The following is a 115,343-nucleotide window of genomic DNA, read 5'->3' as shown; positions in this document are numbered from 1 at the left end:
GTCACGTCACCGAACGTGTCAAGGCCGAGCGTGATGTCTCTGGCCATGTCGTACTCCTCGGATCTTCACCGGGTGGATCAGGTCGCGATACGCCGCAGTGCGTGGGTGAGTCGGGCCAGGTCGGTGCCTTCGAGGTGGTCGAAGACGTGGCGGCGGGCGCTGGCGAGGTGGGCGGGCCACGCCTGTTCCAGCCGCGCGAGGCCCGCATCGGTGAGGACGGCGTTCCACCCGCGGGCGTCCTCGTCGCACTTGGCTCGTTCGATCAGTCCGTGCTTCTCCAGGCGGGTGACGATGCGGGTCATCCCGCTCAGCGAGAGGTTGCAGACGGCGGCGAGCTCGCTCATGCGCATCAGCCGGTTCGGGGCCTCGGACAAATGCATCAGTGTCGTGTACTCGGAGAGCGGCAGATGCTGCTCGCGCATCATGTCGGCGTCGATCACTCGGGGCATGACGATCATCACCCGGCCGAGCTCGCGCAACAGCGCTTCCTCGTCCGTGGTCAGGGGCTGCAGCGGCTGCTCGGCGGTGGGCATGCCTCCATCTTAGTTGCTTGACGAAGCAAACACCAAGCCGCCGCGGCCGTGGAGATCTACCATCACGTGTACGCACTATGCGCGCCCTGCGGTCGTAGGGAGGCCGGTATGGCGAACGCCGGATTCGGACAAGCGGGCCTCTCGCCCTATCTGCCGATCGCGGAACACGGCCTCATCGGCGATCTTCACAGTGCGGCGCTCGTGGGCACCAACGGCACGATCGATTGGTACTGTTGCCCGCGCTTCGACTCGCCGAGCGTGTTCGCCTCCATTCTGGACGCGAACCGGGGCGGATCGTTCGAACTGGCCGCCGACGTGCCGACGCGAACCCGGCAGTTCTACTTTCCCGACACCAACGTTCTCATCACGCGGTTCTTCGCCTCCGACGGGGTGGCCGAGATCCAGGACTTCATGCCGATCACCGACGACTCGGGCGCGGCCCCGCACCGGCTGATCCGGCGGGTGATCTGCGTCCGGGGATCGCTGCCGTTCACAGCGCGGGTGGCCCCCCGCTTCGAGTACGGGGCCGAGCCGCATTCCGCGCAGCTGCAGGGGAACACCGTACTGTTCCGGTCCGAGAGCCTGTCGTTGGCGCTGACCGCCACCGCGCCGCTGGAGTGCGACGGCCTGGACGCGCGGTCTCGCTTCAAGCTCCTCGAAGGCGAGTCCGCCGTGTTCGCCCTCGACCCGATCAGTGATGACGTCATCCCGCGAGCCTGCCCCCAGGCCGAGGCGGAGGACCAGTTCGAGACCACCGTCAAGTTCTGGCGCGACTGGCTGGCCGGCTCGCGCTACCACGGCCGGTGGCGGGAGATGGTGCACCGCTCCGCGCTCGTACTGAAGCTGCTCACCTACGCGCCGACCGGCGCGATCGTGGCCGCCCCGACGACCAGCCTGCCCGAGCAGATCGGCGGCGAGCGCAACTGGGACTACCGGTTCGTATGGGTCCGTGACGCCGCCTTCTGTGTCTACGCCATGCTCAGGCTGGGCTTCACCGGAGAGGCCGAGGCATTCATGCGCTTCCTGTCCGAGCGCGGCATCATGCGCGGCAGCGGTTCCGGGGGTCCGCTGCAGATCATGTACGGAATCGACGGGCGCAACGAGCTGCCCGAGCGTGCACTGCCCCATCTCGAGGGCTATCTGGGATCCGCCCCGGTGCGGGTGGGAAATGCCGCCACCGGCCAGCTCCAGCTGGACATCTACGGAGCGCTCATCGACTCCGTGTATCTGTACGACAAGTGGGGACAACCCATCAGCAGCGATCGGTGGGACGAGCTCGGTGTCCTGGTGGACTGGCTCTGCGAACACTGGGACCAACCCGACGACGGCGTGTGGGAAACGCGCGGTGGACGCAAGAACTTTGTCTATTCGCGGCTGATGTGCTGGGTGGCGATAGAACGAGCCATCCGGATGGCGAACCGGCGCGGCCTGCCCGCGGACCTCCCCCGGTGGCGGCAGAGCCGTGATGCGATCTACCGGCAGATCATGCAACGCGGCTGGTGCCCCGAGCGAGGGGCGTTCGTCCAGAACCTCGACGACCGCGTACTCGACGCCTCCGTGCTGATGATGCCGATGGCCAAATTCATCTCACCCACCGACCCCAAGTGGCTCGCCACCCTGGACGCGCTCACCTCGGACCTGGTGTCCGACTCGTTGGTCTACCGCTACGACCCCGAAGCCAGCCCGGACGGCCTCAGGGGCGTCGAGGGCACGTTCTCGATCTGCTCCTTCTGGTACGTCGAGGCGCTCGCCCGCGCCGGACGGCTGGAGGAGGCCCGGCTGGCCTTCGAGAAGATGCTCACCTACGCCAACCATGTCGGCCTGTACGCCGAGGAAATCGGGCTGACCGGCGAACAACTCGGCAACTTCCCGCAGGCGTTCACCCATCTCTCACTGATCAGCGCCGCATTCAACCTTGACCGCGCCCTTGGCTGACGGGCGTCACACAGCTGAGGCCGTCGGGGCGGGCCCCCTCTCCTGGGGAGGCGGACCGGCGGTTCCGCTGTGAGCGGCAAGCGCTTTCTCCAGTCGCTTGATGTGGTAGTACTGCACCCGCGTGGTGCGCTGCAGGGCCATGACTGCCGTGAGGAACTGATCCATCTCGGTGGCCCGGGTGAGGATGTCGTCGGGCACTTGCTCGTCGCGCAGACCGGCTTCCGCGTCCTGGCTGAGCACGGCCTGCGCCCAGCCACGGGTGATCGGCTTGAACAGGCTCGGGTGGTTGGCCACGATCCGCGCCCGGATGGCCAGGTCGTTCTCTGCGGCTTCCAGATGCAATCCGGTGTCCTTGTTGCGCGCCCCGAAAAGCGGCTCATGGATGTGGTGGGCATCGAAGCCGTGCTCGACGCAGCCGATCCAGAAGTCCCAGTCCTCTCCGGCCCGCATGGTCTCGTCGTACCCGCCCACCGTCTGCCACGCAGTACGACGGTAGAGCGAGCAATAGAACATGATCAGTCGCTGGAGCAGTAGTTCTCTGCTGTAGGCCGGGAGGGGCATCGCCTGCGGGGGCAGATCGTCGTCGGTGAAGGTGAAGACATCGGTCGAGGCGATGGTGATGCCGGGGGCGCTGTCCAGTACCGTAACGGTCTTCTCCAGCATGGTGGGCGCGATCACGTCGTCGGCGTCCAGAGGCAGGATGTAGCGGCCGATAGCGGCCTCGATCCCGGTGTTGCGCGCGGCGGAGACCCCGGCATTGGGCTGCTGGAGCAGCCTGATGCGCCGGTCGGGGTGGCGGGCGATCAGCGTCTGGGCCGTCTCGGCGGTGTTGTCGGTGCTGCCGTCGTCGACGATGACGAGTTCCCAGTCGCGGAACGTCTGGGCAAGGACGCTGGACACCGCCTCGGGCAGATAGCGGGCGTAGTTGTGGCAGGGAATGACCACCGAGACAACGGGGTCGGAGCTGTGGGGCATGCGCCGTCTTTCGCTTCGGAACGGGTGGGAGAAGGATTCCGGAAGGTACGGGTGGCCGGATTCCGGCATGTCGGCCGGCGACCCCCCGGCCCTGTTCCAGGGCCACGCCGGCGACCCGCTGGTCTACGTCCTAGCTGTGCGGCTGCGGCTGCCGCTGCGGCTGCGGCTGCGGCTGCTGTTGATCGGGGCCGTAGTGATCGTGCGGGTAGTCGTGGTGGTGCCCGTAGTGACAGATGGTCACGTTGCCGACCGGAGTGCTGTACTGGCCGTAGTCGGTGATCGTGACGTTGCCGACGGGGGTGCAGCAGTACCCGTAGTCGGTGATCGTTACGTTGCCGACCGGCGTGCAGCAGTACCCGTAGTCGGTGATGGTCACGTTGCCCATGGGCGTGCAGAGGTCCATGGCCCCGGGGGTGAGGGTGACGTTGCCCTTCGGCTGTTCTCGGTCTCCGTACTGCGCCGTCGGCGCGCCCGGACCGAAGGCGGCGGCGTAGGCCGCTTCCGCGGTGGTGAGCAGTCCGGCCGTGGCCAGAGCCGCGGGGAGGGCCAGGGAGGTTATGACACGGGCCTTCACAGTGGGGCCCTTTCTCTCGGGGGTGTGGGGAGCTGCGTTGTAATGCCGGTGAACTTCACGGCAGGGGCAGTGACGCCACCGTAAGATTTGATTACGGAGCGCGTCAAAATGATTACTCCGTGTTGGGTAATGGCCAGGTCGGCACGCTTGCCGGTCCTTGCCAGTCAGGAAGGGGACATGACCCCGGCATGCGCGGGTTCCGGCGCATGATGCGGATGCACCACTTCCAGGTCGGGCAACGCCCAGCAGGCGGTGCCCATGTCCCGTGCCATCGCGGCGAGACCCTCGGTCTCGATGAGCTGCTCGTACGGGAAAGACGGGAAGGTCAGGCCGTCGCGGTGCAGGTCGGCGCGGATCAGCAATGCCGTGCCGCCGACCGAGTCGACCCGGAGGAGTCCCTGCCCGCGCAACTCGTCGAGGTACATCCGGCCGAATCCCTTGGGGGGCTGAAGGATGCCGTCGCGAAGCCACTGGGACCAGTTGAGTGTGCCGGCGCGGGGCTGAAGGACGAAGGTGTTGAGGTCGTACGTGGGCCCACCGGGCGCGGTGGCACAGTGCGGGACGACGATGTCCTTGCGCGCGCCGAGCAGGCGCTGGATGAGGTCGGCGGGGTAGCCAGTGACATCGACGTCGAGCCACAGCACCCACTCCTCGTCGACAAGGGCCCGGGAGAGCAGATGGTTGCGCACCTTGGCCAGCACTGACCGGCGTCGGCGCTGGACGCCCGGCTCCCAGCGGGGTCCCGCCAACTGGAGGCCGAAGTCGCGGTGTACGAGGGTGACCCGCCGGAACTCGGCCTCGAGGCCGGGCAGAACCTGCTGGAGCAGTTCCGGCGTCGCGTCCTTGCTGTCGCCCTCCAACAGGCCCAGCGAGATCTTCTCGCGCGGGTAGTCCAGGGCGCGAAGGCTGTCCAGATAGCCGGGCAGGAACGCGGCCGCGTCCTTGAGGGGGGTGAGCACCAGCACCCGGGGCCGCTCACTCGCCGGGACCGCGGCGTCCTCGACGACCGCCTGTGGTCGCTCGACGGCTCGCGCGGCGGCGGGGCCGGTCTCGGCGTGGGCGATGTCCCCGGGCTCGATGGGCAGCCGGGTCGCCATGGCCAGCAACCGCTCGGCGTACGCGCCGGGTTCGGCCCAGGTCTCGGTCGCCACGGCGAAGTGCTCCGCGAAATGGGACTCGTTGAACGTGTTGTTTCCGTGGCACACGTAGGTGTACAGCTCGGGTGCGTCGACCGATACGACCCGGCACGTCCGGACCACCGCTTCCGCCACCGGGGTGTCCTCGCCCCGGCGTTGCGCCGGGTAGCGCGGGAGCCGGTCTTTCGCGCACACCATCGACCCTTCCCAGACCCGCGCACAGGAGACCGCGAGCTTGCGGCGGGCAGGCCACCACAGTCGCTCACGGGCGAGGAAACACGCATCGGCGCCGAGCGCGAGAATCGCGGCCATCTGTGTCTCGACCCGCTCCGGGTCATACAGGTCGTCGTCGTCCCACTGGCATACGTAGGGCCCGGTGGACCGGTCCACCGCCTCATTGCGCAGTTCGCCCAGCGTCCGCCCCTCCGGGGGGAGCCGGTGGTGACGGATCCGCGGGTCGCCCAGCTCGCGGATGTGCTGCTCGAGGGCGTCGTCCGTGCCGTCCTCCACGACGACCAGTTCCAGGTTCGGGTAGGTCTGGGTACGGAAGCACCGGATCGCACGTCGCGCCGTCGCCGAGCGGTCCTTGGTCACCATCAGGCAGGACACCGTCGGCGCGGGCGCGCCCGAGGCCCAGCGGCGGCGCTGCGCGTCGAGGCTGATCAGGCCGTCGGCGACCGGTTGCAGCTCCTGACTCGCCCAGAACTGGACGCGTCTGCCGGCCGAGGTCCGCGGCGCCTCGGAGGTGTCGACCGCCCAGCTGTCCGACCAGTGGTGCACGGCGTATGCGCGGTCGTAGTCGGCCTCCTGCGGGCCGAACAGCTCTGTCGCATATGGGCTTACCTTGGGGTACAGGATCTCCGGGCCGAGAACGGTGATCGAGCCGGGCTCCGGGGCACTGTCGATCGCTCTGGTGAGGAAGAACGGGCCCGTCACGTCCAGAGCGCTGGGCAGCTTGTGGGCGGCGACCAGCTGGCGGTGCACATGGGCCCAGAAGGGATGGCCCGGTCGTGACGCAATGAACGCGTTGCCGACGATGCGGTCGAATCCGCGCTGGCGGGCCAGCAGCAGCCGGGTGTGCGCGTCGGGCTCGCAGCCGAGAACGAGTTCGTGCCCGTCAAGGATTCCGGTGACCGGGTTCAGGCACTCGAAGTCCAGATCCACGTAGAGCCCGCCGAAGTGGTCGAGCAGGAAATAGCGAATCGCGTCAGCCCGCATGATCGCTTCGGGATAGCCGTCGTAGACCGGCAGGAACCACGGATAGTGCTCCTGGAGGAATGCGCGATTGTCCGCGTCACTCCACAACCGGTAGCCCCAGCCGGGATGGTGGGTCCGCCAGGAATCAGCCCACTTCTGCCATTCCGGGGGTACGTCCGTGTCTTTCCAGGTCTGGTGAATCAGGGCGGGAATTCCGCTGTGCGCAACCATTCAGGCAGTATGCGGGGCCCTCTGGCCGACGGGATTTACGGTAGGACCCGTCGGCAGAACATTCACCCGGGCAGCCCACCGCTATGTCATCGCCGCACCCGCGGCATCCCCAGTCCGATCCAGGAGATGATCTCCCGCTGGATCTCGTTGTTGCCGCCGCCGAAGGTGAAGATCACCGCGGAGCGGTAGCCGCGCTCCAGCTCGCCGTGCAGGACGGCTCCCGCTGATCCTTCCTTGAGCGGTCCTGCCGAGCCGACGACCTCCATCAGCCAGGCGTACGCGTCGCGGCGCGCCTCGGAGCCGTAGACCTTGACCGCCGAGGCGTCCTGCGGGGTGAGGGTGCCTTCCTGGACGGCCCCCACCATCTGCCAGTTGAGCAGTTTCATCGCGTCGAGCTTGGTGTGGGTCTGTGCCAGGCGTCCCCGAACCCAGCCGAGGTCGATGACGCGGCGGCCGTCGGCGAGTTTGGTGTCGGCGGCCCAGCGCTGGACGTTCTGAAGGGCGCGGATGGCCATGGTGCCGTGGGCGGCGAGGGTGACGCGCTCGTGGTTGAGCTGGTTGGTGATCAGCCGCCAGCCCTTGTTCTCCTGGCCGACCCGGCGGGCTGCGGGAACCCGGATGTTCTCGTAGTAGCTGGCGGTGGTGTCGTGCGAGGCGAGGGTGTTGATGATGGTGCAGGAGTAGCCGGGGTCGGACGTCGGCACGAGGAGCATGGTGATGCCCTTGTGCGGCGGGGCTTCGGGGTCGGTGCGCACGGCGAGCCAGACCCAGTCGGCGGTGTCGCCGTTGGTGGTCCAGATCTTCTGGCCGTTGACGGTGTACGTGCCGGTCTCCTCGTCGCCCTCGCGTACGGCGCGTGTCTTGAGGGCGGCGAGGTCGGTGCCCGCGTCCGGCTCGCTGTAGCCGATGGCGAAGTCGATCTCACCGCAGAGGATCTTCGGCAGGAAGTAGCCCTTCTGCTCATCCGTGCCGAACTGCATGATCGTCGGGCCGACGGTGTTGAGGGCCATCAGCGGCAGCGGTACGCCTGCCTGGGCGGCCTCGTCGAAGAAGATGAACTGCTCCATGGGGCTCAGGCCCCGGCCGCCGTACTCCTTGGGCCAGCCGACGCCGAGCCAGCCGTCGCTTCCGAGGCGGCGCACGGTCTCGCGGTAGAAGCGCTTCTGTTCGCCCGGGTCGCCGTAGCGGGCGTAGACGTTGTCCGGCACGAGTTCGGCGAAGTGCGTGCGCAGTTCGGCGCGCAACTGCTGCTGCTCAGGCGTGTATTCGAGGTGCACGGCCCCTCCAGAAGTCTCGCGATCCGTCGCATGCGCGGCGCACACAGTAGAACGTGTTGCAAGAATCCGGAAGGGCCGTCGGCCGATTCGTGATCTGTCTAGGCAGGCGCCTGGACCGCCTCGTACAGCGCGTCGATCAGGGCCATCTTGCGCGGGTCGTCGGCGATGTTGGGGCCCATGCGATTCATGACGTAGCCGAGGCTGATGCCCGCCTCCGGGTCGGCCAGGCCGCATGAGCCGCCGAAGCCGTCGTGCCCGAAGGCGCGGGGGTTGGGTCCGTACGAACCGTTCTCGCCGCTCAGCCAGAGGCCGAGGCCGACCTCCGTCTCGTGCTCGAACCCGGCGCCGAGGACCAGATCCCGGCAGCTGCCCTGGCCTTCGCGGACACGTTCGGCCGCCTCGGGCGACAGTACGCGCCGGCCGGCGAACTCCCCGCGGCCCGCGAAGATTCCGTAGAGCGCGGCGACGCCGCGAGCGGTGCCGTGGCCGTTGGCGGCGGGGATGTGGGCCGCGCGCCAGTCGGGGGTGTTGGCGTCCGCCGCGCCGACGATGGGGTTGACCAGGGCGGCCAGGGCGGCGGGCTGCAACTGCGCGAAGATGGCGGCCTGTTCGCTGCTGGAGGCGGCCGGCGGATGCACCAGCTCTGCGACGCGCCCCGCCTCCTTCTCCGGCAGGCCGATGGTGAAGTCGATGCCGAGCGGCCCGGTCACCTCCTGGTGCAGAAACTCTCCCGGGAGCTGCCCGGTGATGCGCCGGATCACCTCGCCGACCAGGAAGCCGTACGTCATCGCGTGGTACCCGGACCGGGTGCCCGGCTCCCACCAGGGCTCGGTGGCCGCGAGGCGGGCACAGGTCAGCTCCCAGTCGTAGAGCTGGCCGACGGTGTGCGGCTCACGGAGCCCGGACAGGCCCGCGCGGTGCGAGAGCAGATGGCGTACGGGAAGGGTCTCCTTGCCGGCCGCGGCGAATTCCGGCCAGTAGGTGGCGACGGGTGCGTCCAGATCGAGCAGCCCGCGGTCGGCGAGCAGATGTGCGCACAGGGCCGTGGGGCCCTTCGTCGTCGACCACACATTCACCAGCGTCTCGCGCTCCCAGGGGCGGGTGCGTGCCTCGTCGGCCCAGCCGCCCCACAGGTCGACGACGGCTTCCCCGCCGAGGAACACGGTCACGGCCGCGCCGAGTTCGCCGCGGTCGCGGAAGTTCTCCTCGAAGGCGGTGCGCACCGCCCGGAAACGATCGTCGCAGTGGCCTTCGATGTGTGCTGCACGCTCTGGCATGGGGGCCTCCGTCACCTTTGACCGAGTGATTCCGGGCTGCCGGAATCGGGCTCATGGAGAACGTACCGACTGGTCGGACTGTCGGGAAGAGTCCGAACCGGGCAACCGCTCAAATCGTCGCGCGCGAGTGAGCGAGGATGGGTGCGAGAAGATCCACCCCGCGGAAGGAACAACCCCATGGCCCTCGACGAGTCCGAGTCCGTACTGCTGCGCACCGAGGGCCGCGCGGGATACATCACCCTCAACCGCCCGCGGGCACTCAACGCCCTGACCCACCCCATGGTCCGCACCGTCGACGCGGCGCTCGCCGCCTGGGAGCAGGACCCGGCCGTGGAGGTCGTGATCATCGCCGGAGCCGGTGAGCGCGGACTCTGCGCGGGCGGCGACATCCGCGCCATCCACGCGGACGCGCTCGCTGGCGGGACCGCGTCGCCTGCCTTCTGGCGGGACGAGTACCGCCTCAACGCCCGTATCGCCCGCTACTCCAAGCCCTACGTCGCCCTCATGGACGGCATCGTCATGGGCGGCGGAGTCGGCGTGTCCGCGCACGGCGACGTACGCATCGTCACGGAACGCTCCGTCGTCGCCATGCCGGAGACGGGCATCGGCTTCGTACCGTACGTGGGCGGCACGCATCTCCTGGCCCGGGCTCCCGGCGAGCTCGGCACGCATCTGGCGCTCACCGGCTCGGTGGTGGGAGCGGCCGACGCTCTGCTGTGCGGACTGGCCGACCATTTCGTGCCCTCGCAGCACCTGGCGGAGCTCACCGCGTCGCCGGCCGAGCTGGATGTGGCCGAGGCGGTCGCGCGGTACGCCGTTGCCGCGCCCGAGGGCGAACTGGCCCGGCACCGCGAGTGGATCGACGACTCCTACGCCGCCGACTCCGTGGAGGAGATCCTCGACCGCTTGCTCGACTGCGGTGAGCCTGCGGCCAAGGAGGCGGCGGAGACGATCCTCACCCGCTCCCCCACCTCGCTGAAGGTGACCCTCGCGGCGGTGCGCAGGGCCCGGGCCCTCGGTGTGCTGGAGGCCGTCCTGGACCAGGAGTACCGCGTCTCGTGCGTGGCCTTCTCCTCGCCGGATCTGGTGGAGGGAGTCCGGGCGCAGGTCATCGACAAGGATCGCAGGCCCCACTGGTCGCCCGCGAAGCTCTCGGAGGTGACGGACGCGGATGTGGACCGGTTCTTCGCACCCCTCGGGGAGCGCGAACTCGGCCTCGGCGGCTGACGTCAGCCGCCGAGGAACCCGTGCAGCGAGGCCTTCATCCGGGCGACGAAGGCTTCGCGCACACTGTCCTCCACAAGGTCCAGCGAGAGATACGGATTGAGGTCCTCCAGCTCGACCAGCAGCAGCTCGCCGTCCGGGGCCCGGCAGGCGTCTACGCGCTGGATGCCGTGGTCCAGGGTGTTCCAGTCGACGAACCGCTGCGCGAACTCCAGGTCTCCCGGGCCCGGTTCGTAGCGCTCCAGCTCCCAGCGGCGCTCCGGGCGCGGGGCGTAGAGGGCGTACTGGAAGTCCCGGTCGACGAAGTAGAACGAGACCTCGTAGCTGAACGGGATTCTGGGCTGGACCAGCACGTCGCCGTACGCGAGATCCGCCAGCCTGTTCCGGTCGACGAACTCCATGCCTATCGAGTCCGCGCCGAGCTTGGGTTTGACGACGTACTCCGCGGCCTCCGGCAGCCGTCCGACGTCCTCGCCGCGGTCCACGGTCGGGATGACGGGAAATCCGGCCGCGCTCAGCTCCACCAGATACTGCTTGCCCGCCATGTCGCCACGGCCCGTCGGCGGGTTGTAGAGGCGGGCGCCGGACCGGCGGACGAGGGTCAGGAAGTCGTCGTACTCCCGCTGGTAGTGGAGCACGGGGCCGCTGTTGCGCACCACGACGGCGTCGAAGGAGCCCATCAGGCGGGCCGCGTCCAGCGGATGGCACAGGGCGATGTCGAAGTCCTCGCGCAGGCGTCCGGACAGCCGGATGTCCTCGTCGCAGTAGCGGCGTCCCTTGGCCTCGTAGCCGAGATCGGTGACGTAGAGGACGCTCTGGCGTGCGGCGGTCATGGTGCTCCCGTACTCGGCGTGCGTGGTCGTGCCTGATCGTCCTGCCTTCGTATCAGACCGACCGCGCCCGTCCGAGGGCGGTACTGCTCAGTGCACGGGGCGAAGGAGCAGCAGCGCCGTGTCGTCGCTGCGCTCACGGCCGCGCGCCGTCTGACCGATGAGACTGTCGGCCAGGGTTTCGAGCGGCTCGTCGACGGCGCGTCCCAGGATCGTGGCCAGGTCCGCCAGGGCCTCGTCGATGTCGGTCCCCGGGGCCTCGATCAGCCCGTCCGTGTACAGGACGAGCAGGGATCCCGGAAGCAATGGAACCGCCGTCGTGGGATAGCCGGCCGCCGGGTCGACGCCGAGCAGCGGGCCGCCGGCCAGGTCCAGGATGTGGACCTGGCCGTCCGGATCGCGGAGCAGCGGCTGGGGGTGTCCGGCACGGGCCAGGAGGGCGAGATGGCGCGACAGGTCCAGATGCAGATAGACGCAGCTCACCAGCAGATCCGCCTCGAGCTCGATGAGCAGCCGGTTGGTGGACTCCATGACCTTGCCGGGAGGCTGGCCGAGGGCCGTGTAGGCGCGAACGGCCGTGCGGACCTGGCCCATCAGGCCGGCGGCGGTGGCGTTGTGACCCTGCACATCGCCGATGACGGCGGCCGCGGCATCGCCGGTGCGGATGAGGTCGTAGAAGTCGCCGCCGATGTCCATGCCCTGGGTGCCGGGCAGATAGCGGGCGGCGACCTCGAGGCCTCGCAGCGCGGGCAACGAGTGCGGAAGCAGGGCTGACTGGAGTCCGTGCGCGAGCCGGTTCTTGGCGTCGTAGAGCCGGGCCCGTTCCAGGGCCTGGGCGATGAGGCCGCCGAGGCTGGTGAGGACGGCGCGCTCGTCCGTCGAGAAGATGTGCGGCTCCGAAAAGCCGAGGACGCAGGTGCCCACGGGGCGTCCGGAGGCGATCAGCGGCAGATAGGCCCAGGCGGCCATTCCGTCGGGTGTCGAATGGCGCGCGGGGTAGATGTGCTCCAGCTCGGCGCGGGACTCGAAGAAGGACGGCACTCCGGTCTGCAGCGCGTGGGCGCCGGGGGTCTGGGCGGACAGGGACGTGCCGTCGAACTGCTCCACGATCGTCGCGTCCTCGTAGCCGCGCTGTCCCAGCACGCGCAGCCTGCCCGACTCGGAGGAGAGCATGACCAGCGACCGGCTCCCGACGGCGGGCATGATCTCGTCGGCGACGCGCTCGATCACGTCGGACACGCCCACGGCCTCCGTCAGGGCGCTGGCCAGGCTCAGGATGTGAGAGATCGCGACCAGCCGCGCTGGGTGCTCGGAGGGCGGCGCGTCGGAGGGCATTTCCCGGACGGTGCCGCGGGCCGGGGTGATATGCACGCTGATGCCGCTCCTGCTGGGGTGGAGCTGGAACATCAGCCAGTCCTGGGGCGGCCGCAGGGCCACGAACGAGGTGGTGTGCTGGCTGATCAGCGCCGCGCGGTAGCGGTCCTCGTACACCGGGTCGTTCAGCCAGGGCAGCGCCGACCACAGCTGGTTTCCCAGCAGGCTCGCCACCGGTGCGCCGACGAGTTCGCCGGCCGCGGCATTGGCGTAGGTGATGCGTCCGTTCACATCCAGAGCGCACAGCCCGTCGGGCACGCGCGCCAGCATGTGCACGGCCTCGACCGCGCCGGTCGTCCCGGCCATGGCGGGCGATCCGAGGAAGTCCGCCTCGGGGACAACGGCCCGGCCCTGCTCGGCGGCCCGCTGCAGCCGCAGGGCGAGGCGGTCGCAGGCCGCGGTGAGCATGCTGCGTTCGTCGTCGGAGAGCTCGGGCGGATGGGATCCGGGCCAGGTGACGAAGACGGCTCCGTAGGGGGTGTCCCCGGTGGCGACGGGCAGAGCGGCGAGTGCGTACGGATAGGGCAGGACGACGGCGACACGGGGGTAACGGCGCGCCATGTCCTCCTCGCCGGAGACCCAGATGAGCTGCCGCTTGCGCAGGGCGTCGGCGACGGGGATCGGCGCGCCCATCGCAACGCGCTCCCAGGGCGCGGCGAAGGCCCGTGGCAGCCCGGCCATGACGGCCATCTCGAGGACCTTCTCATCGGGCGAGACCAGGTACACGGCTCCGGAGTGGGCGTGGACGTCGTCCAGCATCCCGGCCAGGGCGAGCGACAGGAGGGGGTGGGAGCCTTCGGCGCCCTCCGGCGCCACCGCCCCGGAGACGAGCGGGTCGGACAAGGGGAACCACCTCCTCCGCCGCGGCGACGCTCACGAACAAGGCTGCCGGGTTCGGGGCTTTCCCGCACGGCGAGGCGGCGGGGCCATGGCGGGGGGCGCCGGCGTAGGCCCCGGGAGTGGCCTGCGGCACTGTTCCCCTACCCGCCCCTTCCCGAACCATGGGCTCCGCCCCTGGAGCCCCGTACGGCCTTCGGCCGTGTCCTCAAACGCCGGACGGGCTGAAATTCAGCCTCGCCGGCGTTTGAGGCGCGGGGTCTGGGGGCGGAGCCCCAGTTCCGCGTCCCAGCCCTACGCCGCCCCCGCCACCCCCATCCCCCCGACGCGGATCTCCGTACGCTGCGTGACGCCACCCACCGTCACCGCCAGCGTCACCACCCCCGGGCGCAGCCCCGTCACGCGCCCCGTCGTCGGGTCGAAGGACGCCACGTGGCGGTGGCGCGCGTCCTCCGGTGGGCCGATGAACAGGTTCGGCGAGCCCGTCCAGTCCGCGCTCAGCGGGAACGCGACCGGCACGCGGCGGGCACCCTGCGTGACCGTCGCCCCCGCCGCCTCACTCCGGCCCGGCGCCACTACTGCGGGCGCGTCCAGCGTCAGGCCGTCGACATGCGCGCGGGTCTGGACGGAGACCCAGTCGGGCAGCCCTTCCCACGGCCGCAGCCGGCCGGTCTGCTGTTCGCCCCGGGACACCTGGTCGACGCCGACCAGCGACCAGCCGGTGAAGCCGCCCTCGTTCGCCGGGCCCGCAGGCGCCTTGCCCGAGTTGCCGTTGATCAGATACGGCACGCCGTCCACGTGCTCCGCGTGGAAGACTCCGACATGGCTGCCGATGAGCCCCGCGCCCTTCCCCGTCGTACGGCGGAACTCCGCGAGCCACTGCTCGATCAGCGCCGCCTCCTTGCGGTCGCCCAGCTGGCTGCCCTTCTGCACGGTCGGATCGCGCGGCGGCACATGCTCGACGAGCATCACCGACGAGACGCCCGGGTCCTTCGCCGCCGCGTCCAGCTGCGCCCGCACCTCCTTGATCTGGTCGAAACCGCCGCCCCGGAGGGTCAGGCTGGAGGTGTCCAGGGTCAGAAAGCGCGTACCGTGATAGTCGAACACACGGTGCGCGGGCCCGAATTCGGCGATGAAGTTGTCGATCTTCCCGCCCATCACCTCATGGTTGCCCGGCACGTAGTACCAGGGCAGCTCGTCCCCGAGCTCCTCGGTCAGCACGCGCCGCGCGAACGCGAGGTCCGCCGGTGATCCCTCGTCGACCAGGTCGCCGTTGACGATGAGGAAGTCGGGCCTCGCTGCCTTGATCTCGCGCAGGGTCCGCCGTGCCTGCGCGACGATCGCGCTGTCGGGCTCACGGGCGACGAACTGCGCGTCGGACATGACCGCGAACTGCCAGTCCCTGCCCTCGGTTTCGGCCGCCGGATCGATCAGCGGATCGGCCGTACGCGGCTGCGCGGGCAGATCGACCGTCGGCGGCACCTGCGCGCCGAGCCCGTCGATGACGATCTTCCCGGTGTACTGCTTCGCGGGCGCGGTCTCGGCCAGATAGAAGCGGAAGACGGACAGCGGCATCGCGGCCCCCGGAGGCACCGCGAAGGTCACCTGCCGCCAACCGGTCCAGGTGACGTACGGCCCGCGCAGCAGCTGGTCGGACCCGGCCGCGTCCTTGAGATGCAGAGTGGGCCAGGCGCCCTTGCCGTCGCCCTTGATCCAGAGCGTGAAGGACTGTGGCTGGCCCGGAACGGCGATCGGCTTCGGCGGATTGGCGTACGCGGCGCGGGTCGCGGTCGAGAGCGTGAAGTCGTAGGTGAGCTCCAGGCCGGTCCCGCTCTGCCCGTCGGGCGTCGCCGCGACCGAGCCGCTCGCGCGCGCCTGGCTGAAGGTCCACGACGCCGCGTCGTCGAAGCCGGAGACGGCCTGTTCGGCGAGGCCGACGCTGACGGCCAGAACGGTGGTGACATCACCGACGGTCACCGTGATGCGCCCCGCGCCGCTGCCCGTGAGGGACGTGACTGTGAAGGAACCCCGGCCGTCGTCGCGGATGTCGAAGAGGCTTTGGTCGTAGGCGAGTTCGGCGTCGGCGGGTTCGACGGGCGCGCTGTTGCCCTGAGCGTCGAGGCCGAGAATGCCGAAGGTGCCGGTGGTGCCGCCGTCCGCGAGGCCGACGCGCCGGGTGGTCGGTTCGATCCGGGCGAGGTCGTCGAGGACGGTCAGCTGTGTGCTTCCGCCGGCGCCCGCGCGTTCCGCGCGTATCTCGGTGGTGCCGCCGTGCCGTGCCCGGAACACCCCGTGCTCGTCGACGCGGCCCACCGAGGGCCTGACGGCACGCCAGTGCGGAGTTCCGGCGGCCGGTCCGTACGTCTCGTCGAAACCGGCGGCGGTGAGCCGGCGGGTCAGTCCGGGGAAGACCCGCTCGGGATGGCCGCCCTTGACCGGGTCTGCGGTCGGGGCGCCGGCGGCGGGCGTACGGGTCTCGACCCAGAAGCCGCGCAGCCGTCCGCTGCCGTCGGGCGCGGTGAGCGCGAGGCCGTTGGGAACCGTGCGCTCGCTGCCGTCGGAGGGGCTGTTCTCCACCTGGAGCGCGTCGCTGCCGGGTTCGCGGGCGACGAGTGTCGACGATCCGCCGCCGTCGAGATTGAGGGCGCTGTGGGCACCGGCCTTCTTCATCATCAGGCCGAGTTCGGTGAGGGTGACGCCACCGCTGTCGGCCTGGCGGCCGTCGACGGTGATGACCTGCATCGCGCGGCCGTCCTGGGAGAAGCCGACGGCGGTGCGCGGGGCGGCGGTGTTGTTGCCCTCGCCGTCGTGGTTCCGGGGTACGCCGTCGACGACGAGGAGTTCGCGGCCGCCGACCGCCGTGCGCGGGACGGGGCCGCTGTCGGTACGCGGCCTGTACTCCAGTGCCACCGGGTCGCCCGGACGCAGTGCGGACAGCAGCCCGGCGCCTGCCTCGCGTCCGACCAGGACGGTGGTGTCCGGGGCGATCGGCCCGCTGCCGGGACGGTCCGCGACCGCGACGACCTTGCCGTCGCGTACGAGGGCTTCAGCGACGGGAGTTGCGGCGTCGACGGTCAGGGCGCGGTCGGCCGTCCCCCAGGCTGCGGTGTATGCGCCGATGCCGCCCGCCGGGACGTTCGCGGCGTTGTACGCGGTCAGCGGATGTGTGCCCGAGGGCAGCGTCAGGGTGCCGTCGAAGTACAGCTGAAGGACGCGTCCCGCGTTCCCGGGCCCGATCCCGACGGCCCGGTTGGCGCCGGGGGCCGGTGAGTGGGTGACCTTGCCGTCCTTGATGCCCGGGCCCTGCGGCGCGCCGGTCTGGTTGATGTCGAAGAAGTCGGCGTTGATTGCGGCGACCGTGCGCCGGCCGGGTCCGGGGTCGTGCTGGGCGGCGAGTTCGGAGACGGCACGGCGATCGGCGACCTTCCCCGACGACAGGTAGTCGGCCTGTACGCCGCTGCCGCCGAGGTCGACCGAGAGCGCGTCGACGCGCAGCCACTTGTCCGACTCCAGCCGGTCGTACGAGGTGAGGCCGATGCCCGGAGCGATCGGCCGGGAGCTGCGCGCGGTCTCGATACCGTCGCCGTCGGCCACGGCCCGGTGGCTTCCGGCCGCGCCGCTCGCGAGCGGCGGCGCGAGCGGCCGCAGCACTTCGGCAACGTCGCGTGGACGGGGGTCGGGGGTGGAATCGGCGACGGCGGGGGACACCGCCCCCGCCGCGAGTGCGGACACCGTCGCGAACAGCACGACGGAGCGTCTTGCTCTGCCAAGACCCACAACTACTCCTGGAATACGCCTAGTTGAGTCGCAGTAAGCGCTGTCGGCGCACAGCATCGCGGGGCTGGGACAACCGCACCAGGGGGCCGTGAGAACCACGGGAAAACAGGGGCTGACGGTACGTCGACACTCCGGGAGACTCGAACAGTCAGTCGTGTGGCCTCGCGCCGGGCCCCGCCGCCCGCCGGTCCCCCGACACACGCCACATCCGTGAAAGAAATCCGCAACAATTCACCATGCGAGACGATTTCAGATGTTCATTGACGTGACCGGAAGTCGCTGTCATTCTCTCGGGTGTGAGTCAAGCTGACATTCTCGTATCGCGCCTGCACGTCGATCTTCGACGGCACGCCAGCGCACTCTGTGCCGCCGGCCGCTGAAACACGCGCAGCTGACTACTTTCTCCGCGTTCGGCCCCTGTTCCAGGGTGCTTTCGACGGGCTGATCACTCCCGCTCCCGTCGCGCGGTAATTCCCTCGGCAAGCCTTCCACGGAATTTGCCTGCCGATTCACGCCCACTCTTTTCCTGAATGAACTGCGCCCTTCGGCACGGTGATTCAGGCATCTCCGCGTACCCCGAAACGGAATGACTGATGACCTCCAGACGCACCTTCCTTGTGCTCTCCGGCCTCTCGGCGCTGGCGGCCGCCGGCTGCGGCACGGCGAGCGGCAGCGGCATCCGTAACACCAAGACGCTCCGCTACCAGGGTTCGGCCGGCGCGGTCACCCCGCCCGAACTCGCCGCTTCGCTCGGCTTCCTGGACGACCTGAAGCTCGAGTGGGTGGGCAACACCATCAGCGGCCCGCAGGACATCCAGTCCGCGGCGTCCGGCCAGACCGACTTCGGTGGTGCGTTCAACGGCGCAGTGGTCAAGCTCGCCGCCCGCAAGGCCCCCATCAAGGCCGTCGTCAGCTACTACGGCTCCGACAAGTACGCCTACAGCGGCTTCTACGTCACCGAGAAGAGCGCCATCCGCTCGGCCCGCGACCTCATCGGCAAGAAGGTCGGGATGAACACCCTGGGGGCCCACCACGAGGCGATGCTCGACATCTACCTCAAGAAGAACGGGCTCAGCCGGGCCGAGGCGGAGCAGGTCGAGCGGATCGTCATCCCGCCCGTCAACACCGAACAGTCCCTGCGCCAGCGGCAGATCGACGTGGCCGTCCTCGGCGGGATTCTGCGCGACAAGGCGCTGGCGGCCGGAGGCATTCGCAAGCTCTTCAGCGACTTCGACCTGCGCGGGGCGTTCAGCGCCGGTACGTACGTTCTGACCGAGCGCTTCATCAAGCAGAACCCGGAGACGGTACGGACCTTCGTCACCGGCGTGGGCAAGGCGCTGGACTGGTCCCGTACGACACCACGCGACGAGGTGATCGCCAAGTTCACCGAGATCGTCGCCAAGCGGAAGCGCAGCGAGAGCCCCGACGCGCTCACGTTCTGGCACTCGTTCGGCGTCTCCGCGCCCGGAGGCCGGATCGAGGCGAAGGAGCTTTCGGTCTGGGCCGACTGGCTCACCGAACGCGGGGACATCAAATCCGGCCAGGTCAACGTCCCCGACCTCTACACCAATGAGTTCAACACCAACCGGGCCAAGGCGGGGAGTTGACCTCATGACCGCGAAGATCAGTTTTCAGGACGTCGGCAAGACCTTTCCCGGACGCGGAAAGCAGGGACTGGTCACCGCCCTGGACGGCATCGATCTCGACATCGCCGCAGGTGAGTTCGTGGTCATCGTCGGCCCGAGCGGCTGCGGGAAGTCGACACTGCTCGACCTCCTCGGCGGCCTCTCGACAGCCACCTCCGGCCGGATCCTGCTGGACGGAGAGCCCGTCACCGGGCCGGGTCTCGACCGGGGCATCGTCTTCCAGCAGTACGCCCTGCTCCCCTGGCGTACCGCCCTGGGCAATGTGGAGTTCGGCCTCGAAGCGACCCGGGTGCCGCGCCGGGAGAGGGCCGAGCGAGCCAGGGAGTATCTGGCGCTGGTCGGGCTCACCGGCTTCGAGGACCGGCATCCGCACGAGCTCTCCGGCGGTATGCGCCAGCGTGTCGCCATCGCCCGCAGCCTCGCGTACGACCCGGATGTGCTGCTCATGGACGAGCCGTTCGCCGCACTCGACGCGCAGACCCGCGAATCCCTCCAGGACGAGCTGCTGCGGATCTGGCAGCGCACCGGCAAGACGATCGTGTTCATCACGCACGGCATCGACGAGGCGGTCCATCTGGGGCAGCGGGTCGCCGTGCTGACCTCCCGGCCCGGCCGGATCAAGGAGGTCGTGCGGATCGACCTGGGTGACCGCAGCGCGGAAGCCGATCCGCGCTCCAGTCCCGAGTTCGCGCACCACCGTCACCAGATCTGGAGCCTGCTGCGCGACGAGGTCGGCCGGGCCCAGCAAGAGGAGAGGGAGGCCGCAACGCTATGAGCATCACCACCGAGAAAGCGCTCGCGAGCGGCGCCGATGTGAGCGGCGCCGCTCAGCGCACGGATCCGGCGCTCGCGGCCCCGCGCCGGCCATTGCCGGCTCCCCTGCGGCGCACCGGCCGCGCGCTGCTGGCCGTGGTCACACGGACCGTGGCGATAGCGGCGCTGCTTGCGGTGTGGGAGACCGCGCCCCGGCTCGGCCTGGTCGACCGGACCTTCCTGCCGCCGTTCTCCGAGGTCGTCGTCGCCTGGTGGCAGCTGCTGCTCGACGGGCAGCTCGCCGAGCACACACAGGCCAGCCTTGCCCGCTCGTTCACCGGATTCGGGCTCGCGGTCGCCCTGGCCGTACCACTCGGCCTGCTGATCGGCTGGTACCGGCCACTCGCGAACGTCCTCGGGCCGCTGCTCGAAGTCTTCCGCAACACCGCCGCCCTGGCCCTGCTTCCGGTGTTCGTCCTGCTGCTCGGCATCGGCGAGACCTCGAAGATCTCCATCGTGCTGTATGCGTGCACGTGGCCGATCCTGCTGAACACCATCAGCGCCGTGAGCAGTGTCGATCCGACCCTGCTGAGACTGGCGAAGTCGATGGATCTGCCCGCGCCGAAGATCTTCCAGAAGGTGATCCTGCCCGCCTCGGTGCCGACCGTCTTCACCGGCATCCGGCTGGCAGGCGCGGTCGCGATCCTCGTGCTCGTCGCCGCCGAGATGGTGGGCGCCAAGGCCGGGCTCGGCTATCTCGTCAACGCCTCGCAGTTCAACTTCGCGATCCCCGAGATGTACGCCGGGATCATCACCATCTCCGCCATCGGCGTGGCCTTCAACCAGCTGCTCGTGGCCCTGGAGCGCCGCTTCACGTCCTGGCGCACCCCGACCGGAAACTGAGGGATCAGCCCATGTCCGCCGACACTCCACGTCAGTTCCACCTCAACGCCTTCCTGATGAACGCAGGCCATCACGACGCGGCCTGGCGTCATCCGCGCACCCAGCCCGAGCGGATCACCGATCTCTCGTACTTCCAGGAGCTGGCCCGTACCGCCGAACGCGGCAGGCTCGACTCGCTGTTCCTCGCGGACGGCGTCGCCCTGTGGGGCAATGCCCGCTACAACGCGGTCGGCGGCTTCGAACCGCTCACGCTGCTGTCCGCGCTCGCCGTCGCCACCGAGCACATCGGCCTGATCGCCACCGTGTCCACCACGTTCAACGAGCCCTTCCATGTGGCGCGCAAATTCGCCTCGCTCGACCACATCAGCGGCGGACGCGCCGGCTGGAACATCGTCACCTCCGGGAATGTCGCCGAGGCCAGGAACTTCGGCCGCGAGGAACACCTGGAGCACGCGCTGCGCTACGAGCGTGCCGCCGAGTTCCTCGATGTGACCAAGCAGCTGTGGGACAGCTGGCGCGACGACGCGCCGGTCATCGACCGCGGGCGCGGGGTCTACTCCGAGGAGGGCGCGGTGGCCCCGATCGAGCACCGCGGCACGCACTTCCGGGTCGACGGGCCGCTGAACGTGCAGCGCTCGCCACAGGGTCATCCGCTGCTGGTGCAAGCCGGATCCTCCGAGGACGGAAAGGAGTTCGCGGCGCGGTACGCGGAGGCCGTGTTCACCGCGCAGCAGACCCTCGCCGACGGCCAGACCTTCTACAAGGACCTCAAGTCACGGCTCGCGAAGTACGGCCGCACGCCCGACCAGCTGAAGATCCTGCCCGGCATCTGCCCGATCATCGGCGGGACCGAGGCCGAGGCGCTGGCCCTCGAGGACGAGCTCACGGGGCTGCAGGTCCCCGAGTACGGGCTGCAGCAGCTGTCCGGGATGCTCGGCACGGATCTGAGCGGACTTTCGCTGGACGGCCCGCTGCCCGAGCTCCCCGAAGAGCAGGACATCAACGGCAACAAGTCCCGCTTCACGCTGGTCGCGGATCTCGCCAGGCGCGAGCAGCTCACCATCCGCCAGCTGATCGCCCGGCTCGGCGGCGGCCGCGGACACCGTGTCTTCGCCGGTACGCCCGAGCAGATAGCGGACCAGCTGGAGGTGTGGTTCACCGAGGGCGCGGCGGACGGCTTCAACATCATGCCGCCGTATCTGCCGGGCGGCCTCGACGACTTCGTCGACCAGGTGATTCCGCTGCTCCAGGACCGGGGCCTGTTCCGCACCGAGTACAGCGGCAGCACGCTGCGCGAGCACTACGGCCTTGAGCGCCCGCCCGGCCGGGCCCACTGAACCCCCGCACATTCCCGTACAGAGAGAGGAAGTTCCCGCATGACCAGCACCGGTTTCGACATCCGCCGGATCGGCGGCCGCATCGGCGCCGAGATCCTCGGCGTCGACATCTCCGCAGCACTCGACCCCGCCATCGTCACCGAGATCAACGCGGCGCTCCTGGAGCACAAGGCGCTCTTCTTCCGCGGCCAGGAGCTCGACGACGCGGCGCAGCTCCGGTTCGCGTCGCTCTTCGGCGAGCTCACCACGGCGCACCCGACCGTGCCGTCCGCGGAGGGGCAGCCGAACATCCTGGCGGTCGACGGTGACGAAGGCATCCGCGCCAACCAGTGGCACACCGACGTCACCTTCCTGCGCACTCCGCCCAAGGCGTCCACGCTGCGCAGCCTTGTCGTCCCGCCCTACGGCGGCAACACGCTGATCGCCAACTCTGCGGCCGCCTACCGGGATCTGCCCGATGCGCTGCGTGAGCTGGCCGACCGGTTGTGGGCCGTGCACACGAATGCGTACGACTATGCCGAGCCGAAGTCCGAGAAGGCGGCCGAGCACCGCAGGCAGTTCGTCTCCACGAAGTACCGCACCGAGCACCCTGTGGTGCGCGTCCACCCCGAGTCGGGCGAGCGCGGGCTGTTCATCGGCGGCTTCGCGCAGTCCCTGGTCGGTCTGTCCCCGTCCGAGTCGCGCGACATCCTGCGGATCCTGCAGTCGTACGTGACCCGCCCGGAGAATGTCGTCCGCTGGACCTGGGCTCCTGGCGACCTCGTCCTCTTCGACAACCGCATCACCCAGCACTACGCGCCCGACGACTACGGCGACCTGCCGCGCCTGCTGCACCGGGTGACGGTCGCGGGCGATGTCCCGGTCGGCGTCGACGGCGAGCTCAGCCGGGTCGTCGAGGGCGACGAGGCCGCGCACTACACCCCGGCCGCGGCCTGACAACGACGCGGGGAGAGCGGGCCGTCACCCGACGGCCGACGCAGGGAGGGCGGGCCGTCAGCCGACGGCCCGCCCTCCCCGTGTGTGCACCGCCTCGGCGGCGCTCCGCGGTTCGTCCCCCCGCGGCAGCGCGCCGGGGGTCAGTGCTGCGCGCTGCGCCGCTTGCGCGCGGCCCACATGATGCCGCCACCCGCGACGATGACCACGGCGGCAGCGCCGGCGATCAGCGGAGTGGAGCTCGAGGAGCCCGTCTCGGCCAGGTCACCCGCGGGGCTCGGCTTGGTCGAAGCCGGCGGCACCTCGGCGGAGCTGGTGGCGGTGCTCGGGGTGTCGCTCGGAGTCTCGCTCGGCGCGGGAGTCGACGGGCTGGGCGTCTCCGACGGGGTCGGCGACGGGCTCGGCTTGTTCTCGTCGCACACCGGCGCCGTCTTGGTCTCGTCGCGCGAGAACTTGTCGTCGTCGCCTGCCTTCACGACGAGACGGACCGTGAGCTCCTTCTCGTGCGGGGCGAGCTGGAGCTTCTTGTGGAAGCTGCCCTTGAACGTCTCGGTGGGCAGCAGGTCCTTGCCGTCCACCGTGACGGTCACGGTGTTGTCTTCCTTGGGGCTGTAGGCGGTCAAGTCGACGCTGACCTCGGTGCAGGACACCTGCCACACCGGAGTGTGCGCCTGCGCGGTGCCGGCGGCCAGGCCGACGCCGAGTGCACTGACCGTCGCGACCGCCGCGAGGGCTCCTGCCCGCCGCCACGATCTGTTGATAGTTGTCACTAATTCCTCCACGGTTGCCGCGCCACCCATCTGGCGGTGCGCGCACAGTACCGCCAAGCCCCCAGGGGTTTACACCCACCCCACCCCTTTCTTTGGCTGACTCGCGTCATCCAGTCTGTCGCCCGCTCGGCCGGGGCGCTGCGCCGGAGTCACCACCCGCCCGATGCCCGCCACCCCTTCGGCTACGGCAAGGAGCGCTACTTCTGGGCGCTGCTGGCGGCCGTGGGGATGTTCGTCATGGGCGGCGGCTGCTTCTCCTTCTATCAGGGCCTCCACGCCTTGGTGACGGACCCGCAGGAGTCCCACGCGGGCTACGCGGCAGGGCTGGCCGTGTAGTTCGTGGCGCTGCTCGCCGAAGGCGGCTCGCTGCCGCGTGCCCTGCACCAGATGCGCAAGGAGGAGGAAGGGGCCCGCGATCCCACGCTGCGGACCGTCATCGCCGAGGACAGCACCGCGGTGCTCGGAGTCGTACTCGCGATGGCCGGAATGGCCTCCATCTGATCACCGGCCAGGTGGTCTGGGAGGCGTCCGCGTCCCTCGCCATCGGCCTGCTTCTGGTGTACGTCGCCTACCGGCTGGGCCGGGAGGCGCGCGACCGGCTGATCGGCGAGGCGGTCGAACCGAAGCTGAGCCGGGGCATCCGCGAACTCCTCGACGACCAGGACGAGATCCACAATGTCGCCGCGCTGCTCACGATGCAGCTCGGACTGGAATCGACGCTCGTGGCCGACCGGGTCGATCTGACGCCCGGCTTCGACAGCGAGGAGGTCGAGCTCATCTGCGTACGTATCAAGCGGCTGATCCGGGACACCTGGCCCGAAGCGGACCATGTCTTCTCGACATCACGGAGGCGCCGGCCGACTGACGGCTGTCGCGTGGCCCGTGCCGGTCAGTTGTCGGTTGGGCGGCTGATGGCGCGGGCCCAGAACGGCAGAACGAACCAGCAGACGATGAACCAGAGAACCATCCCGACGACGAGCCACAGCGCCAGCGAATCTGCGACGACGACGCGCAGGATGAGCAACAGCGCGGACGCCATCGTGCACAGCAGCAGAATCAGGCCGACGACCGTGAGGCGGGACGCCCAGTCGACTGTCTGCGGCTTGAGCCGCTGTCCGGTCAGGAGCCGGTGGAACGAGACGGGCCCGATGAGAGCGCCGGTCGTCGCCGCCCCCAGCAGCACGGTGACCAGATAGATATGACGATCGGTGTCGGAAAGGCCCGCGAACCGGGGCTGAAATACCACCGCCAGCAGAAATCCGAACAGGATTTGAACTCCGGTCTGAGCGACCCGCAATTCCTGCAGCAGATCACCCCATCTCCGGTCGGCCCTCTGCTCCGGCGACTCGCCCCGGCCCCAGTCCTGAGGGTCATCCGCTTTCTGCGTCATGTGGCACATCCTCGATGTGTACGCCGAAAAATAGAGGGCACCCGCTGATCGGAGGTACAGATTATGGTTCCCATCCTGCTCGTTCTGCTACTCGTTCTGGTGCTGTTCGGTGCCGGATTTGCCGTGAAGGTGCTGTGGTGGATTGCCATCATTGTCCTTGCCGTATGGCTGCTGGGATTCCTGATGCGCAGCACGTCGGCGACCGGCACCCGGTCGCGCTGGTACCGGTGGTAGCGAGAATGAAGAACGGCGGCCTTCGGGCCGCCGTTTTCCTATTCTGCTCCCAGTGTCAGCGAAGGAAGGGCGTCGAGCACATCGGCCACGGTCCAGCGCCGGGCGGTGACTTCGGGGTCCTTCAGCTGGTCCCAGCCGATGGGGGTGGCCACCGGCGCGCCCGGTTCGGGGCGCACCGAGTACGGCGCCACTGCCGTCTGCGCATAAGCATTGCGGGCAACGTCTTTGGCGAATTCTCGGACCTCGCCGGTGTCTGCTTCTGCATGAAGCGGGGACCGCAGATGCCGCCGGGATGCCGTTCCAGCATCAGGGGCCTGCCGCGCAGATGCGGCAGCATGAAGGGCGCCATGCACGGCTCAGCGCACCACCGCTTCTTCCACCAGTAGCCGCGCCGCGGCCGCGATCGACTGTGCGTCGATTCCGGCGATGTGCAGCTGCTCCTCCGGCGTGGCCGAAGCGGGCATGTTCCGGACGCCGAGCCGCACCAGCCGCGGCGCCGGGCGGCCGTCCGAGAAGGTCTCGGCCACCGCGTCGCCCAGGCCGCCCTGCGGACGGTGGTCCTCCACCGTCATCAGGCATCCCGTCTCGTCGGCCGCCTTCTGCAGCGTCCGTGCGTCGACCGGCTTGACGGAGTAGAGGTCGAGGACGCGCACGGCGATGCCCACCGCGTCCAGCAGGTCGGCCGCGGCCAGTGCCTCATGGACCGTCACCCCGGCGGCGACGACGGTCAACCGGTCCCGCTCGCCCGACCGCAGCACTGTGGACCCGCCGACCGGGAACTCCTCGTCCGGACCGTAGACGACCGGCGTTTCGCCCCGGGTCGTCCGCAGATAACTCACCCCGGGCAGGTCGGCCATGGCCTCGACCAGCCGGGCCGTCTGGTTGCCGTCGCACGAGTAGAGCACGGTGCTCCCGGGCACGGTACGGAACATCGCCAGGTCTTCGAGTCCCATTTGCGAGGGTCCGTCCTGGCCGATCGCGACTCCCGCGTGCGAGCCGACGAGCTTGATGCTCGCGCGGCTGACGGCCGCCATCCGTATGAAGTCATGGGCCCGGGTCAGAAACGCGGCGAAGGTGCAGGCGTAGGGGACATATCCCCGGGCCTGCATCCCCACGGCTGCCGCGACGAGTTGCTGCTCGGCGATGTAGCACTCGAAGTAGCGGCTGGGGTACGCCTTGGCGAAGTATTCGGTACGGGTCGAGTCGCCGACCTCGCCGTCGAGTGCGACGACGTCGGAACGCTCGGAGCCGAGTGCGGCCAGGGCCTTTCCGTACGCGGTGCGAGTGGCGACCGAGTCTCCGATGTCGAACCGCGGCGGCTCCACATGCCCATTGCGCGTGCCGTGCAGCACGCGTGCCGCGGGCGGGGACTGGACGTCGACCCGGAGGAAACGAGGGCCGCCCAGTTCCTCGATGGCCTCTTCGGCGTCAGGCAGCGGTTTGCCGTGCATGCCCTCCCGGTCCTCGACCGTGGAGACTCCGCGGCCCTTGTGGGTGCGGGCGATGATCGCGGTGGGCCGCCGGAAGGTGGAGCGGGCCTCGGCCAGTGCCGCGTCGACGGCGGCAACGTCATGGCCGTCGATCTGCAGGGTGTGCCACCCGAAGGCCTCCAGCCTGCGGGCGTACGCGTCGAGGTCCCACTCGTGGCGCGTCGGCCCGCGCTGGCCGAGCCGGTTCACGTCGATGAGCAGAGTCAGATTGTCGAGATGCTCGTACGCGGCATGCTCGACGGCTTCCCATACGGACCCCTCGGCCATCTCGCTGTCGCCGGACAGCACCCACACCCGGTAGGGAATCTGGTCGAGCTTCTTGCCCGCCAGCGCCATGCCGACGCCGATCGGCAGGCCCTGCCCGAGCGACCCGGTGGCCACGTCCACCCACGGCAGACGGGGCGTGGGATGCCCTTCGAGGCGGCTGTCGAGGCGGCGGAAGGTGAGGAGTTCCTCGTCGTCGATGACGCCTGCCGCCCGGTAGAGGGCGTACAGCAGCGGTGAGGCGTGCCCTTTGGAGAAGATCAGCCGGTCGTTTCCGGGATGGCCGGGCTTCTTGAGGTCGTAGCGCAGATGGTTGGCCAGCAGCACGGCGGCCAGATCGGCCGCCGACATGGAGGACGTCGGATGCCCGGAGCCCGCCGCGTCGGCGGCGCGGACAGCGTCCACACGCAACTGCTGCCCCAGCTCTGCCAGTTGTTCCTTTCGCATGTCACTCCTCCTTGACGGTGGGGCCCGGGAAGCGGGCGAGTTCCGGAGATGCGGACTCCAGCGGGACCGACCAGGAGCGGACGAGGCCCGGGTTCGCGGCGGCCTGGCATGACGAGCCCGGCGAGTGCCCCTGAGCCGTTGCGGCGAACCGGCACCGTCACTCGTAGCGGCGGCGGTCCCGCTCCGCCTCGACCACCGGCGTCGACGGCGGCACGATGACGCGACGGCGCCTGGCGATGCTGGTGAACGTGGCGACGCCGATGATGCCGACCGCCATCAGGATCAGGCCCACCACGTCGAGATTGGCGCCCTGCACCTTCCAGTCGGTGGCGAACGTGAGTATCGCTCCGGCGGCGATCAGGATGATGCACCCGCCCAGGCCCATAGGTCTCACCTTCCTCTACACATCTGTGCGCGTCCCCGTACGCGGGGATGGTCACGGCCGGGTACCCGTGCAGGGACGGGGAAAACAGCGAGGTGTCGCCACCGGCGTTCGCGCCGCTCGCGAGGAGGCCCGCCCGGGGAGAAGATGGGCTGCGTCAGCCGACTTCCGTCACCTCCTTCACGCACGCACATTCGATCGGGACACCGACTGTTATGGACAAGGAACCGAGAGCGGTCAGTTCCGCGACTGCCACATCGAGCGCGTCCGTGTTCGGTGCGCCTTGCTGGATCAGCCTCATGGCCCGGGACCTCCAGGCGGCGCAGGACTTCTACGGCGCGGTTCTGGGCTGGCGATTCCGCAAGGGCCGGATGGGCGACGAGTTCAGCGTCGCCTTCTCCGACGGAGCGCCGGTCGCAGGCATCGGAGCGCTGGCGCCCCGGCTGCAGGTCGCCGTGGCCTGGACTCCGTACTTCGCGGTGACCGACACCGATCAGGCGGCGGCGCGTATCCGCGAGCGCAGCGGCACGGTCGCGGTCGGCCCGATGTCGTTCTCCATGGGGCGTGGGGCCCTGGCGGCGGACCGGGACGGCGCCGTCTTCGGTATCTGGGAGGGGTTGCTCATCCCCAACTGGCACAGGTGGCGCAAGAGCGCTCCCGCCTGGCTGCGCCTGCGGACCCGCAACGCCTTCGATGCCGCCATCTTTTACGGGGAAGTCCTTGAGTGGGCAACCGATCGCCCCGGCTGCTGCCAGGTCAGCTACGAGGGGGACGAGGTCGTGCTCCGCAGCGAGGGGCACGTGCTCGCACGCATCAGTTCCGGTGCGACAGGAGAGACGCCCGATCCCATGATCCGACCCCGCTGGCATGTCCACTTCCCCGTCAAGGACGTGGCAGCCACCGTCGACGCGGCCCTGGAGAACGGCGGCGTTCTTCTGGAGCGGCAGTCCACGCCCCAAGGCCCTCAGGCGACGCTGCGCGACCCCGACGGTGCCTTCTTCACGGCCACCTCGCAGCGGCAGTAGGCGGCGCCGGCAGCTGGTGGCCCAACCGGTCCGGCGCCTGCGTTCCCTCGTACGCGGGAACGTGCTGACGAGGTACCTCGATCATCCCGGGCGAAACCCATGTGTCCCGGCCGGTTCCCTGGGCAGCCGCGTAAGAGAACGGAGAGACGTGCCGACCCCGCCCGCGGCTGGAAGGGAGCAGCACCATGGCGCGGATCAACGAACCGGAACCTGCCCTCGAAGACACGGCCACCACGGCATGGGCGGCTTCGGACGAGACGCGGTACCGGCTCGTCGGCGCGGAGCTGGAATCCCAGGCGCTGCGCGAGGAAGTCGAGGGGCTGCGCCGGGCGCTCCGTACGCACCCGGTGATCGACATGGCGCGCGGAATCATCATGGCGACCGCATCGTGCACGCCGAACGAGGCCTGGCAGGTGCTGGTGCACGTCTCCCAGCACACCAACGTCAAGCTCCGCGACATCGCGCAGCGCATCGTGGACGCCGTCGGCGGACCGCCGCCACCAAGGCCGGTCCGTACGGCACTGCGCTCCGCCCTCGCGGCTCTGCCGGACAGCACCGCGCGATGACGCGGTCCCGGACTCCCCGCAGCACGCTCCCTCACCGTGCGGGCGGCGAATCCGGATGGTGGCCGCGTAAAATCCAGATCGGGCGCGATCACCGGTTTCGCGTCGTCTGCCCGGGATGGGGGTAGTCGTGATCATGCCTCCGCAGGAGCCTTCGGGCCCGAGCGGCGGGCACGACGAACTGTCCGCCGCGCTCGCCCGCCTTGCCGCCGACAACGCGGGTCTCCACGAGCAGCTCACGCGACAGCATCTGATCGACCTGGCCACCGGAATCCTGGTGGCACAGCTGCAGGCGTCGCCCGCCGAGGCGGCCGAGCACCTCGGCCGGCTCGCCGAGGCGACCGGCCTGAGCACGGAAGACCTGGCCGCGGACATCGTCAACGGCGTGGCGGGAACCATCGCCGTCGCGCCTCCCACCGGCGACGAGGGCGCCCTCACCGAAGTACGCCGGATACGCCGCGTCGTCACCGCCGCGGAAGTGAACGACACGGTCGGCGAGGCTGCGGGCACTCTGCTGGAGGGCGGTCTGCGTCCGCTCGGGGTGCAGAGTCTCTGGCTGTGGCGGCGGATGGAGTCCGACTGTCTGCGCCTGGCCGGACACGCCGGTGTGAGCGCCACCGAAGCCGCCCGATGGCAGTGGATCCCGCCGGGCCTCCCAACGCCCTTTCAGTCGGTCCTCACCGAAGGCTCTCCCATCTGGCTGGCCTCGGGCCTTCCCCGGGACGTCGTCCTTCCCGGCCCGGGCCCCGAAGCCGCCCGCGCCCTGCTCCCGCTGCGGCTCCAGGGCACGACCGTGGGGCTCGCTCTCGTCATCTGGCCCGGGCCCGCGGACCTCGACGAGAACCTCCGCCGGGCTCTCGTCGATCTGATCGACGTGGCGGCGAGGGTGCTCAACGCCACGGAGGCCGAACCGTCCCGGTCACCGCTGCTCGACGACCTGGTCGACGCCCTGGCCCATCCTGCGATGACAGTGCGCCGTGATCCGGACACCTCCGCCCTGTCCGTCGAGCACCTCAATGAGCCGGCCTCCGAAGCGCTCGGCGGGACCTATCAGGCGGTGGGGCAGCCTCTCGAAATCGCCTTCCCGCGGCACCATGCCGATCTCGCGCCGCTCATGCGGCGCGCATACGAGGGCATGTCCCTCCAGCGCGCCGCCCGCATCCCTCCGGAGCACCGCGAGGGCTCCCCCGCGCCTCTCCTCGATGTGCGGGTTCTGCCGGCGGGCGACGAACGCACCGTAGTTCTGTGGCACACCGCCAGCGACCTCCGGACGGCCACCACGCGCGCGGTGAGCCGGCTGCAGGGCGTCGCACCGTTCGAGGACGATCTCGTCACCGGCACATCGACCTGGAGCGAGCAGGCGTACGGAATTCTCGGCGTCGATCCGGACTCGGAGCCGATTCCGCTCTCGAAGCTGCGACTGCGCGTGCACCCGGAGGACGCCGACGATCTGACCGAGCTTCTGACGACGCTCACCGGGCGGCGCAAGGGCGCGGTCGCGGTCGTCCGCGTCATCCGTGACGACGGTGGGCTGCGGCATGTGCGGATCGCCGTGGAGCCACTGCTGGACGAAGGGGTCCTCACCGGGCTCACCGGCGTCTATCAGGACGTGTCCGCCGGGTTCCACGCGGAGGTGGCTCTCACCGCGACCTTCGACCAGCTCACCGCCGTACAGGCCCAGGCGGCCCTGCGGCACCGGCTTGCTCTCCAGCTCCAGCAGGCGATCGTCCCCGAGATGCCCGCGCTGCGGCGACTGCCCGGGCTTCAGGCCACGGCCCGCTACCGGCCCGCGGTCCAGGAGTACCGCGTGGGCGGGGACTGGTACGACGTACTCCCGCTGCCCAGCGGCAAGGTGCTGGTCGCGGTCGGCGACATCGCCGGGCACGGCATCGACTCCGCCACCGGGATGGTCGCCCTGCGCAATGCACTGCGGGGGCTGGCCTTCACCGGGCACACCCCGAGGCGGCTCATGCAATGGCTGAACGAGGTCACCTTGAACACGCAGGGGCACCCGACAGCCACCGCGGTCTGCGCACTCTACGATCCGGCCGACCGGACTCTGTGCTGGGCGAGCGCCGGGCATCTGCCGCCACTGTTGCTGCGGGACGGCACGGCGCAGCTGATCGATCCGCCGCACGACATCCTGCTGGGGGCCGTGCCCTCCTACGGATACAAGGAGACGGTCACACAGCTGAAGCCCGGCGACACTCTTCTGCTGTACACCGACGGGCTCATCGAGCGGCGTCACGACGGCCTTGACCAGGGCCTGGAGACACTGCGGCAGGCGGCGCAGGAGCTGAGCGCCTGCGAGGTCGAGGAACAGGCCGACCGGCTGCTGGGCGCGGCCATGGGCGACACGGACGACGACACAAGCCTCATCGCGATCCGTGTCGTCTGAGATTCCGGATCCGTGTCGACGGAGATCCGGGAGCCCGGTCGGCGGCTGAACTCCCGGTCAGCGGGTGCGCGCCAGCCAGGTACGGATTCTCGCCATCAGGTCGTCCGCGTCCACGGGTTTGGCGACATAGTCGTTGGCTCCCGCCGCCAGGGCCTTGGCGCGGTCGCCCGGCATCGCTTTGGCAGTGACCGCGATGATGGGCACATCGACGAAGCGGGGCAGTTCTCTGATCGCGGCCATGGTGGCGTTGCCGTCCATACCGGCCATCATCACGTCCATCACGATGAGATCCACCTCGCCGTGCTCCATGAGCAGTTCGATCCCGGCGCTGCCGTTGTCCGCCTGGAGCACCCGCATGCCCTCGCGCTCGAGGACCTGGGTCAGCGCGAAGATGTTCCGGGTGTCGTCGTCCACCACCAGGACCGTGTGTCCCATGGCCGGTTCCTCTTCGCGGGGCACTCCGGCATGCTCCTGGCTGTCCGCACGGTCCTGCGGCCCGCGGTGCGGAGTCCGGACCGGCAGGTAGAGCGTGAAGGTGCTGCCGCGGCCCACCGTGCTCTCCACGACGATGGCACCACCGAGCAGTTGTGCCACCTCACGGCTGATGGACAGGCCTAGTCCGGTTCCGCCGTAGCGGCGCGATGTGGTGCCGTTGCCCTGCTGAAAGGCTCCGAACACGCTCTGGAGGCGGTCGGTGGGGATGCCGATTCCGGTGTCGGTGACCCGGAAGGCGACCACCTGCCCGGCGTCGCGCAGGGCATGAGGCAGCTGCTCGTCGGTGACGGTGTGGACGCGGAGTTCGACACTGCCCTCCTCGGTGAACTTGAGCGCGTTGGAGAGCAGATTGCGCAGCACCTGCCGCAACCGGGCCTCGTCGGTGGTCAGTTCGTCCGGGATGCTCTGCTCGGCGACCACCTGGAATTCGAGCCCGCGATCGCCCGCCACCGGACGGAAGGTCGCCTCGACGTATTCGAGGAGCTGGTGCAGCTGGACCGGCTCGGGATGGATGTCCATCTTTCCGGCTTCGACCTTCGACAGATCCAGGATGTCGTTGATCAGCTGGAGGAGATCGGAACCCGCGGAGTGGATCACCTCGGCGTAGTCGACCTGTTTCTGCGTCAGGTTGCCTTCGAGGTTCTGGGCGAGCAACTGGGCCAGGATCAGCAGGCTGTTGAGCGGTGTACGCAGCTCATGGCTCATGTTGGCCAGGAACTCCGACTTGTACATCGAGGTGCGGGAGAGCTGCTGGGCTCGGGCCTCCAGTTCCTGCCTGGCCTGCTCGATCTCCAGGTTCTTGCGCTCGATGTCGCGGTTGCGGTCGGCCAGCAGCGCCGCCTTCTCCTTGAGTTCGGCGTTGGAGCGCTGGAGCTCCCCCTGCCGGGCCTGCAACTCCCCGGAGCGGGTGCTCAGTTCGGCCGTGAGCCGCTGCGACTGGTCGAGGAGTTCGTCGGTACGCACATTGGCGATCAGCGAGCTGACGTTCACACCGACCGTCTCGATGAACTGGTCCAGGAAGTCACGGTGGATGACGGTCAAAGGCCGCAGTGCCGCCAGTTCGATGACGCCGAGCACCTGCTCCTCGACGACGATCGGCAGCACGATGAGGTTGCTGGGGTCCATGCTGCCGGTGCCGGAGACGATGGTCGCGTAGCCGGGCGGCAGATCGTCGACGGTGATGGTGTGGCGGCTCTGTGCGGCCTGACCGACGAGGGACTGACCGAACCGGAACCTGCGGGGGCCCGCCGCCGGATCATCGGGCACGCCGTACGCGGCGGTCATGACCAGTTCGGGTCCCTCGCCCTCGTCCTGGGCCAGGAAGAATCCGCCGTACTGGGCGGACACGAGCGGTGGCACCTCGTTCATGATCAGCTCGGCGACCGCGGGGAGACTTCTCGTGCCCTGCATGAGGCTGGAGATACGGGCCAGATGCGTCTTGAGCCAGTCCTGCTCCTCATTGGCCCGTGTCGTCGCGCGCAGCGACTCCACCATCGCGTTGATGTTGTCCTTGAGGTCGCCGACCTCGCCGGGGGCCTCGACCGTGATGGATCTGGTGAGGTCGCCCTCCGCGACGGCGCTGGTCACCTCCGCGATGGCACGCACCTGCCGGGTCAGATTCCCAGCCAGTTCGTTGACGTTCTCGGTCAGTCTCTTCCACGTACCGGAAACGCCCTCCACCTCGGCCTGGCCGCCCAGACGGCCCTCGCTGCCCACCTCGCGGGCCACACGCGTGACCTCGGCGGCGAAGGACGACAGCTGATCGACCATGGTGTTGATGGTGGTCTTGAGCTCGAGGATCTCCCCGCGCGCGTCGACATCGATCTTGCGCGTCAGGTCGCCGCGTGCCACGGAGGTGGTGACCTGGGCGATGTTGCGGACCTGGTTGGTGAGGTTGTTGGCCATGAAGTTGACGTTGTCGGTCAGGTCCTTCCAGGTGCCCGACACTCCGCGGACGGTGGCCTGCCCGCCGAGCTTTCCGTCCGTGCCCACTTCGCGGGCGACCCGGCTGACCTCTTCGGCGAACGAGGAGAGCCGGTCCACCATCGTGTTGATGGTCTCCTTGAGCTCCAGGATCTCGCCGCGGGCGTCCACTCTGATCTTCTGGGTGAGGTCGCCGCGCGCCACGGCCGTCGCGACCTGGGCGATGGACCGCACCTGCGAGGTCAGGTTGTCGGCCATGGTGTTGACGCCGGTGGTGAGCTCGCGCCACACGCCCCGTACATGCGGTTCGCGTGCGTGACCGCCGAGCAGTCCCTGGCCGCCCACCTCACGGGCGACCCGGGTGACCTCGGAGGTGACCAGCGACAGCTGCTCCACCATGGCGTTGAAGATGGTCGCGATCTCTCCGATGAGTCCGCCGGCGTCGTCGGGGAGCCGGGTGGAGAGGTCTCCGTCCCGTACGGCCGTGAGTCCGGCCAGGAGCTTCCTCAGCCCGTCCTCACTCAGCTCCGCGGGAGGCCGAGCCCGCTGTGGATCGGGCGTATGGGCAGACACATCCATCGCTGACCTCGCGCTGTCGTGACTCACGGCGCCGTGCTGTCCGAACCGGCGGACAGGCGGTCGTGGCGGCTCTCCCCACTCTGACACGCTGTACCGGCGCGGACACCCCGGGCGCGGGGAAACCCCAGCTCACCCGGGCACTCGGTCACCGGCGCGGTCACTCGGTCACTCGGTCACTCGGTCACTCGGGAACGCTCACCACGAACCAGACGGCCTTGCCCGTTCCGCGCGGCGTCCATCCCCACCCGTCGGAGAGCCGCTGCAGCAGATGGAGGCCGTGCCCCGACGACCTGGCCGCCCGGTGCGGGCCGTGCGCGCGGGGCCGTACCGGGCTGGTGTCGGTGACCTGGACCCACAGCCGCCCGGGGGTGCGGCCGAGCCTCAGCTCGACGGGCTTTCCGCCGTGCAGGCAGGAATTGGTGACGACCTCGGAGACCAGCAGCAGGACGTCCGCCTTCAGGGCACTCCCTTCGCGGCCGGACAGGCCGTACCACTCGTCGAGCACCTGCCGCGTCAGGTCGCGGCACCGCCCTACTACGCCCGGCCCGCCGTCCAGCGGAAATCGGAGGCTGTCGGACGTCAGCCGTTCCCTTTGTGCCCGATCCATACCGTGCGGGTGCCCAATCGGCCTGCATCAAAGCACTCCAAATGGGCATCTTCAAGGCAGATGCTCATACGACGGTCCCGCTGTACCCGGCAGCGCCGGCCCCCGCCCCGTCGAGGAAGCCTCATGTCCAGCAGGATTGATACCGCGCCGATGCAGACCGAGCCGATGCAGACCGACCGGGCCGCCGACACCACGGCGAACCCGCGGACGCGACACGACGTCGCAGGCCGCAGGGCCATGGACGGCCTGCCGGAGATCGAGGATCCGCTGTCGGTCAGCACCATGGACGCACGGACCCTGTCGGCCTCCCTGTTCAAGCGGCTGGCCACGCTCGAAGAAGGGACCGCGGAGTACTCGTATGTCCGCAACACGCTGGTCGAGCTCAACCTCAGCCTGGTGAGATTCGCCGCTCAGCGCTTCCGCAACCGGTCCGAGCCGGCCGAGGACATCATCCAGGTCGGGACGATCGGCCTCATCAAGGCGATCAACCGCTTCGACGTCGAGCGCGGGATCGAGTTCACCAGCTTCGCCCTCCCGACCATCGTCGGCGAGATCAAGCGCTTCTTCCGCGACACCAGCTGGGCCGTCCAGGTGCCACGACGGCTCCAGGAGCTGCGGATCGACCTGGCCAGGGCCCGCGATGTCGTGGAGCAGGATCTGGGCCGCCCCCCGACGGCCGCCGAGCTGGCCGGACATCTTGGGATCACCGAGGCCGAGGTGGTCGAGGGCGAGCAGGCAGCCAACGGTTACGTGGCCCGCTCCCTCGACTCCCCGGTCAACGAGGACGACGCCCTGAGCGCGGTCACACGCAGCCTGGGCAGCGAGGACCCGGCGTTCGACATCGTCGAGGCCGTCGAATCGCTCAAGCCGGTGATCGCCTCGCTCGAGGAGCGGGACCGGCTGATCCTCTCGCTGCGCTTCGGCGAAGAACTGACGCAGTCCGAGATCGGCGCCCGGCTCGGCCTGTCCCAGATGCATGTCTCGCGGCTACTGGCAGGCATCTACGCGACGCTGCGGGCCGCACTGCTCGACGACGACGCCCGGCCCTGAACCGCCTCAGGTTTCCCGATGCCCGGCCCTGAACCGCCACAGGTTCCGGAGCCGTTACCGGTTACGGGGACTGCCCATCCCATCCGGCCTGCGTAGGAGTGCCGACCTCCAGCCAGACGACCTTGCCCTCGCCCACGGGTGCCCAGCCCCAGCTCCGCGCGAGCCGCTCGATCACGATGAGGCCATGGCCGCCCGGCTGGGAGACGACCTGCGGCAACCGCGGCCTCGGATGCTCGGGGCTGGCGTCGGCGACCTCGATCCGCAGCCGGTCGCCGGTCTGGTTGAGCATGAGTTCCGTCGGCCCGCCGGCGTGCAGACAGGCGTTGGTGACGAGCTCCGAGACAAGCAGCAGCACGTCCTCGGCGAGCTCGGCGTCCTGCCGCGTCCCGGCGGGCGTCCACCCCCAGTCGGCCAGAGCCTGCTCGGTGAAGTCACGGCAGCGGCCGACGACCCCCTTGGTGCCGAACAGCGCCAGTCGGCGGGTCTGCCCCTGCCCGCGGACGCTCACGCCCATGCGTTCCTCGCCTACTTCGGCCGCTCGTCCGCCAGCGCCTCGTCGAGGCCGGCGTACACCGGGAACACCGCGTGGGCTCCGGTGATGTCGAACATGCGCGCCACCGGCGGCCGCAGCGCGGAGAGTGCCAGCCGACTGCCCGCCTCGCGCGCGGCCAGCCGCGCCCGCAGCAGCACATTGAGGCCGGTGGAATCGCAGAAGCTCAGGTTCGCGCAGTCGACCACGATCTGGTCGGGTGCGGCCTCCACCGCATCCGCCAGGGCCTCACGCAGGGGCTCGGCCGTGTCGTGATCGAGCTCGCCCGAGAGTGCTAGTACGACGGCACCGCCGACCGGCCTCACATTGACGCCGAAGCGTCCTTTCGCGGCGGCACCATCCCCCTGCGGCTGCCCGGCAACTCCCGACACCATGGGGTTCTCCCGCTCCTCGACGTCCATCCGGTCATGTCGATGCTTCCGACGTTGGCAGGGCGCGACCGGCACCGCCACCGGGCCCGTTCGCGGCTCACCTTCCCGAGGCCCCTTCCCGAGACCCAGGGAAGGTACCCGCTGCCCGCGCCCCCACACCCGGCGCAGCCGACTGCCGAGGACATGAGCGGCGCCATCAGCGGCACGTTTCCGTGCGGATCGAGCGGGCACCTGCGTCATGTGCTTCGGACAGGAGGCACGTCCCGTGGGAGCGAGCTCCGGGCGTGCAGCGATCCTGTCCGGCAGGCCCTCCCCGGCGATCCGAATCTGCCCGCCGAATGAGGAAGACCTCTCTCAGGGAGCTGGAGCACCATGCGCACCAACGCACACGCCAGGCATCCGCACGACGACGCCCCCGACACCGCGGACGCGTTCCGGAGGATGGCCGCGCTGCCCGACGGGACCGAGCGCCGGCGACTGCGCCAGGAGATCGTGTACGCCTGGCTGCCGATGTCGGACCGACTGGCCGGCCGCTTCCGCAACCGCGGAGAGTCGATCGAGGATCTGCGGCAGGTCGCCGCCCTCGGCCTGGTCAAGGCCGTCGACCACTACGACCCGTCCCGTGGCCACGCCTTCGAGAGCTACGCCGTACCGACCGTGGTCGGCGAGGTCAAACGCCATTTCCGCGATCACATGTGGGCCCTCCATGTACCGCGCCGGGTCCAGGATCTGCGCAACCGCGTCCGGTTCGCCCGCCAGGACCTCGCCCAGTCCATCCCCGGCCGCGACCCTTCCGCCGCCGAAATCGCCGAACACACCGGTATGACCGAGGAAGAGGTGCTCGAAGGTCTCGACGCTCTCGAGAGTTTCTCGGCCCTCTCCCTTGACGCCGAACTTCCCGGTTCTGAGGACGGATACGCGCTGCGTGACACGCTGGGCACACCCGACCCGGCGATCGACGTGGTCGTGGACCGCGAGGCGGTCAAACCGGAGCTGCGCAGGCTCCCCGAGCGCGAGCGGCGCATCCTCTACTTGCGCTTCTTCCGCGATATGACCCAGAGCAGCATCGCGGATGACCTGGGCGTCTCCCAGATGCATGTGTCCCGGCTGATCAGCCGTTGCTGCTCGCATCTGCGCGAGCAGGTCACGCGGGAGGCCGCGTAGCCGCTCCACCGCGTGCGTCAGCGGGCCGCGGTCCGCTTGGATCGTCTGTCGTGCGCCCATCGCCGTACGGCGGAGATCTGCGGGTGCCGTTCGCGCTGTTCCCGGGTCACGCGGTCCAGCTCCTCCATCAGGCGCCGGGAGCGGTGGTCCATGTCGAGCTCGTCCAGGATCCGGTCGATCTCGGTGAGCAGCGCACCGTACAGCTGCCAGTGGCGTGGATGCCGCTGAACGCCCTGGAGCAGCAGTTCCGCCGCCCTTTCCCGGGCGGTCGCGGCGGCGGCGAGTTCACCGGCCAGCCGGGACTCCGCCGCGTCGGCGCTGCGGCTCACCTGTGTGGTAACCAGGACGGCGAAGCTGACGAGGGCATCGGCGACATGGCTCAGCAGTTCCTTGAGAGCGACGCCCACCTCGGGTGGGAACAAGTCCTCCTCGCCGCGCTTCTTGGCGAGGTCGGTCATCGTGCGGGCCAGTACGCGCAGAACCACCGCGCAGATCTCAAAGGTGTCCAGACCGGTGCGCAGCACGACTCGGTGCAGCAGCCCTTCCTTGACCCGTGGATTGAGCCGGAGGCTGTCCTCCGCCTGGCGCAGGGCCCCGTCGACGTCCGCGATGTCGTTGTCGAGGCGGCGTGCCTCGTGGAGGCTGGCGGCCGCGAGTTCGACGGGAGTGGGGCCGCTCAGTTCATCGCCGATTCGCAGGAGCAGTCGGCGCATGCGCCGGGCGAGGTCCTCGATGGAGTCACCGGCGGGACCCACCCATACCGGCGGCACGAACACGATATTGAACAGGAGCCCGACCACCGCGCCGATCAGTGTCTCCAGTACCCGGTCCCAGGCCGTGACCCCCACCCGGGTCACCCCGAGCACGAGCATCGCGCTGATCGCGACCTCGGGGACGAACTCGCTGACGCGGACCAGCCGTCCGACCACCAGGGACGCCAGGATGATCAGGCCCAGGCTCCACCAGGTGAGGCCGACGAGCGCGCTGAAGCCGATGGCGATCAGTACGCCCGCGACGACGGAGTTCACCCGGCGGATGCCGGTGGTGAGGGTCTGGTAGAGGGTCACCTGGACGACGAGGAGCGCCGTGAGGGGAGCGGTGAGCGGCGCGGGTTCGCTGCTCAGCTGCAGGGCTACGACGTAGGAGATGGTCGCGGCCGCCGTCGACCGTACCGTCTGGACGACGGCGGGTTCCCTGCGCCGGCGGACGAGCTCGGCCACCGGCGCTCTCACGGACTCGGCGAGATCGCGCACGCCTCGATCCTGCCCGCTCGGGAGCGGGCAGGCCCGGGCAGTCGTCGAGTCATGGCCCCTGTCAGGGTGCCGTCGGTGCCTGGCGGTCCACGGCGGAATGGTTCTTCCGGCGGGTCCGGGTGATGTAGCGCTCTGCCGCGAGGACGGCTTCTCTGGCATTGCGCTCACCCATCAGCACGCACAGCGTGTACGCGGTGTCCTCGAAGCGCATCCGCGCACTGTGATCGTGGGGCGCACGCAGAAAGTGGTGTTCATGCGCCCGATAGCGGGCCATCAGGCGGGCGATCACAGCGGTGTCCGGCATCAACATCAGTGCCCTCCTTGAGTGAAAGCACCAGCGGGCGGTCCGTTCCGGGCCACCTGGGCACGGACGGCCGCAGCGGGCCTGCCGTACGTCGGGAAGAGTCATCCGGCCGTTCATTTTCGCCCGGGGTGGTCACACCCGCCATTCGCGTGACTACCGTCAGCGATGACCGCTGACGGGAGCCGCCGGAGACCGTCCGGCATGCCGTCGCATCCGCAGCGGGCGACAGTGGGAGGAACGGCCGGGAACCGGTGGTCCCACCGGCACGGTGCGAAGGAGACGAGATGCACCCCGTGGAGGCGCTGGACCGGGTCGCGTTTCTGCTGGAGCGCAGTGGCGCGGAGACGTATCGGGTCCGTGCCTTTCGCACCGCGTCCGCCGTCCTGGCGCAGATGTCCGACGAAGAGATCCGCCGCCGCGCGGAGTCCGGCTCGCTGGAGGCGGTCAAGGGCATCGGCCCGAAGACTGCGGGAGTTGCGCGGGAAGCCCTGGCCGGTGACGTACCGGCTTATCTCCAGCGACTGGAGGACGAGGCCGGGCCGCTCGCCGAAGGCGGTCGGCAGCTGCGTGCTCTGCTCCGCGGCGACTGCCATCTGCACTCGGACTGGTCGGACGGCGGCAGCCCCGTCGAGGCGATGGGGCGTACGGCGATCGCCCTGGGGCACGCGTGGGCCGTGCTCACCGATCACTCCCCCCGGCTGACCGTCGCCAATGGCCTGTCCGCCGAGCGGCTGCGCGAGCAGCTGGAGATCGTGGCGGAACTCAACCGTCACTGGGCGCCGTTCCGGCTGCTGACCGGTATCGAATGCGACATCCTCACGGACGGCTCGCTCGACCAGGAGCCGGAGCTGCTGGACCAGTTGGATCTCGTGGTCGTCTCGGTCCATTCCGAACTGCGCATGGAATCGGCTGCGATGACGCGGCGCATGGTCAAGGCGGTTCAGAATCCCCTGGCCGATGTGCTGGGGCACTGCACGGGCCGGCTGGTCGCCGAAAGGAGGCGGCCCGAGTCGCAGTTCGACGCCGAAGAGGTCTTCGCCGCCTGTGCGGCCAACGGCACAGCGGTCGAGATCAACAGCAGGCCCGAGCGGCTCGATCCCCCCAAGCGCCTGCTGCGGCAGGCCGTTGCGGCCGGGACCTTCTTCTCCGTCGACACCGACGCACACGCTCCGGGGCAGCTCGAATGGCAGATCATCGGCTGTGCCCGGGCCGAGGAGTGCGAGGTGCCCACCGAGCGCGTGATCAACACGTGGGGCGCCGAGGACCTGCTCGACTGGACCGTGTCACGGGCGGGCCCGGCCTCCTGAGCGGAAGCCGGGGTGTCGCCGGGGTGTTCGCGGTGAGTACGTCGCTCTTTCACATGTACGACACCACCCCTTCCCTTCCGCTGGTTCCTCTTGGAAACTCCGCTCGCTTCTGTTTCCTCACCCCAAGAGGGCCACACTCATGCCTGAACTCAATCGGCGGCGCTTCCTGCAGATCGCCGGCGCGACCGCGGGTTTCGCTGCCCTGTCGAGCAGCATCGACCGTGCCGCCGCCATCCCCGCGGCACGCCGCTCCGGCACCATCAACGACGTCGAGCACATCGTCGTGCTGATGCAGGAGAACCGTTCGTTCGACCACTACTTCGGTGCGCTGAAGGGCGTACGCGGCTTCGGCGACCCGCGCCCCGTCTCCACGGGCCCCGGCAAGTCGGTCTGGTACCAGTCGGACGGCTCCAAGGACGTGCTGCCGTACCACCCGGACGCCGAGGACCTCGGCATGCAGTTCATCGCGGGTCTCGACCACGACTGGGCGGGCGGCCACAAGGCCTGGAACAACGGCAAGTACGACCAGTGGATACCCGCCAAGTCCGCGGGCACGATGGCGTATCTGACGCGCAAGGACATTCCGTTCCACTACGCGCTCGCGGACGCGTTCACCGTCTGTGACGCGTACCACTGTTCGTTCATCGGAGCCACCGACCCCAACCGCTACTACATGTGGACGGGTCACACGGGCAACGACGGCAAGGGCGGCGGTCCGGTCCTCGGCAACCAGGAGGCCGGCTACGACTGGACGACGTACCCGGAGCGGCTGCAGCAGGCCGGGGTCTCGTGGAAGATCTACCAGGACATCGGCGACGGCCTGGACGCGGGCGGCTCCTGGGGCTGGATCGAGGACGCCTACCGGGGCAACTACGGCGACAACTCCCTGCTGTACTTCAACAAGTACCGCAACGCCAAGCCCGGCGACCCGCTGTACGACAAGGCCCGCACCGGCACCAACGCCAAGGGCGGCGACGGCTACTTCGACATCCTCAAGGCCGATGTGAAGGCCGGCAAGCTCCCCCAGATCTCCTGGATCGCCGCGCCCGAGGCCTTCTCCGAGCACCCCAACTGGCCCGCGAACTACGGCGCCTGGTACATCGCGCAGGTGCTGGACGCCCTCACCTCCAACCCCGAGGTGTGGAGCAAGACGGCGCTGTTCATCACGTACGACGAGAACGACGGGTACTTCGACCATGTAACGCCGCCCTACCCGCCGGCCTCGGCCGCACAGGGCCTGTCGACGGTGGACACCGCCCTCGACAGCTTCGGCGGCAACGCGAGCTACGCCGCAGGGCCCTACGGCCTCGGCCAGCGCGTGCCCATGCTGGTTGTCTCCCCCTGGAGCACCGGCGGCTTCGTCTGTTCCGAGGTCTTCGACCACACGTCGGTCATCCGGTTCATGGAGAGCCGGTTCGGGGTTGGCGAGCCGAACATCTCGCCGTGGCGGCGCGCCATCTGCGGCGACCTGACCTCGGCCTTCGACTTCGGTCTCAAGAACACCGATCCCGCCGCGCTGCCGGACACCGACGGATACGAGCCGCCGGACAAGGCCCGGCACCCCAGCTATGTCCCGAAGCCTCCGGCCAAGCCCGCGCTGCCCAAGCAGGAGGCGGGTTCGAGGCCCGCGCGTCCGCTGCGCTACGCGCCGCTGGTGGACGGGGCATCGACGCCGTCGACGGGCCGCTTCACGCTCACTTTCAGCGGTGGCGCCTCGGCGGGTGCGCAGTTCCTGGTGGCGTCCGGGAACCGCACGGACGGACCGTGGACGTACACCGCCGCCGCCGGGAAGCAGCTCTCCGACACCTGGAACACTGCCTATTCCAACGGTGTGTACGACCTGTCGGTGTACGGCCCGAACGGCTTCCTGCGCACCTTCAAGGGGCCCGGCAAGACCGCGGGCCCTGAGGTGACGGCACGCCACATCGCCGCCGGCGGCAGCATCGAGCTGACGATGACGAATGCGGGCAGCGCCACCTGCCGTCTCACGGTGACGCAGGCGTACGGAGGGGCGAAGCAGACGTTCACCGTGCGCGCGGGCGGGCGCATCGTGCACACGGTGGATCTGCGCGGCAGCAAGCGCTGGTACGACCTGAGCGTGGTGTCCGACACGAACGCGACGTTCCTGCGCCGGTTCGCCGGGCATGTCGAGAACGGCCTGCCGGGTGTGAGTGACCCGGCGATCATCACCGGCTGACCTCCGTCTCCCGGTCCCCGGGCGGAAAGGGGCCGCCCGCTTCTCCGCGGGCGGCCCCTCTTGCCCTGCCCCTCTTACTCGGCCCCTTCTTGGGTCCCTTTCCCTCGAATGGCCCGCGCATCGGCCGATCGCCCGACACCTCGCACCGGATTCGCCGGGTCAATACCGAACGCGGCACGCATTCCGTGCTTCTGTCGGTTGGCCGGTTGAGATCCCATGGGACCCGATGTCGGAGGAGACCTCTGTGCGCAGCTTTACCGTCACGGCTGTTCTGATCGCCACGCTTGCCTCGGGCGGCTCCCTCTGGGCAGCCGAATCCGCATCCCCGTCCTCCCGCGCGGACGAATCCCACGGCACCAATGTCCTCGTCGTCGGAATCGACCGCCGTACAGGAATGTCAGCCGAGGAGATCAAACGTCTGCATGTCGGCGGCAAGGGCTGCGACTGCACGGACGTGATGATGCTGGTGCACTTCGCCGAGGACGGCCGACGGATGACCGCGGTCTCCATTCCCCGTGACTCCTATGTGGAGTTCGCCCATCACTCTCATCCGCGGCACTCCGGAAAAATCAACGGAGCTTTTGCGCACGGCGGCGGAGATCTCACGGTACGGACCGTGGAGAAGGCGACCGGCCTGAAGATCGACCACTATCTCGAGACGGACTTCACCGGCTTCGTGAACACCGTCGACCGCCTCGGCGGCGCGAAGGTGTGTACGGACAAGCCCCTGCTGGACCTCGGCTCGGGACTGAAGCTGTCGGCGGGAACGAGCCGACTGGACGGACGCCGCGCGCTTCGTTATGTCCGCACCCGCCATGTCGACCCGCCCGGCGATCTCGGCCGGGTCCGGCGGCAGCAGCGCCTGCTCATCGACATGCTCTCGCGACTGAGGGACGAAGGGGCGTTCGCCGACCCGGCCGCCGCTGTCCGCACGGCCCTCACGCTGCGCAAGTCCGTACGCGTCGACGCACACACCAGCCTCGCGGATCTGGCGCATCTCGGCTCCCTGCTGGGCGGGCTGAATGCAGATCAGACCGAGTTCGCGACCGTTCCGATGTCGGACTTCGATCACAGGGTGCCCGCGTGGGGCTCCACGCTGCTGTGGGACAAGAAGCGTTCCGCGGCACTGTGGGAGGCCCTGCGGAAAGACCGGTCGATCATGGGTGACGCCCGGATCCGGCCCAGCATGGACGTCCCGGTGGAGATTCCGCCGTCCTGGGTTCGCGTGCGGGTGACGGATGCGAAGGTGGCCGGAGCGCTGCGCGCCAATGGCTTCGTGATCGAGAACACCTCGGGCCGGCCCGACCAGCCGCGCCCGAAGGGTGCGACCGTCATCACCTACGACCCGCACCGGGCCCGCTACGCGCCCACCCTCGAAGCAGCGATCCCCGGCGCCAAGCTGCGCCCCGTCGCGGGGCACGGCCCGGTCTTCGACATCACCGTCGGTTCGAAGGCCGCATCGGTCGTCAAGGTGGTCCACGACCGAAGCAGCGTGGAAGGGGCGCCCGTCACGGGCGACCGGCTTCGCTGTGGAACCACCGAGTGAGGTTCGCGGGGCGTGGCAGGGGGAGTTTCAGTCCATCTGCAGTACGGAGAGGGTGTTCCCGGCCGGGTCCGTGAACCAGGCGATCGGCGGGCTCTCGGCACGCATGACGCCCTTCTCGTCCTGGTCGAAGCCGGCGTACCGCTCGAAGGTCACGCCGCGCCGGGTCAGTTCGTCGACGGCCTCGTCGATGTCGGGGACCGGGAAGTTGAGCACGGTGAAGTTCGCCGCGACATGGTTCGGCTTGGGGTAAACGAAGATCTCCGCGCCACTCCCGAGATGCAGCGTCAGCATGCCACCGGAGCCGCCGGACTCCTCGGTGACTCGAAGGCCGAGCGTCTGGCCGTAGAACTCCTTGGCCTTCTGCAGATCATTGACCGCGAAACCGCTGAATGCCTTGCTGTTCGTGAGCATGGTCGTTTTCCTTCCGTCTGCCGTGCGGACGAGCGGTACGAGTATCCAAGGCCGACGCGACCGAGGCCACCGCTGCTCCTCATGCGGTGTGAGCCGACCGGGTGTATCAAAGAATTAACGAAACGGAATCGGAGCCGGCCATGGATGACTACCCGCTTCTCAATGTGTTTCTGACGATGCTGTGGTTCTTCCTGTGGATAATCTGGTTCTTCCTGCTGTTCAAGATCATCACGGATATCTTCCGTGACCATTCCCTGAGCGGCTGGGCCAAGGCAGGCTGGCTCGTCTTCGTACTCCTGCTGCCGTACCTGGGAGTCTTCGTCTATCTCATCGCACGTGGTCGCACCATGGGCGAACGGGACGTCAAACAGGTGAAGGAACGGGAAGCGGCCTTCCAGCAGTACGTCAGGGAAGCGGCAGGCCCCGGTGGCAGTCAGGCGGACGAGCTGGCCAAACTCTCCGAACTCAAGAGCAAGGGCGATATCTCGCAGGAGGAATTCGAGAAGGCCAAGACCAAGCTGCTCGCATAGCGGCTCGTACAGCGCTTCAACTGCCCTTGTATTGCCTGTACCGCGGGCGCCGCTTCCTCAAGAACCGTCATGGCCGGGCGAATAGCCGTTCCGGCCGGGCGGTTCGAACTCGCACCAGACGGCTTTCCCTTCGCCCCGCGGCTCCACGCCCCAGCGGGCGGCAACGGCGTCGATCATCATCAGTCCCCTTCCGGAGGTGGCCGCTTCGCCGGGCGTCCTGCGGCGCGGCCAGACGCTGGAGCGGTCCTTGACCCACAGCCGCACGCGCCGTACCGGTTCGGGCAGGACTTCGAGCGTGAGGACAGCGCCGCCCTCCGTGTGGAGGAGTACGTTCACCAGCAGTTCCCCGGCGGCCAGTTCGACGTCGTCCGCCAGCCCGGCCAGCTCCCAGTCCTCAAGAGCATGACGCAGCGCGGTGCGTGCCTCGGCCAGCCCCTCGGGGTCGGCCTGGTGGATGTACAGGTGGATTCGGGGCGCCCTATGGGTTCCGGGGTCGGGGGCCCGGCGCAGGACGAGCAGTGCGACATCGTCACCGGTCCCCCACCGCTGCCACAGCCGGTCCGACAGATGGTCGGCGAGCGCTCCGGCCTCTTGGGGGCCCGTACGCACAGCGTCGGCGAGAGCGTCCATCCCCGCCGCGATGTCGAGGCCGGGCTCTTCCACCAGGCCGTCGGTGCACAGGACGAGGGTCTCGCCGGGTACCAGGTCGAGCCGGGACTCGGGGTACTCCTCCTCCTCGAAGGCCGTGGCCAGGCCGAGCGGGAGTCCGCCGCGCAGGTTCGGCCGGCCGACCCGTCCGTCGGTGTGCCGGATCAGCGGCCCCAAGTGGCCCGCGCGGACGGCCCGTACACCTCCTGACACCAGGTCGACCTGGGCGTACGTGCAGGTGGCGAAGCGCTCGGTGTCGAGTTCGGCGAGGAAGCGCGACGAACGTGCCAGCACGGTGGACGGATCGTGCCCCTCGCCCGCGAACGCGCGCAGTGCGATACGCAGTTGGCCCATGATGGCGGCCGCGTGGGTGTCGTGTCCCTGGACATCGCCGACGACGATCCCGACCCGCCCCCGGGGGAGCGCGATGACGTCGTACCAGTCGCCGCCCACCTCCCGGCCGCTCCACGCCGCGTGGTAGCGCACGGCGATCTCGGCACCGGTGAACTCCGGGATGTGGCGCGGCAGCATGGAGGCCTGCAGGCCGGTCGCGAACTCCCGTTCCTTGTCGAAGAGAACAGCTCGCTGTAGCGACTGGGCGACGATTCCCGCAAGCCCCAGGCACAGGGTGCGGTCCTCGGCGGAGAATCTGGTCCGGCCCCGGTAGAAGAGCGCCAGCCCGCCGATGGGACGCGCCTGGGCGACCAGAGGGAGGAAGGCTGCCGCGTCGACTCCGAACCCTTCGACGTACGGCTTCAGCTTCGGGAACCGGTCGGCGAGCTCGGCCAGCGAGGTCACGAACCGCGGCTGCTGTGTGAGGACGGCCTCGGCGAGCGGCAGCGATTTGTCCAGGCGATTGAGAGTCAGATCGGCCAGGAGCTCGGTCGCCTTCCCGGACAGAGCGATGATCTTGAGCGTGGAGCCCTCGACCAGTGCCAGGGCCAGCCCGTCCGCGCCGAAGCGCTCCAGGCCGCCACTGCCCGTCAGGGCTGCGGTGACATCGTCCACGGTCACCGCTCGCGACAGCGCTTCCGTGGTGCCCTGGACCATGGCGGTCATCCGCTGCCGGTCCGCCTCCAGTGGGCTGATCACCGTGAATTCGGTCAGCTCGGTGGTCGCGTTGCGCACGATTCCGACGACCCGGTAGGCGTGGCCCTGCGCATCGCGCAGGATGCGCCCACGTGCGTGGGTCCACTGCCTGACCCCGTTGCGGCGCCTCACCTGGAAGTACGCACCGTACGAGGACCGCCCGCGCTCAATGGCCTCCTCGTAGGCGGCATCGAGGCGGAGCTTCTCCTCGGGAGGCACCCGGGAGCCGAGGGAATCGGGCCTGCCGTCGTACTCCCCCGGGCCGAGGTCGAAGACCGCCAGACCGGCTTCGTCGAGCTCGAAGGTCCCCTTCCGCAGATCCCAGTCGAAGCTGCCCATGCGGTTCAGGGCCAGCCTCTCGCCCGGGCCGATCACGGGCCAGTGCCGTCCTGCCATGCGCTCGCTCCGAAGGAGGGACCGGGAAAACCGGTCAGGCGGCCAGGATCGTGGCCAGCATAGCTTTGCGAAATTTGCCCCGCACTATGGCCTTTCCTGAGCATATGGCTCCCAGTGCAGGGGATAGTCCTCGGCTCCGGCTTCCTCCACCCAGCGGAGCCGGTCGCTCACCAGGGGGCGCCGCTGGGCCGGGCACGCCTCGAGGAGCCGCCTCAGCATCGTGCGGATCCGGAGCAGCGCCATGGGTGAGTTGACAGCAGCAACGGTGATGTCGTCGACCGACAGGGTCACGTACCGCTCCCAGGCGGGCACCGGCACGATCACCCGCACGGTTCCCTCGTCGTCGGCGACCCGGCCGATGTCCAGGTCACGGTCCGCGAGACGGATCAGCAGGTCCTCGATGTGGTCCAGCGTCTGTACCGCTGTCGCGGGGTCGTTGATCGCGGCCGAGAGCGCCTTGAGCGCCATGTCGGCGAGCAGCCGGAACGGGAACTCGGGGTCCTGGGCGAAGCCGCGCTCCTCGCTGGTCAGCAGCGCCCCGCGCAGCACCTCCTCGGGCAGCTCCCCGCCCCGCACCTCGGCGAGCGCCATGCCGCGCGCGATGGAGGCGCCCACGGGCTGACGCAGGGTGACTACGCAGCCGTGCTCCTTCGCCGCCGCGACGAGAGCGGACACATCGATCTGCTGAAGGACCGCCACTCTCTCTGTCCACCGCACCGTGACCGCCTTACCGCCCTGCCCGGCCTTCCCTTGGCCGGGCGGTACATCGGCGGCCGCGTCCGGCACGTACGGCCTCGTGTACAGCGCATCGAATACGTGGTGCGCCCGGGACGTGATCGCTGCCAGCGCGGGCGCCAGCTGGATCGACTGGAACGCCCTGGCCTGGAGCGTGCGCATCAGGGTCAGAGCCACCAGCGCGAGCAGCACATCCACCCACGGCAGGAAGACGGACACCTGCTTCTCGGTCCCGATCGCCAGCCCCGCGGTCATCGAGAAGACGAAGACCCCGATGGCGAACGCGAAGGTCCGCCACACGATCGGATCGTCCCGGAACAGGCCGAGGCGGGGACTGAAGGAGGTGGCGGAGAACTGCACGACCAGGAACAGCACCGAGTAGATGATGCTCACCAGGCTGATGACGCCGAACCCGATGGTGAAGAGCAGGCTCACCACGCGGCCGGCGTCGGCCTGCGGGCCCGCCGTCACCTCCGGGACCGCCAGACCGAGACCGAACCCGGCGACCGCGCAGATCAGCTGGCTCAGCTCCCGGCGCATGGCACGCCGGGGCCGGCGGAAGAGACCGCGCTGTTTACGCCGCCGGGGCCGCCGCTCGGCACCGCGGGGCTCGGAACCATAGTCCGATCCGGCCATCCGGCCTCCGCCCGTTCGCGTATCGGAAGGCTGAGTTCACGGTACGAAAGGACCGCCCCAGCCGCGCGCCGGACACTCGATCGGCCCCATCACGGACGTCCCCACCAGGACAGTTCCCGTGCGACCCCGCAGGCTGATGCGTAGGAGCCCGCACAAGGCGCCGGGAACACCCGGCACGCGCCCCATCCAGAGGAGGCCGCTCATGACCGCAGCGGGCGGACTCGCCCTCATCATCCTCGGAGCGATCCTGAGGTTCGGCGTCGCATGGCACCTCGCCTGGGTCGACGTCGATGTCCTCGGCTCGGCCTTCATGATCGGGGGCGCGGCGGCACTCGCGTTCGGCACCGTCATGGCATTCAGCAGAGAGCGCCGGGTCGCCAGGCGCGTCCGGTCACACGGCTACGAGCAGCGCTATTACGACGGGCCGCCACGCTCGTGAGACGGCTCCGCCCGCAGCACCGGAATCATGAGGGCCGCGGCTCGGATCCTCGCGAGGTTTCCGTTCCTCCACCGCGCGTCGGCTGAACACACCCCAGGACTGATCACCCGCACCATCAGGTGACCGAATCGCGCTCTGGCAGCTCGCGGACCCGCCCGCCGGGGCGGCTCCTCAGGCGGATTCGAGCGGCAGACCGGCGTCCGCCCAGTCCTCTATGCCCTCGCGGTACTTGCGGACATTGGTGTAGCCGAGGGCCGTCAGCCGGTCGGCGACCTGGCCGCTGTTGGGGCAGGCGGGGTTGGAGCAGTACGTCACGATGGCGGCGTCGCGGTCCGGCAGCAGAGTGGGCGCCTCGGCGTCCACGTCGTCCCGCACGAGCGCCACCGCGCCGGGCAGGTGCAGCTTGGCGTAGTACTCGCCACCCAGCGCGTCGACGAGGGTCACGGCACCCGCGTCGATCGCCGCCTTGAGGTCATCGCGGGAAATGAGCGCGGTCATGTGGATCCTCCCAAGAGAATCGGACTATAGTCCGGTTGTGAACAATGACAGTACCGGACCGCAGTCCGCTTCGTCTATCCCGCTTGAACTGCTGCGCACGCCTCCGCGCAAGGAGCGGGTCGACGCGGCACGCAATCGCGTCGCCGTGCTCGACGCGGCAGCGCGGCTGTTCGCCGAGCGCGGCGTGGAAGCGGTGTCCATGGACCAGATCGCGGCAGCGGCGGGCGTCGGCAAGGGCACGCTGTTCCGCAGGTTCACCGACAAGTCCGGGCTGGCCGTCGCGCTTCTCGACGAGCGGGAGCGCGATCTCCAGGAGCGGATCCTGTCCGGCCCGCCGCCGCTCGGCCCGGGCGCGCCCGCGTCCGAGCGGCTGGCCGCGTTCATCGACGCGTATCTGGACTATGTGCTCGAGCATCTCGATCTCGTACGGATGTCGGAGACGGCATCCCCCGGAGCGCGCTACCGCATCGGCGCGTACCGCTTCTGGCACCAGCACCTGACGATTCTTCTGCGCGATGCGGCCGACCCTGAGAGCACGGCGCATGCCCTGCTGGCGGCGCTCGGCGCGGAACATCTCGCGGCGACTGTCTCCGAGCTGGGCGAGGCCCGCATCCGCGCGGCGATCAAGGCGCTGGCGTGACGTAGTGCGGGGCCTCCTCCGCCCGCAGCGGGAGCTGCGACCGGCGCCCGCCAGGACCGGAGCCCCCGCCGCGCGCAAGCTGGAATCAGCCCCCATCCGCGAGATCACGTGTGCGAAGGAGCTGACAGTCATGACGACGACTCCGGCGACGTACGACCCGGTGAGAGTGGACGCGGTGCTCGACGCACCGCTGTCACCCTGGCTCTGGCTGGTGAAATGGCTGATGCTGATCCCGCACTACGTCGTGCTGTTCTTCCTCTGGATCGCCGTCTTCCTGGTCAGCGTGGTCGCGTTCTTCGCCATTCTGATCACGGAGCGCTATCCCCGGGCACTGTTCGACTTCACCCTCGGAGTGCTGCGCTGGACCTGGCGGGTCACGTACTACGGATACGGAGCGCTGGCCACCGACCGCTACCCGCCGTTCAGCCTCGGCGAGGAGCCCGGCTATCCGGCCCGGCTCGACATCGCCTACCCGGAACGGCTGTCCCGTGGACTGGTCCTGGTGAAGTGGTGGCTGCTCGCCATCCCGCACTACATCGTGATCGGCTTCTTCGTCGGCGGCTTCCACGCCGGCTGGTGGGGCGGTGGGCTTGTCTTCGTGCTGGCCGTCATCGCGGCCGTCGTCCTGGCCTTCACCGAGAAGTATCCGAGGGACCTGTTCGACCTCCTCATCGGCCTCAACCGGTGGGTTCTGCGGGTCGCCGCGTACGCGGGACTGATGACCGACGCGTACCCGCCCTTCAGGCTGGACATGGGCGGTTCCGAACCGGCGACCCCTGTACAGCGCACGGCGTCACCCCACACTTGAGATACGGCCAGTTCTCGGACCTGGGAGGTTCTGATGGACGCCGACCCGACCACCAGTACGGCCGCCGCACCCCTGCTGCTCGACCGCGCACTGCCTGATTTCCGGTTCACCCGCCTGGAGTGCGTGATGATCGACGCCGCGCCTCCCGTCGTGTACGAAGCCACGCGCGATCTGGATCTGCTCACCATCCAATCGCCGCTGTTCGACCTGGTCATGTGGGCGCGCGGGGTACCGGACAGGCTTCGCCGCCGCCCCCTGCCGGCGCCGACGACGATGCGCGTGGCCGATCTGTTCGACGCCGCCGACAAACACGAGCAGGACCAGCCCTGGGTGGCACTCGGCGAGACCCCGGAGCGGGAACTCGCCTTCGGAGCCGTCGGCAAGGTATGGCGGCCTGCCATCGAATGGCACCGGATCGAGCCACAGGCGTTCGCCGGCTTCGAGGAGCCCGGCTGGGCCAAGATGGCAGCTGCTTTCACCGTCCACCCCTACGGCACACGGCGATCCCTGCTGGCCTACGAGGCACGCACCGCCTGCACCGACCCGGAGTCCACCGCGCGATTCGGCCGCTACTGGACGCTCGTATCGCCGGGCGTCGGCATCGTCCTGCGAGCAGCGCTGCAATCGGTCAAGGCGGCCGCGGAGACCCGGCCCGGCCCCGGCCGGGCGGGCAGCGCGAAGAGATGAGACGTGAAGCGAGCCGCCGGGCCGCATCGGAGAGCAGCCCAACTTGTCGCAGTCCGTGCCCCGCGGCCGCCTTCGGCCGATACTGGGCTCGGGGTCGGCAGGCAGCTGCCCCACTCAGCAGGAGGTACCCGTGAGGATGCTCATCAATGTGCCGGAGACCGTCGTCGCCGACGCCCTCCGAGGTATGGCGGCCGCACATCCCGAGTTGTCCGTGGACGTGGAGAACCGCGTGATCGTGCGGCGTGACGCTCCCGTCGCCGGGAAGGTGGGGCTGGTCTCCGGGGGCGGATCGGGGCACGAGCCGCTGCACGGCGGGTTCGTCGGGCCCGGGATGCTCTCCGCGGCATGCCCGGGAGAGGTGTTCACCAGTCCGGTGCCCGATCAGATGGCCCGGGCGGCCGCCGCCGTCGACAGCGGCGAGGGTGTGCTGTTCATCGTCAAGAACTACACCGGCGACGTCCTCAACTTCGACATGGCCGCCGAGCTTGCCGAGGACGAAGGTGTACGTCTGGCCAAGGTGCTGGTGAATGACGATGTGGCGGTGACCGACAGTCTGTACACGGCGGGGAGGCGCGGCACCGGCGCGACGCTGTTCGTCGAGAAGATCGCCGGTGCGGCCGCCGATGAGGGCGCGCCGCTGGAGCGGGTCGAGTCGATCGCCCACCAGGTGAACGAGAACTCCCGGAGCTTCGGCGTCGCGCTGAGCGCCGGCACGACGCCCGCGAAGGGCAGCCCGACCTTCGATCTTCCGCCGGGCGAGCTGGAGTTGGGCATCGGCATTCACGGCGAGCCGGGCCGCGAGCGGCGCCCGATGATGACGTCGCGCGAGATCGCGGACTTCGCGGTGAACGCGGTGCTGGAGGATCTGCCGCCGACAGCTCCGGTGATCGTGCTCGTCAACGGCATGGGTGCGACGCCGCTGCTGGAGCTGTACGGCTTCAACGCCGAGGTGCAGCGGGTGCTGAGCGAGCGCCGGGTGGCCGTCGCCCGCACCCTCGTCGGGAACTATGTGACGTCGCTCGACATGGCGGGCGCTTCGGTGACGATCTGCCAGGTGGACGAGGAGCTGCTGCGGTTGTGGGACGCGCCGGTGGAGACGCCCGCACTTCGCTGGGGCCGGTGAACCGACCGTCCAGTTGAACCAGCCGTCCGCTGATCCGACCGTCCATGTCCGACTCACCACAGGGAGTTCATGTGCTCGACGCCGACTTCTTCCGCCGCTGGCTGACGGCAGCCGCCGCCTCGGTCGACCGTGAGGCGGACCGTCTCACCGAGCTGGATTCGGCGATCGGGGACGCCGACCACGGCACCAATATGCAGCGAGGGTTCACGGCGGTGACGGCGGTCCTGGAGAAGGAGGCACCGCCGACGCCCGGGGCCGTACTGACCCTCGCGGGGCGGCAGTTGATCTCGACCGTGGGCGGCGCGTCCGGTCCGCTGTACGGGACGTTGCTGCGGCGTACGGGCAAGGCGCTGCGCGACGATGCCGAGGTGACGCCCGGACAGCTGGCCGAAGCTCTGCGCACGGGTGTGGCGGCGGTCGCTCAGCTCGGCGGGGCCAAGGCCGGGGACAAGACGATGCTGGACGCCCTGGAGCCGGCGGTCGAGGCGCTCGGCGACAGCACCGAGTCCTTCGCGGCGGCGCGCGAGGCGGCCGAGGCGGGCGCGCTGGCGACCGTACCGCTGCAGGCACGCAAGGGCAGGGCCAGCTATCTGGGCGAGCGCAGCATCGGGCACCAGGACCCGGGCGCGACCTCCTCCGCCCTGCTGATCGCGGCGCTCGCGGAGGTGGCGGGATGAGCGACGGCAAGCACGTCGGGATCGTCCTGGTCTCGCACAGCAAGGAGGTGGCGGCCGCCGTCGCCGAGCTGGCCAAGGGGCTCGCGGGCGGCGGCCCGACGGCGCCCGTCGCCCCGGCGGGCGGCACTCCCGACGGCGGCCTCGGCACCAGCTCGGAGCTGATCTCGGCGGCCGCGGCCTCGGTGGACGGGGGCGCGGGAGTCGCCGTACTCGTCGATCTGGGCAGTGCCGTACTGACGGTGAAGGCCCTGCTGGCCGAGGGGGATGAACTCCCGGACGGGACACGGCTGGTGGACGCGCCGTTCGTGGAGGGTGCGGTGGCCGCGGTGGTGACCGCGTCGGCGGGCGGAGACCTGGACGCGGTTCAGGCTGCCGCCTCGGAGGCGTACGACTACCGGAAGGTCTGAGTCCGGGGGGCGTGGGGCGGGGGCTCGACGGCTCGGTGTACCGCGTGCCGCAGCGGCTGGCGAAGGCGTACGAGCGCGGGCTGCTGCGCCCGGAGGGCTGACGGGCCACGTTCGCCTCCCCGCGACGGCGCGCACCTTCCGAAAGGGTGACGGCGTCACCCCGGTGGCCCCGGCCCTGCTCGCGTAAGCGGCGCATGGGCCGGGGCCACCGGCCATGCCGCGTGACCTGGTACGACCGTCACGGCCGCACCGCCCGGCGGAGGTGACACACCGCTCCCGCGCCTCCGCGCCACATGCGGCACCCCCGTGGGCCCTCATAGCGTCGGTCTCAACGAGGGGCATTTATCCCGTTCGCTGACCTTCCGCCATGGCTCCTCGGGAACACGGAGAACTGACCATGCGTGTGATACGTGTCGCCTCCCTCGCTCTGATCGGCACCGCCGCGCTGGCCCTGGGTGGCCCGGCCGCACTGGCCGACGACGGGAGCAATGTCACCTCGTTCGGCTTCACCGTCACGCCCACGACCGTGGCGCCCGGCGGCACCGTGACCCTCAACGCCACCGAGTGCGAGGTCCCGACCGTCACCGCGACCTCCGGAATCTTCGACACCGTCACCCTCAATGAGGGCCTGCCCGCAACAGCGAAGATCGCCGAGGACGCCAAGCCCGACGCCGACTACGACGTCACCTTCGACTGCAAGGGCGAGAAGGGCACCACCCCCCTCACCGTCACCGGCGGATCGGACGCGCACACCGGGGGGAAGGAACCCACGGAGCCGCCGGACACCCTCGAACCTCCGGAGACGACCGGAACGACCGAGATGAAGAAGCCCGGCGGAGGCGTGAAGGGCGGCAACGGCGGCAGCTTCGCCGAGCTGAGCCCCACGCAGATCGGCGTCGGCTCCGCACTCATCGCGGGCGCGCTCGCCGGTGGCGGTGTCCTTCTGCTGCGCCGCCGGACCGGGGACGGCACCTGACGGTGCCACAGCGGCTCCGCCGCCCCGGGCGCCCCTGCGGTCCTGGGCGGCGGAGCGCCATGCAGAGCTGCCCGCAGCAGACTTCACAGGGGAAGGCCCATGCCCACGTCCAGCAGGCGCAGTTCCTGGTTCACGCTCGCCTGTGTCCTGCTGCTCGGGCTCTTCCTCGTACGCAACGGATCCACCGGGCCCACCGGTGGCCCGCCCCAGCCCGGCTCCCCCGTCGCGGCACACAAGAGCGCGCCCGCCCCGCTTCCCGCCGCGCCCGGTCCGCTGCCCCACTCCCCGCCACGGCGCATCGCCGTCCCATCGCTGCGGGTCGACGCCCCGTTGACCGAGGTCGGACTCGACGCCGACGGCTGGGTCGACGCGCCTCCACTGGCGAACAGCAATCTCGCGGGCTGGTACCGGGGCGCGGTCAGCCCCGGCGAGCAGGGCACGGCCGTCATCGTCGGCCATGTCGACAACACGGCGGGCCCGGCCGTCTTCTACTCGCTCGGCTCGCTCGAGCGGGGCAGTCGTATCGAGATCCTGCGCGGGGACGGCCGTACGGCGGTGTTCGCCGTCTACGCCGTCGACGTATTCGCCAAGAAGAGCTTTCCCGCGGACCGCATCTACCGGGACGCTCCGCAGCCGGAGCTGCGGGTCATCACCTGCGGCGGCGGTTACGCGAAGAAGACCGGTTACGACGGGAACGTCGTGGCGTTCGCCCGGCTGACCGAGGTGCGCTGAGGGGCCGTGTCGACGGCTCGTCGGTGGCGTGTAGGCGTCCCCTGCGAGCGTGAGCCGCACAGGGACTCCGCCCACCACCGTCAGGAGATTCGATGGAGCAGCGCTTGCCGGTCCGGTTCCTCCGCGTCGTTCGTACCGGGCGGCTCACCCCGCACATGGTCCGCATCACATTCGGCGGCCCCGATCTCGCGGACTTCGTGCTCGACGGGCCCGACCAGCAGGTGAAGCTGTACTTCCCCCGGCCGGGCCGGAACGCACCTCTCCTGCCGGCGGTACAGGAAGCCGACGGCGATGTGATGCGTTGGTACGAGGCGTACAGCGCGATCCCCGAGGGCGAGCGGCCCTGGATGCGCAGCTACACGGTCCGCGGACACGACCCGGCGCGGGCGACGATCGACGTCGACTTCGTCCTGCACGACGACGCGGGTCCGGCGACCCGCTGGGCGCGGTCGGCCTCGCCCGGTGACACGCTCGGCATGTACGGGCCGTCGGCCTACTTCTCCCGGCCCGTCGTCCTCGGCAGGACCGACTGGATGCTGATGGCCGGGGACGAGGCCGCGCTGCCCGCGATCGGGACTCTGCTGGAGGCGCTGCCGCGGGGTGCGCGGGCCGTGGCGTACATCGAGGTCGCCGAGGCCTCCGACGAGCAGGCCCTCGCCACGGACGGCGATGTCACGGTGCATTGGCTGCACCGGGACCCGGCACGGGCCGGGCACGGCGAGCGGTTGATCGAGGCGGTGCGTTCGGCGGACTTCGCGCCGGGGTCGGTGTGCGCATGGCTCGGCGGCGAGGCGGGTGCGGTGCGTGCGCTGCGGCGGCATCTGGTCGACGAGCGCGGCATCGGCAAACGTGAGATCGACTTCGCCGGGTACTGGCGGCGCAGCCTGACTCAGGACGATGCCCCGACGCCGGAGGATCTCGCCGAGGCGCAGGAGAGGCTGGCCGACGCGCAGACTCAGGGGCAGTCCGGGGGCTGAGAACCGGGCGCGGGCTCGGAGCAGGGCTGCGGGCTCGGATGAGGGTTGCGGGCTCGGATCAGGGCGGCGGCTTCCCGCACGGAGAGGCCGCTGCCCTCGGCGAAGGCGTGTTCGTATGCCCCCCCTTTCAGTGCCGCCCTCAGGTCGGTCTCGGCCCGCTGCCGGACCTCCTGCTCGTCGGCGAACGGCCGGAAGCCGAGCCCGCCGGACTGGCCACGGCGGCGGTCGTACGCACCGAGCAGTCGCGCGCCGTCCAGAGCTGACCCGGTATGCGCCATCGCCCAGGCCGCGCAGAGGAACTGATCGACCACCAGGAACGGGGCGACCAGAAAGGCCAGGCTGTCGAGCCGCCGTACCGCGTCCCCGACATCGTCGCGGGCGGCCGCGTACTCCCCGTCCAGAGCATCGAGCCAGCCATGCGTCCCGGCCACGATCCCGCTGAACAATCCGGGCGTCCGATCGGGCATCTCGGCTTCGATCTCCCTGAGTTGGTGGCGGGCGAGTGCAGTGCGGCCGGTTCGGCCGTAGTGCTGGGCCAGCAGCATGCGCGCCGTGCTGAGGGCTTCCGCCGCGAATGCCCGGGAGCACTCCACCGCGTCCAGCAGCTGCCGCTCGGCCCGCTCCCTGTCCTGGGGCGTTTCGGCTGTCTTCAGCCGCACGGCGGCCAACCGGGCCTGGAAAACGGGCACTTGAGAGTCCGCTCCGATACGGGCGGCGCTGCGCAGCGCCCGTTCGAAGTCCTCGGCGGCGTCTTTGAACCGGCCGCGCCGTTCCAGAGCTTCCCCGCGCGCCGACAGGGCCTCCGCGATCCCCCACTGATCCCCTGCCGTCTCGAAGAGCGCCAGTGCCCGGTCGGCGTCGTGCTCGGACCGTTCGAGGCCGCCGGGGCGGTCGCCGAGCAGCCTGGCCCGCATCAGGAGCGCGAAGCCCAGATCCCAGCCCGGGTCCCCTTCGGCGCAGCTCGCCACGAGGGCGTCCACCGTCTCGCCGAGCCCGTCGAACTCCCCCGTCATCAGCCGGGCGATGAACCACATCCAGCCGGGCTGGCGGCAGGTCTGCGGCAGCCCCGGCCGGTAGGCCGAGACGATCGCGCGCAGGTACGTCTGGGTACCCGGCTCCCACAGCGCGTCGCCCCCGCCCTCGTTGCTCGCGAGCACCATCAGCCGAACTCCGCGACGCGCCTCCCACAACGGCTCGTCACTCCAGGGCGGCGGGGTGTGCGTCGGGGGGGCGGGCAGCGGCGGGGCAGGACGAACCGGCACCTGGAACGGGTCGGGGGCGAGGGCGGCCGCCGACGACGACCAGGTGCGGGCGTCCGCCAGGTGGTTGCGCTGCTGCCAGAACCAGTTGAGGGACAGCACCAGGCACAGCGCCTCCTGTTCGTCGGGCAGCCGGACGGCGGTGCGCAGGGCGGTCCGTACGTTGTCGTGTTCCGTCTCGAAACGCTCCAGCCACTTGGTCTGCCGCGGACCGCGCAGCTCCGGCTCGCCGGTGCGGACCAGTTCCCGGTAGGTGTTCATGTGCCGACGCTCGATGTCCGCGCGCTCACCCGCTTCGTCCAGCCGCTCCCCTGCGTACTCGGCGACAGTCTCTAGGAGTTGGTAGCGCATTCCCTCCAGTCCGTCGGGGGCGGCTACCACCAGCGATTTGTCGACAAGGGAGGCGAGGGGTTCCAGGGCATCCAGGGTGTCCGAGCCGCAGACGGCCTCGGCCTGCGCGAGGACACATCCGCCGGAGAAGACGGCCAGCCGGCGCAGTACGGTCCGCTCGTCCTCGTCCAGCAGGTCCCACGACCAGTCGACCACGGCCCGCAAGGTCTGCTGTCTGGGCAGCACCGTGCGGCTGCCGGTGCTCAGCAGCCGGAAGCGGTCGTCGAGACGGTCCGCGATCTGGCGCGGAGTGAGGGCGCGCAGCCGGGCGGCCGCCAGTTCGACGGCGAGCGGCAGCCCGTCGAGCCTGCGGCAGATCTCGGCGCAGGCCTCCGGATCGTCGTCCGTGCGGAAGCCGGGGCGGGCGGCGGCGCCCCGTTCACCGAGCAGGCGAAGCGCGACGTCCTGGGGCAGCGGCCCGATGGTGTGCGCCAACTCACCGGGCACGCCCAGCGGTTCACGGCTGGTGGCCAGCACGCGCACACCGGGGCAGCCGGTGAGTACCGAATCGGCCAGCCCGGCGGCGGCGCCGATCACATGCTCGCAGTTGTCCAGTACGAGCAGCATCCGGCGCCGTCCGCAGTGCTCGACCAGCTGGGACAGCGGATCACGGGGCGCGGTGTCCGCCGCTGCCGGTCCGCGCAGCTGTGTCTCGCGTGCGCCGAGTGCGGTCAGCACGGCTTCCGGAACGGTGTCCTCGTCGCGTACGGGCGCGAGCTCGGCCACCCAGATTCCGTCCGGCCATGCTCCGGCCGCACCAGCCGCTCGGGCCGCGGCTTCGGCGGCCTCCAGGGCGAGCCGGGTCTTGCCCGCGCCGCCGGGGCCGAGCAGGGTCACCAGCCGATGGCTCGCCAACTCGTCCGAGAGGCCAGCCAGTTCGTCCTCTCGGCCCACGAAGGAGGTGAGCCGGGTGCGGAGGTTGCCGCGGACGAGGGCCGGTTCCGTGTCGCCGGACAGCAACTGGGCATGCAGGGCTCGCAGTTCGTTTCCCGGATCGGCGCCGAGCCGTTCGGCGAGCCTCAGCCGTACGTCCTCGTACGCCTGAAGCGCCTCCGCCTGGCGGCCGGAGGACCGCAGCGCCCGGATCCACAGGGCCTGCAGCGGCTCGTCGAGGGGAGCGTCGGCGGCGAGCGCCGTGAGCTCGGCGAGCACGTCCCGCGCCCGGCCCAGCGCCACATGTGCCGCGAGGCGGGCGCGCTGCGTTTCGGCGTACCGCTGCTTCGTCCCTGCGACGAGGGGGTCCTCGTCCCTGCCCGGCAGATCCGCGAGGGCCGGACCGTGCCAGAGATCGACAGCCTCGTCCAGCAGGGCGGCCGCCGCTCCGGCGTCCTCCTTGTCGAGGGCGGCGGCGCCTTCCGCCGCCAGTCGCTCGAAGCGGAAGAGGTCGATATCGTCCCGGTCGGCCGCGAGCCGGTAGCCGCCCGGCGCCGATTCGACGGACGCCCTGCCGAGCACGCGCCGCAGCCGCCCGACGAGGGCCTGGAGCGCCGCGATCTCGTCGGCGGGCCGGTCCTCGTCCTCGCCCCACAGCTGTGCGGTCAGCTCGCGGGCCGGTACGACGCGGCCGCCGGCGGCGGCGAGTGCGGCCAGCAGTGCTCTCAGCCGAACGCCGCTGAGGGGAGTCTCGGTGCCGTCCGGGCGGAATGCCTGAGTGGTGCCGAGTACGCGGTAGCGGTGAGTCACGGTCTCATTGTCCCCGCCGGGCCCCTTGCCGGGACTCCGCGCCATGGCTCACCGGGTCCGTCCGGCCGCCGGTTCGTCCTCAAGCGCCGCGCATCCCGCCGGGGCTCCGCCCCGGACCCCGCGCCTCAAACGTCGGCGGGGCTGGAAGATCCAGCCAGACCGGCGCCTGAGGGCGCGCAACGCCCGGCGCTTCGATGCGCGCCTCCTGCCGCCGCTGCGGTGGAAGTTCGCCGCGCCCGGCGGCGCGCTGCCTTGTCAGCGCGGGCCGGCAGACTGGGACCATGTCCGCTCCCCGCCGTCGCTGCCCGGTCTGCCGCCGTGAAATCGCCGTCGTCGCCGGGCGGTTCGCCCGTCATGACCCGGCAGGGGCGCGGACCGCGGCCGAGCTCGTCTCCTGTCCCGGGTCCCGGCGTCAGGCGCCGCTCGATCCGGCTCTGCAGCCGGATCTCGACGGCGCTGTCGTGCCGGACTTCCCCGGTCAGCTGCCCCTGTTCTGACCCGCTAGGTCCTGTCCGGTCGATCAGGCCGGATACAGGTAGCGGGGTCGTCGTCCTCGCTGACGGAGCGCAGCCTGCTCCGGTCCGTATGCGCTCCGAGGCCGGTGACCACCCGCTCACCTCCCATGGCGTCCTCATGAGCGCAGAGGCGTCGGCGCACCGGGGATTTCCATCAGGTTTCACCCGGGGTACGTCTGCCCGGGCGCGACAGCCACCGCCCCACCGGGTAGATTGGTCTACACCACTTGCGCTTTCAGAGACAGGGATCTTCGTGGAAGTTGTCATCGTTCCGGACTCCGCCGCCGGCGGCGAGCTCATTGCCGAAGCCATGGCCGACCTGTTGCGACGCAAGCCCGACCCCCTCCTGGGCGTCGCCACGGGATCGACCCCGCTGCCGGTCTACGAAGCCCTCGCGGCCAAGGTGCGCGCCTCCCAGGTGGACGCCTCCCGCGCACGGATCTGCCAGCTCGACGAGTACGTCGGACTCCCCTCCGGCCACCCCGAGTCCTACCGCTCGGTCGTCCTGCGCGAGGTCGTCGAACCCCTCGGCCTGACCGATGCAGCCTTCATGGGCCCCGACGGCACCGCCGAGGACGTCGCGGACGCCTGCCTCGCCTACGACCGTGCGCTGGCCGAGGCCGGTGGTGTCGATCTCCAACTGCTGGGCATCGGCACCGACGGGCACATCGGCTTCAACGAGCCCTGCTCGTCCCTCGCTTCGCGCACCCGGATCAAGACGCTGACCCAGCAGACCCGGCAGGACAATGCCCGGTTCTTCAACGGCCTCGACGAGGTCCCCCACCATGTGATCACCCAGGGCATCGGCACCATCCTGGAAGCCCGCCATCTGGTCCTGCTGGCCACGGGCGAGGCGAAGGCCGACGCGGTGGCGCTCGCCGTCGAAGGCCCGCTCTCCGCGCTGGTGCCCGCATCCGCGCTGCAGCTCCACCCGCACGCCACGCTCATCGTGGACGAGGCCGCGGCCTCCAGCCTCAAGCTCGCCGACTACTTCCGCGCCACCTATGCGGCCAAGCCCAGCTGGCAGGGCATTTAGGGGGCGTCCGGCGGCCCCCGCGTCTCGCGGCAGGAAGAGGAATGTTCCAGTCGAGACATAATTCGCGCCACAACGGCTCGACACCGCCCGTGAGTTGATACGGTGCGCTGGCTCAGCACTTCTGACGCGCGTTCAGTCGGCGCTGCCAAGCCGCCCCTTGACCCCGCGCGGCCGGTTGGTGCATCACAAGAGCGCGGGGGATGACACATGAACGACGACATAGCTGTGGTCAGAGCGAGCCTGGAGTTGGTCAGGCGGCGGTCCTCCCATGTGGTCCGCTACTTCTACGCGCATCTTTTCAGCCACCATCCGCAGCTACGCCGGCTGTTTCCGGCCGCGATGGACGATCAGTACGAGCGGCTGTTCACCGCCCTGGTGCATGTCGTGGACCATCTCGACCACCCCGGACTCCCCGCCCATCTCGAGCGACTCGGCCGGGATCACCGCAAGTTCGGGATAGCGGACGGCGATTACGCGGCGGTGGGCGAGAGTCTCGTCGCCGCCGTCCGATATCACAGCACGAACTTCTGGGACGAGCAGACCGAAGCGGCCTGGAATCGGGTGTACGCGGGCGCGGCCGGGGCCATGACCGGCGGCGCCCGCCAGTCTCTCGCCGCGGACGAGCCCGCCTCGTGGGAGGCCACCGTCGTCTCGCACCGGCTCCACGGCGGGCACACGGCTGTCATCCGTGCCGTTCCGTCCGCCCGATACCCGTGGCTCCCCGGCCAGTACGCCACGATCCAGCACCCCTCCCTGCCGGGAGTGTGGCGGCCCTACTCCCTGGCGGGCCGCCCCGACCGCGACGGTGTGCTCGAATTCCATGTGAGCCGGGTCGCCGAAGGCCTTCTCAGCAATGTGCTGTGCGACGGCACCAAGCCCGGCCACATACTCCGGCTCGGCGCCGCGTCGGGGTCCGCGCTGGCTCCACCGCCGGGCACTCCGGCCGTCACGCTGATCGCCGCCGGTACGGGCTGGTCCGCGGTCAAGGCGGTCCTGGAGGAGTTACTGGCCCGCAAGCCCGCGCCCCGTATCCGCATTGACGTGGTGGCCCGCGGCGAGGCCGACTTCTACGACGGCGGCTCGCTCGTCGACATCCTGAGCGCCCACCCCTATCTCAGCGCCTACTGGTGGTTCCGGGAGTGGAACGAGGCCCGGACGGGGGCCGCCGAACGCCTGCACAGCAATCTCACGGCGCGCCGCGGGTGGCCGGGAGAGACCGTCTATCTGTGCGGTCCCGTGATGTTCGTCCAGGAGACGGCCGAGCTGCTCCACGAGTGCGGCCTTCCCGCAGAATCGCTTATTCGCGATCCGCTGCCCACATCCGTGCAGCAGCGCGGATACGTCTCCCACGCGGAACAGTTCCTCGATCCACCTCCGGTGACCTGGATCGATCCCGAAGCCCGCACCCGGCCGCTCGACCTGATGCCGCCGCAGCCGGGACCCCGCCCGGAACCTCAGCCACAGCCCGAGCCCGAGCCGACCGACAACGGCGGCTGGTTCGAACCGCACCAGGCCGTGGGACGGGTCTGAGCTACTCGCCCCCGTGCCGCTTGATGAACTCGCCCACCCAGTACCTCGTACGGTCGAGATAGGCGCTCTCGGCCGCGGCTCCCGTCTTCCCGTACGCCCCCGAGAAGGTCTGGTAGCCGTGCCCGGCCGGCGGATTGCTGGATGCCGGCTCGATGGAGCTGCCCTCGTGCCATTCGTTGAAGGACGTGACGGACACCCAGGTGGGCGATCCGCCGATGGCCGGGTCCAGGGCGTTGTTCCACTCCTTGTCGTATGTGACGCCGTCCGAACGGCCCAGTGTGGGCGTCGTGTTGCCGGGCACGGCACGGTCGTCGACATATCCGGGAGCGACCGACGGCGCCCAGATGAGGTTGTGCGCCTTGGCGTAGTCGCCCGCCTGCTTCCAGCCCGGCGCGGTTGCTCCGGCGATGCCGTCGTAGGTGTAGAGACCGGAGAAGTGCGCGATCTTCGTAGTGTCGGTGGTCTGCGCGAGGACGGTGGCGGTGGGCGTCACCTGGTCGAGCGGGCTCCAGTCAGCGATCCGTAGGCTCTCGAAGATGTAGTAGGCCGGGCGGTTGCCGTGCGCGGCGTCCCGGTAGAAGGCGGGATGGCTGCCGTAGGTCTGGTCGAGATAGGTGATGTCGTCGACGACGGACTGCGCGGTGCGCCCGCTGTACGGCTCGATGTGCCAGGCCACCTTGATGCCCTGACGCTGCGCGGCATCCAGGGCACGCCGGGCGAGCCCGTCCTCGTAGCCGCCGCGGCCCCACCAGCTGTAGACGATGACGCCCGCCCCCGACCGCGCGACCCACTTCATGTGCTGGTCCACGGCGCCCGCGGCATCACCCGAGTCGTACGGGCCGAGTGCCGGGTAGAGGTCGGCGCCGATGTCCTCTGGCGGTGTGTGCCCGCCCTGCTGCCAGTGGCGCCAACTCCCCTGTCCCGCGGGCGTTCCGTACCACGGATAGTAGAAGAGGTGCACATTCGTCGACAGGGCCTCGCCGCCGGGCGGCGGGTCCCCCGTGCCCCCGCGCGGGCTGCAGTCGGCAGGGGCGACGCCCGCCGCGTAGCGGATTCCGCCGAGCAGCAGGGAGCGGAAGGCGGGATCGGCGTACGACTCGGAGGTGTGGCCGAGACCGGTGTAGAAAGAGCGTCCCGTGCCCTGGGGGTGGCACCAGGTGATGGGGTGGTCGCCGCCCATCTCCCCGCCGCTGTACGTCGATTCGTCGAGGCTCTGCAGGACGCGTACGGACGAACGGGGATTGGTGCGGTAGTTGTACCACTCGTCTGTGCGGGTCCAGGCCGGCCCGAGGTGCGCGGTCGCGGGGTGTGTTCCGTCCTCCGTCGTGATCGTGGCCTGCTGGATGGCGGGGTGGCTCTTGAACCGTGCGCCGACGAGCTGTTCGTACTGCGGCCATTCGTATTCGGTGTCGGCTGCGGCGTGTATGCCGACGAAGCCGCCGCCCCCGTCGACGTACGACTGGAGAGCGCTCTGCTGCGCCTCGGCGAGTACGTCGCCGGTGGTGTTGAGGAAGACCACGGCTTCGTAGTCGGCGAGATTGGCCGGTGTGAAGGCGGCGCTGTCCTCGGTGGCGGTGACGGTGAAGCTGTTCGCCGTACCGAGTGAGTGGATCGCCTCGATGCCTGCCGGGATCGAGTCGTGGCGGAATCCCGCCGTCTTGGAGAAGACGAGCACCTGGTAGGCGGGGTCGGCGGCCCGGGCGGTTGTGCCAGGTGCCGCGATCGCGGCGGCGAGAGCGAGCACGAGGGCTCCGGCCGCGGCCGTCGAGCGGCGCATCAGTCGGGTTCGCATGCGGTGGGTGCGTAAGAGCGTCACGGTGTCCCCTTCCACCCGTCAGCCGAGGGTGAAGGTGTCGATGTCGAGGAGATTGCCCTGCCCGGAAGGGCCCTTGAAGACCAGGAACAGGCTGGTCGTCCCGGCGGGTGCGCCCGCCAAGGTCGCCGATACGTCGGTGAAGTTCTCCCAGCCGCCGGTCGGGGCGACCTGCACGGAGCCGAGCAGGGTGCCGGTGGCCGAACCCGCGCGGATCTCGATCGTGCCGCCGACGCCACCGGACGAGACCCTCGCCGTGAAGGTCTTCGCTCCCGCGAGCGCGTAGGGCTGGAAGGAGATCCAGTCGCCGTTGTCCGTGAAGCCGACCGTCTTCCCGCCTTCGGCGTTTGCGTGCTCGGCGGTCTGGATGCCGGACTGTGCGCCGAAGTGCTCGGCCTGCCGGTGCCTGGGCTGGAGGATGCGCACACTGTGTGCGGTGAGCCCGCCGTTGTCGGTGTACTCGGCGTCGAAGACTCCGTAGAGGTTGGCGGCGCTGTCGTGCTCACCGTCGGCCGGGATCGCGATGGAGCCGGTGCAGCCGTTCTTCGAGGTGATCTGGTGCTGGTGGCTGTCGTGCCCGAGGAGATACGTGACCTTCACCTTCGCGCAGTCGACCGAACCGTCTTCGGGATCACTCGCGTTGACGATGAACGGCACGGTGTCGCCGAAGGAGAACAACGCGCCGTCGGCGGGGGTCGTCAGATTCACGGTCGGCGCGGTGTTGCCCGCGGTCACGACCAGGCTGGCGGTTCCGGTGAGCCCTTCGGAGTCGCGGACGGTGAGCGTCGGCCGGAAGGTCCCGGTACTTGTGTACGTATGGCTGGGATCGGCGGCCGTGGAGGTCGTGCCGTCGCCGAAGTCCCAGGCGTACGTGAGCGGCTTGCCCTCGGGGTCGGAGCTGCCCTGCGAGGAGAAGGCCACGGTCAGGGGTGTGGGCCCGGAGGTCTTGTCGGCGGCGGCCTTGGCGACGGGGCTGCGGTTGCTGCCCGCGAGGTATTCGATGCGGTAGAGCGCCTGGTCGCTCGCGCCCGATCCGTAGTCGAGCACGTAGAGCGCGCCGTCGGGTCCGAAGTCCGTGTCGATGATCTGGGTTCCGCTCCAGGGGAAGTCCTCGATCAGTCCGTACGAGCCGTCGCTCTTGACCTCGACGGCCTTGATCCAGCGCCGTCCGAGCTCGGCGGCGAAGTACCGTCCGTCGAGCGACTGGGGGAATTTCACCGGAGAGTTGAGGGCCGCGTCGTAGCGGTAGACCTCGCCGCCCATGGGCGATTCGGAGCCCGATCCGAATTCGGGCGGGGATCCGGCGTCTCCGTACTTGATCCAGCTGGCCCTGGCGGCGGGGAGCGCCGAAAGGCCAGTGTTGCGGAAGGAGTTGTTGGCCGGGCCGCCCGCGCAGTCGTACTTCGCGCCGGCCGGACCGCTGGGGAAGGTGTACTCGGTGTAGGTCTCCGCGGCGGTGTTGGTGCCGGTGCAGTACGGCCAGCCGTAGTTGCCGGGCCCGGTGATGCGGTCGAACTCCACCTGGCCGCCGGGGCCGCGGCCCGGGTCGGTGGTGCCCGCGTCCGGGCCGTAGTCACCGAGGTAGACGACGCCGGTGGGCCGGTCGACGGACATCCGGAACGGGTTGCGGAAGCCCATCGCGTAGATCTCTGGGCGGGTCTTCGCGGTGCCCGGTGCGAAGAGGTTCCCGGTGGGAACCGTGTAGCTCCCGTCGGGCTGCGGCTTGATGCGGAGCACCTTTCCGCGCAGGTCGTTGGTGTTGGCGGAGGAGCGCTGGGCATCGAACTGCGGGTTGCGGTCGGCTCGTTCGTCGAGCGGTGCGTAGCCACCGGACTCGAAGGGGTTGGTGTCGTCGCCGGTGGTCAGGAAGAGGTTTCCGGCGGCGTCGAAGTCGATGTCGCCGCCGACGTGGCAGCACTGCCCGCGGTCGTTGGGGACTTCGAGCACGACCTTCTCGCCGGCCGTGTCGAGGGTGCCGTCGGCCCTGAGGGTGAACCGGGAGAGGTTCAGATGCCCTTTCCACGGTTCGAAGTCGGCGGCGCTTCCGCTGCCCGGGGCGTCGCCTGCGGGGGTGTTCAGCTTGGGCGAGTAGTAGAGGTAGACGTACCGGTTGGTGGCGAAGCCCGGGTCGGCCGCCACGCCCTGGAGTCCTTCCTCGTCATGGGTGTAGACGTCGAGCTTGCCCGCGACCTTGGTGTTTCCCGCGGCGTCGGTGTGCCGGACCGTGCCATCGCGGGCGGTGTGGAGGACGGCCCGGTCGGGCAGCACCGCCAGGGACATTACCTCGCCCATTTCGGCCGGGCCGAGGGCGAGTTGGACCTGCTGGAAGTCGGAGGGCGGGATGGCTCTCGGCGACTCGGCCGCCCTACCGCCGGCCGCGCCGCCCGACAGAACCAGCGCAAGGGCGGCGAGGGATAACGACCACGCCTGATAAGGGCGTACGGACATGGAGCTTCCTTCCTGACCGGATGTGGGGGTGCGTCAGGCAAGGCGCACGACGGCATTGCGTCACCGTCAACGGGCAGGCGCCCCTGCGGAGTTCTTGCATGGATCACAAGACTCTTGTCTTCATCGTGCGAGTGTTTTGCATGCTCGCAACGCAAGGTTAATTTGTCAAGGCCGTGTCAAAATTGACGGCACCGGCCCCAACACGGGCCTCAGGGCCGTGAGTTCGGTCCCCGTCGAGCACGTCCCTGCTCGGCACACAGCAGCGGCACCACCGGGGAGGGTGGTGCCGCTGCTGCTTTCCAGGGGGGTGGCTGTCGGGTCAGGAAGCGAGCCAGAGCGCCGGGGTGTTCGGCGGCTCCCAGGTGGCGATCGAGGTATGAGCCTGGCGGCAGGCGTAGGTGGTGCCGTTGTAGAGCACCTGCTGGCCCACGGCGTATGCGACTCCGGGTGCCCACGTGGTGGTCCCCGGCGGGTCCGGGTCCGGGTCACCCGGGCCCGGGTCCCCGCCCGGGCAGGCGCCGAAGACTTCCAGCTCCCAGAGGGAATGGCCGTACACAGTGCCCCGGGCCAGGCCGTTCATTCGCACATAGCGGGCGGTGCCGGTGACGGCCAGGTCGTCGATTCCGCCGTCGCCGAACCGGTCGACGGGCGTGGTCCACGTCGATCCGTTCGTGGAGAGCTGGATCTGGTAGTGCGAGGAGTACGCCGCCTCCCAGTTCAGCCGGACCCGTGTGACGGGCTGGGCGGAGCCGAGGTCGACCTGCAGCCAGCCGGTGTCCACATGTGCGCTGGACCAGCGGGTGCCGGTGTTGCCGTCGACCGCGTACTGCGGGCCGAGGCTCGCGTTCTCGATGCTCGACGAGGTGGCTGGTTTGCCCTTGGAGAGGAGCCGGCCACAGGTGGGCGGAGCGGGATCGCCGGGATCGCTGCCGCCTCCGGTCCGGGACAGGACGCGGACGTAGTCGACGACGAGCGCGCCTCCGGAGGCGGTCGAGCCGGTCGGCCCACCGCCCATCTTGGCCGGGAACTCACCGCCGATGGCGAGGTTGAGGATCATGTAGAAGCCGTGGTTGAAGGCGGCGGCCCAGGTGCCGGGCGAGATCTGGGACTGGTTGACCGCGTGGAACTGGCGGCCGTCCAGGTACCAGCGGATCTCGTTGGGAGACTTGCTCTTGTCCCACTCGACCCGGTAGGTGTGCATGCCGGTCTGCAGACTCGGGCTCCCGCCGGGCGTGTTGGCGCTGCGGCCGTCCTTCTCGTTGCACTCGCCGCCGGGGCTTGTGCCGCAGTGCATGGTGCCCCACTCGGTGTTGAGGCCCTGCACGTTCTCCATGATGTCCATCTCGCCGACGCTGGGCCAGTTCCACAGATTGCCGCGGTAGGGCTGGCCGAGCACCCAGAAAGCGGGCCAGTAGCCGAGCGCGGCGCCGCCGGTGACATTGGGCAGTTGCATACGGCCCTCGAAGGCGAGGACTCCCCCGGCAGGTGCCTGGAAGTCGTCGCGGGCGGTTTCGATGCGGCCCGATGTCCAGTTGCCGGCACCGTCGCGCAGGGCCCGGATATTCAGATTGCCGCCGGACTGGAAGACGTTGGCGGTGCTTGTGGTGTTGTCCTCGACCTCACCGGTGCCCCAGTTGGCGGGACCGCCGGGGATCTGGTGGCCGGTGCGGTAGATCCAGTTGCCGCCGAGGCCGCCCGAGCCGTTGAAGTCGTCGAGGAAGACCTCGGTCCACCCGGCCGGCGGTGGCGGGGCCGCGGAGACGGCGGCATGGGAGCCGGTGGCACTGACCGTGGAGGCCGCGACCAGCGCGAGTACCCCGGCGAGCGCAGCCAGAATTCTGGTGCGTAACCGGATTCTCGAGGGTGGCGGCAGTGCGGAATGGGCGTGCGGAAATAGCCTCATGGCTGCCTCGTCCTGTCGGACCACGGGGAAGGGAACGCGGGGATTCCGGGTATTCCGGGATCGGCCGCGAGGGTTTCTGAGAGCGCGTTCTGAGAGCGCTCTCAATTGGGCTAGAGACGTGATACCGCTGTGCTGCATGCGTGTCAACGGTTCGCGTCGCCGCCGACCACCCCAGGGCCGGACGAAAGCCCACGCGGGACCGTCCCTCACCTCAATTGCCGGGCAGGCAGCCGGAAGTGCCGTTCCGCTCCGGACGCTCACACGGAGATCCACTTTCACTCAGCCGCAAACAGGTGTATGCCAGAAAGTAGCGGCGCATGCGCGCCGTGCGCGTGGCTGATGGCGAAAGGCCGCCCCATGCAAAGACTCCCCGACGGCTCCCCCGCCGCCCCGCCACCGCAGACGTCCGCGGTCGGCGAGAAGGGTCTCAAGCGAGGCGCCCTGAGCCTTTTCTCCTCCGTGGCCATCGGCCTCGCCTCGACAGCCCCCGCGTACAGCCTGGCCGCCACACTCGGCTTCATCGTCCTGGCCGTCGGGCTCCAGTCCCCGGTCGTGGTGATCCTGGGATTCGTACCGATGCTCTTCATCGCCTACGCCTACAAGGCGATGAACGCCGTGGACGCCGACTGCGGCACCACGTTCACGTGGTCCGCGCGGGCCTTTGGACCTCGCACGGGCTGGATGGGCGGCTGGGGCATCATCATCGCCGACATCATCGTCATGGCGAATCTGGCGCAGATCGCGGGCCAGTACGGATTCCAGCTGGTCGGAGCCGACGGCGTGGCCGGAAGCCGCTGGTGGACGATGCTCGCGGGCGTGATCTGGATCGCCGTGATGACGTTCATCTGCTACGTCGGCATCGAGATCTCCGCCTTCCTGCAGAAGTGGCTGCTCAGCATCGAGCTCGTGCTCCTCGCCATCCTCTCCATCACGGCACTGGTGAAGGTGTACGGCGACAACCCGCATCCGGAGTCCGCGCACGTGGCCGGCTCCTGGTTCAACCCCTTCGAGATCGATTCAGCCAGCTCCCTGACCCAGGGCGTCCTGCTGGCCGTCTTCATCTACTGGGGCTGGGACACCGCCGTCTCCGTCAACGAAGAGACCGCCGACCGCGAGCGCACTCCGGGCCGCGCCGCCGTCATCTCCACCGTCCTGCTCCTCGGCATCTACCTCCTGGTGACCACATCGGCCCAGGCCTTCGGAGGTATCGGCGAGAAGGGCATCGGCCTGGCCAACCCCGACAACTCCGGCGACGTCCTGGGCAGTTTCGGTGACGAAGTGTTCGGCACGGAGGGATTCGGCGCGTTCCTGTCGAAGATGCTGGTCCTGATGGTGCTCACATCCGCCGCGGCCTCCACGCAGACGACGATCCTGCCGACAGCCCGGACCAGCTTCTCGATGGCTACGCACAAGGCACTCCCCGCGGCCTTCGCGCGTGTCCACCCCCGCTTCCTGACCCCGACCTGGTCGACGGTCGCCATGGGACTGGCGTCAATTGCCTTCTACGCCGGACTGACGCTCATCAGCGGCAACGTCCTGGAGGACTCCGTCGCGTCGGTCGGCCTGGGCATCGCGTTCTACTACGGACTGACCGGCTTCGCCTGCGTCTGGTACTTCCGCAGGGTCCTCACTCGCAGCGCGGCCGACTTCTGGCTGAAGGGCGTGCTCCCCGCTCTCGGCGCTCTGATGCTGCTGTACTTCTTCTGCTACGCGGCCTTCAGCGTGTACGCCGACCCCGAGTACGGCACCACGGTCATCGACCTGCCGTGGATCGGCGACACCGGCGGCGTGTCCGTCATCGGAATCGGCGCCCTGGTGATCGGAGCCATCCTGATGCTCATCCAGCGGGCGGTGCAGGGTTCCTGGTTCCGCCACCCCGACGTGTCCGTCTCCGCCGCGTCCAAGTCCGGTCCCCAGTAGGCCAGTTGGCTCCGTTTCCTACCGGTTCCGGTCGGCGGCGTACCTCCGCCCGACGGTCGAACAGAGCACCCATTTTTCGCCAAAGGGACACAAGGCGGCGCGCCGGGGCCAGTTGCATTCGGCTTGTTTCCCACCTCTGATCGAATTTTCCTGTGAAGCGATGGTGAATTCCTCTTCATATTCGGTCAGCGATACCGCTCCGACCACGGCAAATCGCCCATCGGCGGCACCACTGGCGATGATCGCCGGATGACCGAAAGGGTCCCTTGACCCGCCGTTGAGATGCGAACGAGACTCCCCAGAGGCACTCATGCATCAGGAGCCACAAGCGCAGGCACATGCCGATGGCCCTGCGAGACCGATATCGCACGGGGTGTGTGACGGGGGAATGCAGTGAAGAGCGTGTATGCATGCTCGACGCATACGTGCGGCTTCTTCACCCCCCCTCCTCATCTCCTGTTGCGCGCGAAGGGAATGGAGGGGGAATGCCGACGCACATGGGCTATCCCGGCGTATACATCGAAGAACTTCCCAGCAGCATCCGTACCATCGCCTCCGTCACCACCTCGGTGACCGCGTTCGTGGGGCACACCCGCCGGGGTCCGCTCAATCAACCCGTGCGGATCACCAGCTTCGCCGACTTCGATCGGCGCTTCGGCGGACTCACCTCGCAGAGCTCCGTCAGCTATGCGGTACACCAGTTCTTCGGCAACGGCGGCACGGTCGCGGTGATCGTCCGCGTGGCCAAGGCCGGCACCGGCGAGGAAGCCTGCGTCACGCTCAACTCCACCGAGGGGCACAGCGAGTGCCCGGTGCTCGAGGTGCACGCCAAGGAGCCCGGCGTATGGGGCTCGGGCCTGCGGGTGGCCGTCGACCACGACACCCCGACCCCGGACAAGACCTTCAACCTCCACATCCTCGACGCGCACGGCGGCGCCCGAGAGTCCTTCACCGGACTGTCCATGCACGCCGGTCACGGCCGCTTTGTGGAGACGGTCGTCAACGCCGGCTCCTCCCTGGTCCGCGTCAAGGCACTGGACGAGGACCGGCCCGACCCCTCCGGAACGGTCTCCAAGCCGTTCGCGGCCGAACTGCCGGACCTGAACGTCGAGTTGAAGGTCAAGATCGGTGATGTGGAGCGGGAGTTCACGCTCTACGAGCCCGACCACGACGGCGAGCCGCCGGCCAATGTCACCGAGCTCGCCCTGCTTCTCGAGCGCAAGCTGCGCGCGCTGCCCGACGCCCCCGGCAAGCATGCCTTCGCCGGAGCCGAGGTCACCGCCTTCGGCCGCCGCCTCCAGGTCGTCGCCGGGTCGGTCGACCCCGACGACGTGGTCCGTTTCGTCGGCGAGTGCGCCAACGACCTCGGTCTCGAAGCCTCGGTCAACCCGCCCGTATTCGCGCTTCAGGGCGGCAAGGACGGCGACCCGCCCGGGCCGCGCGACCTCATCGGCAGCGAGGCGCGCAAGACCGGCGTGCAGGCGCTGCGCGACGTGGACGACGTCAACCTGCTGGCCCTGCCCGAGCTTTCGGCGTACGAGTCGGCCGATGACATGGTCACCGTGCTCTCCGCGGCCGAGCAGCTGTGCCGGGAGCGGCGGATCTTCCTGCTCGTCGACTCGCCGTCGACCTGGGGCAGCGTGGACGCCGCGCGGGCCGGTATCGGCGCGTTCGAGCCCGTACGCAGCAATCACGCGGGGCTGTACTTCCCGCATCTGCAGCTCAACGACCCGCTGACCGGGCGGCTGCGTTCCTTCCCGCCCTCGGGTGCCATCGCGGGCGTGATCGCCCGGACGGACGGCGAGCGCGGTGTCTGGAAGGCGCCGGCCGGGACCGAGGCGCGGCTCGCCGGTGTGCGGTCGCTGACGGTCAAGCTCACCGACCGGGAGAACGGGCTGCTCAATCCGCTGGGCATCAACTGCCTGCGTACCTTCCCCGTGGTGGGCCCGCTGGTGTGGGGCGCTCGCACGCTCGAAGGCGCGGACGCGCTCGACAGCGAGTGGAAGTACGTGCCGGTGCGCCGTCTCGCGCTGCATGTCGAGGAGAGCCTGCACCGCGGTCTGCAGTGGGTCGTCTTCGAGCCGAACAACGAGCAGCTGTGGCAGCAGATCCGGCTGAAGGCCTCCGCGTATCTCAACGACCTGTTCCGGCAGGGCGCGTTCAAGGGCGGCACGCCGCGCGAGGCGTACTTCGTCAAGTGCGACAAGGACACCACCACCGACGCCGACATCGACGCCGGAGTGGTCAATGTCGTGATCGGCATCGCGCCGGTCAAGCCGGCGGAGTTCGTGATCGTCAAGATCCAGCAGCTGGCCGGGCAGTTCGACCTCTCGTAACCCAAGGAAAAGGAACACGAAGGAAACCGATGGCTGAGTTCCAGATCAACGCCCATCGCTTCGACCCCTACAAGAATTTCAAGTTCCTGGTCCTCTGGGACGGTCGAACGGTCGCGGGCATCAGCAAGATCAGTCCACTCAAGCGCACCACCGAGGTGGTCAAGCACCGCCACGGCGGTGACCCGAGCTCACCGCGCAAGTCGCCGGGCCGCTCCGAGTTCGAGGGCGTCACCCTCGAGCGCGGTGTGACCCACGACCCGGAGTTCGACCGCTGGGCCAACAAGGTCTGGCAGGTCGGGGCCGGGCTCGGCTCTGAGGTCTCGCTGCGGGACTTCCGCAAGGACATCATCATCCAGGTCCTCAACGAGGCCGGGCAGGTGGCCGTCTCGCACAAGCTGTACCGGGCCTGGGTCAGCGAATACCAGGTCCTCGGCGAGCTGGATGCCAACGCCAACGCCGTCGCCATCCAGAGCGTCAAGCTCGAATGCGAGGGCTGGGAGCGGGACTACGAGGTGGAGGAGCCGGTCGAGCCCTCGTTCACCCACCCCGCCTGATCGCTCCGAGTGCACCGGAGGAATGAGGGATGACGCCGACGGGGCCGGCCGAGCTGCTCGCCACCTGGGAGGCCGGGCTGGCGCAGCACGACTCGGGAAGGTCTCTGCTGCTGCACCGGGCGGCCCGCCCGGGGGCCGGCACCGACACGTTGCTGTCGATGCCGGTCGGCGAGCGGGAGGCGGATCTGTTCGCGCTGCGCCGGGCGTTGTTCGGCGAGCGCATGCAGGTACGTGTCGAGTGCGCGGCGTGCGGCGAGGCCATGGAGTTCGACCTCGACGCAACGCTGTTCGGCACCCGGACACGGACGCCGGACGGGCCGCTTCGAGTGGAGGAGGACGAGTGGGCGATCGAGTTCCGGCTGCCCACCGTCGCCGACCTCGCGGCGGCCGGAGCGGTGCCCGATCCGGACGAGGCCCGTCGGCTGCTCATGGCGCGCTGCACGGTCTCGGCCGTACGGGGCGGCGAGTCGGTGTCGCCCGAGCGGCTGGCCGCCCTGCTGCCCGAGCGCGTACAGCGGCGGCTCGCTCAGACGGCGGCCGAAGCGGACCCGGCGTCCGACGTGACGCTGAACGTCGCCTGCCCCGAGTGCGGTGCGGCCACCCCGGCCGAGCTGGACATCACCTCCTATCTGTGGACCGAACTGGACACCTGGGCACGGGACTTGATGCTCGACGTCCATCTGCTCGCCACCGCCTACGGGTGGAGCGAGCCGGAGATTCTGGCGCTCACCCCGCTGCGGCGTCGCTACTACCTGGAGCTGTGCGCAGATGCCTGACTACTTCGACCGGCTGCTCGCCCGGTACACACCGGTGCCCGCGGCCGGCGGTGGCACGGCGCGGGTCCGGCCGCGGCTGCCCGGCCCGTTCGAACGGGTCGAGGCGCTGCGGAGCGGGCCGCCGGAGCCCGACGAGCCGGCGGCGCTGATCCCGTCGGCGCCCCAGCCTGCCTTCGGACCGGCCGAGTTGGTACGGCACGAGCGCGAGGTGCGAACGGATCGGGAGACCGTCGTACGGACCGAGGCGGCGGCCGCGTCGGGTGAGCACGAGCGGCGGGCGGCGCAGGCCGCGCCGGTCCCCGGTCCGCTGCTGCGGCCCGCCGTGGCTGCGCCTTGGGCGACGCGTCCAGCCGCCGAGGATGTTCCGCTCGCGGCTCGGCGGGGTGCCGCTTCATCGGCGGCGGCCGATGCGCCGCGGACGCAGGCCGCCGCAGTGCCGCGCGCAGCGGAAGCGGCTCCCCCGGCCGCCTCGGCACCGGCCAGGCCGCGCGGCGCCGATACGGCCGCGGCACGTGGTGCGGCGCTGAACGGAGTCGGGCGGCGCGCGCGGCCCGCCGAACGCGTCGTACACGTACAGATCGGCCGACTTGAGGTGAGCGCGGCCCCACCGCCCGGCGCGAGCCGCCCCGCCGGCGGCCGCCCCGACCACACCGGACGGCGCACGCCCGCGCTGACGCTGGACGACTATCTGTCACGCGGCGAGAAGAGGGACTGAGGTCATGAGCAACGCACTCGCCATCGCGACGGTCACCCAGGCACTGGCCCTGCTGATCGGGAACAACCTGAGCCCGGAGATGGACATCGCGGTCAAGGTCGAGACCCGTAAGCCACCGGCCGAGCCGCCGACCGAGCCGACCATCAACGTCTTCCTGTACCAGGTCACACCGAACGCCTCGATGCGCCACACCGACCTGCCGACCCGCGCCTCGGACGGCACGCTGCTCAAGCGGGCCGCCGCGGCGCTGGATCTCCACTTTCTGATCAGTGCGTACGGGGAGGAGGCAGAGCTGGTCGGGCAGCGGCTGATCGGCTGCGTGGTGCGGACGCTGCACGAAATCCCCGTCCTGCCGAAGGAGTTGATCGAGCTCGCGGCGCAGCGGCCGTATCTGGCGGGCAGTGATCTGGCCGAGTCGCCGCAGAAGGTGCGGTTCACACCGACGGTGATGGACATCGACGAGACGTCGAAGCTGTGGGGGATGCTCCACCAGACCCCGTACACCTTGTCGGTGGCGTACCAGGCCTCGCTGGTCCTGATCGAGGGCCGCGAGAGGCCGGTCCCGGCGAAGCCGGTGGAGCGGCGGACGGTGCGGGTGCTGCCGTTCGGGGCGCCGGGGGCACCGGTGCCGCCGGGGCGGCCGGAGGCCGCGGAACCCGAGCCCACGCCCGAGCCGTCACGCGAGCCCTCGCCCGAGCCGGAACCTGCGCCGGAGGCCGCACCCGAGGCGGTTGCTCCCGCGAGGAAGCGCGCCGCGGCGAAGACCTCGAAGGCTGCCGCCAAGCCCGTTGCGAAACGGGCCGCGCCTGCTCGTGCCCGGAAGGGCACGGAAGCGGGCGCGGACGACAAGGAGAGCTGAGACACGGTGCGCAGCACGGGGGCGGGTGAGGGTATGAGGACGTACGAGTCAACCGGTGCGTCGGCGAACGCCGGTGCGGACGGGCGGGCGCTGTTCGCGGCGGCTGTACGATCCGTGCTCGCCCGCGTGGACGCCCACGCGGCCCGGGCGCAGGGCCGGCCGGGCCCCGGCCAGGGCGACGCCGCTCAGCCGCACGCGGCGGCCTCCGGCGCGGACGGTGCCGCTCCGGCAGCCGGTGAGCGCGCGGCTGCCGCGACGGGTGCGGCCGAGCCCGTACGGCGAGACGACGACGCGGCCGTCGGCTCCGCCGCGCCGGAGTCCGTACAGCAGGACGGGAACGCCACCGCGGGCAACGGCCGCGCAGCTAGGGACGTTCCGGGCGCCGGTGAGCGCGCTGCTGCGGCGACGGGTGCGGCCGAGCACGTACCGCAGGACGGCGAGCCGCGCGGCGCAGCGGCCCGGCGGCGGAGCGTCCTCGCTGCCGGGGGCAGCACCCCCACCGCCGCAGCCGGAGGCGAACCGGCCTCCCAGGACGGCCTCGCGAGCGCCCCCGGCGTGCGCGGGCCCGCCACCCTGGACGCGCTCGTCGCCTGCTTCGGGCTCAGCCCCTTCGAGCGCGACGTCGTCCTGCTGGCCGCCGCCGCGGAGCTCGACCCCACCACCGGTGGGCGGTGTGCCGCCGCCAGTGGTGACCCCGCGCGCGCCCACCCCACGTTCTCGCTCGCCCTTGCCGCGCTCGACGGTGCCCACTGGAGCGCTCTCACCCCCGTCGCCCCACTGCGCCGCTGGCGGCTCGTCGAGCTCGACGACGAGACCCGGTTGACCACCTCACGGCTGCGCCTCGATGAGCGCATACTGCACTTTCTCGTCGGCTCGCCCTATCTGGACTCCCGGCTGCACGGACTGCTGCGCCGTGCGCCCGTACCGGAGTCCCTGCCCGCCTCGTACGACCTGGCGGCGAGCCAGGTCGCCGCCGGCTGGGCGGGTGCCGGGCCGCATGCGCCGCTCCGGATCGAGCTGGTCGGCGGCGACCTGCGGACCCGTACCGACATCGCCGCGGCGGCGGCACGCCGTTCGGGGCTCGGTCTGTACGCCATGGCCGCCGACGACATGCCGACCGATCCCGCCGAGCGCGACCGGCTGGCGCGGCTGTGGCAGCGCGAGGCGATCATGCTGCCCGCCGCGCTGCTCGTAGAGGTCGGCGAACTCGACCGCGACCAGGCCGCGGCGACCGACGCGTTCATCGAGAGCGCGGCCGTTCCGCTCATCGTCTCCAGCCCCGATCCCCGGCAGACAGCCCGGCCGCGCGGTGAGCGTGTGACCGTGCCCCCGCTGGACACGGAGGAGCAACTGGGCGTGTGGGCCGACGCGTTCGCGGACGTACCGGAGGTGAGCGAGGAGGATCTGCGGGATCTCGTCGCGCAGTTCTCGCTGCCGCCGCATCTGATCCAGTCTGCCGGCGCGGCTGTCGTACGCGATCTTCCCGGCGAGGACGAGCTGGACGCGACGGGTCTCGCCTGGCGGGCCGGGCTCACCGAGGCCCGGATGGGCATGGACGAGCTGGGCAGGAGGATCGAGCCGCAGGCGGCGTGGAGCGATCTGGTGCTGGCCGAACGGCAGTTGCGGATTCTCCGCGAGATCGTCGCGCATGTGCGCCGGCGCTCCACCGTCTACCAGGAGTGGGGCTTCGCCGAGACGCTGCGCCGGGGCCTCGGTGTCACCGCACTCTTCGCGGGCGGTTCCGGCACCGGAAAGACCCTGGCCGCCGAGGTGATGGCCCAGGAGCTGGGACTGGATCTGTTCATCATCGATCTCTCGCAGGTGGTCAGCAAATACATCGGCGAAACCGAGAAGAACCTGCGCAGGGTCTTCGACGCGGCCGAACGCGGCGGCGCACTGCTGCTGTTCGACGAGGCGGACGCCCTCTTCGGCAAGCGCAGCGAGGTCAAGGACAGCCATGACCGGTACGCCAACCTCGAAGTCAGCTATCTGCTGATGCGGATGGAGGCGTACCGGGGGCTTGCGATCCTCACGACGAACATGAAGCAGGCGCTGGACACGGCGTTCATGCGCCGTATCCGCTTCGTCGTCGACTTCCCCTTCCCCGGCGAGAGCGAGCGCGCCGAGATCTGGCGGCGGGTGCTGCCCGCGCGGGCGCCGATGAAGGGCATCGATCCCGGGCAGCTGGCCCGGCTGACCGTGGCGGGCGGCTCTATTCGCAATATCGCGCTGTCGGGTGCCTTCCTCGCGGCGGAGGAGGGCGACCGGCTCCAGATGCGTCACATGCTGGAGGCCGCGCGTACCGAATACCTCAAGCTGGACCGCTCCTTGACGCCCGCGGAGGTCCACGGATGGGTCTGAACGAGGCACCGCGCCCTGCGGAGCGCACGATCCGCGTGGACATCGGCGAGCTGGTGCTCGACGGTTTCGAGCGGCTCGACCCCGACCGGGTGTCGGCCGCGTTCGAGGCGGAGCTGTCCCGGCTCGTACGGGAGCGTGGCGTGCCGCTGGCCGCTGACGGCGGCCGGGCCCTGGACGCCCTGTCCGGGCTGCCGCCGCTGCCCGCCACCACCTCGCCGGGGCGGCTCGGCGAAGCGCTGGCGCGTGCGGTGCACGCCGGACTGTCGGGGCGGGGTGAGTCGCGATGAGTACGTCACATGCCCAGGACGCGCAGGCGGCCCAGGCCGAACGGCGGCGCAAGCGCAAGGAGCGGGCCAAGTCCCGTACGCCGGAGCCGAAGAACATCGTCAGTGGAGCCGGACAGCCGCTCGATCTGAGCGTACGGCGGGAGCTGGAGGAGCAGCTCGGCCACGACTTCAGCCGGGTGCGCCTGCACACCGACCGGGACGCGGGCACGCTGACGGAACTGCTGGGCGCGGACGCGGTCGCGGTCGGCCAGGACATCTTCTTCCGCGAGGGCGCCTACCGCCCGGGCACGGCGGACGGGCAGCGGCTGCTCGCCCATGAGCTGCTGCACACGGTGCAGAACCCTTACGGTCTGGGCGCGTTGCGCGCGGGCCGCGACCTGGGTGCGGTGAGCCTTCCGCAGCAGGCGATGGAGCGCGAGGCGGAGTCGGCCGCGCAGGCCCTTGTACGGGACGAGGAGCAGGCGCCCGAGGTGGAGCCGGAGCAGTCGACACCCGGCTGGCTGCGGTACGCCACGGTCGACGCAGACCGGTCCCGTATGGAACAGCTGGACCCGGCAACGCTCGTGGACCGTCTTGCGAACGGCGTGCTGCGCTCGCTGCGCGGCGACCCGGCGGACCTTTCCGGGCGCGTACGCCTCCAACTCGCCCGGATGTCCCCGCAGTTGCAGGACTCGGTGCTTGACCGGCTGGAAGTGCGGCTGCTCTCGAACGAGTACGACCGGCTCCTCGGCCTGGCCGAGGAGTCCGAGACCCAGCCGGTGGACCTGCAGCCGGCCGAAGTGCCCGAGCCGGAGACGGACCTCTTCGAGCTGCTGGGTGCCGAGCGCACGCAGTGGAAGCGGCAGGAAGAGGGCGGGCGGAGTTCGAAGGACAAGCAGGCAGAGGACTCCCGGGAGGAGCAGGGGGACGCCAGGGCGCGGGACGAGAAGCGCGGCGGCGACCGGAGCAGGGCGCGCTCCGACGCGGCGGCCGAGGACCAGGAGGCGGCTCAGCGCACGGAGCAGGAGGACGAGCGCGCACAGTCCCGGCAGCAGGCCGCGCAGGAACAGCAGCAGGAAGAAGAGAAGCAGGGCCAGGACCGTCAGCAGGTCGACGAGGCCGCGGACGAGCGCGCGCAGGGCCAGTCGGACGGCACCGAGCAGGCCAAGGAGGAGCGCAAGGAGCAGCGCGACCGCGAGCAGCAGGACCCGGAGCAGGCGAACGCCCCCGGCGCCGACAAGCGCAAGCGCAAGGACGACGCGAAGCAGCCGGCGGACGGCTCGAAGCCGGAGAACCTCGACCCGAAGGCGAAGGGCCTGCCCGGTCCCGTACGCCCGGAGAAGGTGGACGAGCGGGCGGAGCAGCGGGACAGCGCGCTGTCCGAACACGGCCTGCACGAGAAGGACGAGGACGAGGACGAGCCGCGCGAGGAGGAGAAGCCGCTCGGGCTCGAGGCGGGCGCGGACAAGGAGATCGGCGGCGACGAGGGAGACCGGTCCAAGGGCGGCGGCGCGGCCGAGCCCGAGCTCAAGCCCGAGGACTACCTGCCGGACAGCGACCTCGATGTCTCGTCCGTTCCGACGGCCGACAACCCCACGGCCACGGTGCCGACCTTCCCGGCTCCCCCGCCGACCAAGGCCGAACAGGTCCAGGAGCAGCGGGAGAACGACGCCGAGGAAGAAGAGGACGAGGACGCCCCAGAGGCCGAAGCCAAGCCGCCGGGTGCCGAGATGGGGCCGGTCGAGGGCGAGGCGCCGCAGCCCGAGGGCGGCCCGGCGGCCGAGGCCGGGGACCGTAGCGAGAAGGACCTCCAGCCGGAGAAGCCGGTGGACCAGGAGGTCGGCCCGGACCCGGAGACCGACGGCAGGCAGGAGCCGGAGCCCGAGGCGGAGAAGCAGGATCCGGAGCAGCAGCAGGACACGGACGAGACAGACTCGGACTCCTCCGACGGCGAGGAGCCGCCGGACGCCAAGAGCGCCGAGGATCAGCAGGAGGAGCGCAAGGAGAAGCAGGAACAGGACGCCAGGCCTCGGCCGGGGGCTGCCGGATCCTCGGCTGCTGCGTCGGGCCCGGGCGCTGCCACCAGTACCGACTCGTCCGCGACCCCGCCCGCCGGCGCGCACACGGAACGGACCTCGGCCGAGGACGCCCGGCCCTCCCCTGCCGCACGGCGGGTCGCCGACTCCGCGAAGAGCGACCACGAGGCATCCGCGCCCAAGAGCGCGGTGCCGAAGGAGAGCGGTCCGGGAGCGGCGCCGAGCGGTGTGGTCGGCGGCAGCAGTACGGCGGGGCCGAGCACCGCGACCGGACCCGGCGGCACACCGTCGGTGGCGCAGGCCGCGGTGAGCCCCGCGGCCGAACAGGCTGAGAGCCCTGGGGAGTCGGGCACGCCCGCGCCTGAGGCATCGCTGGAGAAGGACGGCGGCGGCTGCGCCCCGCCTGAGCCCGCGGCGGAGAAGGAGGAGGGCGGCAGCTGCGGCGGAGGCGGCGGCGGGGCGGCTCCCCAGGAGAAGCAGGAGGAGCCGCCGGACGTTTCGGGCCAGGACCCGAAGGCCGCCATCGGTACGGTCAGCAAGCTGGCGCCGGACCAGGCTGCGGCCGCCATGCCCGGTGTGGACGCCGCGGCGGACAAGAAGGTCGGCGAGGAGCAGCGGCGGCTGGACGCCAACCCGCCGAAGCGGGAACGTCCTTCGGGCGCACCGCAGACGCAGTCGGGCCCGCCCGAGACGGCCCCTCCTGCCGACCAGGTGACGGGCAAGGTCGAGAAGCTCGGGCCCGAGGATCAGGTCGCGAAGCAGAAGGCCAAGGGCAGCGACAAGGCGGAGGGCGCGAAGCCCACCGACAGCACTCCCCCGCCGCCGCCACCCGTTGCGGACAAGCTGACCGCTGAAGAGGCGAGGAACGTCGACGCCGCGGCCGACGCGGTCCCGACAGTCGACCCTGAACTGCAGAACAAGACGGTCGGCCCCGCCCCCAAGATCAGGCTGGAGGGCGAGAGCGACCCACAGCGCACGGACGACCAGGCCAGCGCGCTCAAGGACAAGCAGTCCGACATCCAGAGCACGGGCCGTGACGACGCGGCCAAGCCGATGGGCGAGGACCAGATCTTCCCCGACGCGCCCCAGGAGCAGCTGGTCGGCAAGGCCACGGCCGGCGGAAAGGGGGGCGGCGGTGGCGGTCTCGAGGCCGGGTCCGCGCCCAAGCCGGGCGTAGGCGCGGTCGCCAAGCAGGAACGCGGCTCGGAGATTCAGGGAGCCGCGGGCCAGGCCCAGGGCGACCTGGCTGTCAAGGAGAAGGAACAGCAGCAGGGCGAGCAGCAGGCCAAGCAGGAGAAGCAGACCGAGATCGACCGCGAGGTCACCCAGAACGCGGAGAAGCAGACGGCCGAGCGCGGGCATGCGGCCGAGGATGCTCAGCGCGAGCGCGAGAGCTGGCGCAATGAGCAGGACCAGAAGATCGAGGACGCGGACAAGAAGTCCGAGAAGGAACACACAGACAAGAACAAGGAAATCGTCAAGGCCCGTGACGACAAGGACAAGGAGGTCGGCGACCGGAAGGACACGGACAACGCGCAGATAGACACAGAGCGCGAGAAGGCGGAGAAGGAGGCCGAGAGGAAGAAAGAGGAGGAGAAGCCTTCCGGGGGCTTCTTCGGCTGGGTCGCCGACGCGGTGAAGACCGCCTTCAACGCGATCCTCGACGCGGTCACCAAGGTCTTCGACGCCGCGCGCGCCGCCGTCAACGGCATCATCGACACGTTCAAGGAGTGGGCCAACAAGGCCATCGACTTCGTACGTGACCTCGCCATCAACGCGATCAATGTGCTGGCGGACGCGCTGATCGCCATCGGGGACGTGCTGCTGGCGGCCTTCCCCGAACTGCGCGACAAGTTCCGCAAGGCGATCGAGGGCCTGCGCGACACAGCGATCGCGGCGGTCAACGCGCTGGCGGACGGCCTGAAGAAGGCCGTGAACGCGCTGCTCGACGCGCTGGCCGCAGGCCTGAACGCGCTGCTCGACGTGCTTGAGGCGGGCATCAAGGCCGTCATCAAGATCTACCAGGCCGTCATCCTGGGCGCGATCAAGTTCGCCCAGGCGGCGATCGAGGCGCTCGGCAAGTTCGCGGCACTGGTGGCGGACATCGCGCCGGACCCGGGTGGCTGGATCAGCAAGGCGGGCAGCTCGGCGAAGGCCGGCATCACCGACCATCTCTGGGGCGCCATCAAGACGGGCGTGAAGCGGTGGTTCGACACGAAGGTCGAGGGCATCCTCGGGCTCGGCAAGGCCGTGATCGACGTCCTGGTGAAGGGCTGCGTCTCGATCAAGCAGATCGGGAAAATGGCGTGGGACGCGATCATCGCCTCGCTCCCCATGATGATCGCCTCGCTTGTCATCGAGAAGGTCGTCTCGATGATCGTCCCCGCGGCGGGCGCGATCCTCACGATCGTCCAGGGCCTGATGGCGGCCTGGCAGAGCATCAGCTCGATCCTCTCGGCCTTCAGTAAATTCTGGTCCTACTTGAAGGCGGTCAAGGCGGGCCCTGCGGCCTGCCTGTTCGCGGAGGCAGTGGCCGCGGGCGTTGTCGCACTGCTGGACTTCATCGCCAACTTCCTTCTGGAACGGCTCGGTTCTGCGACGAAGGGTGTCGGCAAGCGCCTCAAGGCGATGGCCGAGACGATCATGAAGGGCCTGAAGAAGACAGGCAAGGGCGCCAAGGCGGCGGCGGGCAGCGCGGTGAACAAGGCGCGGGGCGCGGTGCGCAACGCGATGGAGTCCTTGAAGAAACCGGCGGGGCCGAGCAAGCCGAAGGGACCGAGGGTCCCGAAGAACCGGTCGACGTCGACGGACCGGGGCCCGGGGGCGAACCGGGGGCCGAAGGACGCGACTTCGGACAGGCCAACGAGCAGGACGCCGGACAAGGAGAGGGAGCACCGGCGGGCGGAGGCGGAGGCGAAGCGCGACCAGCAGAAGCCGGATGCGAGGGCGAACAGGACCCCGGACCAGAAGGCCGACCGGACCCCTGATCGGAAGGGGGACAACAAGCCTGACAGGACAGCGGACCAGACGCCGGATCAGAGGCCCGGTAGCAAGCCGGACAAGAGCCCCGACCAGAAGCCTGACACCAAGAAGGACAAGACTCCGGAGAAGCCCAGGAAGAAGAAGGAGACCGAGGCTCCGAAGCGCCCGAAGCCGCGCAGGCCCAAGTCCCCGCTGGGCAAGGCCCTGCAGAAGATCAAGGGCAAGGTCAAGTCCGCACTGAAGAAGATCCGCAACGCCGGTAAGACACTCGGCAAGAAGCTCGGCAAGAGCAACGTCGGCAAGGCGCTCAAGAACAGCGGCAAGAAGATGCGCGACTTCTTCAAGAAGAAGCGCGACCACATGCGCGGCGACAAGAAGCATCGCACCGAACAGAAGAAGAAGCAGCAGGACGACCACAAGAAGAACGAGAAGTCAAAGGAGTCCAAGGAGGCGCGCCTCCAGAAGATTATTGCGCGGGTCCGACCCAAGGTCCACACGATGCTGCAGAAGGGCACCAAGCCACTCATTTTCAACTCAGCACTGTTCAGTCTACGCACCTGGTACCGACTGTCCGGCCTGGAAACACAGGGAAACCGCCCGGTGCAGATCAAGGCGTCGCTGAATCCCTCAGGAACCGTGGACGAGGGAGACAGGACGAAGGTCGTGCTGGATGTTCTGGAGGGCGACCCGGAAAGGAAGGAGCGACTCCAGGAAGCTTTGAACATCTCGGGGTTCGACGATTGGCTGCTGCTCGCCGAGGGTCTTGAGAGAAAATCCCTGGAGAAACTCCTCAAGGACTTGGACGCGGCAGACCAGAAGAACCGCAGCGACCTGACGTTGACGGCGATTCGGTCTGCAGAAGCCCACGTTCAGCGATCCCTGTCGAACGTGGTCCGGCCCTGGAAAACGAACCAGAACCCTAAGCGCGGCCAAGGCAATGACCCCAAGTGGATGGCCAGAAGGGAGGCGCAGGCCATCAGGGAAGCCTACCGAACCGCGCAAATCCAGGAGAACAAGCCGCCGAAAAATCCCAACCGTAACCATCCGGAACGCACGGCCACGCTGCAATGGGACCCCACCCTGGACAGGGTAGAGTTCGCCAGAAAAGCCCTCGCCCTAAAGCGTGCCGGAGACCGGGGCGAGCTATTCAAGACGCCGACGGACAAGACCACCCGCGGCGGTTACAGCGAACAGGACGCCGACCGTATCTCCGACATGACCGTGCAGTTCAAGAACGCCGTACGAAGCCGCGCGTACAAGGAGAACAAGAGGAACAAGGGGCCGCACCCGACGGACGCCGAGATAACTCAGCGTATCAACTACATGCAGGTGGACCATGTGATTGAGCTTCAGGCCGGCGGTTTGGATTCATTCAAGAATTTCCGTCTGCTCGACCCGGTGACAAACAATGTCATGGGTGGGCAGCTCAAGACCAGCATCAACAAACCCGACAAGGCACCGTACGGCACGGTCTACACCATCCGCATCATTTGGTAGAGCTCGAAGCCGCAAAGCGTTTCCTCTGATAGGCAGGTATGGAAGTGGTAGCACGCTGGGAACTCGACGAAGCATTCGGCGAGGACGACGTCATTGTCATGGACTACGAGCTGACCGGAGAATTCGGTGCGGCACCGTTGGACCGTCGTGTCCTGGCGTATGTGGGTCTGCCCCGACGAGTGGGATCGATCTTCACCACCGAGGTAGTCGGAAGCCCGGAGCTGTTCGCCGTAAGGGAATTCGAGTTGGCAGGCGGCAATAAGAGCGTCCTGGCCCTTGGAGGTCCACCCGACGATGAGCGTATGCGCTTCTTTCTCGATCTCCAGGAGGGCTTCGTGGTCCTCATCAGCTTCCACGAAGGCGGCGCTCAGGCTGAAATCGTGAACAGCTCCCTCGATGACTTCGTAGAATTTCTCTACCGATTCGGCCTACGTGACAAGGATCTTAGCGGGGCCTCCATCGAAGAAGATCGGCAGTACACGGCGGGATTCGTCGAGGTTCTCAAGGAATTTGATCCGTTCGCCTTTTCGCAGCCCGACAGTTGGTGGTCGATGGCCATTGACCGGATCAAGAAATAGGGAGACCTCTTCATGACCCGCTACGCAGACATACCCAAGCCCATCCGCTCCGGCATCGTCGTCGTCGACCCCGAACGCGGCACGCCCCAGCGCATCATCGTCCTCCAGTTCAACCCGGACACCCTCGAACGCTCCCTCGCCCCCCAGGCCGCCGGCGGAAGCGGTGATGCCGGCGGCGGTGGGAGTGGAGGGGATCGGAACGAGGCGCTCAGGCTCAAGGGGCCCGCCGAGGAGAGTTGGAAGTTCACCGCCGAGATAGATGCCACCGATCAGTTCGAGGTCGCCGCGCCCGACGGGATTCACCCCCAGCTCGCCACGCTCGAGATGCTGGTGCATCCCACCAGCGCTCAGTTGCGTGAGGCCTCCCGCCTCACCAAGAAGGGCACCATCGAGATCAGCCCGATCGAGATGCCGCTGACCCTCTTCACCTGGGGCAGCAAGCGCGTCATGCCCGTGCGGCTCACCGAACTGTCCATCAACGAGTCGGCGTTCGACGTCAATCTCAATCCCATCAGGGCCAGCCTCGGCATCGGGATGAAGGTGCTCAGCGTGAGCGACCTGCCCGCCGGGCACCGGGGGGCCGATCTGTATCTCGCACATCTGGCGCAGAAGGAACGGCTCGCCGCCGCCGCACGAGGCGGGCGACTGGCCGAGCTCGGGCTGGGACGGGGGCTGTAAGACGTGATTGATCCTTATGAGAGTGCGCTGGACGCGATCCCGGGGGCGCATCCATACCCCCGCACCAGCCGGTACCACGACGCGGAGATCGGCGTACACCGTCTCCCCGACGGCACCGAAGTGCGGTACACCAAGCGGCGCTTGCTGCCTCCGCTCGGCGTGGCCGCCGACGAGACCGCTCCGCACACGGTCAGCAGCGACGAGCGGCCCGACCATCTCGGGCAGCGTTACTTCGGCGACCCCGGACAGTGGTGGCAGATCGCGGACGCCAATCCCGTGCTCGACCCGCAGGAGCTGACCGCCGAGCCGGGGCGGACGATCGACATTCCTCTGCCGGGTGGATTCCATGGCTGACGAGCCCATCGGGAGCGGGCCCGTCCATCTCACCCTGCACATGGGGCCCAAGCTCACCCGCCCCGTTCCGCCCGAGGTGACCGAGGCGCTGTTGTCCGCGCAGATCACCATGACGGCGGGGGAACGGAGCGGGTTCCAGCTTGCGTTCGATCTGACCAAGCGGGGGCTGATCACACAACGGCTGCTGCCCGAGGGGTTTTTCGATCCGAAGACCAGGGTGATCGTTGCGACGTCCGTCAAGGGGACGCCGACCGTGATCCTGGACGGGCTGATCGTGCGGCAGGAAGTCGGTGCCAGCAATCAGCCCGGGCAGACCACGCTCACCGTCACCGGTGAGGATCTGACCCTGCTGATGGATCTGGAAGAGCGCACCGACCGGTATCCGAATCTCGGCCCCGCCCAGCGGGTCGAGCGGATTCTGCGGCGGTACGCCGACTACGGAATCGATCCGTGGATCATCCGTGAGCAGATCCATCAGCCACCCCGCGAGCAGCTGCGCGTCGACTACCAGACCGGCACCGATCTGCAGTATCTGAACGAGCTTGCGCGAGCGAACGGATACACCTTCTATCTGGAGCCGGGCCCGGGCCTCGGGCGGTCCATCGCCTTCTGGGGTCCCGAGCAGCGGCTCGGCCAGCGCCAGCACGCGCTGAACGTCAACATGGACAACAACTCCACCGTCGACCAGCTGACCTTCGCCTACGACGGGACGGCCAGGGAAGAGCCGCAGGCGCGCGTCCAGGACCCGCGCACGCGTGACGTACGGCTGCTGGCTCAGCCCGACATCAGCCCGCTGCGGCCTCCACTCGGCCTGCGGGCCTCACCCGCGCTGAAGCGCAAGACGCTGTCCGGTACGGCGAAGAAGGAGCTCGGGCAGGCCGAGGCAGAGACCCTGGCCAGGGCCGCGACCTCAGCGGATGCGATTTCCGGGTCCGGGTCGCTGGATGTCAACCGGCATGGATATGTCCTGCGGCCGCGGGAGTTGGTGGGGGTTCGCGGCTCGGGCGTGACGTACGACGGCGACTACTACGTCAAGAGCGTGACGCACAACCTCAGGCCAGGCTCGTACCAGCAGAACTTCACGCTCTCCCGCGAGGGCCTCATCGCCCGCAGCAGGACAGTGCGTCCGTAACGACGCGTCCGCACAGACGTAAGGACCAGGAGAACTTCGCATGGCTGCAGGACCGAACAACCGGTTTCTCGGCAAGTTCCGGGGGCGGGTGATCGACAACAAGGACCCGCTCAAGCTCGGCCGGATCACGGCCCAGGTGCCGGATGTGCTCGGCGACGAGGCCTCCACCTGGGCGCTGCCCTGTCTGCCGTTCACCGGACGGCACGCAGGTCAGTACGTCGTGCCCGAGATCGGCGCCGGAGTGTGGATGGAGTTCGAGCAGGGGGACCCCAGCTTCCCCATCTGGACGGGGAGTTGGTACGGAGACGCCTCCGAGCTGCCGCCCCGGGCGAGCGCCGAGCTGCCCGGCTCGCAGCCCGTGGTCATCCAGACGCCGGGTGATCACAAGCTGGTGATGTCGGACGTGCCTGGCGGTACGGGGATTCTGCTCGAGGCCAAGGGCGGGGCGTACGTCCAGATCGACGAGAAGGGCGTGACCATCGGCAACGGCAAGGGCGCGTCCATCGTGCTGATCGGCGACGAGGTCAACATCAACGAGGGCCGGCTCATCGTGCCGAGGAAGCGATGACCACGCTCAGAACACAGAACGGGGAGTCACACGTGTTGTCCGGGAATCTCGTGAACGGCGGTTCCACCATCAGCTGCCCGCACGGCGGCCGCGTCGTGCCCGCCTCCGCCCCGTCGTCCGGAGTGCGGATCGACGGCCGTCCCGTGCCCACCGCTGCCGACGTCTTCACCGTGAGCGGCTGCCGCCACACGGTCGAGCGCGTACCGCATCCGTGCACCACGGTCCGCTGGACGCCGGACCGCGGCGGTGTGCTCATCGACAGCAAGCCGGTGCTGCTGGAGAGCACTCCGGCGCTCTGCTTCAGCGCCGCGCTGGTGCCGCAGGGCCCGCCGGTCGTCACCGCGTCGGCGCGGGGGGTGTCCTCGCGATGAGGAGCGATATCGCCTTCCCCTTCCGCACGGACCGGCGGGGACGTACCGCGCACGCGGCGTACGACGAGCATGTGCGGGATCTGATCGAGCAGTTGCTCTTCACCAGCCCCGGCGAGCGTGTGATGCGCTCCGACTTCGGCTGCGGGCTCCTCGATCTGGTCTTCACGCCCAACAGCCCCGAGCTGGCCTCCGCGCTGGAGCTGTCGGTGCAGGCATCCCTGCAGCGCTGGCTGGGTGAGCTGATCGAGGTGGAGTCCCTGGACGTGGTCAGCGAGGAGAACGTGGTCCGGGTGTATCTGCGCTACGTGGTGCGCTCCACCGCGAGCCGGCGCGACGACGTGTTCGAGGGGAGCGGCCCGGCATGAGCGGTACGAGCAACGAGTTGGTCTGCCGTACGGACGGCAGGCGCGCCAGGGTACGGGCGGCGCAGCTCGGCGGCGTGGACGCCGTCGAGGCCGGTGACGACGGGCTGACCCTCACCGTCACCTTCCTCGGCAAGGCGCCCCACGGGCTGTGCCCGGAGAACATACGCATCGACGGCGGGCGCCGGATCACCGGCATCGAAGCCGTCGAGGTGTCCGTCGAGCGCGAGGAGGACCCTGAGCTCGACGACCGGCTGTTCATCACGCTGGACCGCACCGGGGACACCTCCCGCTACCGGCTCTCGGTCGTGGACACGGATCCTTACGGCCGGCCGGGCACCGAGCCCTTTCCCGGTTTCGACCAGCGGTATTTCTCGGCCGAGTTCGACTTCCGGCCCGACTGCCCGACCCCCTTCGACTGCAAGCACGAGCAGCCCGACTGCCCTCCTGCCTTCCCTGCTGCGCCGGTCATCGACTACACCGCGCGCGACTACGACACGATCCGCCGCCTCATCCTGGACCGGCTGGCGCTGACCACGCCGGACTGGGTGGAGCGCAGTGCCGCCGACCTCGGCACGACGCTGGTCGAACTGCTCGCCCACACGGCCGACCAGATCAGCTATCAGCAGGACGCGGTGGCGACAGAGGCGTATCTCGACACGGCACGCCGCCGCGTTTCCGTACGCCGTCATGTGCGGCTCATCGACTACCCGATGCACGACGGCGTCAACGCACGCGCGTTCGTCGCGGTAGAGACCGTACGGGCGCTGACGCTGCCGCCCGGGACGTACCGCTTCGCGGCCGTCGACGTCCGCAGCCTGGGGCCGCGCGACAGGCCCGAGATCGGCACCGTCATCGACGACCGGGACCTGGCCGTGCTGGACGAGCGCGGATCGGTCGAGGTGTTCGAGCCGGTCGTCGCCGACGAGCCGCTGGCGCTGCGCCCCGAGCACAACACGATCCGCTTCTGGACCTGGGGCGACGAGGTGTGCTCGCTGCCCAAGGGGGCCACATCGGCGACACTGCGGGACGCGTGGGCGGACGAGGAGTGCCAGGTCCGTTCGCTGGAGCTGGTGCCGGGCGATCTGCTGCTGATCGAGGAGGTGCTGGGGGCACGCTCGGGTACGCCTGGCGACGCCGATCCGGCCCATCGTCAGGCCGTACGCCTCACCTCTGTCACGCCGGTCGTGGACAAGCTGGCCGACCAGCCGGTTCTCGAGGTCACGTGGGCGCCGGAGGACGCGCTCGCGTTTCCTGTCTGTCTGTCGACGCGCGGCGGCACCGACTGCGCGCCGGTCGAGGATGTGAGCGTGGCGCGAGGCAATGTCGCGCTCGTCGACCACGGCCGGTCGCTGACGTCCTGTGGCGGCACACCGGAGACGGTCACCGTGCCTCCCGCGCCCGCCGTCCTCGGGTCCTGCGATCCGTCCGGCTTCGGCTGCTGGGACCGCAAGGAGGGCAACGCGACGGCGGATCTGATCAACGCCCGTCTGGAGCAGACCCGTTGTGGTCGGCTGCTGACCGCCGATCAGATACGGGAGCTGTTCACCGTCGTCGGCGAGGATGAGACGGGGCGCGCCGGTCTCGGCCTGGAACTCGCGGGCCGCCGACGGGAGAAGGTCGTCCCGGGCACCGCCTACGAGCAGGCCGAGGCGCTTCAGACGCTGCTGGCGCAGGTCGTCTACCCCGGAATCCCGCCACGCTTCCGGCCGGTGCTGCAGCGTTCCCCCGTCGTCCAGTCGGTGCCGTTCCCCGACACACGCCATGTCTCCGCCGGACAGTCCACCCGGCTGGCCGCCGTCCCGGGCCGCGTCCGGCAGCGGCTGGTGGAGCTGTGGCGCAGCGCCCGCGACTGCGACGGGCTCACGGAGCCGGAGATCGCCGAGCTGACTGTGCTGTTCGGGCTGCGGGTGCTGGAGCGGCTTGAACTGCGCCGCCATCCGGTGCGCGCGCTGCGGGAGCTGCTGCACCGCAGCGAGCGGCTGCTGGCTGCGAAGCTGCGCCGTCTCGATGTGCTGACGGCCCGGTCGCGCGCCGGTGCGGTGCTCGACGACTCGATCGCCTGGGAGATCACGCACACCTGGGGACCTGAGTACGCGGCGGGGATCGACCCGGACGAGCCGGTGCTGCGGGGTCCCGCCGCCGCGCTCGTACAGGATCCGCGGGCTGCTCTGCCCGCCATCACGGTCGCGGACGGCGACGCGTCGTGGACTGCACAGCGCGATCTGCTCGACTCGGATGCGCGCGACCGTCATTTCGTCGGTGAGCTGGAGGACGACGGCCGGATCGCGCTGCGGTTCGGCGACGGGCGGCACGGTGCCCGTCCGCAGCCGGGGGCACGGCTCGAGCTGCACTACCGGCTCGGCGGCGGCACCGCAGGCAATGTCGGCGCGGAAGCCATCAACCACCTTGTGCTGTGCCGTGATCCGGAGGATGCGGACGCAGCGGACCCGATGCCCGTCGCGGGCGTACGCAATCCGCTGCCCGCCGTCGGCGGCACGGAGGCCGAGCCGGTCGAGCAGGTGCGCCAGCTCGCCCCGCTCGACCTGAAGCGCACCAGGTTGCGGGCCGTCACCGCGGACGACTATGCGGCACTGGCGTCGCAGCTGCCCGGAGTGCAGCGAGCGGCCGCCGAGATCCGCTGGACCGGCAGTGTGCAGGAGGCGCATGTCGCCGTCGACGCGCTCGGCAGCGGGGACGCGTCCCCGGAGCTGCTCGACTCGGTGGCGTACGCGCTGGAGAGCTACCGCCGGATCGGGCACGACCTGGTGGTGGGACCGGCCAGGTCCGTGCCGCTGGACATCGCCCTGACGGTGTGCGCGGCCCCGGGCCATCAGCACGGCCAGATTCTCGCCGAGCTCCACCGGCTGCTCGGCAGCCGCCGGCTGGCGGGCGGACGGCTCGGCTTCTTCGACCCCGACGCGCTGACGTTCGGCGAACCGGTGCGGCTCAGCCGCCTGGTGGCCGCGGCCGCGGCGGTGCAGGGCGTGGAGAGCGTACGGGTGACCCGGCTGCGCCGGCTGTTCCACGAAGATCCACTCGATGACACGGCACTGGAGGCAGGCGTGCTGCGGCTCGGCCCGCTGGAGATCGCGCGTTGCGACAACGACCCCGACCGGCCCGAGCTGGGCCGGCTCTCGATCGAGCTCGGCGGAGGTGCGCGATGAGCGGCTCCTGCGGTTGCGGCTGCGGCGGGCACGACGAACGCCACGCCCCGAAGGCCCTGTACAACCCGCCGGGCCGAACGGCCCTGAACTACCGGGTCGGTGAGTACGGCTCGTTCCTGGCGGCCATGCTCGACCGGCTCGCCTCCCCCGCCTATCCGGCGCTGCGCGGGCTGACCGTCCGCACCCCGGACGATCCGTCGATCGGGCTGCTCGACTCGTGGGCGGTCGTGGGCGATCTGCTCACCTTCCACTCCGAGCGCATCGCCGACGAGGGCTATCTGCGCACCGCCGACGAGCACCGCTCGCTGGCTCTGCTCGGGCGTCTTGTGGGGCACCGGCCGCGGCCGGGCATCGCCGCGGACACCCATCTCGCGTACACGCTGGACCGGGATCCGCGGGCCGAGGACGTGGCGGTGCTCATCCCGCGCGGCGCGCGCAGCAACAGCGTGCCGAGCACGTCCGACGAGGAGTCGCAGGCCTTCGAGACCAGCGAGGACCTCATCGCCCGCTGGGCGTGGAACGAGCTGGCGGTCCGTAGGCGCCGGCCGGCGCTGCTGACGCCGGACGATCTGCGCAAGCGCTCCGAGATCTTCGTCTCGGGGACCGACACCTCTCTGCAGACCGGGGACAAGCTGCTGTTCGTCTTCGGCGCGGACAAGGACACCGCAGGGCAGCGGCTGCTGCTGCCGGTGGCGCGCATCCGCACCGACCGGGACGACGACGTGACGGCGATCGGGCTGCCGCAGTCCGCACCGCCCTCGCTGACCGAGCTGGTGACCGAACTCCGCGAGTGGATCACCGAGGACGAGCGGGAGGCCGAGGAGGGTGAGCCGACCCCCGACAACCCCAATCCGCGTCCTGTCAGCCGGATCATCGAGGACTTCGACGCCCAGGTCCTTGCTCCGCTGCGCGCCGATCTGGGCGGGATCAAGACGCCCGCTCAGTTCGCGGCGCGGCTCGTCGAACCGCACGACCGGCTCGCCGAGGCCCAGGCGATAGCCGCGCCGTACGAGGAAGTCGCCGCCTGGTTCGAGCAGTTGGAGGCCGTGGTCGGCGAACTGATCGAGCGGGCGGCCGATCTGGAGCCTTCTCGCCCGGACACTCCCGCCGCCGCTTCGGACTCGCCTGCCATGCGGGCGCTGGGTGCGGTACTGCCCGCGCTGCGCACCCGTGTGGTGCGGCCGCCGTCGGGGGCGCGCACGCTGTCCCACGATCCGGGCCGGTATTTCGCGCCGGGCTCCGACCTCGGGGCTCAGCTGCTGTCGGCGCTCGATCCGCGGGTGGCCGACGGGATGTACGCGGCGTGGCGGCGGGCAGCTCCTGCCGCGCCCGCGCTGCTGCGCGATCTTCAGGCGATGCGTGTGACCGCGGCTCCGTTCGGGGCGACGGCGCCGCTGAAGCCCGTGCAGGACGAGCGCGGGCGAGTCGTCCGGCAGACGGACTGGCCGCTCACCGGCGGGGCCCTGACGACCATGCGGGTCGTGTTCGACACCGCCGGCCGGGTGCCGGTGAGCGCCGAGTTCCAGCACATCGAGACCGGGGCGTCCGTGCAGGTCTCGGAGAATCTGCCTGCCGAGAAGACCTTCCCGCTGGGGCCGGGGCAGATATCGCTGATGACCCGGTCCGCGCAGGACCACGATCTGAGCTGGCTGAGCCGGCGCCCGGCGGACTCGCAGGAGCCCGGTGTGACGGCCCGGCTGATGTCCGGGCTGCCCGAGCGGACGCTGTTCGTCTCCCGGCCGGGCGACGACGGCCGGATCCATGTGGCCGTCCACAACGGCGAGCCGCTGGAACGGTTCCTGGCTCCTGGCGAGCACCAGCAGATCAGGCACGGCGGGTACGAGGTGACCTTGCGGTACACGGTCGGCAGCGAGCCGGCCAATGTCGAGGTCGGCATCGCGACCGTGCCGGAGCAGGCGAACCGTCATGTCGTTGCGCTGGACTCCGTGTACGACGGGATCACCGTCGGCAGCTGGGTCGCGATCGAGCGTCCCCGCAAGGGAGCCGATGACCCCGACGGAATCCCGGGCGACGAGAAGCTCAAGTTCGTGACGACCCGTGTCACCGCCGTACGCACCTCCGCGTACACCAACTACGGGGTCACCGGCCGCGGCACCGAGCTGACGCTCGCCGATCCATGGCTGGACGAGCACGACGTGCTGCTGTCGGCGATCCGGGACGCGACCGTGCACGCGGGCGGCGAGGCGCTGCGCCCCGCCGACGAGCCACTGGGCGAGGACGTTCACGGCAATGAGCTCGAACTGGCCGAACTGTACGACGGGTTGCGGCCGGGCCGTCATCTCGTGGTGTCGGGCGAGCGCACCGACATCCCCGACACGGCCGGGGTCCGCGGCACCGAGCTGGTGGTGATCGCGGCGGTGGAGCAGCAGCTCGACCCGCAGCTGCCCGGCGACCACGTCCATACAAGGCTGACGCTCACCACGGACCTGGCCTATCGCTACCGGCGTGACACCGTGCGCGTGCAGGGCAACGTGGTGCCCGCGACGCACGGCGAGAGCCGTGACGAGCCCATCGGCAGCGGCGACGCCGACCGGACCAACCAGACGTTCACGCTCTGGCAGTCGCCGCTGACCTGGCTGCCCGCGAACAATCCGCTGGGCGCGACGCCCACCCTCGAGGTGCGCGTCGACGGGCTGCTGTGGCACGAGGTGGACAGCCTGGCGGGGCGTGGTCCGCGCGAGCGCGTGTACGTCTCCGGGACCGCCGGGGACGGCCGTACGACGATCACCTTCGGTGACGGCGTGCACGGCGCCCGGCTGTCCACCGGGCACGAGAACGTCCGGGCCCGGTACCGCTTCGGCACCGGCAAGGCCGCCAACGTGCGGGCGGATCGCATCACTCAGGCGGTCTCCCGGCCGCTGGGCGTCAGTGCCGTCACCAATCCGCAGCCCGCGACGGGCGGCGCCGACGCGGACGGCCCGGGGCTGACCCGGCGCACGATCCCGCTGGCGGTCTCCGCGCTCGACCGGCTCGTGTCCGTCGAGGACTACGAGGACTTCGCGCGCTCACGGGCGGGCATCGGACGGGCCGCGGCCCGCGAGATCTTCGACGGCCGGCGCCGTGTGCTGCATGTGACGGTCGCCGGTGTCGACGACATCGCGATCGCCGAGGACTCGGAGGTGCTGCGCGCGCTGCGCTCCTCGCTGGCCGAGTACGGCGACTCGCGCCTGCCGGTCCGCGTGGATGTGCGGGAGCTGGTGCTGCTGCTGCTCGCGGCGAAGGTGAAGATCGCCCCCGACCACACCTGGAGCGTCGTCGAACCGCGGCTGCGCCGTGCCCTGCTGACCCAATTCGGCAGCGGGCGCCGCGAGTTGGGCCGTCCCGCCCGGCTGTCCGAGGTGCTGGCGACCGCCCATTCGGTGCCCGGCGTCGACTATGTCGATGTGGACGTCTTCACCGGTGTGCCCGCGTCCGTGACGCCCGAGCAGCTGACCGGGCTCGCGGGTTCGCTCGCCGAGCCGCGCACCGCGGTCGGGGCCAGGCTCGCCGCGTACGACGAGGACGTGCACCGCGTCACCGCCAAGGACGGCGAAACGCTCACCCAGGTCGCCGCCAGGTATGGCATCCCGCTCGCCGAACTGCTGCGGCTGAACCCGGACATCACCGATACCCGGCGGCTGGAGAAGGGCCGGGCCGTGTTCGTCTTCCGCGGCATCCGGCCCGCACAGCTCGCCCTGCTCTCCCCGCATGTCGCGGACACGCTGATTCTGACGGAGGTCGCCCAGTGAGCGACGCACGCGCGGCGGACGGGCCGCAGACGACAGCGATACCCGCACCTCTGCGCCGCGCGGGCGGAGAAGCGAACGAAAGGGATGCAGCATGACCAGGGAACCGGACGGCCTCGCGGATCTGCTTCCGCAGTGGCACCGCCTGCGTGACGCCGAGGGCGGCGAGCCGTTGCGCGCCCTGCTCGCGGTGATCGCCGAGCAGGTCGACCGGGTGCGGGACGGGGTCGAGCAGGGTTACGAGGACTGGTTCGTGGAGACCGCGGCGCCCTGGGTGCTGCCGTATCTCGGCGATCTGGTCGGCTACTCCCCGCTGCCCGGCTATGAGCGCGTACAGGCGGAGGGCCTCGAGGGCGAGGGCGGGGACGATTCACGTCTCCGGCTCGCCGAGGCCCTGGCGCCGCGCCGCGATGTGGCCGCCACGGTCGCCAACCGGCGCCGCAAGGGCACCCTCGCGCTGCTCGAGGAGCTGGCGGAGGATGTCGCCGGATGGCCTTCGCGGGCCGTGGAGTTCTCCCGGCTCGTCTCGCACCAGCAGCCGGTGAAGCTGTACGGATCGGGCGCGGAGGCCGCCAACGCGCACCGCCGTGAGCGCGGCAGGCTCGTGGACGTACGCGAGGGGGCGGCGCTCGATCTGGCGGGCGGGCCGTTCGGGACGGTGGCGCAATCGGTGAATGTGCGGCGGGCCAACTCGGCGCGTACACAAGGCGGTTACTCCCCCGCCGGTGTCGGACTCTTCGTCTGGCGGCTGAAGCCCTACCACCTCACCGAGGCGCCCGCCTACTGCATCGACCGGGCCCGGAACCTCTACACGTTCTCGATCCTCGGCAATGACACACCGCTGGTGACCAAGCCGGTCCCTGAGCCTTCGGCGACGCATATCGCGACGATCGACAATGTGCCGGCGTACATCCGGCGCCGGCAGCTCGCCGACCGGCTCGCCGACTACTACGGGCCCGGCAAGAGCTTCACGATCTGGCGCGACGGCCAGGACGAGCCGGTGCCGCTGTCGGACATCGTGGTGGCGGATCTGACGCACTGGCGCTACCGGCCCAAGCGCGGTCAGGTGGCGGTCGATCCGGCGCTCGGCCGGATCGCCTTCGGTTCGCGGTCCGCGCCGCGGCAGGGCGTCTGGGTCACCTACCACTACGCGTTCGCGGACGACACGGGCGGCGGCGAGTACCCGCGCGAGCGGGAGACACCGACGGCCGCCAGGCTCTACCGGGTGGGCCCGGGCCAGAGCTACCAGCGGATCATGGACGCTTACAACGACTGGCAGCGCGACCGGCGTTCCGGGCAGTGCGGCCCCGACGGCATCATCGAGATCACGCACAGCGGCGCCTACCAGGAGCAGCTGGACTTCGATCTGGATCCGGGCGACCGCCTGGAGGTGCGGGCCGCCGAGGGCACACGGCCGGTGATCCGGCTGCTCGACTGGTACAGCAACCGGCCCGACGCGCTCAACATCCGCGCCCAGGAGGACGCCGGGGGCGAGGCTCCGCGGATCGTGCTCGACGGTCTGCTGATCACCGGTCGAGGGCTCAATGTCACCGGTCCCGTGGGCGCGGTCGTGCTGCGGCACTGCACGCTCGTACCGGGCTGGTCGCTGGAGCCGGAGTGCCATCCGCACTCCCCCGAGGAGCCGAGCCTGGTCCTGGACCGCACCACCGCCTGCGTGCAGATCGAGCGCAGCATCCTCGGCACCATCGAGGTGATCGGCGACGAGGTGAACCACGACCCGCTGGACATCCACATCCGGGACAGCATCCTGGACGCCACCGGCCATGACCGGGCGGCGCTGTCCGCCCCGGACTGCCGCCATGCGCACGCTGTGCTCCACGCGCACCGCACCACCGTCATCGGCGAAGTCCACACCCACGCGGTGGAGATCGCCGAGAACAGCATCTTCACCGGGCGGATGCATGTGGCCCGGCGGGGCATCGGCTGTGTGCGGTTCTCGTACGTGCCGCCGCTCTCGCGCACTCCGCGCCGCCACCGGTGCCTGCCGGACCTGGTGGGCAGGGAGAACGCCCAGCTGGTCCGCCCGCTGTTCGCCAGCGAGCGCTACGGCACGCCCGCCTACGGACAACTCGCCGCGGGCTGCGCCGAAGAGATCAAACGGGGCGCCGAGGACGGTTCCGAGATGGGCGCCTTCCACGACCTCTACCAGCCGCAGCGCGAGGACAGCCTGCGGGCCCGGCTCGCCGAGTACACCCCGGCCGGTACCGACGCCGGGATCATCCCCGTCACCTGACACGACTTCTCACCGACGTACGAACTTCCGAGGGGGACCCCTTCCCATGCACGCAGACATCTCCCGCATCACCTTCCGGCCGGACCGGCACTACTCGGCGGTGATCGCACAGCAGGGCCGCGTCCAGCTGGACGCCGACGCCAACGAGCAGACCGCGATCCAGCTGGCGCAGGCCCGTACGACCGCCGCCGATCTGATCGGGCAGCACGGCGGGCCGCGCGGCGCGACCGGCTTCGAGCTCCACTTCCTGGGCGGGAGCCGGGAGTTGGACGATCTGTCCATCGGCGGCGGCCGCTACTACGTGGACGGCATCCTGCTGGACGCCACCCGCCCGCAGCCGGGCGTCCCGGTCGTGGACGACGCCCACAGCGCCGAGGAGGGCGAGAAGGACGAGCCCGCCGATGCGCCGGTCTCGCCGCCGGCCACCTGGACGTACTGGGACCAGCCCGACGGTTACCGGGACCCGGAGCGCCCCGGCGACCGCCTGCCCTCCCAGTTCCCGTATCTCGCGTATCTGAAGGTGTGGGAGCGCTCGGTCACCGCGGCCGAGGACCCGCTGCTGCGCGAGGTCGCACTGGGGTCGGCGATGCCCGACACGGCGGCGCGGCTGAAGGTCGTGTGGCAGGTGCTTCCGCTGCCCGGCTCGCAGCTGGAGCTCGAGGACGGGGCGACGAAGGACCAAGTGCGGGCGGCCTTCGCGAAGTGGGCCGCCGCGCAGGCGCCCACCGCGCGGCTGGCGGCGCGCAGCGAGCGTCCCGAGCACGCGGACGAGGACCCGTGCCTGGTGAAGCCGGACGCCCGCTACCGGGGCCAGGAGAACCAGATGTACCGCGTGGAGATCCACGAGGGCGGTGCGGCCAAGGACGCGACCTTCAAGTGGTCGAGGGAGAACGGCTCGGTGACCTTCCCCGTCGACGAACTCGACGGCACCTGGGTGGAGCTGGCCTCGCTCGGCAGCGACGACAAGCTCGACCTCAATGTCGGTGACTGGGTCGAGCTCGTGGACACCGCCTACCTCAGCCGGAACGAACCGCTGCCGCTGCTGCGGGTCGAGGAGCTCGACCTGCCCGGCCGCCGGGTACGGCTGTCGGCCGAGCCGGACCCGTCGGTGGGGCGCCGCCCCGAACTGCACCCGTTCCTTCGGCGCTGGGACCACCGCTCGGGCGGCCGCGCGAGCGGCTCCGGCCGTACGAAGCAGGGCGCAGCGAAGCTGCGCCACGGCGCCCTCCGCATCGAGGAGGGCGGCTGGCTGCCGCTGGAGGACGGTGTGTTCGTGTACTTCGAGCCCGGCAAGAGCTACCGGCCCGGCGACTACTGGACCGTCGCGGCGCGCACAGCAACGGGCAATGTCGAGTGGCCGACGGACGCGGCTCGCCGGCCGCTGCTTCAGGCCCCGGTGGGCAACCAGGTGCACTACGCGCCGCTCGCCTGGGTGCTCGGCGAGGGCTCGGTGGCGGACCTGCGCCAGACGTTCGCCCCGCTGGCGGCACCGATCCCGGCAGCCGACGCCGAGGCGCTGGCGGCGGAGGCCACGTACGAGGCCGAGGCAGCCGCCGCCGAGAGGACGGCAGCGAGCGGTCCGGCCCCGCAGGCGGCCGGGCAGGGCACCGAAGGACAGCCCGAGAACTGACGTAGCACCTTGAAAGGAGCACCACGATGGCAACCCCTCTGACCGCCTCCCAACTGGTCAAGGTTCTGCGTGACGAAGGGCTTCACGTCGTCGAGGAGCGGAGCTGGCGCACGCACAACCGCAACCACAAGGGTCCGTGGGGGCCCATGCACGGCGTGATGATCCATCACACCGTGACCTCGGGCACCCAGAACTCGGTGGACATCTGCTACGACGGCCACTCCAGCCTGCCGGGGCCGCTGTGCCACGGAGTGATAGCCAAGGACGGCACGGTCCACCTGGTCGGCAACGGCCGCGCCAACCATGCCGGGCTCGGCGACGACGACGTCCTGCGTGCAGTGATCAACGAGTCGGCCCTGCCCTCCGACAACGAGGCCAACACCGACGGCAACCGCTACTTCTACGGCTTCGAGTGCGTCAACCTCGGCAATGGCTCGGACCCCTGGCCGGCGGCCCAGCTGGAGGCGATCGAGAAGGCCGCGGCGGCGATCTGCCGGGCGCACGGGTGGTCGCAGCGCTCGGTGATCGGCCACAAGGAGTGGCAGCCGGGGAAGGTCGACCCGCGCGGGTTCACGATGGACTCGATGCGAGCCCGGATCCACGCGCGCCTGGGCGGAAAGCCGTCCGGCCCGTCCAAGCCGCCCGCGCCCAAGCCGCCGGCGACGTTCGAGCCGTTCCCGGGCGCCGCCTTCTTCGCGGCGGGCCGGCGCAGCCCGATCATCACGGCGATGGGCAAGCGGCTGGTGGCCGAGGGCTGCGGACGGTACGAGGAGGGGCCGAGCCCGGACTGGTCGGAGGCGGACCGCAAGTCGTACGCGGCGTGGCAGCGGAAGCTGGGGTTCTCGGGGAGCGACGCGGATGGGATTCCGGGCAAGTCGAGCTGGGACAGGCTGAAGGTGCCGAACGTCTGACGGTGTCGTGGGCGGGGCTTGTTCCCCACCCCGCCCCTTCCCTCAACCGGGGCTCCGCCCCGGACCCCGTATGCGACCTTCGGCCGCCGCGTGGTCCGGGGCGGAGCCCCAGAGGGTGCGGCTGACAGGCCGCGCGGGGGCGGTAACGTTCCGGCCGTGACCCAGCACGCCACCGAAATCATGCGCGCAGACGACGTCCGCGCCGCCCTCCCCCTCCCCGCCACCATCACCGCCCTCCAGGACGCCCTTCGCGACGGGCTCGACCCCGAGACCGATCCGGCGCGCTCCGTGGTCCCGGTCGAGCACGGGCAACTGCTGCTGATGCCCTCGCACTCCCGCCGCTACGCAGGTGTCAAGATCGCCACCGTGGCGCCGGGCAACGCCGCGCTCGGGCTCCCCCGCATCCAGGGCAACTACCTGCTGCTTGACGCCGAGACGCTGAGCCCGCTCGCCGTGCTTGACGGGGTCGTGCTGACCGCGATCCGTACCGCCGCGGTCTCGGCGGCCGCCGTCGATCTGCTCGCCGTGCCGGAGCCCGAGCGGCTCGTCGTCTTCGGCACAGGACCCCAGGCGCACAGCCACATCGAGGCGCTGCGCGCAATCCGCCCGACCCTGCGGCACATCACCGTCGTCGGCCGCGACCAGGACCGGTTGGCCGCCTTCCTTGCGCAGTACGGGAATTCGGGCCTCACCGTGGAAGCGGGTACGGCCGAAACGGTGGCTCAGGCCGACGTGGTCGCCTGCTGCACCACGGCCCGTACTCCCCTCTTCGACGGCGCGGCCCTGCCCGACCGCACCACGGTCGTTGCCATCGGCTCGCACGAGCCCGATGCGCGCGAGGTCGACGACGAGACCGTGCGCAGGTCGACGGTCGTGGTCGAGGCGCACGCAGCCGCGCTGCGCGAGGCCGGTGACATCATCCTGGCCGTCCGGTCGGGCGCGCTGGATCCCGGTTCCCTGGTGGGCCTGGCGGACCTCGCGCGCGGCACGGTGAAGACCGACACCTCCCGGCCGCGGCTGTTCAAGAGCGTCGGCATGGCCTGGGAGGACCTGGTCGTCGCCGGGGTTGCGTACGAGTCCCACCAGAGTTAGGGCCTGTCGTTTGGATCAGGCCGGATCAGTGAGCGGGGTCTGGCGTGGTGCATCGCAGGCCGGAGGATGGGGGTCCCCCCGCCGAAGGCAGGGGGAGAGCCGACGCGGAGCGTCGGCGACTGACGACAACGCAGCGAGGTGCCGTGCCAGGGCACGCGAGCCCGGCAAGATCCGAACGACAGGCCCTAGGCGCGTACACGTCCCGCCAGGATTGGGGCAGTTCACTCGCTCCGTGGCGCCGTGCACTCGTTCGGCGTCGGCCTGCCCGTCGGCCAGGCAAGCCCGACGAAGCGGATCCGGCCCGGCGAGTCCGGAGCGAGTTCGACGACGGAGACGGCCTTGTTGTACGGGTTTCCGTAGTTGTCGAGGCAGATCCAGCCGCTCGCGCCGTCCACCTTGCCCATGCCGTGGAGCCTCAGCCAGGAGTCGGCGACACGGCCCAGCGCGGGGATGACGGGGTCGCCGTCGTCGCGCATCCGGATGGCGGTGATCGCGGTGAGGCCCGCGTCGTAGAAGGTGATGGTCCGCGAGTCGGTGAGCTCCACCGGGCCGATGGCGCCGATCTCCTTCCTGGTGGCGAGTCCGGCCAGCGCACGGTACGCCGCCGCCGAGCCGCCCGTTCGGGGTGCCTTGGGGCCGGTCCATGCTTCGGGGTGCGCGACGGCCGCGTACTGCAGGGTCACCCCTTTGTGGAAGGCGCTCCAGTCGAGGCGTTTGTCGGAGGCGAGAGTGGAGGCCCCGGAGCCGGTGATGACCAAGTACTTCTTCTCGGTGCAGCCGCGGTTGCCGAGCTCGTTGACGAACTGCCGCAGCTGTACGGGCCGTCCGGCGAAGTAGATGACCTTGGCGGACGAGGTGCAGATGGTGTCGACCATCTGGTCGAAGGCGTTGGCCGTGGTGCCTTCCTCGTGGAACTCGTCGGGTGCGCGGTACTGCTCGGGGGCGCGCGGCGAGCCCTTGGTCCGCAGCGCGAAGGCGAGCTTGAGTGCGTCGACATAGGTGTCGCCGGTGCGGATGTCCTCAACGACCAGGGTGTTCTTGGGGTCGATGTCCTTGTTGAAGTTGGAGAGTGCGGCGGCCTGGTCGCTGGTGGTGGGGACGACCCGGGCGAGGCCGCGGTAGGCGTTGGGGTGCAGCTTGCTGTTGCCGGAGCCGTCGGCGGTGATGGGGCCGCCGACGACGGGGATGTGCCGTTCGTTGGTCAGATAGGCGATGGCCCGCTGGGTGGTGATGGTGCTGACGTCGAATCCGATCACCGCACGCAGATTGGCGCTGCTGTTCTCGGAGAGTGAGCCGAGCTGTTCGGCCACCGGCTGCCAATGAGTGTGATTGCGGCCGGGGTTGGCGAGCAGCAGCCGGATCGCGGGCTTCTTGCTGTTGGACTCGTGGTTGGCCCGGTACTGCGCGAGGTAGGCGCCTTGCACCTCGTGCAATGTCTTCTGCTGCTCGAAGGACTGGGTGGGATCCATCGGCAGCATGACGGCGATGGAGACGTACGGCTCGCCCTTGATCCGGTCGTTCTCGGCCTTGATACGTGCGCTGACTTCCTTGAGGTTGGGGGCGAAGGCATGGCTGCCGTCGGTCACCCCGGTGCATTCACCCTTGCCCGGTCCGCGTTTCTCGACACCTTGCCCGCACGAGGCATCAGGGCCGAACACCCGATATCCGGCCCACGCGGCGGTGCCGAGCACCACCAGGGTGACGAAGAGGGCGACAGCCTTGGTGAGCGGGCCGCCGGGGAGCCTTCTGATGAAGGACGTCATGACGGGGAGCCTTCCGAGATCGGGAGGTCGGGGGCCTGTAATCCGGCCTTGAGGCGTGCGGGCCAGGCGGCGGACGCCTCGCGGTAGGCGGCGTGAGCGGCCTTGTTTCCGTACAGCGTCTCCAGCGCGATGCGCATGCTGGTCAGTTCGTCCTCGCGGGGTGCGAGGGTGAGCGGGTCTGACAGCTGCCAGAGGATGGGGACCAGGCTCTCCACCGCGTCATGGTGCGGTCCTGGCCCGTCGCTGCCGCACACCGTGCACGACAACGGGACGGCGCTGCCCGGTGGTTCGTAGCCCTCACGCGGGTGTGGCGCCGAGCAGATCAGATTGAGTGCGGCCAGCCACTGCTCCGGGGGCGTGGTGGTGAACCGGTGGTGGAGCCCGCACACCACTTCGTCCACTCGTCCCAGGGCCAGTGTGTGGTGGAGATACGTGTCGCTGCGCGGGTCGCACAGGGAGCGCAGCCGCAGATGGGTGTCGCGCCACCGGTCGTGGGACGTGGTGGCCGCGAGCCGGTGCCGCAGCAGCAGGTCGAGCGCCCGGTCGCCGTCCAGGCAGGCGCGCACGCGGTAGTCGTCGGCCTCCCGTACCCGGGCGGCGACGAGGTCTTCCGAGTGGTCCTCGGGGTGGGCGAAGGTCCAAAGGCCGCGCCGGGTGTTCTCGTCGGCGGCCGCTGACAGCAGTACGAGACGGTCACACATCGCGGGCTGCGGCAGCAGCTTGTCGAGCAGGTCCGGGGCTGCCGCGTCCAGCAGCTCCCGGGTGCGTATGACGCCCGCGTCCTGCACCAGGCGTATCGCAGTGTCGGCGAGCGTACGGGCGCTGGCCGCGCGGCCCCCGCTGTAGCGGGCGACGAGGCGGGGCAGCTGCTCGGGGTAGTCGACGGCGCTGAGCATCTCGCCGATGTGTGCGTGCTCGATGGCGGGGATACGGAGCACGAGGGGGCGGCCGGTGGGCGTGGCGTCCCCGGCGACCTCGCCGAGCGGGGCGTACTGCTCCCCCTTGCCGAGCGCTGTGGCGATCACGACGGGGCGGGTGGGGTCCTTGTCCCCGGCCGTGTATCCGGGTTCGAGCAGCCCGAGGAAGGTGCGGCCGACGTCCGTGTGCGCGTTGTCGAGCAGCAGCAGTGGCCGCGGCGTCCGGTTGAGCCTTCTCAGCCGCCCGTAGTTGCCGTCGACGTCGTCGAGCAGAGCGGCGACGAGATGCTCCTCGGCGGTGCGCCGCCGGTCGTCGAGCCGCCGGAAGCCGCGTACGAACTGGAACAGCCGCTGCAGTGAATCCCCTTGGTAGCCCTGCGAGCCGTGCAGCCGGCGGCCCCACCAGGCAAGCGCGCCCTTGTCCGGCTCTCCTTTGAGGAGCTGGGTGCGCGCGGTGTCCACGATGATGCCCGCGACGGAGTCGAGCCCGACGACCGCAAGGACCTGCGGAAGGTTGTCCGCGACGACGTCGAGCCAGCGGCCCAGGCTCTCGCGGCGGCGCTTGAGATCCGGGTCCTCGGCGACGATGAAAGCCCGTAGATCCGCCTCGGCGCGCCGCAGGTCGGCGGGGCGCACATCGGCTTCGTCGCTGTTCAGCGGCCGCCAGGCGGTGACCACGAGCAGGCCGAGCGAGAGCCGGGGAAAGGCCAGCTCCTTGCCGAAATGCTGTACGTCCAGGCCGAGTTTGTACGCGAGCAGAAACAGCAGATGCGTGATGTGCGAGGCGCCCGGAACCTCGTCGTCGCCGAGCCCTGAGACGCCCGGCTCTCCGAAACCGGGCGCGCCGAGGTCGACCCTGGCCAGCGGGACCCGTCCGTTGTAGGCGTCGTATACGGCGTTCAGCAGGGCGCTCTTGCCGCTGCCTCGCCCGCCGACGACACGGACGACAGGCGCGCCCTTCGGATAGGCGAACCCGACGCGGTATCCGTCCTTCTGATGCAGGCCGACCAGTCTGGGCACAAAGCCTTCGTGCAGCGCCCCCTGGCCATAGAGTCTCCCGCCCACGGTGCTCCCCCGTTTCCCTGGTCCCCTCAGGTGAATGAGATCAACTAGCCGCGCACAGAGGGAACTTACCCGAGTCGAGGCCACCGAGACGGATGTTGTTCATGCCGTGACCCACGACTTCGGCGTAACCAATCCGACTTCTTTTATTGACAGAGGAAATTAAGTCTCCTACGTTTCCCGCCATGCCGTCGACGTACCGCGTTGAGACGTTCCCGGCGGCCACGCCGGCCGCCTCCACGGTGTTCACCACCGTCCTGTCCCAGGGCCCTCTCACCCGGGTCGAACTCGCCCGCCGTACCGGCCTTTCCTCGGCTGCGGTGACCAAGGCTGTGCGCCCGCTGATGGAGGCGGGCTATGTCGTCGAGACGGCAGAGACGGCGGACGAGGGTGCCCGGCCCACCCTGGGACGGCCCGCCAACCCCGTGCGGGTCGACGGCGGACGGGCCCTGTTCATCGGCGTGAAGGTGACCGCGGACGAGGTCATCGCCGTGCTGACGGACCTGTGCTGCCTGATCCGCGTCGCGCGGCACGCACCGCTCCCCGCACGCGATCCCTCCGCCGTGATCGGCCTCATCGCCTCGCTGACCGAGGAGTTGCTGACGCAGGCGCAGAGCTACGGCGTCGCCGTGCAGGGTCTGGGCATCGCCGTGTCCGGCGACGTGGACCGGGCCGCCGGTGTGGTGCGCTACTCCCCCTTCCTCGGCTGGCACGACATCGCGCTCGCCGAACTGGCTTCAGCGGCAACGGGTCTTCCGGTCACCGTCGACAACGATGTCCGCGCCCTGACCGTCGCCGAGCAGTGGTTCGGCGACGGGGTCGGATGCGCGAACTTCGCCGTCGTCACCGTCGGCGCAGGTATCGGCTGCGGCATCGTCGTGAACGGCCGCGTGGTCTCCGGCTCGCACGGCGTGGCGGGCGAGATCGGCCATCTCCCCATCGATCCGCAGGGGCCGCTCTGTCACTGCGGCAATACGGGCTGCGTCGAGGCGATCGCGTCGGACTCCGCGATCCTGCGCCGTATCCGCGAGGACACCGGCCGTCCGGTGGCCGACTCCGCCGCGGCGCTGGCGCTGGCCCACACCGGCAGCCCCGCCGCCCGCGCCGCGTACGCACACGCAGGCGAGACGATCGGCCGCGCGATCGGAGCCGTGGTCAATCTGCTCGGACCCGAGCGCGTGATCATCTCCGGCGAGGGCCTGGCGGCGTACGACCTGTTCGCCGAGCAGATCCGGGAGGCGTTCACCGCGGCCGCCTTCGGCACCGCCGCGCAGTGCGAGGTGACGACCCGTCCACTGCCCTTCGACGAGTGGGCGCGCGGGGCCGCGGCCGCCGCGATTCAGACGTTCATCGGATCCGACACCTGTTAGGAGCCCCCATGCTGTCACCCTCAGGCATTGCCGCAGGAGCCGTCGCCCTCACTGTCGCCGCCTCCCTCAGCACGGCCGCACCCGCCGACGCCCGCGCCACGGCGCCGGCCACGGCGCCGTCCGTCACCGCACCGCAGGCCGCCCCGGCCCAGAAGCCGTACATGGGCTGGAGCAGCTGGAGCATGCAGTCCAGCAAGTACCCCGGGCTCAACCCGAGCGGCGACTACAGCTATCTCACCGAAGCCAATGTCCTGAAGCAGGCCGACGCCATGGCCGCAAGACTCAAGGCATACGGCTACGAGTACGTCAACATCGACGCGGGCTGGTGGCGCGGCTGGGACTGGAAGCCCCGTTTCGACGCGTACGGACGGCAGAAGGCGGACCCCGAGAGATTCCCACGCGGCATGAAGGCGGTCGCCGACCACATCCACGCCAAGGGTCTCAAGGCAGGTATCTATCTGCCCGTCGGCCTGGAGAAGGAGGCGTACGGAGAGGGCAAGGTCCCCGTCTTCAACACGGCCGGCTGCACCACCGGGGACATCGTGTACGGCGATCTGCGGACGACGAACGGCTGGGACAGCTCGTACAAGATCGACTTCTCCCGGCCCTGCGCCCAGAAGTACGTCGACTCACAGGCGCAGCTGTTCGCCGACTGGGGCTATGACTTCCTCAAGGTCGACGGCGTCGGGCCCGGCTCCTTCAAGAGCGGCGACGCCTACGACAACCGCACCGACATCGCCGCGTGGAAGCAGGCGCTGGCCGCCACCGGACGCCCCATCCATCTGGAGATCTCCTGGTCCCTGGACGTCAACTACATAGCCGACTGGAAGAAGCACTCCAACGGCTGGCGCATCGACACCGATGTCGAGTGTTACTGCAACACGCTGGTGACTTGGGACAACTCCGTCGAGGACCGATGGCGCGACACCCCGGCCTGGACCCGGCACGGTGGGCCAGGCGGCTTCAACGACCTGGACTCGCTCGACGTGGGCAACGGCGTCATGGACGGACTCACCAAGGCCGAGCGACAGAGCTATATGACGCTGTGGACCATCTCCAAGTCCCCGCTCTACACCGGCGACGACCTCACCCGCCTCGACGACTACGGTCTCTCGTTGCTGACCAACCGCGAAGTGCTCAAGGTCAACCAGCAGGCCTCACCCGCGGCCCGTCCCGTCACGGCCGGCGAACAGCAGGTCTGGGGCGCGAAGAACCCGGACGGGACATACACGGTCGCCCTGTTCAACCTCGGTGACTCCCCGGCCGCGGTGACGGCGAACTGGTCCAGCTTCGGCTTCCGCGGGCAGGCATCGGTGCGCGACCTGTGGAACCACGAGGGCCTCGGCCGCCACCGCGACAGCATCACACAGGCCCTGCCCGCCCACGGATCACGGCTGTTCACCATCACTCCGCACGGCGGGGCACAGCCCATGACGGCGTACGAAGCCGAGGCACCGGCCAACACCCTCAGCGGCAATGCCTCCGTGGGCGGCTGCGACGAGTGCTCGGGCGCGAGGAAGGTCGGCGGCCTCTACCTCGGCGGAGCCCTGCGCTTCAACGACATCGTGGTCGACACGGCGGGGACCTACCTCCTCAATGTCGCCTACACCTCGGGTGACCCGCGTTCCGTCAAGGTCTCGGCGAACGGCAAGCCCGCCGCGACCTGGGACTTCCCCTCCAGCGGCGGCTGGGGCGCCGCGGCGGCCATCAGCGTGCCCGTCACGCTGAAGGCGGGCAGCAACACCGTCACCTTCGACAGCGGCCCGTCCGGCTACTCCCCCGACATCGACAAGATCGACGTTCCGCGGCGTTCCTGAACACCCTCCCCCTGACCGCCCGATCCCCGTGGAGCGCCCCGTGGACGACCAGCACGCCCCCATGCCCGCACACCCCGGCCGCCGTGGATTCCTTTCGCTGGCCGCCGCCCTCGGTACGGCCACCGCCCTCGGCGGTCTGCCCGCCTTCACCGCATCGGCCGCTCCGAACCGGCCCACCGCGTCCCCAATGCTGTCCAAGTCCCCGACCACGCACATGTGGTACCGAGCCCCCGCATCGGACCGGAAGATGATCGAGCAGGCGCTGCCGATCGGGAACGGCCGGCTCGGCGCCCTCGTGGGCAACGACCCCTCCCATGAGCTGCTGCACCTCACCGACGCCACCCTGTGGACCGGCGGGCTCAACGGCACGCTCGAGCAGGACGGCCAATTCCCTTACGCACGCGAGAACTTCGGCAGCTTCACGCTACTGGCGCACCTCGCGATCGACGTACCCGACCACGACCTGGGGGCCGTCTCGGACTACCGCCGCGGCCTCGACCTCGGCCAGGGCCTGGTCAGCTCCTCGTACACCCGGGCCGGCGTGACGTATGAGCGCGAGATCTACTCCAGCTTCCCCGACGACGCGATCGTCATCCGCCTGACCCAGCGGGGCGGCGGCACCTACACCGGCACGATCACACTCGACGGCACCCACGGCGAGAGCACATCGGCGGACGCACCGCGCACGTCCCTCTGGTTCGGGGACTCGTTCGACAACGGCCTTCGCTACGGAGCGGCCGTCACCGCGCGCGGCAGCGGCGGCACGGTCGCCGTTCGCGGCACGCAGATCGTCTTCACGCGGTGCCGGGAGCTGACCGTGGTGGTCAGCGGCGGCACGAACTACGCGCCGGATGCCGCCGCTTCGTATCGCGACCCCGCTCTCGACCCGGCCGCACTCGCCCGTACGAAGGCAGTCACCGCCGTCCGCCGGTCGCCGACCGAGCTGCTGTACACCCATGTCTCCGACTACCGCGCCCTGTTCGACCGCATGAGCATCTCGCTCGGCGCGTCGAGCGCGCAGCAGCGGCGGCTGGACACCTGGGAGCGGCTGAAGGCACGTACCCAGCAGGCCGAACCCGATCCGGAACTGGAGGCCATGTATGTGCAGTTCAGCCGCTATTTGATGATCTGCGGATCGAGGGACGGCCTTCCGCTCAATCTGCAGGGCCTGTGGCTGGACGGCAACGACCCGGACTGGATGGGCGACTACCACAGCGACGTCAACATCCAGATGAACTACTGGATGGCCGACCGGACCGGGCTCTCCCGCTGTTTCGACGCGCTGGCCGACTACTGCCTGGCCCAGCTGCCCTCGTGGACCAAGCTCACCAGGGAGCTGTTCAACGACCCGCGCAACCGCTTCCGCAACTCCTCGGGCAAGGTCGCCGGCTGGACGGTCGCGTACTCGACCAATGTCCACGGCGGTCTCGGCTGGTGGTGGCATCCGCCCGGCAATGCCTGGCTGTGCAACTCCCTGTGGGAGCACTACGAGTACACCAAGGACCCGGCCTATCTGGCGAGGATCTATCCGCTGCTGAAGGGGGCGTGCGAGTTCTGGGAGGCACGGCTGGTGACCATCACCGTCGTCGACCGGGCGACCGGCACCTCCCGCGAGGTGCTCGTCGCCGACCATGACTGGTCCCCCGAGCACGGCCCGCAGGACGCAAGGGGCAATACGTACGCCCAGGAGCTGGTGCGGGCCCTGTTCGCCAACTACCGGCAGGCATGCGCCGATCTGGGCCGGGACGCCGCCTACAGCAAAACCGTCGGCGGGCTTCACGACCGGCTCTACCTGCCCGAAGTCAGCCCGAAGACCGGCTGGCTCCAGGAGTGGATGTCGCCCGACGATCTCGGCGAGACCACACACCGGCATCTCTCCCCGCTCATGGGTCTGTTCCCGGGCGACCGCATCCGGCCCGGCGCCGTGTCCGACGAGCTGCTCGACGGTGCCACGGCGCTGCTCACCGCCCGCGGAATGGACAGCTTCGGCTGGGCGAACGCCTGGCGGGCACTGTGCTGGGCGCGCCTGAAGAACGCGGAGAACGCCTACCGGCTCATAGCCACCAATCTGCGGCCGTCCACGGGTGGCAGCAATGGCACCGCCCTGAACCTCTTCGACATCTATCAGGTCGAGCAGGGCCGCGGGATCTTCCAGATCGACGCCAACTTCGGCACTCCGGCCGCCGTGATCGAGATGCTGCTGTACTCCCGCCCGGGACACATCGAGCTTCTTCCCGCGCTGCCTGCCGCCTGGTCCACATCCGGATCCGTGACCGGGATCGGCGCCCGCGGCGGCTTCGCCGTCGATCTGAGCTGGCGGGACGGCAGGGTCGAGCAGGCCCGCGTCCGCAGCGTCGGCGGCCGTACAACGACCGTGGTGTGGCAGGGGACTTCGCGCACCGTGCGGCTGCAGCCCGGCGCGTCCGTCACTCTCCGGGACTTCGGCTGATGTCCCGGCGAGGGGCGGGCCGCGGTGCCGCCTTCATCCTGGGACCGGTGCTGGCACTCTCGGTCTGCGCATCTTCGGTCGCCGCAGCGCCTGCGCCGTCGCGTGCGGTGGTCACGTGGGCTGCGAGCGCGGACCGGATGGGCGACGACGTGTCCGACCGCAGCCACCGTCTGATCGTCCACACCAGTACGGGCGGGCGCGACCTGCGCATACGGCTCTCGAACGCCTTCGGCGACCGCCCGCTCACCTTCGGCGCGGTCTGGGCGGGCGTCCAGGACAGCGGGGCCCAGGTAGCCGACGCCAGCAACAGACAACTGACCTTCGGCGGTTCGCACTCAGTGACGCTCGCCCCTGGCGAATTCCGCTACAGCGACCCGCTGCCCGGCCGGGTGAAGGCCCAGAGCAATCTGGTGATCAGCCTCTATGTGCAGAGCGCGGGCGGCCCGGCGACGGGCCATGGCATGGCGCTCCAGACCTCGTACTCCGCGGCGGGCAACCACGCGAGCGAGCAGGCCGCCGACGCGTACACCGAGCAGAGCGGGTCATGGCTCTACCTCGACGCGGTCACCGTGGAGGCCGCACCCGGCACCGGCGCGGTCGCCACACTCGGCGACTCGATCACCGACGGCTGGCAGTCGACGACCGACAAGAACCGCCGCTGGCCCGACTATCTCGCGAGGCGGCTCCAGAGCTCCGCGGACAGCACCGTCCGCGGCGTGGCCAACGAAGGAATCTCCGGCAACAAGGTCCTCGCGGACGGCGCGGGGCAGAGTGCGCTGAAGCGGCTGGACCGGGATGTGCTCTCCCAGTCCGGTGTGCGGACCGTCGTCGTCTTCGAGGGCATCAACGACATCAAGTCCCACTCCGCAGTGACGGCCGCCGGTCTGATCGCCGGTTACCGCGAGATCATCGCCCGCGCCCACACGGCCGGAAAGTGCGTCGTCGGTGCCACTGTCCTGCCGTACAGGGGCTGGTACGAGTGGACTCCGGCCGAGGAGGCCATACGCGAGGAGGTGAACGAATTCGTCCGCACGAGCGGGGAGTTCGACGCCGTGGCCGACTTCGACCGGATGCTGCGGAGTCCGTACGACGCCGAACGGATGCTGCCGACGTTCGACGGCGGCGACCATCTGCATCCCAACGACAAGGGCATGCAGGCCATGGCCGACTCAGTCGATCTCACCTCGCTGGAGTGCGACCGGCTCACTCCTGGCGGCTGACCTCCCGAGCACGTCGTTCACATGCAGGGGCCCTAGCAGGTCCGGAAGGGCCTTGCCGACGGCCGCGGCCATGCGCGCGACGGCGTTCGCGGCGCGCCCGGCGGGCAGCGCCAGTCCCGGTCCGTCACGGCACCGACCGAGCGGCGGCACGGCCCGGCAGCGCCCTCGGACCGGCGCGCTCCCGGCACCGGGCGGTGACCGACCTCAGTGGCCCGCCGAGGGCTCGGCGCCGTGCCACACCGTGGTGACGTTGCAGAACTCGCGGATTCCGTGGCCCGACAACTCCCTGCCGTAGCCGGAGCGCTTGACACCTCCGAAGGGCAGCGCGGGATGTGAGGCAGTCATTCCGTTGAAGAAGACTCCACCCGCCTCAAGGTCGCGGGTGAAGCGACCCACTTCGGCGTCGTCGCGCGTCCACACGTTGGAACTCAGCCCGAAGGGTGTGTCGTTGGCCAGATTCACGGCCTCGTCGACATCGGCCACGCGGTAGACCGTGGCCACCGGGCCGAAGGCTTCCTCATGGTGGATACGCATCTCGGCCTTCACGTCGACGAGGACCGTCGGCTCGTAGTACCAGCCCCTGTCCGGCTTCTCGGGGCGCTGTGCCCCACAGCGGGCCGTCGCCCCAAGCCGCAGCGCGTCGTCGACGAGCTCCTCCAGGTCGGCGCGCCCCTGTTCGGTGGAGAGCGGGCCGACATCGGTGGATTCCTGCATCGGATCGCCCACGGTCAGGTCCAGCATTCCCGCGGTGAAGCGCTCGCAGAAGTCCTCGTACACATCGGAGTGGACGATGAAGCGCTTGGCCGCGATGCAGGACTGGCCGTTGTTCTGCACCCGGGCCGTCACGGCGGTCTTCGCGGCGCGTTCGATGTCGGCCGAGGGCATCACGACGAAGGGGTCGCTGCCACCGAGCTCCAGTACGGTCTTCTTCACCTCGTCACCCGCGATGGCCGCCACTGACCGGCCGGCCGGCTCACTGCCCGTCAGGGTCGCGGCGGCGACCCTGCGATCGCGCAGAATGCCCTCGACCGCGCCGGATCCGACCAGCAGCGTCTGGAAGCATCCCTCCGGGTATCCGGCGCGCAGGAACAGCTCCTCCAGGTAGAGGGCGGTCTGGGGCACGTTCGACGCGTGCTTGAGCAGTCCGACATTCCCCGCCATGAGGGCGGGGGCGGCAAAGCGCACGACCTGCCAGAGTGGGAAGTTCCACGGCATCACGGCCAGCACGACGCCCAGCGGGCGGTAGTGGACAGTCGCCCGCGAAGCCCCGGAGTCCCGCACGTCGACGGTCGAGGGGTGCTCATCGGCAAGGAGCTGCTCGGCGTGCGCGGCATACCAGCGCAGCGCCTTGGCGCACTTGGCCGCCTCGGCACGGGCGGCCTTGACCGGCTTGCCCATCTCGGTCGTCATGGTGCGGGCGATGGAGTGCTGGTCCTCTTCCAGCAGGTCCGCGGCGCGGGCGAGCAACTGTGCGCGCTCCCCGAATTCCCTGGTGCGGTGCTCCCGGAACGCGGTCACGGCGAGCGCGAGACGCCGCTCGATCTCATCCGGTCCGA

General features: G+C 69.8%; 90 protein-coding genes and 2 pseudogenes (2 of these 92 running past the window's edge). 59 read left to right on the top strand and 33 right to left on the bottom strand.

Annotated elements, in window-relative coordinates; all coding sequences use genetic code 11:
* On the bottom strand, positions 1–47 hold the 5' portion of the coding sequence (locus ABZS64_RS13160) for an LLM class flavin-dependent oxidoreductase (RefSeq protein WP_355827455.1). It extends 991 nt beyond the left edge of the window; the window shows 47 of its 1,038 coding nt (coding positions 1–47); it begins with the start codon at positions 45–47; its stop codon lies off the left edge, out of view.
* 30 nt (positions 48–77) lie between these two features.
* Positions 78–533 (bottom strand): MarR family transcriptional regulator, encoded by a 456-nt coding sequence (locus tag ABZS64_RS13155; RefSeq protein WP_355827453.1) that lies wholly within the window; start codon positions 531–533, stop codon positions 78–80.
* Between the two features lie 108 nt (positions 534–641).
* Here ABZS64_RS13155 and ABZS64_RS13150 point away from each other — a divergent pair, with 108 nt between their 5' ends.
* Positions 642–2,468, top strand: coding sequence for a glycoside hydrolase family 15 protein (locus ABZS64_RS13150; protein WP_355827450.1), 1,827 nt, complete (start codon positions 642–644; stop codon positions 2,466–2,468).
* Positions 2,469–2,474: 6 nt separating this feature from the next.
* On the opposite strand, the gene ABZS64_RS13145 is transcribed toward ABZS64_RS13150, so the two are convergent.
* From ABZS64_RS13145 to ABZS64_RS13125, 5 genes are all read right to left on the bottom strand, one after another.
* Positions 2,475–3,443 carry a glycosyltransferase family A protein gene (locus ABZS64_RS13145; protein WP_355827447.1) on the bottom strand — a complete coding sequence of 323 codons (969 nt, stop codon included), beginning with the start codon at positions 3,441–3,443 and terminating at the stop codon, positions 2,475–2,477.
* A gap of 130 nt (positions 3,444–3,573) precedes the next feature.
* Entirely contained in the window at positions 3,574–4,017 is a 444-nt protein-coding gene (locus ABZS64_RS13140; RefSeq protein WP_355827444.1) for a hypothetical protein, read from the bottom strand.
* A 164-nt stretch (positions 4,018–4,181) separates the two neighbouring features.
* On the bottom strand, positions 4,182–6,581 hold the full coding sequence (locus ABZS64_RS13135; protein WP_355827441.1) for a glycosyltransferase: 2,400 nt from the start codon (positions 6,579–6,581) through the stop codon (positions 4,182–4,184).
* An 86-nt stretch (positions 6,582–6,667) separates the two neighbouring features.
* Positions 6,668–7,858, bottom strand: coding sequence for an acyl-CoA dehydrogenase family protein (locus ABZS64_RS13130; protein WP_355827439.1), 1,191 nt, complete (start codon positions 7,856–7,858; stop codon positions 6,668–6,670).
* A gap of 98 nt (positions 7,859–7,956) precedes the next feature.
* Positions 7,957–9,135, bottom strand: coding sequence for a serine hydrolase domain-containing protein (locus tag ABZS64_RS13125; RefSeq protein WP_355827437.1), 1,179 nt, complete (start codon positions 9,133–9,135; stop codon positions 7,957–7,959).
* A 177-nt stretch (positions 9,136–9,312) separates the two neighbouring features.
* On the opposite strand from ABZS64_RS13125, the gene ABZS64_RS13120 reads away from it, so the two are divergent.
* On the top strand, positions 9,313–10,362 hold the full coding sequence (locus ABZS64_RS13120; RefSeq protein WP_355827435.1) for an enoyl-CoA hydratase/isomerase family protein: 1,050 nt from the start codon (positions 9,313–9,315) through the stop codon (positions 10,360–10,362).
* Positions 10,363–10,364: 2 nt separating this feature from the next.
* On the opposite strand, the gene ABZS64_RS13115 is transcribed toward ABZS64_RS13120, so the two are convergent.
* The 3 genes from ABZS64_RS13115 to ABZS64_RS13105 form a co-directional block, all read right to left on the bottom strand.
* Complete coding sequence (locus tag ABZS64_RS13115; protein WP_355827433.1) at positions 10,365–11,192, bottom strand: hypothetical protein; 828 nt, start codon at positions 11,190–11,192, stop codon at positions 10,365–10,367.
* A gap of 87 nt (positions 11,193–11,279) precedes the next feature.
* Positions 11,280–13,322, bottom strand: coding sequence for a SpoIIE family protein phosphatase (locus ABZS64_RS13110; protein WP_355827517.1), 2,043 nt, complete (start codon positions 13,320–13,322; stop codon positions 11,280–11,282).
* Positions 13,323–13,694: 372 nt separating this feature from the next.
* Positions 13,695–17,234 carry a phosphodiester glycosidase family protein gene (locus ABZS64_RS13105; protein WP_355827431.1) on the bottom strand — a complete coding sequence of 1,180 codons (3,540 nt, stop codon included), beginning with the start codon at positions 17,232–17,234 and terminating at the stop codon, positions 13,695–13,697.
* Positions 17,235–17,473: 239 nt separating this feature from the next.
* Between ABZS64_RS13105 and ABZS64_RS13100 the strand changes: the two genes are divergently transcribed.
* The 6 genes from ABZS64_RS13100 to ABZS64_RS13075 all read left to right on the top strand — a co-directional run bounded on the left by ABZS64_RS13100 (position 17,474) and on the right by ABZS64_RS13075 (position 22,752).
* Positions 17,474–17,557 (top strand): putative leader peptide, encoded by an 84-nt coding sequence (locus ABZS64_RS13100; protein WP_351446407.1) that lies wholly within the window; start codon positions 17,474–17,476, stop codon positions 17,555–17,557.
* A gap of 213 nt (positions 17,558–17,770) precedes the next feature.
* On the top strand, positions 17,771–18,784 hold the full coding sequence (locus tag ABZS64_RS13095) for an ABC transporter substrate-binding protein (protein ID WP_355827428.1): 1,014 nt from the start codon (positions 17,771–17,773) through the stop codon (positions 18,782–18,784).
* Positions 18,785–18,788: 4 nt separating this feature from the next.
* Positions 18,789–19,598, top strand: coding sequence for an ABC transporter ATP-binding protein (locus ABZS64_RS13090; protein WP_355827425.1), 810 nt, complete (start codon positions 18,789–18,791; stop codon positions 19,596–19,598).
* Positions 19,595–20,479 (top strand): ABC transporter permease, encoded by an 885-nt coding sequence (locus tag ABZS64_RS13085; protein WP_355827422.1) that lies wholly within the window; start codon positions 19,595–19,597, stop codon positions 20,477–20,479. The genes ABZS64_RS13090 and ABZS64_RS13085 overlap by 4 nt, the downstream gene beginning before the upstream one ends.
* Positions 20,480–20,490: 11 nt before the next feature.
* Positions 20,491–21,816 (top strand): LLM class flavin-dependent oxidoreductase, encoded by a 1,326-nt coding sequence (locus ABZS64_RS13080; RefSeq protein WP_355827419.1) that lies wholly within the window; start codon positions 20,491–20,493, stop codon positions 21,814–21,816.
* Positions 21,817–21,855: 39 nt separating this feature from the next.
* Positions 21,856–22,752: a TauD/TfdA family dioxygenase gene (locus ABZS64_RS13075; protein ID WP_355827416.1), complete on the top strand. Its 897-nt coding sequence runs from the start codon at positions 21,856–21,858 to the stop codon at positions 22,750–22,752.
* A 140-nt stretch (positions 22,753–22,892) separates the two neighbouring features.
* On the opposite strand, the gene ABZS64_RS13070 is transcribed toward ABZS64_RS13075, so the two are convergent.
* Positions 22,893–23,519 carry an LAETG motif-containing sortase-dependent surface protein gene (locus ABZS64_RS13070; RefSeq protein ID WP_355827413.1) on the bottom strand — a complete coding sequence of 209 codons (627 nt, stop codon included), beginning with the start codon at positions 23,517–23,519 and terminating at the stop codon, positions 22,893–22,895.
* A gap of 135 nt (positions 23,520–23,654) precedes the next feature.
* Here ABZS64_RS13070 and ABZS64_RS13065 point away from each other — a divergent pair.
* Positions 23,655–24,355 (top strand): annotated as a pseudogene (locus ABZS64_RS13065) (cation diffusion facilitator family transporter); the annotation flags it as partial.
* Positions 24,356–24,408: 53 nt separating this feature from the next.
* On the opposite strand, the gene ABZS64_RS13060 reads toward ABZS64_RS13065, so the two are convergent.
* Positions 24,409–24,909 carry a DUF6328 family protein gene (locus ABZS64_RS13060; RefSeq protein ID WP_355827410.1) on the bottom strand — a complete coding sequence of 167 codons (501 nt, stop codon included), beginning with the start codon at positions 24,907–24,909 and terminating at the stop codon, positions 24,409–24,411.
* Positions 24,910–24,972: 63 nt separating this feature from the next.
* Here ABZS64_RS13060 and ABZS64_RS13055 point away from each other — a divergent pair, with 63 nt between their 5' ends.
* Entirely contained in the window at positions 24,973–25,143 is a 171-nt protein-coding gene (locus tag ABZS64_RS13055; protein WP_355827407.1) for a hydrophobic protein, read from the top strand.
* 38 nt (positions 25,144–25,181) lie between these two features.
* Here ABZS64_RS13055 and ABZS64_RS13050 read toward each other — a convergent pair whose 3' ends face one another.
* From ABZS64_RS13050 to ABZS64_RS13035, 4 genes are all read right to left on the bottom strand, one after another.
* A complete protein-coding gene (locus ABZS64_RS13050; RefSeq protein ID WP_355827404.1) occupies positions 25,182–25,334 on the bottom strand; it encodes a hypothetical protein in 153 nt (50 codons plus the stop codon).
* A complete protein-coding gene (locus tag ABZS64_RS13045) occupies positions 25,265–25,450 on the bottom strand; it encodes a hypothetical protein (protein WP_355827514.1) in 186 nt (61 codons plus the stop codon). The genes ABZS64_RS13050 and ABZS64_RS13045 overlap by 70 nt, the downstream gene beginning before the upstream one ends.
* A 49-nt stretch (positions 25,451–25,499) precedes the next feature.
* Positions 25,500–27,344 (bottom strand): transketolase, encoded by a 1,845-nt coding sequence (locus ABZS64_RS13040; RefSeq protein ID WP_355827401.1) that lies wholly within the window; start codon positions 27,342–27,344, stop codon positions 25,500–25,502.
* A gap of 157 nt (positions 27,345–27,501) precedes the next feature.
* Positions 27,502–27,729: a DUF6458 family protein gene (locus ABZS64_RS13035; protein ID WP_355827398.1), complete on the bottom strand. Its 228-nt coding sequence runs from the start codon at positions 27,727–27,729 to the stop codon at positions 27,502–27,504.
* Positions 27,730–27,941: 212 nt separating this feature from the next.
* Here ABZS64_RS13035 and ABZS64_RS13030 point away from each other — a divergent pair, with 212 nt between their 5' ends.
* The 3 genes from ABZS64_RS13030 (at position 27,942) to ABZS64_RS13020 (ending at position 31,712) form a co-directional block, all read left to right on the top strand.
* Positions 27,942–28,751 carry a VOC family protein gene (locus ABZS64_RS13030; RefSeq protein WP_355827395.1) on the top strand — a complete coding sequence of 270 codons (810 nt, stop codon included), beginning with the start codon at positions 27,942–27,944 and terminating at the stop codon, positions 28,749–28,751.
* 185 nt (positions 28,752–28,936) lie between these two features.
* Positions 28,937–29,317 carry an ANTAR domain-containing protein gene (locus ABZS64_RS13025; protein WP_355827392.1) on the top strand — a complete coding sequence of 127 codons (381 nt, stop codon included), beginning with the start codon at positions 28,937–28,939 and terminating at the stop codon, positions 29,315–29,317.
* 133 nt (positions 29,318–29,450) lie between these two features.
* The gene (locus tag ABZS64_RS13020) at positions 29,451–31,712 is read left to right on the top strand and encodes a SpoIIE family protein phosphatase (RefSeq protein WP_355827511.1); all 2,262 of its coding nucleotides are present in this window, start codon (positions 29,451–29,453) and stop codon (positions 31,710–31,712) included.
* Between the two features lie 57 nt (positions 31,713–31,769).
* On the opposite strand, the gene ABZS64_RS13015 is transcribed toward ABZS64_RS13020, so the two are convergent.
* Both ABZS64_RS13015 and ABZS64_RS13010 read right to left on the bottom strand, forming a co-directional pair.
* Positions 31,770–34,709, bottom strand: coding sequence for a HAMP domain-containing protein (locus ABZS64_RS13015; RefSeq protein ID WP_355827389.1), 2,940 nt, complete (start codon positions 34,707–34,709; stop codon positions 31,770–31,772).
* 181 nt (positions 34,710–34,890) lie between these two features.
* The gene (locus ABZS64_RS13010) at positions 34,891–35,316 is read right to left on the bottom strand and encodes an ATP-binding protein (protein WP_355827386.1); all 426 of its coding nucleotides are present in this window, start codon (positions 35,314–35,316) and stop codon (positions 34,891–34,893) included.
* A 237-nt stretch (positions 35,317–35,553) separates the two neighbouring features.
* On the opposite strand from ABZS64_RS13010, the gene ABZS64_RS13005 reads away from it, so the two are divergent.
* Complete coding sequence (locus ABZS64_RS13005) at positions 35,554–36,366, top strand: SigB/SigF/SigG family RNA polymerase sigma factor (RefSeq protein ID WP_355827509.1); 813 nt, start codon at positions 35,554–35,556, stop codon at positions 36,364–36,366.
* Positions 36,367–36,427: 61 nt separating this feature from the next.
* On the opposite strand, the gene ABZS64_RS13000 is transcribed toward ABZS64_RS13005, so the two are convergent.
* Complete coding sequence (locus tag ABZS64_RS13000; protein ID WP_355827383.1) at positions 36,428–36,880, bottom strand: ATP-binding protein; 453 nt, start codon at positions 36,878–36,880, stop codon at positions 36,428–36,430.
* Between the two features lie 11 nt (positions 36,881–36,891).
* Positions 36,892–37,290 carry an STAS domain-containing protein gene (locus ABZS64_RS12995; RefSeq protein ID WP_355827506.1) on the bottom strand — a complete coding sequence of 133 codons (399 nt, stop codon included), beginning with the start codon at positions 37,288–37,290 and terminating at the stop codon, positions 36,892–36,894.
* 369 nt (positions 37,291–37,659) lie between these two features.
* Here ABZS64_RS12995 and ABZS64_RS12990 point away from each other — a divergent pair, with 369 nt between their 5' ends.
* Positions 37,660–38,451, top strand: coding sequence for a SigB/SigF/SigG family RNA polymerase sigma factor (locus ABZS64_RS12990; RefSeq protein WP_355827380.1), 792 nt, complete (start codon positions 37,660–37,662; stop codon positions 38,449–38,451).
* A 17-nt stretch (positions 38,452–38,468) separates the two neighbouring features.
* Here the strand turns inward: ABZS64_RS12990 and ABZS64_RS12985 are convergent, their stop codons facing one another.
* Together ABZS64_RS12985 and ABZS64_RS12980 are read right to left on the bottom strand one after the other, a co-directional pair.
* On the bottom strand, positions 38,469–39,704 hold the full coding sequence (locus ABZS64_RS12985) for an aromatic acid exporter family protein (RefSeq protein ID WP_355827377.1): 1,236 nt from the start codon (positions 39,702–39,704) through the stop codon (positions 38,469–38,471).
* Between the two features lie 61 nt (positions 39,705–39,765).
* A complete protein-coding gene (locus ABZS64_RS12980) occupies positions 39,766–40,014 on the bottom strand; it encodes a DUF5133 domain-containing protein (RefSeq protein WP_355827374.1) in 249 nt (82 codons plus the stop codon).
* Positions 40,015–40,292: 278 nt separating this feature from the next.
* On the opposite strand from ABZS64_RS12980, the gene ABZS64_RS12975 reads away from it, so the two are divergent.
* From ABZS64_RS12975 to ABZS64_RS12965, 3 genes are all read left to right on the top strand, one after another.
* Positions 40,293–41,315, top strand: a complete 1,023-nt coding sequence (locus ABZS64_RS12975) for a PHP domain-containing protein (protein ID WP_355827371.1) — start codon at positions 40,293–40,295, stop codon at positions 41,313–41,315.
* Positions 41,316–41,454: 139 nt separating this feature from the next.
* Entirely contained in the window at positions 41,455–43,512 is a 2,058-nt protein-coding gene (locus ABZS64_RS12970) for a phosphocholine-specific phospholipase C (protein WP_355827368.1), read from the top strand.
* A 244-nt stretch (positions 43,513–43,756) separates the two neighbouring features.
* Positions 43,757–45,058: an LCP family protein gene (locus tag ABZS64_RS12965; RefSeq protein WP_355827365.1), complete on the top strand. Its 1,302-nt coding sequence runs from the start codon at positions 43,757–43,759 to the stop codon at positions 45,056–45,058.
* A gap of 27 nt (positions 45,059–45,085) precedes the next feature.
* On the opposite strand, the gene ABZS64_RS12960 is transcribed toward ABZS64_RS12965, so the two are convergent.
* Entirely contained in the window at positions 45,086–45,469 is a 384-nt protein-coding gene (locus ABZS64_RS12960; RefSeq protein WP_355827362.1) for a VOC family protein, read from the bottom strand.
* 140 nt (positions 45,470–45,609) lie between these two features.
* On the opposite strand from ABZS64_RS12960, the gene ABZS64_RS12955 reads away from it, so the two are divergent.
* Positions 45,610–45,999: an SHOCT domain-containing protein gene (locus tag ABZS64_RS12955; protein WP_355827359.1), complete on the top strand. Its 390-nt coding sequence runs from the start codon at positions 45,610–45,612 to the stop codon at positions 45,997–45,999.
* 57 nt (positions 46,000–46,056) lie between these two features.
* Here the strand turns inward: ABZS64_RS12955 and ABZS64_RS12950 are convergent, their stop codons facing one another.
* The gene (locus ABZS64_RS12950; protein WP_355827356.1) at positions 46,057–48,132 is read right to left on the bottom strand and encodes a SpoIIE family protein phosphatase; all 2,076 of its coding nucleotides are present in this window, start codon (positions 48,130–48,132) and stop codon (positions 46,057–46,059) included.
* A gap of 84 nt (positions 48,133–48,216) precedes the next feature.
* Entirely contained in the window at positions 48,217–49,503 is a 1,287-nt protein-coding gene (locus tag ABZS64_RS12945) for a DUF2254 family protein (RefSeq protein WP_355827353.1), read from the bottom strand.
* A gap of 202 nt (positions 49,504–49,705) precedes the next feature.
* On the opposite strand from ABZS64_RS12945, the gene ABZS64_RS12940 reads away from it, so the two are divergent.
* A complete protein-coding gene (locus tag ABZS64_RS12940) occupies positions 49,706–49,942 on the top strand; it encodes a hypothetical protein (protein WP_355827350.1) in 237 nt (78 codons plus the stop codon).
* Positions 49,943–50,113: 171 nt separating this feature from the next.
* On the opposite strand, the gene ABZS64_RS12935 is transcribed toward ABZS64_RS12940, so the two are convergent.
* The gene (locus ABZS64_RS12935; RefSeq protein WP_355827347.1) at positions 50,114–50,440 is read right to left on the bottom strand and encodes a rhodanese-like domain-containing protein; all 327 of its coding nucleotides are present in this window, start codon (positions 50,438–50,440) and stop codon (positions 50,114–50,116) included.
* Positions 50,441–50,477: 37 nt separating this feature from the next.
* Here ABZS64_RS12935 and ABZS64_RS12930 point away from each other — a divergent pair, with 37 nt between their 5' ends.
* From ABZS64_RS12930 to ABZS64_RS12885, 10 genes and pseudogenes are all read left to right on the top strand, one after another.
* On the top strand, positions 50,478–51,080 hold the full coding sequence (locus ABZS64_RS12930) for a helix-turn-helix domain-containing protein (RefSeq protein WP_355827344.1): 603 nt from the start codon (positions 50,478–50,480) through the stop codon (positions 51,078–51,080).
* 130 nt (positions 51,081–51,210) lie between these two features.
* Complete coding sequence (locus ABZS64_RS12925; protein WP_355827342.1) at positions 51,211–51,888, top strand: DUF4389 domain-containing protein; 678 nt, start codon at positions 51,211–51,213, stop codon at positions 51,886–51,888.
* 33 nt (positions 51,889–51,921) lie between these two features.
* Positions 51,922–52,575 carry a hypothetical protein gene (locus tag ABZS64_RS12920; RefSeq protein WP_355827339.1) on the top strand — a complete coding sequence of 218 codons (654 nt, stop codon included), beginning with the start codon at positions 51,922–51,924 and terminating at the stop codon, positions 52,573–52,575.
* A 130-nt stretch (positions 52,576–52,705) separates the two neighbouring features.
* Positions 52,706–53,698: a dihydroxyacetone kinase subunit DhaK gene (gene dhaK / locus ABZS64_RS12915; RefSeq protein WP_355827336.1), complete on the top strand. Its 993-nt coding sequence runs from the start codon at positions 52,706–52,708 to the stop codon at positions 53,696–53,698.
* A gap of 71 nt (positions 53,699–53,769) precedes the next feature.
* A complete protein-coding gene (gene dhaL / locus ABZS64_RS12910; RefSeq protein WP_355827503.1) occupies positions 53,770–54,375 on the top strand; it encodes a dihydroxyacetone kinase subunit DhaL in 606 nt (201 codons plus the stop codon).
* The gene (gene dhaM, locus ABZS64_RS12905; protein WP_355827333.1) at positions 54,372–54,782 is read left to right on the top strand and encodes a dihydroxyacetone kinase phosphoryl donor subunit DhaM; all 411 of its coding nucleotides are present in this window, start codon (positions 54,372–54,374) and stop codon (positions 54,780–54,782) included. Before dhaL ends, dhaM begins: the two co-directional genes overlap by 4 nt.
* Positions 54,783–54,820: 38 nt before the next feature.
* A pseudogene (locus ABZS64_RS12900) lies at positions 54,821–54,883 on the top strand (50S ribosomal protein L32); the annotation flags it as partial.
* A gap of 296 nt (positions 54,884–55,179) precedes the next feature.
* Positions 55,180–55,758, top strand: coding sequence for a hypothetical protein (locus ABZS64_RS12895; RefSeq protein ID WP_355827330.1), 579 nt, complete (start codon positions 55,180–55,182; stop codon positions 55,756–55,758).
* Between the two features lie 99 nt (positions 55,759–55,857).
* Positions 55,858–56,490, top strand: a complete 633-nt coding sequence (locus tag ABZS64_RS12890) for a class F sortase (RefSeq protein ID WP_355827327.1) — start codon at positions 55,858–55,860, stop codon at positions 56,488–56,490.
* 92 nt (positions 56,491–56,582) lie between these two features.
* Positions 56,583–57,467 carry a siderophore-interacting protein gene (locus ABZS64_RS12885; RefSeq protein WP_355827324.1) on the top strand — a complete coding sequence of 295 codons (885 nt, stop codon included), beginning with the start codon at positions 56,583–56,585 and terminating at the stop codon, positions 57,465–57,467.
* On the opposite strand, the gene ABZS64_RS12880 is transcribed toward ABZS64_RS12885, so the two are convergent.
* Positions 57,446–60,844, bottom strand: coding sequence for a BTAD domain-containing putative transcriptional regulator (locus ABZS64_RS12880; protein ID WP_355827321.1), 3,399 nt, complete (start codon positions 60,842–60,844; stop codon positions 57,446–57,448). The two genes, ABZS64_RS12885 and ABZS64_RS12880, sit on opposite strands and share 22 nt — an antisense overlap.
* A gap of 236 nt (positions 60,845–61,080) precedes the next feature.
* On the opposite strand from ABZS64_RS12880, the gene ABZS64_RS12875 reads away from it, so the two are divergent.
* The 3 genes from ABZS64_RS12875 to ABZS64_RS12865 all read left to right on the top strand — a co-directional run bounded on the left by ABZS64_RS12875 (position 61,081) and on the right by ABZS64_RS12865 (position 63,880).
* Positions 61,081–61,296, top strand: a complete 216-nt coding sequence (locus ABZS64_RS12875; protein WP_142215680.1) for a hypothetical protein — start codon at positions 61,081–61,083, stop codon at positions 61,294–61,296.
* 271 nt (positions 61,297–61,567) lie between these two features.
* Entirely contained in the window at positions 61,568–62,350 is a 783-nt protein-coding gene (locus ABZS64_RS12870) for a glucosamine-6-phosphate deaminase (RefSeq protein ID WP_355827317.1), read from the top strand.
* Positions 62,351–62,557: 207 nt separating this feature from the next.
* The gene (locus ABZS64_RS12865; RefSeq protein ID WP_355827314.1) at positions 62,558–63,880 is read left to right on the top strand and encodes a globin domain-containing protein; all 1,323 of its coding nucleotides are present in this window, start codon (positions 62,558–62,560) and stop codon (positions 63,878–63,880) included.
* Between the two features lies 1 nt (position 63,881).
* Here ABZS64_RS12865 and ABZS64_RS12860 read toward each other — a convergent pair whose 3' ends face one another.
* From ABZS64_RS12860 to ABZS64_RS12850, 3 genes are all read right to left on the bottom strand, one after another.
* A complete protein-coding gene (locus tag ABZS64_RS12860; RefSeq protein ID WP_355827311.1) occupies positions 63,882–65,672 on the bottom strand; it encodes a ThuA domain-containing protein in 1,791 nt (596 codons plus the stop codon).
* 42 nt (positions 65,673–65,714) lie between these two features.
* Complete coding sequence (locus ABZS64_RS12855; protein WP_355827308.1) at positions 65,715–68,141, bottom strand: PQQ-dependent sugar dehydrogenase; 2,427 nt, start codon at positions 68,139–68,141, stop codon at positions 65,715–65,717.
* Between the two features lie 319 nt (positions 68,142–68,460).
* Positions 68,461–70,044 (bottom strand): discoidin domain-containing protein, encoded by a 1,584-nt coding sequence (locus tag ABZS64_RS12850; RefSeq protein ID WP_355827305.1) that lies wholly within the window; start codon positions 70,042–70,044, stop codon positions 68,461–68,463.
* Between the two features lie 357 nt (positions 70,045–70,401).
* On the opposite strand from ABZS64_RS12850, the gene ABZS64_RS12845 reads away from it, so the two are divergent.
* The 22 genes from ABZS64_RS12845 to ABZS64_RS12740 all read left to right on the top strand — a co-directional run bounded on the left by ABZS64_RS12845 (position 70,402) and on the right by ABZS64_RS12740 (position 103,189).
* Positions 70,402–71,964 carry an APC family permease gene (locus tag ABZS64_RS12845; RefSeq protein ID WP_355827301.1) on the top strand — a complete coding sequence of 521 codons (1,563 nt, stop codon included), beginning with the start codon at positions 70,402–70,404 and terminating at the stop codon, positions 71,962–71,964.
* A 485-nt stretch (positions 71,965–72,449) separates the two neighbouring features.
* Positions 72,450–74,300 carry a phage tail sheath C-terminal domain-containing protein gene (locus tag ABZS64_RS12840; RefSeq protein ID WP_355827298.1) on the top strand — a complete coding sequence of 617 codons (1,851 nt, stop codon included), beginning with the start codon at positions 72,450–72,452 and terminating at the stop codon, positions 74,298–74,300.
* Positions 74,301–74,329: 29 nt separating this feature from the next.
* Entirely contained in the window at positions 74,330–74,854 is a 525-nt protein-coding gene (locus ABZS64_RS12835) for a phage tail protein (RefSeq protein WP_030352235.1), read from the top strand.
* A gap of 29 nt (positions 74,855–74,883) precedes the next feature.
* Positions 74,884–75,630, top strand: a complete 747-nt coding sequence (locus ABZS64_RS12830; RefSeq protein ID WP_355827295.1) for a hypothetical protein — start codon at positions 74,884–74,886, stop codon at positions 75,628–75,630.
* Positions 75,623–76,345 carry a hypothetical protein gene (locus ABZS64_RS12825; RefSeq protein ID WP_355827293.1) on the top strand — a complete coding sequence of 241 codons (723 nt, stop codon included), beginning with the start codon at positions 75,623–75,625 and terminating at the stop codon, positions 76,343–76,345. The genes ABZS64_RS12830 and ABZS64_RS12825 overlap by 8 nt, the downstream gene beginning before the upstream one ends.
* A gap of 4 nt (positions 76,346–76,349) precedes the next feature.
* Entirely contained in the window at positions 76,350–77,204 is an 855-nt protein-coding gene (locus tag ABZS64_RS12820; RefSeq protein WP_355827291.1) for a DUF4255 domain-containing protein, read from the top strand.
* A 33-nt stretch (positions 77,205–77,237) separates the two neighbouring features.
* Positions 77,238–79,565 (top strand): ATP-binding protein, encoded by a 2,328-nt coding sequence (locus ABZS64_RS12815; RefSeq protein ID WP_355827288.1) that lies wholly within the window; start codon positions 77,238–77,240, stop codon positions 79,563–79,565.
* Positions 79,556–79,852, top strand: coding sequence for a hypothetical protein (locus tag ABZS64_RS12810; protein WP_355827286.1), 297 nt, complete (start codon positions 79,556–79,558; stop codon positions 79,850–79,852). Before ABZS64_RS12815 ends, ABZS64_RS12810 begins: the two co-directional genes overlap by 10 nt.
* Entirely contained in the window at positions 79,849–86,346 is a 6,498-nt protein-coding gene (locus tag ABZS64_RS12805; RefSeq protein WP_355827283.1) for a DUF4157 domain-containing protein, read from the top strand. Before ABZS64_RS12810 ends, ABZS64_RS12805 begins: the two co-directional genes overlap by 4 nt.
* A 38-nt stretch (positions 86,347–86,384) precedes the next feature.
* A complete protein-coding gene (locus ABZS64_RS12800) occupies positions 86,385–86,924 on the top strand; it encodes an SUKH-4 family immunity protein (protein WP_355827281.1) in 540 nt (179 codons plus the stop codon).
* Positions 86,925–86,936: 12 nt separating this feature from the next.
* Positions 86,937–87,602 (top strand): hypothetical protein, encoded by a 666-nt coding sequence (locus ABZS64_RS12795; protein WP_355827278.1) that lies wholly within the window; start codon positions 86,937–86,939, stop codon positions 87,600–87,602.
* Positions 87,603–87,605: 3 nt separating this feature from the next.
* Complete coding sequence (locus ABZS64_RS12790; RefSeq protein WP_355827276.1) at positions 87,606–87,956, top strand: hypothetical protein; 351 nt, start codon at positions 87,606–87,608, stop codon at positions 87,954–87,956.
* On the top strand, positions 87,949–89,088 hold the full coding sequence (locus ABZS64_RS12785) for a hypothetical protein (RefSeq protein WP_355827273.1): 1,140 nt from the start codon (positions 87,949–87,951) through the stop codon (positions 89,086–89,088). Before ABZS64_RS12790 ends, ABZS64_RS12785 begins: the two co-directional genes overlap by 8 nt.
* Before the next feature lie 40 nt (positions 89,089–89,128).
* A complete protein-coding gene (locus tag ABZS64_RS12780; RefSeq protein WP_355827270.1) occupies positions 89,129–89,656 on the top strand; it encodes a phage baseplate assembly protein V in 528 nt (175 codons plus the stop codon).
* Between the two features lie 32 nt (positions 89,657–89,688).
* The gene (locus ABZS64_RS12775; protein WP_355827267.1) at positions 89,689–90,027 is read left to right on the top strand and encodes a hypothetical protein; all 339 of its coding nucleotides are present in this window, start codon (positions 89,689–89,691) and stop codon (positions 90,025–90,027) included.
* On the top strand, positions 90,024–90,392 hold the full coding sequence (locus ABZS64_RS12770) for a GPW/gp25 family protein (RefSeq protein ID WP_355827264.1): 369 nt from the start codon (positions 90,024–90,026) through the stop codon (positions 90,390–90,392). The genes ABZS64_RS12775 and ABZS64_RS12770 overlap by 4 nt, the downstream gene beginning before the upstream one ends.
* Positions 90,389–93,556, top strand: a complete 3,168-nt coding sequence (locus ABZS64_RS12765; protein ID WP_355827261.1) for a putative baseplate assembly protein — start codon at positions 90,389–90,391, stop codon at positions 93,554–93,556. Before ABZS64_RS12770 ends, ABZS64_RS12765 begins: the two co-directional genes overlap by 4 nt.
* Positions 93,553–97,305 carry a putative baseplate assembly protein gene (locus ABZS64_RS12760; protein WP_355827259.1) on the top strand — a complete coding sequence of 1,251 codons (3,753 nt, stop codon included), beginning with the start codon at positions 93,553–93,555 and terminating at the stop codon, positions 97,303–97,305. Before ABZS64_RS12765 ends, ABZS64_RS12760 begins: the two co-directional genes overlap by 4 nt.
* A gap of 91 nt (positions 97,306–97,396) precedes the next feature.
* The gene (locus tag ABZS64_RS12755) at positions 97,397–99,556 is read left to right on the top strand and encodes a hypothetical protein (RefSeq protein ID WP_355827256.1); all 2,160 of its coding nucleotides are present in this window, start codon (positions 97,397–97,399) and stop codon (positions 99,554–99,556) included.
* A gap of 46 nt (positions 99,557–99,602) precedes the next feature.
* Positions 99,603–101,186, top strand: coding sequence for a DUF6519 domain-containing protein (locus tag ABZS64_RS12750; RefSeq protein ID WP_355827253.1), 1,584 nt, complete (start codon positions 99,603–99,605; stop codon positions 101,184–101,186).
* Between the two features lie 26 nt (positions 101,187–101,212).
* Positions 101,213–102,097, top strand: a complete 885-nt coding sequence (locus ABZS64_RS12745) for a peptidoglycan-binding protein (protein ID WP_355827250.1) — start codon at positions 101,213–101,215, stop codon at positions 102,095–102,097.
* Between the two features lie 156 nt (positions 102,098–102,253).
* Complete coding sequence (locus ABZS64_RS12740; protein ID WP_355827248.1) at positions 102,254–103,189, top strand: ornithine cyclodeaminase family protein; 936 nt, start codon at positions 102,254–102,256, stop codon at positions 103,187–103,189.
* Between the two features lie 221 nt (positions 103,190–103,410).
* On the opposite strand, the gene ABZS64_RS12735 is transcribed toward ABZS64_RS12740, so the two are convergent.
* A complete protein-coding gene (locus ABZS64_RS12735) occupies positions 103,411–104,952 on the bottom strand; it encodes a hypothetical protein (protein ID WP_355827245.1) in 1,542 nt (513 codons plus the stop codon).
* Positions 104,949–106,889: a hypothetical protein gene (locus ABZS64_RS12730; RefSeq protein WP_355827242.1), complete on the bottom strand. Its 1,941-nt coding sequence runs from the start codon at positions 106,887–106,889 to the stop codon at positions 104,949–104,951. The genes ABZS64_RS12735 and ABZS64_RS12730 overlap by 4 nt, the downstream gene beginning before the upstream one ends.
* 227 nt (positions 106,890–107,116) lie before the next feature.
* Here ABZS64_RS12730 and ABZS64_RS12725 point away from each other — a divergent pair, with 227 nt between their 5' ends.
* The 4 genes from ABZS64_RS12725 to ABZS64_RS12710 all read left to right on the top strand — a co-directional run bounded on the left by ABZS64_RS12725 (position 107,117) and on the right by ABZS64_RS12710 (position 113,787).
* Positions 107,117–108,301 (top strand): ROK family transcriptional regulator, encoded by a 1,185-nt coding sequence (locus tag ABZS64_RS12725; RefSeq protein ID WP_355827240.1) that lies wholly within the window; start codon positions 107,117–107,119, stop codon positions 108,299–108,301.
* Positions 108,302–108,309: 8 nt separating this feature from the next.
* Positions 108,310–110,118 carry a carbohydrate-binding protein gene (locus ABZS64_RS12720; RefSeq protein WP_355827237.1) on the top strand — a complete coding sequence of 603 codons (1,809 nt, stop codon included), beginning with the start codon at positions 108,310–108,312 and terminating at the stop codon, positions 110,116–110,118.
* 61 nt (positions 110,119–110,179) lie between these two features.
* Positions 110,180–112,567 carry a glycoside hydrolase N-terminal domain-containing protein gene (locus tag ABZS64_RS12715; protein WP_355827500.1) on the top strand — a complete coding sequence of 796 codons (2,388 nt, stop codon included), beginning with the start codon at positions 110,180–110,182 and terminating at the stop codon, positions 112,565–112,567.
* Positions 112,567–113,787: an SGNH/GDSL hydrolase family protein gene (locus tag ABZS64_RS12710; RefSeq protein ID WP_355827234.1), complete on the top strand. Its 1,221-nt coding sequence runs from the start codon at positions 112,567–112,569 to the stop codon at positions 113,785–113,787. Before ABZS64_RS12715 ends, ABZS64_RS12710 begins: the two co-directional genes overlap by 1 nt.
* A gap of 204 nt (positions 113,788–113,991) precedes the next feature.
* Here the strand turns inward: ABZS64_RS12710 and ABZS64_RS12705 are convergent, their stop codons facing one another.
* A protein-coding gene (locus ABZS64_RS12705; protein WP_355827232.1) for an NADP-dependent succinic semialdehyde dehydrogenase crosses the window boundary here: on the bottom strand, positions 113,992–115,343 show its 3' portion. It continues 58 nt past the right edge of the window; 1,352 of the gene's 1,410 nt are visible here — the last part of the coding sequence; the start codon falls outside the window, past its right edge — the gene reads right to left on this strand; the stop codon is at positions 113,992–113,994.

The sequence above is a fragment of the Streptomyces sp. NPDC005408 genome (assembly GCF_040606445.1).
GTDB lineage: Bacteria > Actinomycetota > Actinomycetes > Streptomycetales > Streptomycetaceae > Streptomyces.
The sequence above is the reverse complement of the archived record's forward strand: the minus strand, read 5'-3'. Positions and strand labels throughout refer to the sequence as shown.

Excerpts from the sequence above, each read along its gene's own strand:
- ABZS64_RS12875 (WP_142215680.1), top strand. The coding sequence starts at position 61,081 with ATGTCCGCTCCCCGCCGTCGCTGCCCGGTCTGCCGCCGTGAAATCGCC.
- ABZS64_RS12720 (WP_355827237.1), top strand. The coding sequence starts at position 108,310 with ATGCTGTCACCCTCAGGCATTGCCGCAGGAGCCGTCGCCCTCACTGTC.
- ABZS64_RS13055 (WP_355827407.1), top strand. The coding sequence starts at position 24,973 with ATGGTTCCCATCCTGCTCGTTCTGCTACTCGTTCTGGTGCTGTTCGGT.
- ABZS64_RS13025 (WP_355827392.1), top strand. The coding sequence starts at position 28,937 with ATGGCGCGGATCAACGAACCGGAACCTGCCCTCGAAGACACGGCCACC.
- ABZS64_RS13125 (WP_355827437.1), bottom strand. The coding sequence starts at position 9,135 with ATGCCAGAGCGTGCAGCACACATCGAAGGCCACTGCGACGATCGTTTC.
- ABZS64_RS12925 (WP_355827342.1), top strand. The coding sequence starts at position 51,211 with ATGACGACGACTCCGGCGACGTACGACCCGGTGAGAGTGGACGCGGTG.
- ABZS64_RS12855 (WP_355827308.1), bottom strand. The coding sequence starts at position 68,141 with ATGTCCGTACGCCCTTATCAGGCGTGGTCGTTATCCCTCGCCGCCCTT.
- ABZS64_RS12920 (WP_355827339.1), top strand. The coding sequence starts at position 51,922 with ATGGACGCCGACCCGACCACCAGTACGGCCGCCGCACCCCTGCTGCTC.
- ABZS64_RS12840 (WP_355827298.1), top strand. The coding sequence starts at position 72,450 with ATGCCGACGCACATGGGCTATCCCGGCGTATACATCGAAGAACTTCCC.
- ABZS64_RS13010 (WP_355827386.1), bottom strand. The coding sequence starts at position 35,316 with ATGGATCGGGCACAAAGGGAACGGCTGACGTCCGACAGCCTCCGATTT.
- ABZS64_RS12750 (WP_355827253.1), top strand. The coding sequence starts at position 99,603 with ATGCACGCAGACATCTCCCGCATCACCTTCCGGCCGGACCGGCACTAC.
- ABZS64_RS13080 (WP_355827419.1), top strand. The coding sequence starts at position 20,491 with ATGTCCGCCGACACTCCACGTCAGTTCCACCTCAACGCCTTCCTGATG.
- ABZS64_RS12810 (WP_355827286.1), top strand. The coding sequence starts at position 79,556 with ATGGGTCTGAACGAGGCACCGCGCCCTGCGGAGCGCACGATCCGCGTG.
- ABZS64_RS12800 (WP_355827281.1), top strand. The coding sequence starts at position 86,385 with ATGGAAGTGGTAGCACGCTGGGAACTCGACGAAGCATTCGGCGAGGAC.
- ABZS64_RS13155 (WP_355827453.1), bottom strand. The coding sequence starts at position 533 with ATGCCCACCGCCGAGCAGCCGCTGCAGCCCCTGACCACGGACGAGGAA.
- ABZS64_RS13105 (WP_355827431.1), bottom strand. The coding sequence starts at position 17,234 with ATGCTGTGCGCCGACAGCGCTTACTGCGACTCAACTAGGCGTATTCCA.
- ABZS64_RS13135 (WP_355827441.1), bottom strand. The coding sequence starts at position 6,581 with ATGGTTGCGCACAGCGGAATTCCCGCCCTGATTCACCAGACCTGGAAA.
- ABZS64_RS13095 (WP_355827428.1), top strand. The coding sequence starts at position 17,771 with ATGACCTCCAGACGCACCTTCCTTGTGCTCTCCGGCCTCTCGGCGCTG.
- ABZS64_RS12950 (WP_355827356.1), bottom strand. The coding sequence starts at position 48,132 with ATGGCAGGACGGCACTGGCCCGTGATCGGCCCGGGCGAGAGGCTGGCC.
- ABZS64_RS12865 (WP_355827314.1), top strand. The coding sequence starts at position 62,558 with ATGAACGACGACATAGCTGTGGTCAGAGCGAGCCTGGAGTTGGTCAGG.
- ABZS64_RS13045 (WP_355827514.1), bottom strand. The coding sequence starts at position 25,450 with ATGCTGGAACGGCATCCCGGCGGCATCTGCGGTCCCCGCTTCATGCAG.
- ABZS64_RS12990 (WP_355827380.1), top strand. The coding sequence starts at position 37,660 with ATGCGCACCAACGCACACGCCAGGCATCCGCACGACGACGCCCCCGAC.
- ABZS64_RS12995 (WP_355827506.1), bottom strand. The coding sequence starts at position 37,290 with ATGGTGTCGGGAGTTGCCGGGCAGCCGCAGGGGGATGGTGCCGCCGCG.
- ABZS64_RS12805 (WP_355827283.1), top strand. The coding sequence starts at position 79,849 with ATGAGTACGTCACATGCCCAGGACGCGCAGGCGGCCCAGGCCGAACGG.
- ABZS64_RS13075 (WP_355827416.1), top strand. The coding sequence starts at position 21,856 with ATGACCAGCACCGGTTTCGACATCCGCCGGATCGGCGGCCGCATCGGC.
- ABZS64_RS12835 (WP_030352235.1), top strand. The coding sequence starts at position 74,330 with ATGGCTGAGTTCCAGATCAACGCCCATCGCTTCGACCCCTACAAGAAT.
- ABZS64_RS13030 (WP_355827395.1), top strand. The coding sequence starts at position 27,942 with ATGGACAAGGAACCGAGAGCGGTCAGTTCCGCGACTGCCACATCGAGC.
- ABZS64_RS12860 (WP_355827311.1), bottom strand. The coding sequence starts at position 65,672 with ATGCGAACCCGACTGATGCGCCGCTCGACGGCCGCGGCCGGAGCCCTC.
- ABZS64_RS12955 (WP_355827359.1), top strand. The coding sequence starts at position 45,610 with ATGGATGACTACCCGCTTCTCAATGTGTTTCTGACGATGCTGTGGTTC.
- ABZS64_RS12755 (WP_355827256.1), top strand. The coding sequence starts at position 97,397 with ATGACCAGGGAACCGGACGGCCTCGCGGATCTGCTTCCGCAGTGGCAC.
- ABZS64_RS12770 (WP_355827264.1), top strand. The coding sequence starts at position 90,024 with ATGAGGAGCGATATCGCCTTCCCCTTCCGCACGGACCGGCGGGGACGT.
- ABZS64_RS12895 (WP_355827330.1), top strand. The coding sequence starts at position 55,180 with ATGCGTGTGATACGTGTCGCCTCCCTCGCTCTGATCGGCACCGCCGCG.
- ABZS64_RS12820 (WP_355827291.1), top strand. The coding sequence starts at position 76,350 with ATGAGCAACGCACTCGCCATCGCGACGGTCACCCAGGCACTGGCCCTG.
- ABZS64_RS13035 (WP_355827398.1), bottom strand. The coding sequence starts at position 27,729 with ATGGGCCTGGGCGGGTGCATCATCCTGATCGCCGCCGGAGCGATACTC.
- ABZS64_RS12970 (WP_355827368.1), top strand. The coding sequence starts at position 41,455 with ATGCCTGAACTCAATCGGCGGCGCTTCCTGCAGATCGCCGGCGCGACC.
- ABZS64_RS12890 (WP_355827327.1), top strand. The coding sequence starts at position 55,858 with ATGCCCACGTCCAGCAGGCGCAGTTCCTGGTTCACGCTCGCCTGTGTC.
- ABZS64_RS12885 (WP_355827324.1), top strand. The coding sequence starts at position 56,583 with ATGGAGCAGCGCTTGCCGGTCCGGTTCCTCCGCGTCGTTCGTACCGGG.
- ABZS64_RS12850 (WP_355827305.1), bottom strand. The coding sequence starts at position 70,044 with ATGAGGCTATTTCCGCACGCCCATTCCGCACTGCCGCCACCCTCGAGA.
- ABZS64_RS12715 (WP_355827500.1), top strand. The coding sequence starts at position 110,180 with ATGCCCGCACACCCCGGCCGCCGTGGATTCCTTTCGCTGGCCGCCGCC.
- ABZS64_RS13110 (WP_355827517.1), bottom strand. The coding sequence starts at position 13,322 with ATGCTGGACGACGTCCACGCCCACTCCGGAGCCGTGTACCTGGTCTCG.
- ABZS64_RS12725 (WP_355827240.1), top strand. The coding sequence starts at position 107,117 with ATGCCGTCGACGTACCGCGTTGAGACGTTCCCGGCGGCCACGCCGGCC.
- ABZS64_RS12760 (WP_355827259.1), top strand. The coding sequence starts at position 93,553 with ATGAGCGGCTCCTGCGGTTGCGGCTGCGGCGGGCACGACGAACGCCAC.
- ABZS64_RS13060 (WP_355827410.1), bottom strand. The coding sequence starts at position 24,909 with ATGACGCAGAAAGCGGATGACCCTCAGGACTGGGGCCGGGGCGAGTCG.
- ABZS64_RS12815 (WP_355827288.1), top strand. The coding sequence starts at position 77,238 with ATGAGGACGTACGAGTCAACCGGTGCGTCGGCGAACGCCGGTGCGGAC.
- ABZS64_RS13040 (WP_355827401.1), bottom strand. The coding sequence starts at position 27,344 with ATGCGAAAGGAACAACTGGCAGAGCTGGGGCAGCAGTTGCGTGTGGAC.
- ABZS64_RS13020 (WP_355827511.1), top strand. The coding sequence starts at position 29,451 with ATGCCTCCGCAGGAGCCTTCGGGCCCGAGCGGCGGGCACGACGAACTG.
- ABZS64_RS12710 (WP_355827234.1), top strand. The coding sequence starts at position 112,567 with ATGTCCCGGCGAGGGGCGGGCCGCGGTGCCGCCTTCATCCTGGGACCG.
- ABZS64_RS13115 (WP_355827433.1), bottom strand. The coding sequence starts at position 11,192 with ATGACCGCCGCACGCCAGAGCGTCCTCTACGTCACCGATCTCGGCTAC.
- ABZS64_RS12945 (WP_355827353.1), bottom strand. The coding sequence starts at position 49,503 with ATGGCCGGATCGGACTATGGTTCCGAGCCCCGCGGTGCCGAGCGGCGG.
- ABZS64_RS12830 (WP_355827295.1), top strand. The coding sequence starts at position 74,884 with ATGACGCCGACGGGGCCGGCCGAGCTGCTCGCCACCTGGGAGGCCGGG.
- ABZS64_RS12980 (WP_355827374.1), bottom strand. The coding sequence starts at position 40,014 with ATGTTGATGCCGGACACCGCTGTGATCGCCCGCCTGATGGCCCGCTAT.
- ABZS64_RS13150 (WP_355827450.1), top strand. The coding sequence starts at position 642 with ATGGCGAACGCCGGATTCGGACAAGCGGGCCTCTCGCCCTATCTGCCG.
- ABZS64_RS12935 (WP_355827347.1), bottom strand. The coding sequence starts at position 50,440 with ATGACCGCGCTCATTTCCCGCGATGACCTCAAGGCGGCGATCGACGCG.
- ABZS64_RS12880 (WP_355827321.1), bottom strand. The coding sequence starts at position 60,844 with ATGGCGCGGAGTCCCGGCAAGGGGCCCGGCGGGGACAATGAGACCGTG.
- ABZS64_RS12825 (WP_355827293.1), top strand. The coding sequence starts at position 75,623 with ATGCCTGACTACTTCGACCGGCTGCTCGCCCGGTACACACCGGTGCCC.
- ABZS64_RS13015 (WP_355827389.1), bottom strand. The coding sequence starts at position 34,709 with ATGGATGTGTCTGCCCATACGCCCGATCCACAGCGGGCTCGGCCTCCC.
- ABZS64_RS12975 (WP_355827371.1), top strand. The coding sequence starts at position 40,293 with ATGCACCCCGTGGAGGCGCTGGACCGGGTCGCGTTTCTGCTGGAGCGC.
- ABZS64_RS13000 (WP_355827383.1), bottom strand. The coding sequence starts at position 36,880 with ATGGGCGTGAGCGTCCGCGGGCAGGGGCAGACCCGCCGACTGGCGCTG.
- dhaM (WP_355827333.1), top strand. The coding sequence starts at position 54,372 with ATGAGCGACGGCAAGCACGTCGGGATCGTCCTGGTCTCGCACAGCAAG.
- ABZS64_RS13120 (WP_355827435.1), top strand. The coding sequence starts at position 9,313 with ATGGCCCTCGACGAGTCCGAGTCCGTACTGCTGCGCACCGAGGGCCGC.
- ABZS64_RS12780 (WP_355827270.1), top strand. The coding sequence starts at position 89,129 with ATGGCTGCAGGACCGAACAACCGGTTTCTCGGCAAGTTCCGGGGGCGG.
- ABZS64_RS13085 (WP_355827422.1), top strand. The coding sequence starts at position 19,595 with ATGAGCATCACCACCGAGAAAGCGCTCGCGAGCGGCGCCGATGTGAGC.
- ABZS64_RS13145 (WP_355827447.1), bottom strand. The coding sequence starts at position 3,443 with ATGCCCCACAGCTCCGACCCCGTTGTCTCGGTGGTCATTCCCTGCCAC.
- ABZS64_RS13005 (WP_355827509.1), top strand. The coding sequence starts at position 35,554 with ATGGACGGCCTGCCGGAGATCGAGGATCCGCTGTCGGTCAGCACCATG.
- ABZS64_RS12735 (WP_355827245.1), bottom strand. The coding sequence starts at position 104,952 with ATGACGTCCTTCATCAGAAGGCTCCCCGGCGGCCCGCTCACCAAGGCT.
- ABZS64_RS12795 (WP_355827278.1), top strand. The coding sequence starts at position 86,937 with ATGACCCGCTACGCAGACATACCCAAGCCCATCCGCTCCGGCATCGTC.
- ABZS64_RS12940 (WP_355827350.1), top strand. The coding sequence starts at position 49,706 with ATGACCGCAGCGGGCGGACTCGCCCTCATCATCCTCGGAGCGATCCTG.
- ABZS64_RS12765 (WP_355827261.1), top strand. The coding sequence starts at position 90,389 with ATGAGCGGTACGAGCAACGAGTTGGTCTGCCGTACGGACGGCAGGCGC.
- ABZS64_RS12845 (WP_355827301.1), top strand. The coding sequence starts at position 70,402 with ATGCAAAGACTCCCCGACGGCTCCCCCGCCGCCCCGCCACCGCAGACG.
- ABZS64_RS12785 (WP_355827273.1), top strand. The coding sequence starts at position 87,949 with ATGGCTGACGAGCCCATCGGGAGCGGGCCCGTCCATCTCACCCTGCAC.
- ABZS64_RS12960 (WP_355827362.1), bottom strand. The coding sequence starts at position 45,469 with ATGCTCACGAACAGCAAGGCATTCAGCGGTTTCGCGGTCAATGATCTG.
- ABZS64_RS12745 (WP_355827250.1), top strand. The coding sequence starts at position 101,213 with ATGGCAACCCCTCTGACCGCCTCCCAACTGGTCAAGGTTCTGCGTGAC.
- ABZS64_RS13090 (WP_355827425.1), top strand. The coding sequence starts at position 18,789 with ATGACCGCGAAGATCAGTTTTCAGGACGTCGGCAAGACCTTTCCCGGA.